The 98,128-nt window shown below is 43.2% G+C and carries 83 protein-coding genes, 7 tRNA genes and 2 rRNA genes (1 of these 92 running past the window's edge); 34 read left to right on the forward strand and 58 right to left on the reverse strand.

What is annotated here, in order from left to right; translation table 11 throughout:
• Window positions 1-117, reverse strand: the 5' portion of a protein-coding gene (locus tag F0249_RS13300) for a hypothetical protein (protein WP_029203301.1). The gene continues 354 nt to the left of window position 1, outside the view; the window shows 117 of its 471 coding nt (coding positions 1-117); the start codon lies at window positions 115-117; its stop codon lies off the left edge, out of view.
• Between the two features lie 175 nt (window positions 118-292).
• Window positions 293-1,063 (reverse strand): pimeloyl-ACP methyl ester esterase BioH, encoded by a 771-nt coding sequence (gene bioH / locus F0249_RS13305; RefSeq protein ID WP_171756973.1) that lies wholly within the window; start codon window positions 1,061-1,063, stop codon window positions 293-295.
• An 87-nt stretch (window positions 1,064-1,150) separates the two neighbouring features.
• Between bioH and F0249_RS13310 the strand changes: the two genes are divergently transcribed.
• From F0249_RS13310 to cysQ, 4 genes are all read left to right on the forward strand, one after another.
• Window positions 1,151-1,858 (forward strand): ComF family protein, encoded by a 708-nt coding sequence (locus tag F0249_RS13310; RefSeq protein ID WP_084654766.1) that lies wholly within the window; start codon window positions 1,151-1,153, stop codon window positions 1,856-1,858.
• A gap of 119 nt (window positions 1,859-1,977) precedes the next feature.
• Window positions 1,978-2,562 carry a Fe-S biogenesis protein NfuA gene (gene nfuA, locus F0249_RS13315; RefSeq protein ID WP_029203303.1) on the forward strand — a complete coding sequence of 195 codons (585 nt, stop codon included), beginning with the start codon at window positions 1,978-1,980 and terminating at the stop codon, window positions 2,560-2,562.
• Between the two features lie 324 nt (window positions 2,563-2,886).
• Entirely contained in the window at window positions 2,887-3,444 is a 558-nt protein-coding gene (gene nudE / locus F0249_RS13320) for an ADP compounds hydrolase NudE (protein WP_113796192.1), read from the forward strand.
• A gap of 12 nt (window positions 3,445-3,456) precedes the next feature.
• Window positions 3,457-4,284: a 3'(2'),5'-bisphosphate nucleotidase CysQ gene (gene cysQ, locus F0249_RS13325; RefSeq protein WP_017052057.1), complete on the forward strand. Its 828-nt coding sequence runs from the start codon at window positions 3,457-3,459 to the stop codon at window positions 4,282-4,284.
• Window positions 4,285-4,452: 168 nt separating this feature from the next.
• Here cysQ and F0249_RS13330 read toward each other — a convergent pair whose 3' ends face one another.
• From F0249_RS13330 to gspC, 12 genes are all read right to left on the reverse strand, one after another.
• Entirely contained in the window at window positions 4,453-5,217 is a 765-nt protein-coding gene (locus tag F0249_RS13330; protein WP_171756974.1) for a type II secretion system protein N, read from the reverse strand.
• A gap of 1 nt (window position 5,218) precedes the next feature.
• The gene (locus tag F0249_RS13335) at window positions 5,219-5,713 is read right to left on the reverse strand and encodes a type II secretion system protein M (protein WP_017052059.1); all 495 of its coding nucleotides are present in this window, start codon (window positions 5,711-5,713) and stop codon (window positions 5,219-5,221) included.
• A gap of 11 nt (window positions 5,714-5,724) precedes the next feature.
• A complete protein-coding gene (gspL, locus tag F0249_RS13340; RefSeq protein WP_171756975.1) occupies window positions 5,725-6,963 on the reverse strand; it encodes a type II secretion system protein GspL in 1,239 nt (412 codons plus the stop codon).
• On the reverse strand, window positions 6,932-7,984 hold the full coding sequence (gene gspK / locus F0249_RS13345) for a type II secretion system minor pseudopilin GspK (RefSeq protein WP_171756976.1): 1,053 nt from the start codon (window positions 7,982-7,984) through the stop codon (window positions 6,932-6,934). Before gspK ends, gspL begins: the two co-directional genes overlap by 32 nt.
• Window positions 7,977-8,696, reverse strand: coding sequence for a type II secretion system minor pseudopilin GspJ (gspJ, locus tag F0249_RS13350; protein ID WP_171756977.1), 720 nt, complete (start codon window positions 8,694-8,696; stop codon window positions 7,977-7,979). Before gspJ ends, gspK begins: the two co-directional genes overlap by 8 nt.
• On the reverse strand, window positions 8,683-9,042 hold the full coding sequence (gene gspI / locus F0249_RS13355) for a type II secretion system minor pseudopilin GspI (protein WP_017052063.1): 360 nt from the start codon (window positions 9,040-9,042) through the stop codon (window positions 8,683-8,685). The genes gspJ and gspI overlap by 14 nt, the downstream gene beginning before the upstream one ends.
• On the reverse strand, window positions 9,032-9,649 hold the full coding sequence (gene gspH, locus F0249_RS13360) for a type II secretion system minor pseudopilin GspH (protein WP_017052064.1): 618 nt from the start codon (window positions 9,647-9,649) through the stop codon (window positions 9,032-9,034). The genes gspI and gspH overlap by 11 nt, the downstream gene beginning before the upstream one ends.
• An 88-nt stretch (window positions 9,650-9,737) precedes the next feature.
• On the reverse strand, window positions 9,738-10,181 hold the full coding sequence (gspG, locus tag F0249_RS13365; protein ID WP_017052065.1) for a type II secretion system major pseudopilin GspG: 444 nt from the start codon (window positions 10,179-10,181) through the stop codon (window positions 9,738-9,740).
• 72 nt (window positions 10,182-10,253) lie between these two features.
• Window positions 10,254-11,480, reverse strand: a complete 1,227-nt coding sequence (gspF, locus tag F0249_RS13370; RefSeq protein WP_113796186.1) for a type II secretion system inner membrane protein GspF — start codon at window positions 11,478-11,480, stop codon at window positions 10,254-10,256.
• Entirely contained in the window at window positions 11,480-12,982 is a 1,503-nt protein-coding gene (gene gspE / locus F0249_RS13375) for a type II secretion system ATPase GspE (protein WP_017052067.1), read from the reverse strand. The genes gspF and gspE overlap by 1 nt, the downstream gene beginning before the upstream one ends.
• Entirely contained in the window at window positions 12,982-15,009 is a 2,028-nt protein-coding gene (gspD, locus tag F0249_RS13380) for a type II secretion system secretin GspD (RefSeq protein WP_171756978.1), read from the reverse strand. Before gspD ends, gspE begins: the two co-directional genes overlap by 1 nt.
• A gap of 89 nt (window positions 15,010-15,098) precedes the next feature.
• On the reverse strand, window positions 15,099-16,028 hold the full coding sequence (gspC, locus tag F0249_RS13385) for a type II secretion system protein GspC (protein WP_040887159.1): 930 nt from the start codon (window positions 16,026-16,028) through the stop codon (window positions 15,099-15,101).
• Between the two features lie 217 nt (window positions 16,029-16,245).
• On the opposite strand from gspC, the gene hslR reads away from it, so the two are divergent.
• The 4 genes from hslR to F0249_RS13405 all read left to right on the forward strand — a co-directional run bounded on the left by hslR (window position 16,246) and on the right by F0249_RS13405 (window position 21,693).
• Complete coding sequence (hslR, locus tag F0249_RS13390; protein WP_113796182.1) at window positions 16,246-16,632, forward strand: ribosome-associated heat shock protein Hsp15; 387 nt, start codon at window positions 16,246-16,248, stop codon at window positions 16,630-16,632.
• 14 nt (window positions 16,633-16,646) lie between these two features.
• Complete coding sequence (hslO, locus tag F0249_RS13395) at window positions 16,647-17,537, forward strand: Hsp33 family molecular chaperone HslO (protein ID WP_113796180.1); 891 nt, start codon at window positions 16,647-16,649, stop codon at window positions 17,535-17,537.
• Between the two features lie 336 nt (window positions 17,538-17,873).
• Window positions 17,874-19,499: a phosphoenolpyruvate carboxykinase (ATP) gene (gene pckA / locus F0249_RS13400; RefSeq protein ID WP_017052072.1), complete on the forward strand. Its 1,626-nt coding sequence runs from the start codon at window positions 17,874-17,876 to the stop codon at window positions 19,497-19,499.
• A gap of 109 nt (window positions 19,500-19,608) precedes the next feature.
• Complete coding sequence (locus F0249_RS13405) at window positions 19,609-21,693, forward strand: AsmA family protein (protein ID WP_171756979.1); 2,085 nt, start codon at window positions 19,609-19,611, stop codon at window positions 21,691-21,693.
• Between the two features lie 65 nt (window positions 21,694-21,758).
• On the opposite strand, the gene F0249_RS13410 is transcribed toward F0249_RS13405, so the two are convergent.
• From F0249_RS13410 to F0249_RS13420, 3 genes are read right to left on the reverse strand one after another with little or no spacing between them, the layout of a single operon-like run.
• Window positions 21,759-22,682 carry a bifunctional GNAT family N-acetyltransferase/hotdog fold thioesterase gene (locus F0249_RS13410; RefSeq protein WP_017053830.1) on the reverse strand — a complete coding sequence of 308 codons (924 nt, stop codon included), beginning with the start codon at window positions 22,680-22,682 and terminating at the stop codon, window positions 21,759-21,761.
• A gap of 33 nt (window positions 22,683-22,715) precedes the next feature.
• Window positions 22,716-23,150, reverse strand: a complete 435-nt coding sequence (gene dtd / locus F0249_RS13415) for a D-aminoacyl-tRNA deacylase (protein ID WP_017053831.1) — start codon at window positions 23,148-23,150, stop codon at window positions 22,716-22,718.
• The gene (locus F0249_RS13420) at window positions 23,122-24,060 is read right to left on the reverse strand and encodes a virulence factor BrkB family protein (protein ID WP_017053832.1); all 939 of its coding nucleotides are present in this window, start codon (window positions 24,058-24,060) and stop codon (window positions 23,122-23,124) included. The genes dtd and F0249_RS13420 overlap by 29 nt, the downstream gene beginning before the upstream one ends.
• Before the next feature lie 43 nt (window positions 24,061-24,103).
• Here F0249_RS13420 and F0249_RS13425 point away from each other — a divergent pair, with 43 nt between their 5' ends.
• Entirely contained in the window at window positions 24,104-24,745 is a 642-nt protein-coding gene (locus F0249_RS13425; protein WP_171756980.1) for a DUF2959 domain-containing protein, read from the forward strand.
• 155 nt (window positions 24,746-24,900) lie between these two features.
• Here F0249_RS13425 and F0249_RS13430 read toward each other — a convergent pair whose 3' ends face one another.
• Both F0249_RS13430 and typA read right to left on the reverse strand, forming a co-directional pair.
• On the reverse strand, window positions 24,901-25,452 hold the full coding sequence (locus tag F0249_RS13430) for an AAA family ATPase (RefSeq protein ID WP_171757009.1): 552 nt from the start codon (window positions 25,450-25,452) through the stop codon (window positions 24,901-24,903).
• 105 nt (window positions 25,453-25,557) lie between these two features.
• Entirely contained in the window at window positions 25,558-27,387 is a 1,830-nt protein-coding gene (typA, locus tag F0249_RS13435; protein ID WP_113796172.1) for a translational GTPase TypA, read from the reverse strand.
• Between the two features lie 517 nt (window positions 27,388-27,904).
• Between typA and glnA the strand changes: the two genes are divergently transcribed.
• From glnA to add, 6 genes are all read left to right on the forward strand, one after another.
• Window positions 27,905-29,314: a glutamate--ammonia ligase gene (glnA, locus tag F0249_RS13440; protein WP_017053836.1), complete on the forward strand. Its 1,410-nt coding sequence runs from the start codon at window positions 27,905-27,907 to the stop codon at window positions 29,312-29,314.
• Window positions 29,315-29,611: 297 nt separating this feature from the next.
• Window positions 29,612-30,208 (forward strand): DUF4124 domain-containing protein, encoded by a 597-nt coding sequence (locus F0249_RS13445; RefSeq protein ID WP_171756981.1) that lies wholly within the window; start codon window positions 29,612-29,614, stop codon window positions 30,206-30,208.
• Between the two features lie 145 nt (window positions 30,209-30,353).
• The gene (gene glnL, locus F0249_RS13450; RefSeq protein ID WP_171756982.1) at window positions 30,354-31,418 is read left to right on the forward strand and encodes a nitrogen regulation protein NR(II); all 1,065 of its coding nucleotides are present in this window, start codon (window positions 30,354-30,356) and stop codon (window positions 31,416-31,418) included.
• A 76-nt stretch (window positions 31,419-31,494) separates the two neighbouring features.
• A complete protein-coding gene (gene glnG, locus F0249_RS13455; RefSeq protein WP_171756983.1) occupies window positions 31,495-32,898 on the forward strand; it encodes a nitrogen regulation protein NR(I) in 1,404 nt (467 codons plus the stop codon).
• A 203-nt stretch (window positions 32,899-33,101) separates the two neighbouring features.
• The gene (locus F0249_RS13460) at window positions 33,102-35,642 is read left to right on the forward strand and encodes a GGDEF and EAL domain-containing protein (RefSeq protein ID WP_171756984.1); all 2,541 of its coding nucleotides are present in this window, start codon (window positions 33,102-33,104) and stop codon (window positions 35,640-35,642) included.
• Between the two features lie 99 nt (window positions 35,643-35,741).
• On the forward strand, window positions 35,742-36,746 hold the full coding sequence (gene add / locus F0249_RS13465) for an adenosine deaminase (RefSeq protein WP_017052127.1): 1,005 nt from the start codon (window positions 35,742-35,744) through the stop codon (window positions 36,744-36,746).
• Between the two features lie 124 nt (window positions 36,747-36,870).
• Here the strand turns inward: add and hemN are convergent, their stop codons facing one another.
• From hemN to F0249_RS13490, 5 genes are all read right to left on the reverse strand, one after another.
• Window positions 36,871-38,262, reverse strand: a complete 1,392-nt coding sequence (hemN, locus tag F0249_RS13470) for an oxygen-independent coproporphyrinogen III oxidase (protein WP_171756985.1) — start codon at window positions 38,260-38,262, stop codon at window positions 36,871-36,873.
• Window positions 38,263-38,415: 153 nt separating this feature from the next.
• Window positions 38,416-38,904: a DUF2489 domain-containing protein gene (locus tag F0249_RS13475; RefSeq protein ID WP_171756986.1), complete on the reverse strand. Its 489-nt coding sequence runs from the start codon at window positions 38,902-38,904 to the stop codon at window positions 38,416-38,418.
• Window positions 38,905-38,912: 8 nt separating this feature from the next.
• Window positions 38,913-39,530 (reverse strand): Der GTPase-activating protein YihI, encoded by a 618-nt coding sequence (gene yihI, locus F0249_RS13480; RefSeq protein WP_171756987.1) that lies wholly within the window; start codon window positions 39,528-39,530, stop codon window positions 38,913-38,915.
• Window positions 39,530-40,168 (reverse strand): class I SAM-dependent methyltransferase, encoded by a 639-nt coding sequence (locus F0249_RS13485; RefSeq protein WP_017052123.1) that lies wholly within the window; start codon window positions 40,166-40,168, stop codon window positions 39,530-39,532. The genes yihI and F0249_RS13485 overlap by 1 nt, the downstream gene beginning before the upstream one ends.
• 345 nt (window positions 40,169-40,513) lie before the next feature.
• Window positions 40,514-41,131, reverse strand: a complete 618-nt coding sequence (locus F0249_RS13490; RefSeq protein ID WP_017052121.1) for a cytochrome c — start codon at window positions 41,129-41,131, stop codon at window positions 40,514-40,516.
• A 132-nt stretch (window positions 41,132-41,263) separates the two neighbouring features.
• Here F0249_RS13490 and yihA point away from each other — a divergent pair, with 132 nt between their 5' ends.
• The gene (yihA, locus tag F0249_RS13495) at window positions 41,264-41,917 is read left to right on the forward strand and encodes a ribosome biogenesis GTP-binding protein YihA/YsxC (RefSeq protein WP_084654905.1); all 654 of its coding nucleotides are present in this window, start codon (window positions 41,264-41,266) and stop codon (window positions 41,915-41,917) included.
• Between the two features lie 782 nt (window positions 41,918-42,699).
• On the opposite strand, the gene polA is transcribed toward yihA, so the two are convergent.
• The 3 genes from polA to hemB form a co-directional block, all read right to left on the reverse strand.
• Window positions 42,700-45,498 carry a DNA polymerase I gene (gene polA / locus F0249_RS13500; RefSeq protein WP_171756988.1) on the reverse strand — a complete coding sequence of 933 codons (2,799 nt, stop codon included), beginning with the start codon at window positions 45,496-45,498 and terminating at the stop codon, window positions 42,700-42,702.
• A gap of 623 nt (window positions 45,499-46,121) precedes the next feature.
• Complete coding sequence (locus F0249_RS13505; protein ID WP_171756989.1) at window positions 46,122-46,562, reverse strand: GNAT family N-acetyltransferase; 441 nt, start codon at window positions 46,560-46,562, stop codon at window positions 46,122-46,124.
• A gap of 68 nt (window positions 46,563-46,630) precedes the next feature.
• Window positions 46,631-47,677, reverse strand: a complete 1,047-nt coding sequence (hemB, locus tag F0249_RS13510) for a porphobilinogen synthase (RefSeq protein WP_171756990.1) — start codon at window positions 47,675-47,677, stop codon at window positions 46,631-46,633.
• A gap of 160 nt (window positions 47,678-47,837) precedes the next feature.
• Between hemB and F0249_RS13515 the strand changes: the two genes are divergently transcribed.
• Window positions 47,838-48,599, forward strand: coding sequence for a TatD family hydrolase (locus F0249_RS13515; RefSeq protein ID WP_171756991.1), 762 nt, complete (start codon window positions 47,838-47,840; stop codon window positions 48,597-48,599).
• A 78-nt stretch (window positions 48,600-48,677) separates the two neighbouring features.
• Here F0249_RS13515 and tatC read toward each other — a convergent pair whose 3' ends face one another.
• The 7 genes from tatC to rmuC all read right to left on the reverse strand — a co-directional run bounded on the left by tatC (window position 48,678) and on the right by rmuC (window position 54,907).
• Entirely contained in the window at window positions 48,678-49,427 is a 750-nt protein-coding gene (gene tatC, locus F0249_RS13520) for a twin-arginine translocase subunit TatC (protein ID WP_017052114.1), read from the reverse strand.
• A gap of 65 nt (window positions 49,428-49,492) precedes the next feature.
• Window positions 49,493-49,909: a Sec-independent protein translocase protein TatB gene (tatB, locus tag F0249_RS13525; RefSeq protein WP_171756992.1), complete on the reverse strand. Its 417-nt coding sequence runs from the start codon at window positions 49,907-49,909 to the stop codon at window positions 49,493-49,495.
• A gap of 3 nt (window positions 49,910-49,912) precedes the next feature.
• The gene (tatA, locus tag F0249_RS13530) at window positions 49,913-50,161 is read right to left on the reverse strand and encodes a Sec-independent protein translocase subunit TatA (RefSeq protein ID WP_017052112.1); all 249 of its coding nucleotides are present in this window, start codon (window positions 50,159-50,161) and stop codon (window positions 49,913-49,915) included.
• A 56-nt stretch (window positions 50,162-50,217) separates the two neighbouring features.
• On the reverse strand, window positions 50,218-51,852 hold the full coding sequence (gene ubiB / locus F0249_RS13535; RefSeq protein ID WP_171756993.1) for a ubiquinone biosynthesis regulatory protein kinase UbiB: 1,635 nt from the start codon (window positions 51,850-51,852) through the stop codon (window positions 50,218-50,220).
• Window positions 51,849-52,454 (reverse strand): SCP2 domain-containing protein, encoded by a 606-nt coding sequence (locus F0249_RS13540; RefSeq protein WP_171756994.1) that lies wholly within the window; start codon window positions 52,452-52,454, stop codon window positions 51,849-51,851. The genes ubiB and F0249_RS13540 overlap by 4 nt, the downstream gene beginning before the upstream one ends.
• Before the next feature lie 36 nt (window positions 52,455-52,490).
• Entirely contained in the window at window positions 52,491-53,273 is a 783-nt protein-coding gene (gene ubiE, locus F0249_RS13545) for a bifunctional demethylmenaquinone methyltransferase/2-methoxy-6-polyprenyl-1,4-benzoquinol methylase UbiE (protein WP_029203315.1), read from the reverse strand.
• Between the two features lie 134 nt (window positions 53,274-53,407).
• The gene (rmuC, locus tag F0249_RS13550; protein WP_171756995.1) at window positions 53,408-54,907 is read right to left on the reverse strand and encodes a DNA recombination protein RmuC; all 1,500 of its coding nucleotides are present in this window, start codon (window positions 54,905-54,907) and stop codon (window positions 53,408-53,410) included.
• Between the two features lie 132 nt (window positions 54,908-55,039).
• Between rmuC and F0249_RS13555 the strand changes: the two genes are divergently transcribed.
• The gene (locus F0249_RS13555; protein ID WP_017052107.1) at window positions 55,040-55,939 is read left to right on the forward strand and encodes a DMT family transporter; all 900 of its coding nucleotides are present in this window, start codon (window positions 55,040-55,042) and stop codon (window positions 55,937-55,939) included.
• Window positions 55,940-56,095: 156 nt separating this feature from the next.
• Here the strand turns inward: F0249_RS13555 and F0249_RS13560 are convergent, their stop codons facing one another.
• The 4 genes from F0249_RS13560 to ftnA form a co-directional block, all read right to left on the reverse strand.
• Complete coding sequence (locus tag F0249_RS13560) at window positions 56,096-56,923, reverse strand: HDOD domain-containing protein (protein WP_113796144.1); 828 nt, start codon at window positions 56,921-56,923, stop codon at window positions 56,096-56,098.
• A gap of 139 nt (window positions 56,924-57,062) precedes the next feature.
• On the reverse strand, window positions 57,063-58,250 hold the full coding sequence (locus F0249_RS13565; RefSeq protein ID WP_029203314.1) for an NAD(P)/FAD-dependent oxidoreductase: 1,188 nt from the start codon (window positions 58,248-58,250) through the stop codon (window positions 57,063-57,065).
• Between the two features lie 218 nt (window positions 58,251-58,468).
• Window positions 58,469-58,792 (reverse strand): universal stress protein UspB, encoded by a 324-nt coding sequence (gene uspB / locus F0249_RS13570; protein WP_017052104.1) that lies wholly within the window; start codon window positions 58,790-58,792, stop codon window positions 58,469-58,471.
• Window positions 58,793-58,863: 71 nt separating this feature from the next.
• Entirely contained in the window at window positions 58,864-59,391 is a 528-nt protein-coding gene (gene ftnA, locus F0249_RS13575) for a non-heme ferritin (protein ID WP_017052103.1), read from the reverse strand.
• A 157-nt stretch (window positions 59,392-59,548) separates the two neighbouring features.
• Here ftnA and uspA point away from each other — a divergent pair, with 157 nt between their 5' ends.
• Together uspA and F0249_RS13585 are read left to right on the forward strand one after the other, a co-directional pair.
• Window positions 59,549-59,983, forward strand: coding sequence for a universal stress protein UspA (gene uspA, locus F0249_RS13580; RefSeq protein WP_017052102.1), 435 nt, complete (start codon window positions 59,549-59,551; stop codon window positions 59,981-59,983).
• 51 nt (window positions 59,984-60,034) lie between these two features.
• Window positions 60,035-60,925, forward strand: a complete 891-nt coding sequence (locus F0249_RS13585) for a carboxylate/amino acid/amine transporter (protein ID WP_136994085.1) — start codon at window positions 60,035-60,037, stop codon at window positions 60,923-60,925.
• A 166-nt stretch (window positions 60,926-61,091) separates the two neighbouring features.
• Here F0249_RS13585 and F0249_RS13590 read toward each other — a convergent pair whose 3' ends face one another.
• The 3 genes from F0249_RS13590 to F0249_RS13600 form a co-directional block, all read right to left on the reverse strand.
• The gene (locus F0249_RS13590; RefSeq protein WP_171756996.1) at window positions 61,092-61,535 is read right to left on the reverse strand and encodes a hypothetical protein; all 444 of its coding nucleotides are present in this window, start codon (window positions 61,533-61,535) and stop codon (window positions 61,092-61,094) included.
• Window positions 61,536-61,664: 129 nt separating this feature from the next.
• A complete protein-coding gene (locus F0249_RS13595; protein ID WP_136994087.1) occupies window positions 61,665-62,444 on the reverse strand; it encodes a class I SAM-dependent methyltransferase in 780 nt (259 codons plus the stop codon).
• Window positions 62,445-62,499: 55 nt separating this feature from the next.
• The gene (locus F0249_RS13600; RefSeq protein ID WP_171756997.1) at window positions 62,500-65,637 is read right to left on the reverse strand and encodes an EAL domain-containing protein; all 3,138 of its coding nucleotides are present in this window, start codon (window positions 65,635-65,637) and stop codon (window positions 62,500-62,502) included.
• Window positions 65,638-65,742: 105 nt separating this feature from the next.
• Between F0249_RS13600 and asnC the strand changes: the two genes are divergently transcribed.
• Entirely contained in the window at window positions 65,743-66,207 is a 465-nt protein-coding gene (asnC, locus tag F0249_RS13605; protein WP_017052097.1) for a transcriptional regulator AsnC, read from the forward strand.
• Window positions 66,208-66,294: 87 nt separating this feature from the next.
• Here asnC and prlC read toward each other — a convergent pair whose 3' ends face one another.
• Window positions 66,295-68,337, reverse strand: a complete 2,043-nt coding sequence (gene prlC / locus F0249_RS13610; RefSeq protein ID WP_171756998.1) for an oligopeptidase A — start codon at window positions 68,335-68,337, stop codon at window positions 66,295-66,297.
• 160 nt (window positions 68,338-68,497) lie between these two features.
• On the opposite strand from prlC, the gene F0249_RS13615 reads away from it, so the two are divergent.
• The 7 genes from F0249_RS13615 (at window position 68,498) to F0249_RS13645 (ending at window position 78,419) form a co-directional block, all read left to right on the forward strand.
• Window positions 68,498-69,352, forward strand: a complete 855-nt coding sequence (locus tag F0249_RS13615; protein WP_171756999.1) for a 23S rRNA (adenine(2030)-N(6))-methyltransferase RlmJ — start codon at window positions 68,498-68,500, stop codon at window positions 69,350-69,352.
• 102 nt (window positions 69,353-69,454) lie between these two features.
• Window positions 69,455-70,825: a glutathione-disulfide reductase gene (gorA, locus tag F0249_RS13620; RefSeq protein ID WP_171757000.1), complete on the forward strand. Its 1,371-nt coding sequence runs from the start codon at window positions 69,455-69,457 to the stop codon at window positions 70,823-70,825.
• A gap of 155 nt (window positions 70,826-70,980) precedes the next feature.
• On the forward strand, window positions 70,981-72,303 hold the full coding sequence (locus tag F0249_RS13625) for a protein kinase (RefSeq protein ID WP_171757001.1): 1,323 nt from the start codon (window positions 70,981-70,983) through the stop codon (window positions 72,301-72,303).
• A gap of 22 nt (window positions 72,304-72,325) precedes the next feature.
• On the forward strand, window positions 72,326-73,765 hold the full coding sequence (locus F0249_RS13630; RefSeq protein ID WP_171757002.1) for a chromosome partitioning protein ParA: 1,440 nt from the start codon (window positions 72,326-72,328) through the stop codon (window positions 73,763-73,765).
• Window positions 73,765-74,328, forward strand: coding sequence for a sigma-70 family RNA polymerase sigma factor (locus tag F0249_RS13635; RefSeq protein ID WP_017052091.1), 564 nt, complete (start codon window positions 73,765-73,767; stop codon window positions 74,326-74,328). The genes F0249_RS13630 and F0249_RS13635 overlap by 1 nt, the downstream gene beginning before the upstream one ends.
• A 29-nt stretch (window positions 74,329-74,357) precedes the next feature.
• Window positions 74,358-75,920: a hypothetical protein gene (locus tag F0249_RS13640; RefSeq protein WP_171757003.1), complete on the forward strand. Its 1,563-nt coding sequence runs from the start codon at window positions 74,358-74,360 to the stop codon at window positions 75,918-75,920.
• 189 nt (window positions 75,921-76,109) lie between these two features.
• Window positions 76,110-78,419 carry an acid phosphatase gene (locus tag F0249_RS13645; protein WP_171757004.1) on the forward strand — a complete coding sequence of 770 codons (2,310 nt, stop codon included), beginning with the start codon at window positions 76,110-76,112 and terminating at the stop codon, window positions 78,417-78,419.
• A 64-nt stretch (window positions 78,420-78,483) separates the two neighbouring features.
• Here the strand turns inward: F0249_RS13645 and F0249_RS13650 are convergent, their stop codons facing one another.
• From F0249_RS13650 to F0249_RS13695, 10 genes are all read right to left on the reverse strand, one after another.
• Window positions 78,484-79,425 (reverse strand): SPOR domain-containing protein, encoded by a 942-nt coding sequence (locus F0249_RS13650; protein ID WP_171757005.1) that lies wholly within the window; start codon window positions 79,423-79,425, stop codon window positions 78,484-78,486.
• Between the two features lie 176 nt (window positions 79,426-79,601).
• Window positions 79,602-80,546: an ABC transporter permease gene (locus F0249_RS13655; protein WP_017052087.1), complete on the reverse strand. Its 945-nt coding sequence runs from the start codon at window positions 80,544-80,546 to the stop codon at window positions 79,602-79,604.
• Window positions 80,547-80,548: 2 nt separating this feature from the next.
• Window positions 80,549-81,526, reverse strand: a complete 978-nt coding sequence (locus F0249_RS13660) for an ABC transporter permease (protein WP_113796120.1) — start codon at window positions 81,524-81,526, stop codon at window positions 80,549-80,551.
• A 151-nt stretch (window positions 81,527-81,677) separates the two neighbouring features.
• Window positions 81,678-83,231 (reverse strand): ABC transporter substrate-binding protein, encoded by a 1,554-nt coding sequence (locus F0249_RS13665; RefSeq protein ID WP_017052085.1) that lies wholly within the window; start codon window positions 83,229-83,231, stop codon window positions 81,678-81,680.
• Between the two features lie 110 nt (window positions 83,232-83,341).
• Window positions 83,342-85,057, reverse strand: a complete 1,716-nt coding sequence (locus F0249_RS13670) for an ABC transporter ATP-binding protein (RefSeq protein WP_113796118.1) — start codon at window positions 85,055-85,057, stop codon at window positions 83,342-83,344.
• A gap of 930 nt (window positions 85,058-85,987) precedes the next feature.
• A tRNA-Pro gene (locus F0249_RS13675) sits at window positions 85,988-86,064 on the reverse strand.
• Between the two features lie 70 nt (window positions 86,065-86,134).
• Window positions 86,135-86,210, reverse strand: a tRNA-His gene (locus F0249_RS13680).
• Window positions 86,211-86,253: 43 nt separating this feature from the next.
• Window positions 86,254-86,330: transfer RNA gene (locus F0249_RS13685), tRNA-Pro, on the reverse strand.
• Window positions 86,331-86,507: 177 nt separating this feature from the next.
• A tRNA-His gene (locus F0249_RS13690) sits at window positions 86,508-86,583 on the reverse strand.
• 45 nt (window positions 86,584-86,628) lie between these two features.
• Window positions 86,629-86,705 (reverse strand) — tRNA-Arg (locus F0249_RS13695).
• Window positions 86,706-87,004: 299 nt separating this feature from the next.
• On the opposite strand from F0249_RS13695, the gene F0249_RS13700 reads away from it, so the two are divergent.
• Complete coding sequence (locus F0249_RS13700) at window positions 87,005-87,415, forward strand: cytochrome c5 family protein (protein ID WP_315973051.1); 411 nt, start codon at window positions 87,005-87,007, stop codon at window positions 87,413-87,415.
• Between the two features lie 87 nt (window positions 87,416-87,502).
• Here F0249_RS13700 and rep read toward each other — a convergent pair whose 3' ends face one another.
• Window positions 87,503-89,518: a DNA helicase Rep gene (rep, locus tag F0249_RS13705; RefSeq protein WP_171757006.1), complete on the reverse strand. Its 2,016-nt coding sequence runs from the start codon at window positions 89,516-89,518 to the stop codon at window positions 87,503-87,505.
• A 181-nt stretch (window positions 89,519-89,699) separates the two neighbouring features.
• Between rep and F0249_RS13710 the strand changes: the two genes are divergently transcribed.
• The 4 genes from F0249_RS13710 to F0249_RS13725 all read left to right on the forward strand — a co-directional run bounded on the left by F0249_RS13710 (window position 89,700) and on the right by F0249_RS13725 (window position 94,906).
• Window positions 89,700-90,281, forward strand: coding sequence for a TetR/AcrR family transcriptional regulator (locus tag F0249_RS13710; RefSeq protein ID WP_198927064.1), 582 nt, complete (start codon window positions 89,700-89,702; stop codon window positions 90,279-90,281).
• Between the two features lie 18 nt (window positions 90,282-90,299).
• Complete coding sequence (locus F0249_RS13715; RefSeq protein ID WP_171757007.1) at window positions 90,300-91,406, forward strand: efflux RND transporter periplasmic adaptor subunit; 1,107 nt, start codon at window positions 90,300-90,302, stop codon at window positions 91,404-91,406.
• A 12-nt stretch (window positions 91,407-91,418) separates the two neighbouring features.
• Window positions 91,419-94,541, forward strand: coding sequence for a multidrug efflux RND transporter permease subunit (locus F0249_RS13720; RefSeq protein ID WP_017052418.1), 3,123 nt, complete (start codon window positions 91,419-91,421; stop codon window positions 94,539-94,541).
• A gap of 113 nt (window positions 94,542-94,654) precedes the next feature.
• Window positions 94,655-94,906 (forward strand): accessory factor UbiK family protein, encoded by a 252-nt coding sequence (locus F0249_RS13725; protein ID WP_017052419.1) that lies wholly within the window; start codon window positions 94,655-94,657, stop codon window positions 94,904-94,906.
• A gap of 139 nt (window positions 94,907-95,045) precedes the next feature.
• On the opposite strand, the gene ilvC is transcribed toward F0249_RS13725, so the two are convergent.
• Complete coding sequence (gene ilvC, locus F0249_RS13730; protein ID WP_017052420.1) at window positions 95,046-96,530, reverse strand: ketol-acid reductoisomerase; 1,485 nt, start codon at window positions 96,528-96,530, stop codon at window positions 95,046-95,048.
• A 143-nt stretch (window positions 96,531-96,673) separates the two neighbouring features.
• Here ilvC and ilvY point away from each other — a divergent pair, with 143 nt between their 5' ends.
• A complete protein-coding gene (gene ilvY, locus F0249_RS13735) occupies window positions 96,674-97,555 on the forward strand; it encodes an HTH-type transcriptional activator IlvY (protein ID WP_017052421.1) in 882 nt (293 codons plus the stop codon).
• Window positions 97,556-97,615: 60 nt separating this feature from the next.
• On the opposite strand, the gene F0249_RS13740 is transcribed toward ilvY, so the two are convergent.
• The 4 genes from F0249_RS13740 to rrf (F0249_RS13755) all read right to left on the reverse strand — a co-directional run.
• Window positions 97,616-97,692 (reverse strand) — tRNA-Asp (locus tag F0249_RS13740).
• A gap of 63 nt (window positions 97,693-97,755) precedes the next feature.
• Window positions 97,756-97,871 (reverse strand): 5S ribosomal RNA (gene rrf, locus F0249_RS13745).
• Between the two features lie 39 nt (window positions 97,872-97,910).
• Window positions 97,911-97,987, reverse strand: a tRNA-Thr gene (locus F0249_RS13750).
• A gap of 45 nt (window positions 97,988-98,032) precedes the next feature.
• Window positions 98,033-98,128 (reverse strand): 5S ribosomal RNA (gene rrf / locus F0249_RS13755); the annotation flags it as partial.

A 98,128-nucleotide genomic window follows, 5' to 3' on the forward strand; every position in this document is an offset into this window, starting at 1 on the left:
CGCTACGGTCGGCATTACGGGTTCTCGCACTTTATTGTCGCGCGCAACCTGCTCCGTTTGTACATTTACCGATGGGGCGATCAGTGGCACACTTACTGTCGTGGGTGACACAATCATCGTCGAAACCTCCTCAGCATCGCCCGAAGTTACTCTCTGCTTGTCTCCAAACAGCCCCATTCAAAGCAATCGCTCGTTTTCATCAACTCACTACAGGTCAGTTCAAACCTAGCGCTCTGTTTGGTTAGGTTATATATCGACCAGTTTGTTCATTTATTTAGCAATTTATTTACACTTATACTTGCTCGTCAAAACGAATCAACTGATGACAAAATGCCTCAGGCTCGGTCATGAAAGGCGCGTGCGACGATTGAGTGAAAATAAACTGCTCACTTTCCGGTAAGCTTTTATCCAAATCCTTTGCGACCTTAATTGGCACCAACCCATCTAAACGCCCATACAAACGCAGTAACGGCATCGAGAGATCAGGCAGTTGATGGCGCAAATCCACATCCGCGAGCATGGTTAACCCTGCGAGTAACGATTTTGGGTTGGGCATCGGCCTCGACAATACCGCTTGTTTTAGCTGCTTAAGATCGTGTCTCGCAGAAGGACTCCCCATCGCTTGCAACGCCATAAAACGCTCAATCGTCGTTTGAAAATCATCCACCAGTTGATCCGTAAAGGCGCTCAACACGTTAGGCTGTATTCCGCGCCATGGTTTTTCGGCGGAGAATTTAGGAGAACTGGCAACCGTCACGAGCTTACTGACATAATCCGCATGATGCAGCGCCATGTGCGTGGCGACTAATCCACCTAAAGACCAACCAACCCAAATAGCTTGCTTTGGCGCTTGTTCAAGAAGCTGCTGGGCAATTTGCTCAAGATTTTCAGCGTGGCATTCCGCACTGTGTCCATAGCCGGGTAAATCGACAACATGGACACGAAAATGAGGAGACAACGCATCAACCGTCTGCTGCCAAACCGCGCCATTCATACCCCAGCCATGAACTAAAACCAGATCATTGCCTCGCCCAGTGACATGCCAATATAAAGGTGTGCTCATGCTCTCAAATTCTCCCACTAATTCCATACTGAGCGACGTTGCTATCACGCTAACGTATCTCTGTTGTCCATCTATTAAGTGAAATTCATGTTATCTCATTGGCGAGAAAAAACCACACTCCTCAACCGATTAAGCCAGTGCCATTTGTGCGGGCTCAATATAGAGAATCGCTTGGTAACGGACATGTGGTGCCAGCACTGCTATCAATACTTTCTATCTCAACCCCGCTGCCTACGTTGTGGGATCCCCACCTTAACGACGGTAGATCAATGCGGTAACTGCTTATCAAACCCACCGTTATGGCACCGCTTATATTGTGTCAATGATTACACTTTCCCGACCTCTGGCTACGTTCATCAATTTAAGTATCAAAAGAAATACTGGTTCGCTAAAAACTTGGCTCGACTACTCGCTAATAACATTGATCAACCCGCTCCCATCATCACTGGCGTCCCCTTACATTGGCAACGATACATAAGAAGAGGTTTCAATCAGAGTGAACTGCTCGCTCACTATCTGGCAAAACAATCCCCAAACTCAATCCACCTTAAACAAGCTTTTATTCGCACTCGGTCTACCCCCGCACAACAGGGGTTATCTAAAGAGCAGAGGCAAGTGAACCTTCATCAAGCGTTCCAATTATCACGGATACCAAAGGCTTCTCACGTCGCGATTGTTGATGATGTCGTTACCACAGGATGTACAGTACGACATTTATGTAAATTACTACTTGAAGTGGGCGTCGAAAGAATTGATATTTACTGTGTATGCCGTACTCCTGAACCAGCCAGCTAAAACTCTTGCGATTCATTTGGTTATAACAAGAGGTGAATTAGAATAAAAAAGGGCTGAATTCATATTCTGACAGGAGTAGAATGGTGCTAATAACCTACAATTTTACTCAGGTATTCGTCGTGTCAAATATTACAATTACAGAAACTGCTCAATCTCATTTTGCTAACCTATTAGGTCAGCAGCCTGAAGGCACGAATATTCGCGTATTCGTGGTTAACCCTGGAACTCAAAACGCAGAGTGTGGCGTATCTTACTGCCCACAAGAAGCGATTGAATCCACGGATACACAGCTACCTTTTGAACACTTTTCAGCGTATGTTGATGAGCTGAGCTTACCTTTCCTAGATGAAGCAGAGATTGACTTTGTCACTGATAAGATGGGTTCTCAGTTAACGCTAAAAGCGCCAAATGCGAAAATGCGCAAAGTGGCTGACGATGCATCACTGATGGAACGTGTAGAATACGCCATCCAAACTCAAGTTAACCCACAACTGGCAGGCCACGGCGGTCACGTAAGCCTTGTTGAGATCACTGAAGATGGCGCAGCAATTGTTGCCTTTGGTGGCGGTTGTAACGGTTGTTCTATGGTTGATGTCACTTTAAAAGAAGGCATCGAGAAAGAGCTGCTTCAACAGTTCGAAGGTGAACTAACTGCGGTTCGTGATGCAACAGAGCACGATCGCGGCGAACACTCTTACTACTAAGAAGAGAGTGCTTACTAAGAAGAAAGCGTTTACTTAGAAAAAAGTAGTTCCAACCCAAATATTGAGAGGCTGACATGAAAGTGTCAGCCTTTTCTTTACCTGAAAATCACCGATGAATGAATGCCCTTCTCAAAATAGGTGACGCCCCAGTTCCGGCAGTAAAACGATTCTGTTGTGACACTTTACGAATAGAGCCCTCATTACTGATATATATCGATAAATAAATCGATTACTTAAAAACTCACCCTTTCCAAATCATTACTTTTTCCCATATATTAGAGACTCTCATCATTGAAAGTGACCAACGCTAAGGAGTGAGCGAACATGAGCAAAAAGAAAGGGCCTGAGATTCTGGCTCAACAGATCGTCGCTCAATCAAAACTATTCTCTATCGAATCAATGGATCTGCGTTTCTCTAATGGGGTTGAACGAACCTATGAACGCATGAAACCGAGTGGTCGCCACGCAGTCATGATGGTTCCTATTACAGAACGCGGTGATATTTTATTAGTGCGTGAATATGCCGCCGGAACGGAACGTTATGAGCTAGGCTTTCCAAAAGGGCTCATTGATGCAGGTGAAACCGCGTTGCAAGCTGCAGATCGTGAATTAAAAGAAGAGATAGGTTTTGGTAGTCACAAACTAACACCGTTAAAAGAGGTCATTCTCGCCCCCTCTTATTTTTCCAGTAAAATGACGCTGTTCATCGCTCAAGGCCTTTACCCACAAACACTGGAAGGGGATGAACCAGAGCCACTGGAAATAGTACGTTGGCCACTGGCACAAGCCGAAGAGTTACTGACTCATTTAGATTTTTGCGAAGCCAGAAGCATTACTGCGCTACTACTCACATTGCGAGCTTTACCGACACTCGGAGAATAAATAGGAACGTTTATGCCCATTACAAAAGATTTGTCTCATCTTATTCCATCAGTCATTGAAGTCGCTCGTTCTGCTGGACAGTTGATTCTAGATATCTACGAATCCAAACAGTATGAAGCGTTTACTAAAAGTGATGAAACTCCAGTAACGAGTGCCGATCTTGCCGCGCATAAATTGATCATGGAGCGACTGACCGAGCTCACGCCAGACATTCCGGTTCTTTCTGAAGAAGATACCGATATCAGCTTCGAACAGCGCTCTCAATGGAATCGATACTGGTTGGTTGACCCTCTTGATGGCACCCAAGAATTTATTGCTCGTAGTGGTGACTTCGCAACCATCATCGCTCTTGTCGAAAATAACAAACCGGTGATGGGTGTAGTATATGCGCCAGTTTCTGGTGTCACCTATTATGCCTATCAAGGGAAAGGGGCATGGAAAATCCCTGACATGGCTGAGAGCGTTAAGATTAAAACTCACAAACATGAAGGCAGTCAGCAATCTATTGCCATTGCGATCAGCCGTCGCCAAGACATCAATTGCATCACCAATCGCATGAGCGCTCAGTGGAATTATGATCTTGTTCCTCTCGGCTCTGCGGCACTCAAAGCGTGCTTAGTCGCAGAAGGAGCAGTGGACTGTTACCTTCGTTTAGGACCGACTGGAGAGTGGGATACCGCCGCGACTCAATGCATCGTTGAAGAGGCCGGTGGCCGAATATTAAGTACCCTACTGGATCCACTCTCATACAACGAAAGAGATACATTGGAGAACCCTAACTTTATTGTTATCGGTGATGAAGCCCTACCTTGGGACAATATTCTGCAAGTGAAAGATTAATCACCCCATACTCACAGGCATTCATGCAAACAAAAATCCCTCGACAAGTGCGAGGGATTTTTATTAAGTGCAGAAGCAATACACAGCTCAGTTTCAGCGAAACGTAATCCGTCTCTGCTAGACCTAGCCAGTTACAGCTAACCTAACCAGATTCTGAGAAACATCGGCTTAAAAACGGCCTTGGTAGTTAAACTGATACTTACCTTGTCCATCAGGATTACCTAACCATTTTAATTGTGACTTCATAGCCGCTGGGAATTCGGAGCCAGGTTTAAACCACGCTTGGCTGCTATAACGACGGTTAGGGGTTAACTCACCGGTAAATTCACTGCTAACATTGGAACTCTGCTGTCCACCCTTCGCACTGATCTTACTATCCGCACAAGTAAAGTCGGCAATCACTGGCCCTAAATCAAGGCTTCCAATTGGCGATTCAACACTGCTACTACTCCACGCCAGTGAACCTTCACCCGCTTGGCACCAAGGGCTCGCGTAAGTCATCTGCTTAATGGTTAGCTCCAATTGACCATTCAGAGTCACAGGAACGGGAATTGGCATAGGAGATAAGGCTAATGCTTGCTCTGCTGGCATTGACGCCACAACACTCTCCGCATAAGGGCCCGACAAACCATACCCAACCATGCCTTTACCATGCAGCCCAATATCACTGCCACGTCCAAAGCGGACGGCAAATTCAGCTTTCGCTTGGAATAGTTGGCTTAACTGAAAATCCCAGTTTGCAGCACCATAATTTCGCTTCTGCCAACTCACTTGATCCGCTCGACCCTGCCAAACCGTACCTTGAGCGCCTTCGATTTTAAGCCCTCGAACGCTCGGCATGTGTTGCAGTACAAAAGAGATGGGTAGATGAGCCAACAAACTGACTGAGAATACCAATACAAATATGACGCTATAAAGAATCCCGCGTTTCACTTCAATTGCCTCGCTTAAATTGGAGTCTATTCACATCAATCACACCCGATTTTTCTGAGCGGTCAATATCCATAAATTCAACCTCAACCCCTTTCTGATCTTTTAGATAAGCGATCCAAGAGAGGAACTGATTGAAAGGCACAGGTTTAATCCAAACCTGTAGCATTTCATTACGAGGTTGAACCCGAATTAATTCAATTTTATAACCTCGAGTCGAGGAAGAAATAATCTGGTTAAGTGGCTGATTAGAGACTTTAATGCCGCCAGCACTGCGTAACGCAACGATTTCATCCGCTTTATTTTCTACCCAACTAAGCAGCTGTTTCTCACTGGTGATACGAAGTTGAGCCTGTTCCGCTCGTACATTCAATGGTTGCAACAGCCCCCAGTAAATCACGCCAATTGTAAGTAACACTGAGCAACCAATCACTAATCGCTGCTCACGCTGGCTAATACTAGTCCACCACGTTTGTAGTAAGGAAAGTAAATTCTTCACTGTTTTCTCCCTCACTTACGCTTTAAGACGAAACTGCCCATCACCGAATCACCGGTGCGATTCAGTTGGCCTTGTTCAACATTAAATTGTTCAGACAACTTAACTCGTGCTTGTTCAAAATTTTGGAAATCGACACCGCTTGCTTGGAGGCGAACTTCGCCACGATTGCCATCATATTTTAAGCTTTGCAACTCAATACTAGAGATGGTCCCCAACGTTTTAGGCAGTAGGTTTATCCATGTAAGCATAGAATCCGCTTGGCCAGAACCAGACAAGCGTTGCTGCTCAGTCGTCATTTGACGCTTTAGGTAACTCACCGTTGGGATCTTTCTTTTATCAGGGAACACGCTACGGAAAATGCGTTCACTTTCGGCGCGATAAGCTTTCACCTGAGCTTCATACTGATTAACGAGTAACACTTGCTGCGTAGCTAAAACGGCGATCAAAAAGGTGCTAGCAATCGCGACTTTTTGCCACGTTTTCCAGTATTTCAGTAATGATGACTTGGGTTTAAAGTGCCCCGTTAATAAGTTGATAGAGCTGGCTATCGCCTCTTGCGCGAGGATCTGCATCACAAGCGTTGCTGGCTGCTGTTCCCACTTACAGGTTGAGCTAACTAACACGGATTCGTCGGGCAGTTCGCTGTAGCACTGTATACTTTGCTCAGCAGCACCTTCAGTATCCGCTTCCGAGCCTAAAAACCAATCTGACTGGCAGAACAGTGGAAGCCAATCTTGATCAACCGCCACCGCTTGATAAGCATTTTTGCGCATCAACCACTGCTGACCAACCTGCACCGCACTCATACCATTGTCTACGACTGGCAGTGCTAATCCATCCGGTAAGACTTTTTTGATCTCTATACCAAGCTGTTTGAATTGACCTAATATTTGGCTGAGCCAATTCTGATCAACCCCACAAACTGACGCTTTCTGACTTGATTTCTCTAAGACACTAAAATGCAGCTCATCGGCATCTTGAGCGATCTCATCTTCCACCAAATAAGGCAACATACTTTCAAACTGACGCGCTGCGCCTGCCGGAATATCAACCGTCGTCATAACCACATCGCTGCTCGACAGTAAGACGATCGTGGTTCTCTGCTGTGCATAAGGCACCAGCTCTTCTAATTGTAAATAACTGTCTAACTGGCCACTCGCAATCACTTCACTTTGGTTTGTAGACCAAACAAGCCATTGGATCGGTACATTATGTTCGCTACTCAGCCGAACGGTCAGAAACTCGCTCACTGATCCCTCCAAAACGACGGCGTACTACCGTCACAGTTTTCCGATTATCGCTGTACAAAAGGCTTCGGATCCGCACCCGCGAATCATCCACTAAAATTTGTGCATCCAATTCAAAATAAGCACTATCTACACTTAAGTAAGATTTTGCCTGCTTCTTTGTTTTCTCATTAACAGCGGCAATATCGGCCTCTGCCATAAATTCATCCACACTTGCCCAACCATCAAAAGGACGGCTTTCGATCAAGTCTTTAGCATTCGACTCACTGAGTTCAGGATCAAACATTGCGACTAAAAGCGTGGCTTGCTCCGGCGCGAGTGTATTCACATTTAAACGCCAATTGTCGGTTGGTAGGGCGCATACGAGATTATCAACTTTCTGAACCACGTCACCTTTAACTTGGTACACCGCTCGCAATTCACTGCTATCTGCCATTAAACTATTCGGCGAGAGATACGAGGGTTTCAACGCTTCATAAGTACTGTCTTCTACACCAGAAGAGGAGGTCACATTGGTATCGCTGTCGACAAATTCCCACACCGAATCCGAGATGACCTCTGCTGAATAATTTTCAACATCAGATTCCTCTAACAACCGTTGCAATACTTTAACCAAATATGGACGATCCGTAGATGAAAGATTCGCTTTTACTTGAGCTAATGCATTCAGATTAAAACAGGCTTGGCGATCAAGAATTCGCCCAGATACTTGTCCATAATCAAGTGGATACACTTGTTCTTCTAACGCCCAACCTTGGTTAAGATTCACGGTATCACTGTCTTTGTAGCTCTGTTCAATCGCCACTTTTGCTAACGATTCAACCCCTAAACTGTACCAATAGGCTTGCTGGTAATTCACCTGATTTCCGGCACGCTGAAATTGCACAAACAGACGCTCAGACATGCTGGCTGCGATGGAAGCCATGATGGCTAGTAACATCAAAACCACGATCAACGCGACACCCGTTTGTCGGTGTCTTGGTTGATTGAGCGCTTTCAGCTTCACACGAGAGGTATTAACCATTGTTGCCACCACTCACTTGAGAACTGCTGCTCGAATCCTGAGAATTAGCATTATCTTGAAGCTTAATGCTTCCGCCCGACGTGAGGTAAATCCGCTCAATTTCGCCAAAATCTTCAAGAGTTAGCACCACAGAAACGGCTTTGGGTAGAGAGAGTTTACTCTGCCACTGTTTCTGCCAGCTTTTTCCATCGTAAAAACGTAAATCTAAACTTTCCACTTGAGTCAGCAGCGGTGTCACCACGCCAGCTTGCCCTGCTGGTGTATCGGGATAACGCCACCAGACACGCTCAAGGGTGGATTCTTTTAATCGATAGCCGACTTTAGTCACTTCCCCACGAGGAAATTGCTGTTGTGGGTTATGCCAACCTAAACGAGCAAACATGACCCCTTTCGCGTCAGAGTCCAACAGATACTCTTGCCACTGAAGAAGGGCAGATGTCGGCTCTTCGCCATCAGTACGGAACTGCCTCAACGCCATTTGACGAAAATCACTGTCCATCATGACCAGTGAACGTTGAAGTTCATTAATTCGAGTGCTGCGCTCTAAAGAGACTTCATTACTGCGCTGTATTTGATTCACCACCTGATAAGCCGCAAGACTTAAGGTAGAGAAAATGGCTATCGACACCAAAACTTCAATCAGGGTAAAGCCTGCAGATTTGATGGATGAACTCGCGGTTGAGCGGTTTGAGGATCGTTTATTTAACCACATAACTTCTCACCGTCGATAATGGGCTTCCGCCTTTCTCTAATGAAGCACTCACATCAAACGCCTTGAGTAAGTCGCCACTGGTGTTAACCGGCGTTACTTTCCAATACCAAGTTCTACCTGCCATTTCAGCTTCGCCTTTCTGAGCTTTTAACTTATCAGTGCTCAGCAGTACTTTCGCCATCTGGTTATCAACCACCATTCCTGCGAACATCTTCTCTTCTAGATAGCTGACAGTATTAATATGCTGAGTCACCGATCGAATCACGCTTATGGCTGCGGTCGCAAAAATCGCGAGTGCCACCAGCACTTCTAACAACGTCATCCCACGAGTTCGGTTATTCTTCATCGCTCTCTCCAGGGGTGAGTAGATGCACCGCTCCCGTCTCTTTCACGGAAATACGCCAACCATCTTGAGCAGCATCTCCAACGTTGGGATAAATCGCTAAAACAAACGGAGTCAGTTCACCACTTGAGAGTAAAAAGAGTTGTGGTGGTTTTTGAGGTTTTTTCTTCTTTTCATCAGCGAAGAGATTGTCAGATTGTGTATCTCCGCCGAACATGTTCTCATCAAATAAGTTGCTCGGCTCAAAAAGTCGGTCATCACTTCCCCACGCGCCACCGCCCAAGGTTAGCTGAAGTGCGATACTTTCATCTAACTCTGTCACCGCTGGAATTCGGTCCATCTCAAGCTCTTGCCAACCATCAGCCGTCAGCGTGAGGTAAACATAAGTCGACTTACTCTCATCAACTCGAATACCAAAATCTTTACCGCTTAGCACCGCTTCTTCATTGAGTAACATGAAGCGCTGATAAAAGCGTTGAGCCTGTTTTTTACTAAGATCATCACTATTATCAGGCAGCGTCGCGATCACCGCTACGGCACTAACGGAAAGTAGTACCAATACCAGCATAATCTCAATGAGGGTAAAGCCTGTGGCTCGTTTGATCGTCATACTATGTTATATAACCGCCGTATCACTTGATATTGATCGGGGCTCATAAGAGTAAAATGGGCAGCGAAATCGCTACCCACGCTATCTCTTATTGAAAGTCCTGAATGTTCCAGTTGCCAATGTCGGCTGAGATATCTTCGCCGCCTTCTTGACCATCAGCACCAAGGGTAAAGATATCAATATTGCCATTATCACCAGGGCTAAGGTATTGGTACTCATTGCCCCATGGGTCATTTGGAAGACGCTTGATGTAACCATTGTCACGGTAATTACGTGGCTCTGGGCTGCTTGGTTTGGTGACCAACGCTTCTAAGCCTTGGTCTGTTGTTGGGTAAACGCTGTTATCTAGCTTATACATATCTAACGCATTTTCTAACGCGATAATATCGGTCACGGCTTTCTGTTGGTCGGCTTTCTCTTTGTTACCTAACAAGTTCGGAACAACAAAACTTGCGAGTACGCCTAAGATAACCACCACAACCATGACTTCTAACAGTGTAAAGCCCGCTTGTTTTTTCATTCTATTTTTCATGTTTCTCTCCGAACTAAAATTCTCTAATTGCTGACAAGACAGCTCTAAAATTGACTGCGTATATTGACGACACTACCCACTAATTAAGTTATTCATTTCCAGCATTGGCATCAAGGTTGCCATCACAATAAACAGCACCAAACTCGCCATTAACGCGATCAGTGCAGGGGTAAAAATACCCAACGCGATATTGACGGTAGATTCAAAGTTTTGATCTTGTGTGTTCGCCGCTCGTGTCAGCATCTGCTCTAACTGACCACTTTGTTCACCACTGGCGATCATATGCAGCATCATTGGTGGAAACAATTTGGTTTGTTCAAGGGCTTTACGCAAACTCGAACCTTCGCGCACATTATCGGCTGCGGCCGTGACTTGATTTTTCACATACTGATTCGACATCACATCCACTGCCACTTTCATCCCTTCCAGAATAGGGATCGCACTCGACGTACAAATCGATAATGTATGAGCAAAGCGGGAGGTGTTTAATCCTTTCGAGATCTTTCCAATCAGCGGCATCGAGAGGATTTTTCTATCCCAACTCAGACGAATGCTAGGTTTACTCAAGGCAAGCTTGCAAAGATATATGCTGACCACGACCACAAAGAGCAACATCAGCCCCCAGTTTTGAATAAATTCGCTGGATGCTAGCAGTATTTGAGTGGATTGAGGCAGCTCTTGACCCATCTGCAAAATAGGTTCGACGATTTTTGGCACCACGCTTGCCAGCAAAAATGACACAATCACCACGGCGAAGACGACAAGCACAACCGGATAGATCATCGCTTGTTGCAACTTAGAACGCATCTTTTGGCGGTTTTCAGCATAGTCGGCAAGTCGCTCCAAAACGCCATCTAAATGACCAGATTTTTCACCCGCAGCAACCATTGAACGAAACAGTTCATCAAAAATATGCGGATAATCCGCAAAACTGTCTGCCAACGTGTAACCTTCCGTCACCTTTGAACGAATAGCGGCCATCATGGTGCGAATTCGTGGTTTTTCAGACTGCTCAGAAACGGCTTTTAAGCACTCTTCAAGTGGCATGCCTGATTGTACTAATGTCGATAACTGACGCGTAATCAAAGCAAGATCAGGCGTACTGATGCCACGCTTAAAACCTGAAGATTTACCACTGGCTTTATCAGCTTTCGCTTTGGTCTGTGTTTCCACCACTTCAATCGGGACTAAGCCTTGCTCTTTTAAACGCTGGCGAACTTGACGAGCATTATCACCTTCGATAACCCCTTTTTTCTGTCTGCCTTTTTCGTTTAAGGCTTTGTATTCAAACGCCGCCATTATGCTTCCTTAGTCACTCGCATAACTTCTTCAAGCGAGGTTATGCCACGTTTCACTTTCGCTAAGCCATCATCACGAATACTTGGCGTTTTAGAGCGGATGCATTTATCAATCGCTTGTTCACCCGCTTCGCCATGAATCAGTTCTTGGACGGATTCATCTATCATTAGAAGTTCATGGATACCCGTTCGGCCACGGTAGCCTTTGTTATTACACTGCTCACAACCATGAGCTTTGTACAGCACCAACTCTTGATCACTGCCGAGATTAAACAGTTTCTTCTGCTCATTATCGGCTTGGTAAGGCACTTTGCAGTCTGAACATAATGTTCTCACTAAGCGTTGAGCCAATACTCCCAATAATGATGACGAGATGAGGAAAGGTTCGATCCCCATATCACGCAGACGAGTAATCGCACCAACAGCGGTATTCGTGTGCAATGTCGACATCACTAAGTGACCCGTTAATGATGCTTGAACCGCAATTTGCGCCGTCTCTAGGTCACGAATTTCCCCGACCATCACCACATCGGGATCTTGACGAAGAATGGCACGTAAACCACGCGCAAACGTCATATCCACTTTTGGGTTAACTTGAGTTTGGCCAATACCGTCGATATCAAATTCAATCGGGTCTTCAACCGTGAGGATATTTCGCTCGTTGCTATTTAGCTCTTGCAAGCCCGCATACAAGGTGGTTGATTTACCTGAACCCGTCGGGCCCGTCACCAAAATAATACCGTGAGGTCGTTTGATTAAACGGCGGAAATTTTCATGATTTTCGGCTGTCATGCCTAAACTGTGTAGATCTAAGCGGGTCGCGTTTTTGTCTAAAAGACGCATTACCACACGCTCACCGTGTGACGATGGCATGGTCGAAACACGCACATCCACCGCTCGGCCACCAATACGCAATGAGATACGGCCATCTTGTGGAACACGCTTTTCTGCAATATCCAACTTCGCCATCACTTTAACCCTCGACACCAATAGTGGTGAGAGTTTACGGCTTGGCGCTAGAACATCACGCAACACACCATCGATACGGAAGCGAATCGATAAGGTTTTTTCGAATGTCTCAATATGAATATCAGAAGCACCCTCTTTGATCGCCTCACCAAGCATGGCGTTGATCAATTTGATGATAGGTGCGTCGTCTTCCGACTCAAGTAGGTCTTCATCTTGTGGTAGTTCTTCCGCAAGAGAGAAGAAATCATCGTTATCGGCTCCGATATCTTCCATTAACTGACGCGCTTCCGACGAATCACGTTGATAGGCATCGGTCAGTTTTTTTTCAAACAGCTCTTCTGAAATCGCTTCAGGCGTAAAAGCCCCTTTTAGCACTCGACGAACTTCCATTAATGCCGCTGCCTTGATGGGCGCAACATAAAACAAGATCGGGGGACGCTCAGGGTGAGCGTACTCCAATACCAGTTTAAATCGGTTGGCGAAACTAAAAGGTAGACGACGATAAGCTGGCGCCGTATCCAACATATCAACCATTATTGCGTCTCTTTCATTTGATCTAGAAACGCTTGAATTTCTGCGGGATGACGAATGTCATCACCAAACTCAGGCAATACCGGAATCAAGCTGTTATCCATCAACTTCAAGCCTTGATCCGCTTTGAATAGCTGCTCAGCTCGAATGTAGTTGTATTTACGTTGAGTAATGCCATCAGCACTCATGCCATCACGAATAATGGTTGGCTTAATGAACACCATCAGGTTCTTTTTCTCAACTTGAGTGCTGGTTGATTTAAATAGGTGCCCCAAATACGGAATGTCACCTAATAGCGGCACTTTAGATTCACTCTCTAATGCACGCTCATCAATCAGACCACCAAGCACCAGCATCTGTCCATCTTGCACAATCACGGTCGTATTAAGCTGACGTTTAGCAAAACGGACATCAACCGCACCATTCGCGCCAAGAACGTTCGATACTTCTTGCTCAATTTGTAGCTGAACCGAGTCGCCTTCGTTGATTTGTGGTACCACTTTCAGCTTGATACCCACTTCTTTACGATCAACGGTTTGGAATGGGTTGTCATTACCCGAACTCGCACTTGAACCCGTCAATACCGGCACTTCTTCACCCACGATGAAGGAAGCTTCGCCATTGTCCATCACTGTAATGCTTGGAGAAGAGAGAATATTCGAATTAGAGTCTGTCGCGACAGCACTAATCAAGGCAGTCCAGTCACCCATGACTACACTCATGGCTGCGCCGTTCACCTTCCCTAATGCGCTTGCTAAAGTAGAGTAATCACCTTCTTCGGTTGTCTCGCGACTTTCCCATTTATTGTCCGTAGAATTCCAATAGCTCTCTGTTTTGGTTGTATCTTTCGCTTCTTCTAAACCAACCATCACTTGGCCGATTGATGCGCCCGTGTTGCCGTACTGGATCATCGCGCCGGTTTCTAGGTTGCCCCACTGAACACCTAGGTTCACCCCGTCGCCTTCTGACATCTCAACAATCAATGCTTCAATCAGTACTTGCGCACGACGAATATCAAGCTGAGCAATCACATCTTGAATCGCATTCATGATATCTGGCGGAGCGGTGATCACGAGAGAATTGGTGCCTTTATGCGCCGCAATCACGACATCACCGCGCTTAGTTTTACTGTTCTTACCGCCCGACTGTTTCTCCGCTTGCAGGTTGTCTGATACGCCTTTTAGCACATCCACCATGTCTTCTGCTTTCGCGTATTTCAGGTAAACCACACGGTTATTACCTTTGGTCGCCATTTCAACATCCAGTTGTTCAATCAGACGACGTAGGCGTTCACGCACTTTCGGGTCACCTGAAATCAGAATCGAGTTGGTGCGCTCATCGGCCACCAATTTAGGCTGTAAGAAAGCAGGGGTATTTTTTGTATTAGTGGTTTTATTTAACGCTTCAACAATACGTACCATTTCAGCAGCAGAGGCATTTGCTAGCTCTACTACTTCAATCTCTTTGTCACCCGCTTGGTCAACACGCTTGATGATTTCCGCTAAACGATTCACCACCGCTGCACGGCCAGTAATCAAAATAATGTTAGCAGGGTCGTAGTGAACAACGTTACCCGCGCCCGCATTATCATTTAGCTGACGTAATAATGGAGATAATTCACGAACAGATACATTTCTCACCGCCACAACACGAGTGATCACGCTGTCGCCTTTAATGCGTTCGTTATTACCCACAACAGGAATTGCTGAGGTTTTTGCATCTTTCGCTTTAATGATTTTCAAGATGCCGGTGTCCATTTCAACCACCGCAAAACCGTAGACTTCTAATACGTTCAAGAAGAAGCTGTAATACTGCTCTTCATTGAGTACATCGTAACTACGGACGTCGATTTTTCCTCGAACGGCAGGATCAACAATGATGGTTTTTTCTAGATTTCGACCAACAATATTGATGAATTCTTGAATGTCTGTTCCTTTAAAACTCGCACTAAAATCATTTGCGATAGCCGCTGGAGTACAGAATAAGCATCCCGCTAACAACCATGCACTCTTCTTCAACCAATGTTTCACGAACCTCTCCCTCTACTCACCCCATGTGGCATGAGTCTGTCTTCTTATCTTAAATGTATAATTCGTTATCAATATCGATGATGGTGTCGCTAAAATTCAATATAGATGTCGTGTTGCTGTCCATCTCTCTCGACAGTGAGACTCAGCTCTGTCAAATCAGAAATCGACCTAAATATTTGCCCCATCGCCTTTGGATCGGTGAGGTCTAACCCATTCAGTTGCGTGGCTATATCGCCGCTTTGTAAACCAACCGACTGAAATAACTCTGGCTCTTTACCCGGGCTAACGCGATAGCCTCGTACTTTACCACCCTGCTTAACTTGGGATAGACGAACGTATTGGAATATCTGTTGTGGATCACGAGTAATCGTTTGTTTTATCTTGGCTAACTTATCACGAGCGCTTGATGGGTTGTTACCACGGACATTAGAAACGGTTTTTTTATTACTCGGTTCTGAAACAGAAAGCTTCTTATACTCTAACCCTTCGAGCATTAACGTCTCATCTCGTCCAGAGTTATCAATAATGACTCGATCGATCAATACCGCTTTCAACTTAGCGCGAGTGCCTTCAATTTCTTCATTGATACCGTATGTCGCTTGCTTACCGCGATTGGCTATAACCGCTAAACTGGTATTAGGGTTTGAACTTGCCACCGCACCCACGAGCACAAGATTAAGACGTGTTTTCGGCGCATCTTGCACAACAGGTTTAGCGATCACTTGAGGTCTTTTTTCATCATAAGCGCCAAACAGGTTGATACTTTGTAAGTCAGATAGATCCATCTGCTGCGATTGATGATTACCACGGTTTTGAGAGACTTGCGCTTTCCATGGGACTAGAGCTCCGCTTTGAGGCTGAACGAACCATATGATTTGCCCTAGTATCCAAGCAGACGCTGCGATTAAGACTAGTGTTAGTACAAAACTGATCTGTTGCTGGAGTGCTGGCCCGTTATTCAATAACCGCATATATAGCGGGCTACTATTGATTCCGCTTCCGAGCTCTAATCGTTTCAAAAATTCGATTCCTTCTTCATTCTTGGCTTTCTACCATACGCATATTAACCGCCAATTTTATCGCGGGTAAAATAGGGACGAACTATAACACAGTCAACAAATTAGGCTGAGAGCGAAGACTGAATTTGCAAGTAACCTTGAAAAATTTGATCGCAATCACCATTGTTAGCAGCAGTATATGACGATTCACCATCTCACTTAGAGGTACATTCGCGTTATGAGTTCCCCAACATCAGCAGTAAGGCTAGACAAATGGTTATGGGCGGCACGTTTTTACAAGACTCGTTCCGTTGCTCGTAACATGGTTGATGGTGGCAAAGTCCACTATAATGGTCAACGAAGTAAACCAAGTAAAATTGTTGAACTTGGGGCAGTTATCACTTTGCGTCAAGGAAATGAAGAAAAAACCGTCACTATCGAGAAAGTCTCTGATCAGCGACGAGGAGCACCAGAAGCTCAAACCCTTTATACAGAAACACAAGAAAGCGTGGCCAAGCGTGAGCAACATGCACAAGATCGCAAGTTACATGCCGTTAGCCCAAGCCCTGAACGCCGCCCTGATAAAAAGCAGCGCCGCAACATCATTAAATTTAAGCAACAATAAGCTGGATCGCCCTTATGACAACGAAACCAACGGCACAAAACGTTTTAAACCGCTACCTATTTGACAACCTATCGGTTCGTGGCGAATTAGTGCAATTAGACGAAACTTACCAACAAATTATATCTAGCAAAGAATACCCAGCACCCGTTCAAAATTTACTGGGTGAATTGCTAGTAGCCACTACTCTATTAACGGCAACGTTAAAATTTGAAGGTTCAATCACACTACAACTTCAAGGCGATGGTCCCGTATCTCTTGCGGTAATCAATGGCGACCACGATCAGAAAGTTCGTGGTGTCGCACGCTTTGAAGGTGATATTGCTGATGACGCTGGTTTACATGACCTTATTGGTAAAGGCCACCTAGTGATCACCATTACGCCGAAGAAGGGCGAACGCTATCAAGGTGTTGTTGGCTTAGAGGGTGACAACCTTGCACAAGTGCTAGAGGGTTACTTTGAGCGTTCAGAGCAACTTAAGACTCGACTATGGATTCGCTTAGGTGAACACCAAGGTAAAGCTCATGCAGCGGGTATGCTGTTGCAGGTAATGCCGGATGGAACAGGTTCTCCTAACGACTTTGAGCACCTAGAGCAGCTAACCAATACTGTTAAAAATGAAGAACTGTTCACTCTTGAAGCAAATGAGCTGCTTTATCGCTTATATAATCAAGAAAAAGTACAAGTATTTACACCTCAAGATGTGGAATTTCATTGCGGCTGTTCACGTGAACGTAGTGCATCTGCCATCATGACGATTGCAAAAGAAGAAGTTTACGACATTCTTGCATCGGAAGGATCTATTTCTTTACATTGTGATTACTGCGGCACGAATTACACGTTCGACAAGAGCAACGTAGATACCATGTACAGCGATGCTGCCAGTGATAGCAACACTGTTCATTAATTTGCATAAATTAAGAAGCACATAAAACTCGTACTAAGGCCAGCATTTCGCTGGCCTTTTTTGTGATCCAAACCCAGTCATAGCAAGGCTTAAACGGCCAAATTCCTCACTTATTTTTTTGAAAGTAATAATCATTTAGCTCTAGCGCAAAGGATTGCGGACAGGATAAAATAATAGGCGCCAATATGTGACGAGACACTTAAATCCACGAATATGATATGGGTATTTTTTGAACTATATCCCTGTTTTCTCCCTATCTCGTTGTTAGCATGGTGAGCAGATTACAAAACAAAAATTATTACAAAATCCCTACAAAATATCCTACAAGGAGCACCTATGACCGTTATGGAACATACAAAGGCTGCACAAATCGATCTGACAAAACATGGATTATCTGGCGTATCTGAGGTTGTACATAACCCTAGTTATGACCAATTGTTTGCTGAAGAAACGCGCGAAGGTTTAGAAGGCTACGAAAAAGGCGTAGTAACGGAACTAGGTGCGGTTGCAGTTGATACTGGTATCTTTACTGGACGCTCACCAAAAGATAAATTTATCGTTAAAGATGAGACAACACGCGACACGATGTGGTGGTCTGATCAAGGTAAAAATGACAACAAAGCCATCACCCCTGAAGTATGGGACGATCTAAAAGCGTTAGTGACTGAGCAGCTTTCAGGCAAACGTCTATTCGTACTCGATGGTTACTGTGGCGCGAACCAAGATACACGCCTAGCCGTTCGCTTCATTACTGAAGTCGCATGGCAAGCTCACTTCGTTAAAAATATGTTCATTCGCCCTTCAGAAGAAGAACTTGCTTCATTCGAACCTGATTTCGTTGTTATGAATGGTGCAAAAACCACTAACCCTAAGTGGAAAGAGCATGGTCTTAACTCTGAAAACTTCGTGGCTTTCAACCTAACAGAGCGCGTTCAAATCATCGGCGGTACTTGGTACGGTGGTGAAATGAAAAAAGGTATGTTCGCAATGATGAACTACCTACTTCCTCTAAAAGGCATCGCTTCTATGCACTGTTCTGCAAACGTTGGTGAAAAAGACGACGTTGCGATCTTCTTTGGTCTTTCTGGTACAGGTAAAACGACTCTATCTACCGATCCTAAACGTCAGCTCATTGGTGATGATGAGCACGGTTGGGATGATGAAGGTATCTTTAACTTTGAAGGTGGTTGCTACGCGAAAACCATTCGTCTTTCAAAAGAAGCGGAACCTGACATTTACAACGCGATCCGCCGTGATGCACTACTAGAAAATGTGACGGTTCGTGGCGATGGCTCTATCGATTTTGATGATGGGTCTAAAACAGAAAACACTCGTGTGTCTTACCCAATTCACCACATCGATAATATCGTTAAGCCAGTTTCAAAAGCAGGCCATGCTCAGAAAGTTATTTTCTTAACCGCGGATGCATTTGGTGTACTACCTCCTGTTTCTAAATTGACGCCAGAACAAACGAAGTACCACTTCCTATCAGGCTTTACCGCTAAACTGGCAGGTACAGAGCGTGGCATCACAGAGCCAACACCAACGTTCTCTGCTGCATTTGGTGCTGCATTCCTAACACTTCACCCAACTCAGTATGCTGAAGTACTGGTGAAACGTATGGAAGCGGCTGGCGCGGAAGCTTACCTTGTCAATACTGGTTGGAATGGCACGGGTAAACGTATCTCTATCCAAGATACTCGCGGTATTATTGACGCTATCTTAGATGGCTCTATCGATGATGCTAAAACGAAGATTATCCCAATGTTCAATTTAGAAGTACCAACATCTCTACATGGTGTTGATGCCGAAATCTTGGACCCACGAGATACGTACGTCGATCCACTACAGTGGAGTAGCAAAGCGGAAGATCTAGCACAACGCTTTATCAAAAACTTCGCTCAATACACTGATAATGACGAAGGCAAAGCACTCGTTGCAGCAGGCCCTCAACTAGACTAAAACCAAGAAATCACGAGCAAGCCCCTCTTTTGAGGGGCTTTTTTTGTTGATGAAAGATCGAATTTGGGCCAATGTATCAATCTGAATATTGAAAAAAGGCAATCAGGGAATGAATAGAGCCATTAAAGCAGTCATTGTTCTGCTTCTGCTGCTAACGGCCACGTTATGTGTATTGATAGGCGTATTACACACTCAGTACGCGACCCCGCTGGTTAATTCACTGCTCTCTTCTTATTCTCAACGGCTTGCCAGTCAACACACTAGCATCCAATATCCATCGTCTTCGATCCTGATACCAACCCATATTAAAAAAGTGACGTACGAGTTCCCAACTCACTTCACTCTACATGACGTAAGTTTTGAAAAAACAGACCTGAGCTATATTGATCAAGTGGATATCTGGCTGAACTCTCGCCTAATAAAAGAGGGCAAGCTTGCCATTGATAGCGTCTTGATTGACGGGTTAAGCCTACAGCAAGGCATCAACGCGACCCATCCACCAGAGAACGTCCTAGTCTCTCAATTAGCCATCAATAATTTGGATTATTCAGACGGTCATTTCAGTGCCCGTGGAATGAATATACAAATAGAAAAACCACTTTGGTCGCACGCCAACCAGATCATGCCATTTGGTAAAGTTCAGCTCAGTGCTGACCAGGTTTACTGGCAAGGTGAGGCGTTCAATCAACTGCTGATCAGCAGCAACTACAAGCAAGAGCGCAGCACTATTTATGGTCTCTCTTTTGAGTGGCGTGATGCTCAAATATCAGGACAAGCAGAACAGATAAATGATCGTTGGTCACTCATCAATGTCACTCTCAATAAGCTCAACCTAAACCAGAAACAGGTAGAACGTATTCTTGCCAAGCCTTGGGAAAACATTGCTCCAGTGAATTGGGATCTTAATAGTGTCGACATCCTAAATAGCGATTTAGCTTTCAATGACATCCACCTTATTAATGTTGACGCCTCGATTGAAGATCTCACTTTTCCAACGAAAATTTGGCAGCAAGACTCTGGATATTTATCACTCAATGCGGAAAGTGTTATTTATCAAGGTGAGCAGTGGATCGAGCCGAGTTTTCAAGCGAATTTCTTTCCTAATTCCATTAAGATATCGAATTTCAATGCCTCCTTACTTCAAGGGTTTGTTGCTTTTAATGGGCAGTTCTCACCCAACTCTGCCAAGCTACAAAATCTCTCGATCAACGGTGTCAAATGGATAGCAGAGCAAGAGAACTCAACTCACTGGTTAGGCAAGCTTTTTCACGATTATCAATCACTCTCTATTGAGCAACTCAACATTGAACGTAGCCAATTTATTCAACTTGCGACTGAACCATTTTGGCAACTCTCAGGCATGAGTGCGGAAGGAAAGTCGTTAGAACTCATCAGGAAAGGTCGCCAAGGTATCTGGAATGGTTCATTTACCATGAGTGCCAACAGTGCCAGCTATCAAAATATTGTGGCCTCACAGGGGCTCTTTGAGATGGAGAGTCAACATGGTGACTGGCGGCTCAATCGCCTATTCTTCCCTTTACAACAAGGTTATATCGAAGCCAGCGCCACCATGGCATTTTCTAAGCCGAGTCAGCCATGGCAACTTGAGATTGGTGTCGATGGGCTAGACATTCAACCTCTAGTTAAGCCTTTGAAGTTACCTTTTGAACTGCATGGTTTAGCTGAATTCGAACTCACAGCGTCAGGGCTCGCAGGAGATGAACTCATGTTCGCTCACTCCTTAACGGGGCAAATGCAAGGCTCGATTCGAAATGCTGCGATTGCGAACCCACCTCAACAGCACATAGCACCGAAACCGCTGCCAAAGCCACAAGACCTGGCTCAACAGCAAGCTCAGCCTCAATCAGAAGAGAAGCAGAAAGAGAACGAAATCATAGATCCATCTACGGATGTGTCGGCTCACAGTAAGGAAGCAGAATTTATTCCTGTAGAGATCTCAGATATTCAGATTCAAATGGATCGAGGGCGAATTAATGTCAATAAAATCACCATCATTGGGAGTGATATTGATGGGAAAATTAAAGGGCAATACGATCTAGCGTTACCAAAGAAAGAGAAGGTTACGCTAGAGTATCAACAAGCTTGTCAGAAACACACTGGAGCGCTGACTTCTGATATTAGCCAAGCCGAAGATCAATGCTTAACGGATAATACCCCGCTCATTCAAGATTGATCCATACGGCCATCGCTAATGAACTGGCCACTATCGTGACAAGGGCGCAATTATTATCATTGCGCTTACATGCTACTATTTAGCACCGCTTTATAGTTGGGTAGCAGCATGTAAGTTCCAATAAACTGCACCGCCGCGACGTCTCCACTATAGATAGTGACATTGATAACAATCCGAGCTTTACGCCCTGAAGCCAGCCGATCCAAATCACCACTGATCCCATCTAAAGAAGTCATCGCAACGGGGCTCTCCTCAACGGGGTGGCGGTAACGAATATTGCTATCAGCCAACACAATATCCCCTTTCAAGTTACGCTCTTTCATCAATAACCAAGCCATCCCCCACCCCGTTAAAGTCGCGAGGGTAAAGGCGGAACCCGCAAACATGGTGTTGTGTGGGTTTAAGTTTGGATTGAGTTGCGCACTGCACTCGAATTGGTATCCCGTGTACTGGTTGATCTTGATTCCCATCTTGTCACTGATCGGAATATGATTCTCCCAGCGTTCTTGCAGTTCACTACACCATTCTGGCCGACGAAGCACGTCTGCCATTGGATCGAGAGGTTTAATCATCTGTTGATGACGTACAGGCCCGCGTTGGTCATTCAAGTTGCCTTGGCTTTCAAAACCATTCTTCTCGTAAAATGAAATCGCATCTTCACGCGCACTACAAACCAGACGTTTAGCCCCTTCTTGACGTGCAAGCGACTCAAGGGTCACAAGGAGCAGAGATCCCATCCCTTTATTTCGAGCCGAGTTTTTCACCGCCATGAAACGAATTTGCCCTTCGTTATCGGGGGTAATGTAAAGTCGCCCAACCGCGATAGGTCGACCACGGCCATCAACAATCATCCGATGGTGACTCATTGGGTCATACTCATCTCGCTCTGAACCAATCGGCATCCGCCATGGCTCACGTAGCATCTGCCAGCGAAAATGGTAGTACTTGTTTAGCTGATTCTCCGTCTTTGGAGTAATAAGTTTAAACATGAAAATCCTTTTTTAGAAAAATCCTATTTACCGCTATACCTGCAACCAAAACGTCACGGGACCATCGTTAACTAATGATACTTTCATATCAGCAGCAAAGCGACCACGTTCAGTTGGCAATACTTGCTCACATTGATCAGCAAAGAAATCATACAAACGCTCAGCGTCGGCAGGGTGAGCGCCACGAGAAAATCCGGCTCGGGTGCCTTTCTTTGTATCCGCAGGCAAAGTAAATTGAGAGACCACAAGTACACTTCCATTGACTTGCTTTACATTCAAATTCATCTTGTCGTCATCATCACCAAACACGCGATAAGTCGTCACACGCTCCATCAAGCGTTTCGCTTTTGCCTCATCGTCATCTCTTTCTACGCCGAGCAACACCAATAAGCCTTGCTCTATCTCACCAACGACTTCACCTTCCACTTTAACAGCGGCTTCACTTACTCTTTGGATCAGTGCTATCACTGGTAATTCCTTCTTCTTCATCACTAATTATGGTCGAGTTTAGCACTTCTTGCTTCGAACTCCACTGAGCACTTTCGCCTAATGCTGCTGTAACTTCCGCCCCAATTAATACAATCAACCAACATAAATACACCCACACAAACAGGATAGGAATTGCGGCTAATGCGCCATAAATCAATTGGTAAGAAGGAAACTGGGTTATATAAAGGGCAAAACCTTTCTTACTCATCTCAAAAAGCAGTGCCGCCACTAATGCACCCATCACCGCATGGCTAATGTGTACCTTCTTATTTGGAACCAACAGATATAAGCCAACAAAAGTACTTAAAGAGAGGATAAAAGGCAGCCAGCGAAGTAATGTGTGATATACCCCAGAGATCGTTTCACTCTCCAGAAAGTTGAGAGAGGTCACATACGATGTTGCCGCAATACTGGCACCAATCAATACGGGACCAAGCGTCAATACCATCCAGTACATTGAAAATGAAAAGACAGCGCGGCGTTTTGCAGTCACTCGCCAAATATAGTTAAGGTTCTTATCAATATTTGAAATCAGCATTAATGCCGCAATAAACAAAAATGCAGCGCCAACTGCCGTCATCTTTCCAGTATTGGCGACAAATTCGGTTAATGCGCCATGAACCGCATCTCCCGCCGCAGGGACAAAATGAGTGATGATGAATTTTTGTAATACCACGCCTACATTCTCAAAAACTGGAAATGAAGACAGTATCGATAACAAAACAGTCAGCAGTGGCACAATCGAAAGCAGCGTAATGTAAGCAAGGTAGCCCGCATTTACATTGACTCGGTCATGGCTCATTCGCGTGAGCAAATAGCGTCCAAATGGCACCAATTGCTGTGTAATCTGTTCGATTCTCAACTTGTATCTCCCAAATAACTCGTTCATAGTCTTATTAATAATTGATTATACCTATGTATGGAGAAATAGGATGCCCTACGTACTTATCATTCTGCTATCAGTTTTTACGTTAAGTGGATGTCAAAGCGCATATTACTCAGCAATGGAACAAGTCGGCTACCATAAACGAGACATCATGGTCGATCGCGTTGAGGATGCCAAAGAGTCTCAACAAGATGCTCAACAAGAGTTTACCAGTGCTCTCGAAGCGTTATCAGCACTGACCAAATTTGACGGAGGCGAGCTTGAGGCCATTTATAATAAAATAAATGATAAATACCAAGACAGCGAGCAAGCGGCACAAGATGTTCGCAATAAAATAGCCGCTATCAAAGATGTTTCTGATGCGCTGTTTGATGAATGGCAAACCGAGTTAGATTTATACACCAGCAGCAAATTACGTCGTTCAAGCGAACAAAAGCTACGTGAGACCAAAACCTCTTACACGGCGATGCTGAAAGCGATGAAACGTGCAGAGCAAAAAATGACACCCGTGCTCAATACACTGCGTGACAATACTCTCTACTTAAAACATAACTTAAACGCGAGTGCGATAGGCTCACTTCAAGGAGAGTTTATGTCATTGGAGCAAGATATTAGTTATGCGATTAAACAGATGAATACCGCTATCGCAGAGTCCGATAAATTTCTGAAAAAGTTGAATGCTAAATAACTGGGCTGTTGAATAGCAGGTCTGTTAGATAACGGGTCTACTAAATAACTAGGCGACTAAATAGCGAAATCGCTGAACAGAGAAACACGAAAAACAGCAAACAACATTATTTATAGTCAAAGTGGACGCGGTATAGAATGTTTGTCGCGTTCACTTTAGCAATCGAATTGTTCCACTGATGGTACGTGCAATTCAGCCAACATGAATTCCACTCTTTCAGCAACAGTTCCCCACGGCACATTCACCACCTCATAATCAAAAGCCTGATAAACCTTAACTAACTTCTGATGGATCTCTAACGCTTCCGTAAACGGGTGAGGACGCACGTCATCTTGGACGTAAATCTCACGCTGAGGTGCACAAAGAAACACTTTCTGGTGGTAGCCCAAGCTCTCGCTACGATACGCTTCACTTACCTCAATCTCTCCCTGCTCCAAATAAGCACAAATATCAGGGATCGCTCGATCCATAATGCTCATCTTTGCATCGGCTAATGCGGCCCGCTTTTGTTCCGCCATCAACTCTAAACACAACTCAGCGAATGCGGGTAAATCCGTCCACGGTAATACTCCATCATCCAATTGGCTCTGTTGCTCAATCAGAGTGCGTGAACCTTCAGAGTAGACTTCAAAGTCACAAGCTCCTAATGCATTGGCTAATGTCGTTTTCCCTGCACCTGGGCCACCTGTAATAACAATAGGCTTCATATCGTATTTCATCTATTCGCCTCAATGTAACGCACATTGATTAGTTAAAAAAAAACCCCGCTATTTCTAGCAGGGCCTTAGATTTTTGCTTACGCGTTTAACGAATTACTTCGCTGGACGGCTTGCACGTTTACGTTCGTTTTCAGTAAGAAGACGCTTACGAATACGAATGCTTTCTGGTGTTACTTCTACTAGTTCATCATCATCGATGAATTCTAGAGCTTGCTCAAGTGTGTACTTGATAGCAGGAGAAAGCGTTTGAGCTTCATCAGTACCAGATGCACGTACGTTAGTTAGTTGCTTACCACGTAGACAGTTGATAGTCAGGTCGTTTGCACGGTTATGAATACCGATGATTTGACCTTCATATACTTCGTCACCGTGCTCTGCAAATAAACGACCACGATCTTGAAGGTTGAATAGTGAGTAAGTTACTGCTTTACCCATACCGTTCGAGATTAGTACGCCGTTCGCACGTTGACCGATTACGCCACCTTTGTGATCGCCGTAGTGATCAAATGAGTGGTAGATAAGGCCAGAACCAGACGTCATTGTTAGGAATTCAGTTTGGAAACCGATAAGACCACGAGAAGGCATCATGAAGTCCATGCGAACACGGCCTTTGCCATCTGGTGCCATATCAGTTAGTTCGCCTTTACGAACACCAATACTTTCCATGATTGCACCTTGGTGCTCTTCAACAACATCGATAGTTACCGTTTCAAACGGTTCCATTAGCTTACCATCTTCTTCTTTGATGATTACTTCTGGACGAGATACTGCTAGCTCGAAACCTTCACGACGCATGTTTTCGATAAGGATAGATAGGTGAAGTTCACCACGACCAGAAACGCGGAAACGGTCTGGGCTATCTGTTTCTTCAACACGTAGTGCTACGTTGTGTACTAATTCTTTTTCAAGACGCTCAAGGATGTTACGTGAAGTAACGAACTTACCTTCTTTACCCGCGAACGGAGAAGTGTTTACTTGGAACGTCATTGTTACTGTTGGTTCATCAACAGAAAGCGGAGTCATCGCTTCAACTTCGTTTACGTCACAGATAGTGTCTGAAATTTTCAGCTCACCAAGACCTGTGATTGCAATGATGTCACCAGCATTCGCTTGTTCAACTTCGTGACGCTCAAGACCTAGGTAACCAAGAACCGTACCGACTTTACCGTTACGTTTCTTGCCATCAGAGCCAACGATTGTAACTTGTTGGTTAGGTTTAACTGAACCACGAGTTACACGACAAACACCGATAACACCTACGTAAGAGCTGTAATCTAGTTGAGAAACTTGCATTTGTAGTGCGCCATCAAGGTCAACTTGTGGAGCTTCTACTGTATCAACAACCGCTTGGAACAGTGGTTCCATGTCTTCGCCAACAACGCCTTCTTCCATTGTTGCCCAGCCGTTTAGTGCTGATGCGTAAACAGTAGTGAAGTCTAGTTGCTCATCAGTAGCACCTAGGTTGTCGAATAGGTCAAAGATTTGATCCATAACCCAATCAGGACGAGCGCCAGGGCGGTCAATCTTGTTGATTACAACGATCGGTTTAAGACCGTGTGAGAATGCTTTCTGTGTAACGAAACGCGTTTGAGGCATTGGGCCATCAACTGCATCAACGATCAGTAGAACAGAATCTACCATAGACATAATACGCTCAACTTCGCCACCGAAGTCCGCGTGTCCAGGAGTATCTACGATGTTGATACGGTAATCGTTCCAGTTAATTGCTGTGTTCTTAGCAAGAATCGTGATGCCACGTTCTTTTTCGATATCATTCGAATCCATGACGCGCTCTTCAGCTTCACCACGAGATTCAAGTGTACCTGATTGCTGTAGCAATTTATCAACCAGAGTTGTTTTACCGTGGTCAACGTGCGCGATAATCGCGATATTTCTTAACTTATCAATCTGTGGAGTAGACATGGATTTTCGATTCACTCATAAAAAGTAGCCGCAGGAGTGCCGCCAACTGATTTAAAAAACGGTCAATAATATACCAGATATTCTGCAGAAACCCAAAAATATGTGATCTGAATTGAAATTTTTATTTCTTATCCACTCCAAAAGTGACGAATAACACACATATAAGCGCCCTTTCTTATAAAAAGTGGATTGACAATATCTGCAAGAAGATGCTGAATAGTATGCGTTTGTGATTCATTTTAGTGCACCATCAATAATCCGCACCAAAATAGTGCGCCTCAGGATCATCTTGGTGCAATAGAAGATAAAAACAAAAACACAAATGCTTCAAATCAATGAAATTAAAGGAATAATTTTTTTGGCACGGTTTTGGCTTACTCTTTATGTAAGCTCATTAAGAATAGTCAGCATCGATTAGTTCTATGCAAATGGTCATTAATCAATGCCGATTACTATTTACTCTTAATGAATAGAATCGCACCCAATATCGATTTAATAACACTGGAGGTTATCCACGATGTCAGTAGAAAATGTTCTGTCGCTAATCCAAGAAAACGAAGTTAAGTTTATTGACCTACGCTTTACCGACACAAAAGGTAAAGAGCAACATATCTCAATTCCTTCTCACCAAATTGATGCTGACTTCTTTGAAGACGGTAAAATGTTTGATGGATCTTCAGTTGCTGGCTGGAAAGGAATCAACGAATCTGACATGGTAATGATGCCAGATGCAGCAAGTGCGGTTTTAGACCCATTCACTGCAGATCCAACACTCAACATTCGTTGTGACATTCTTGAGCCTGCAACAATGCAAGGCTACGATCGTGACCCTCGATCAATCGCAAAACGTTCTGAAGAATACCTACGCGCAACGGGTATCGCTGATACTGTTCTTGTTGGTCCAGAACCAGAATTCTTCCTATTTGATGATGTAAAATTCTCAACAGATATGTCAGGTTCTTTCTTCAAAATTGATGACGTAGAAGCGGCATGGAATACTGGTGCTGATTTCGAAGGTGGTAACAAAGGTCACCGTCCTGGCGTTAAAGGTGGTTACTTCCCAGTAGCTCCTGTTGATTCATCTCAAGATATTCGTTCTGCAATGTGTCTAGTAATGGAAGAGATGGGCTTAGTTGTTGAAGCACACCACCATGAAGTAGCGACGGCGGGTCAAAACGAAATTGCGACTCGATTCAACACGCTGACGAATAAAGCAGATGAAACTCAAATCTATAAGTATGTGGTACATAACGTAGCGCACGCTTTCGGTAAAACAGCGACATTCATGCCAAAACCACTCGCTGGTGATAACGGTTCTGGTATGCACGTGCATATGTCTTTAAACAAAGACGGCCAAAACTTATTTGCAGGTGACAAGTACGGCGGCTTATCTGAAATGGCACTTTACTACATCGGCGGTATCATCAAGCACGCTCGTGCAATCAACGCATTTGCAAACCCAGCGACAAACTCGTACAAGCGTCTTGTTCCTGGATTCGAAGCGCCTGTAATGCTTGCTTACTCAGCACGTAACCGTTCTGCATCTATCCGTATTCCAGTCGTGCCAAGCCCGAAAGCACGTCGTATTGAGCTACGTTTTGGTGACCCAGCAGCGAACCCGTACCTTGCATATTCTGCAATGCTAATGGCTGGTCTTGACGGAATTAAGAACAAGATCCACCCAGGTGAAGCGATGGATAAAGATCTATACGATTTACCAGCAGAAGAAGCAGCAGAGATCCCAACAGTAGCGGAATCTCTAGATATCGCGCTGAAAGCACTAGATGCTGACCGTGAATTCCTGACGGCTGGCGGCGTATTCTCTGATGACTTCATCAGCTCTTACATCGACCTTAAAGCGCAAGATGTTGAAAAACTGAACATGGCGGTACACCCACTTGAGTTTGACCTGTACTACTCAGTATAACTCTAGCGAGTATCGCGCTTGGCTTAGTTGCTTAGTTGCTTAGTTGCTTAGTTGCTTAGTACCTAGCTTAAAATACAAATGAGCGTCGGTATACCGTCGCTCATGTAACATGTAACTAAGCCGATTAAAATTTCAGGCTCGCCTCGCAGGCGGGCCTTTTTTGTATTTTCCTGATCTCATATCCCCATTAGCATGGGTTCTGTTTTATTTCTTAAACAGCCAAAGCCAAGCATTTATTGCCTTCAACTCAATAATGGCACGCTTGAAATGAATTCACTTTCGTCAGGAAAAGAGAATATGAAGTCTATAGTCGCCATCATCAGCCTAATACTTGCTTGGTCAATACTGTTCATCAGGCCAATAACGAGCCATGCTCAAGAGGTTTATACTTGGGAGGATGAGAATAACGTTATCCACTTTAATGACAACGCGTTGAATGCTAAAAGCCTGACAATTACCCTTCCAGATTACCAAGCCGAGCCACCAGCGCCCGAAATAGAGAACATCGCCACCAACGCGATTCCGAGTGAAACACCAAATGAACACAAGGTTAAGGCCAACAACAACATAGTAAAATATGTGAAACCGCAGCCGGCTAAACCAGAGCGGTTAACTATCACTCTCAGCGCACCTCAGCATGAAGAGACCGTTCGCAGTACCCGAGGTATTATTCCAATAAGCGCACAGCTAAACCGAAAACTGGGCATCGGAGAACAACTGCAACTCATGCTTAACGGCAAACGTTATGGAGCGCCGCAAATCCAGTCAACTTGGGTCTTAAAAAATATCGACCGTGGAGCTCATACTATTTCAATTCAAGCAGTTAGAAGCGGCAAGCTTATTGCATTGACTACTCCTATCACGGTGTATTTACATCGTGCCACGGCTAAGTAGTGTAATTGCAAGATAACTAAGCTAAATATCGGTTTAATCGCCTCTGTATTTACTTTTTCTTCTTGTCTTTATAAGCCATACTGAGATCGTGTTGCACAACTTTGGTGCATCGCCCTCAAGTGGATCAATAGACAAGGATGCTGTTTTGAATTCTGAATTAACCAGTTCGATTATTAATAACATGGTCACGGCTACCTTAATGCTCGACGACGGCCTGATCATTCGCTACGCCAACCCAGCCGCGGAGCAACTTTTTTCTCAAAGTTCAAAACGCATTGTCGATCACCCGCTGTCTCAATTAATCCAACACGCCTCTCTGGATCTTGCCCTGCTCACTCAACCATTACAGAGCGGCCAAAGTGTCACTGATAGCGATGTCACCTTCGTGGTCGATGGTAAACCACTCATGCTCGAAGTGACGGTGAGTCCACTCTCCTGCCAAGCTCCTCATTCCAACAAAAAGGCATTAATGCTATTGGTTGAAATGAGAAAGATTGATCAACAGCGACGTTTAAGCCAAGAGTTAAACCAACACGCTCAACAACAAGCCGCCAAATTACTGGTTCGCGGGCTGGCTCATGAAATCAAAAATCCTCTTGGAGGGTTACGAGGCGCTGCCCAATTATTGGAGAAAATGCTACCTGATCCAGAGTTGACCGAATACACCCAGATCATTATTGAACAAGCAGACAGGCTTCGAGTGCTTGTTGACCGCTTACTTGGCCCTCAAAAACCGGGGCAGAAGAAGAGCGAAAATCTGCATTTAATTTTAGAGAAAGTCCGCCAGCTTGTAGAGTTAGACATTAATGCGGATGTACGTATTGAGCGAGATTACGACCCTAGCCTGCCCGATATTTTGATGGACACCGACCAAGTTGAGCAAGCGATGCTCAACATTGTGAGTAACGCGGCTCAAATACTGTCGAACCAGCCGCAAGGCATTATCACCATCCGCACCAGAACAGTGCATCAGGCCAACATTCACGGGCAACGGCACAAGCTTGCGGCACGGATTGAAATTATCGACAACGGCCCAGGTATTCCTAGTGAGCTACAGGACACACTTTTCTATCCAATGGTCAGTGGCAGAGAAGGCGGAACCGGGTTGGGTTTATCTATCTCACAGAATTTGATCGATCAGCATCATGGGAAAATTGACGTCGAAAGCTGGCCCGGTCATACGATATTTACGATCTATTTACCGATTTAATTTCACTCAGGATACAAAAATCCAATATCACTTAATAAATCACTGAGTTCACCAAATTTGCTGCAAGGAACAAAAGATGAGTAAAGGCTACGTATGGGTTGTTGATGATGACAGGTCGATTCGCTGGGTAATTGAGAAAACCCTCTCTTCCGCCAATATAAAATGCGAAACATTTGCCGACGCTGAAAGTGTATTAATGGCATTAGAACGCGAAATACCCGATGTCTTAGTGTCCGATATTCGCATGCCTGGAATGGATGGTATTGACCTACTCAACCAAGTGTCACAGCGCTGCCCTGATCTGCCTGTGATTATTATGACCGCGCACTCCGATCTTGATGCGGCGGTGAACGCTTATCAAAAAGGGGCTTTTGAGTATCTACCAAAACCATTCGATATCGATGAGACACTCACTTTAGTCGAACGCGCCATCGCACATAGCCAAGAACAAAAACGTTCTCACTCTAACGCAGAAGCCTTGAATACCAATGCACCTGAAATCATAGGTGAAGCCCCTGCCATGCAAGAAGTATTCAGAGCGATAGGTCGACTGTCCCGCTCTTCTATCTCCGTATTGATCAATGGCGAATCAGGAACCGGCAAAGAACTCGTGGCTCATGCACTGCATCGTCACAGCCCTAGAGCAGACAAACCCTTTATTGCATTAAATATGGCCGCTATTCCAAAAGATCTTATTGAATCAGAATTATTTGGTCACGAAAAAGGGGCATTTACTGGAGCCAATAGCGTTCGCCAAGGCCGCTTTGAACAGGCAAATGGCGGCACACTATTTCTGGATGAGATTGGTGACATGCCTCTTGATATCCAAACTCGCTTGTTGCGCGTGTTATCCGATGGCCAATTCTATCGAGTCGGTGGGCGATCACCTGTACAAGTAGACGTCAGAATCGTTGCCGCCACCCACCAACACCTAGAGCAACTCGTTAAAGCCGGAGATTTTCGCGAAGATTTATTCCACCGTTTGAATGTTATTCGGATCCATATTCCAGCGTTAAGAGAGCGTAAGCAAGATATCGAAAAGCTAACACAGCACTTTCTTAGCATGGCCGCAGAAGAGTTAGGTGTCGAAATAAAATCGCTGCACAAAGAGACAATCGAGGTACTCAATACGCTCGCTTGGCCGGGAAACGTCAGGCAATTAGAGAATATTTGTCGTTGGTTAACCGTAATGGCAAGTGGCAGTGAAATTCTACCCAGCGATCTACCGACTGAATTAGTCGATGACAAGAAAATGACCGCTCCTGACTCAGATGCGAGTTGGCAGCATCAACTCACTACCTGGGCCAAAAATTCATTAGCTTCTGGAGAAACAGAACTACTTTCTTATGCACTTCCTGAGTTTGAACGTATACTGTTAGAAGCCGCATTGGAGCACACCAATGGTCATAAACAAGATGCCGCTAAAGTTTTAGGCTGGGGGCGCAATACACTTACTCGAAAACTTAAGGAACTGTATTAGCTTTATAGACCGTTAGCTTTAATAGACCGTTAGCTTTTAGGCTATGAGCATATTAGGTCATTAGCATTTTAGATCATTAGCTTTATAGGCTATTCGTTTTATAGGCTGAGCTCTCGCTTCTGCTGATTGCTCAGTCAAAACAGTCGATTGTTTTTTTTGGAATGATAAACTTACAGAATGATATTCCTACAGATGAATAGTGCATGTCCATGATAAAAAAAATTACGCTTAGAACTGCTCTCGTTCTCCCCACTGTAATGATTTTAATAATTACATTTGGCGTAATTGTGTTTGTCCAACAAAATAGCTATGAAAAAATGGTCAATGATATAAGTACCAAGCAACTTACGTCACTCACCGCCAACGTCAACAAAAGCCTATTCACCTTCCTTCATGAACCATTTAATGCCAGCTTAGCTCTCAGTCATAACATCGGATTCAATCAGCTTTACCAGCCAAATAACATCGAACCACTACAGAGCTACATGCATGCGGCTTTTTCCAATCTCTACCGAAATATCCCTCAATTAGATGCTCTCGGTTTTGGCTCAACACGTTTAGAACATATCACCTACCGGAAAGAAGCCAACAATGGCTACACGCTTATTCTTCAAGATGAGCGCACAGACAGAAACCTCGTCGTTTATCGTGGAAGTAAAATCAGCCAAGATATTCGTTCCATTATTTCTAACTATGATTCTCGAACCCGCCCTTGGTATACACCGGTAGCCAAATCTAAAAAACCAATATGGTCTTCGATTTATGCTAATGCCGATGAAAGGCAAGAAATAACGCTCTCTGCGCTCACCCCCGTTTTTACTGATGATGCATTTCAAGGCGTATTTGTAGCCGATATCAAAATCAATACGTTCAATAAGTTTTTGCAGAATCTCAAAGAAAAACACAATGCCTCTTTTTATATTTTTGATCAGGACCAACGTTTAGTCGCGCATTCCAGCAATGGCAGCGTTGTCTCATGGGGGACGCCTACGACAGAGAAAGGTCACCGACTGCTGGCGACAGAAAGTAGTAACCCGATAATCAAAATCAGCTCTAGCTACATTAATGAGAACAAACTCGACCTCAATAGTGGCACCCAGCGGTTCCAGTTTAATGTCGATGGCGAGCGTTACTTTAGCCAAACCACCCCTTTTAAGGACAAATATGGTCTTACTTGGTTTATTAGCACCTCCATCTCTGAGTCCGCTCTGTTAGGTGACCTGCCACAGGATCAGAAAAACAGTTGGTTAATGGGGGTGATTGTGGGCTTATTTGGTATTGGGATTGCGATTCTAGCTCTCAATAGAATCACAAAACCCATCACATCAACTGCAGATTCAGCGAAACAACTGGCGAAAGGAGATTGGGACAGCACCATGCCTCAGCCTGGGTATATATACGAAACCAGTATGTTGGTGTCTGCATTTAATGAGATGTCGAATAATCTTAGAGCCTCGTTTAAAGCGTTAAGGGATCAGATTCTCATCGACCCGCTCACGAAGTTATATAGCCGAGATGGGTTAATTGAAACCAGTTCAGCATTTGAGGCAACCTCAGGGTTTCTGCTACTCATCGGTATTGATCGCTTTAGAGATATCAACGAGAGCCTTGGGCACCACAAAGGCGATCAGCTATTGGTGATGATTGCTGAGCGCTTAAACGCCGTCTCTGAATATGATTATATTATTGCTCGTCCAGGTGGTGATGAGTTTGCGATCTATCTTCCAAACGCAACCCAGCAAGAAGAGGTCACACGGTTTGCCCATACCATACTGCAAATCTTCAACTCAGCTTTTGTATTACAAAGCGAGAATGTCGTCATTAATGCTTCCATTGGAATTGTTGAAACTTCATCAAACCAAAACATGATGCTTTGGTTACGCAATGGCAGCATTGCATTAAGCCTTGCCAAGAAAGACATCACACACATTACGATATATAGCCCTGAAATGGCCGATGTCTCTCGTAACCGAACCAAAATGATGGCAAAAATTCAGTCCGGCTTAGCAAATGATGAGTTTGTTCCCTTCTACCAACCGATTATCGATCTCGCCACAGGAAACGTCATTGGAGCTGAAGCACTGGCTCGGTGGATAACCTCTGACAATGAAATCATTTCTCCAATCGACTTTATTCCATTAGCCGAAGATACCGGGTTGATTGAAGGGATTGGGCAGCAAATACTTGAAAAAACGTGCCATGACACTGCACACGCCATCCGCACCGGAAAATGGCCAATTAACTTCCAGATTCACGTCAATGTTTCAGTGAATCAACTCTCTAAACCGACGTATATTGATGATGTAAAGCGAATCCTTCATGAAACAGGGCTTTCAGAATCAAACCTAACCTTAGAGATAACGGAATCTCGCATTGCTGATAGTGACCCGATGGTGATGCAAAATATGCGTACTCTCAAAGAGATGGGGATAGGCATCGCCATTGACGACTTCGGAACTGGGTACTCTTCTCTCGCTTATCTGCATAAGTTACCTTTCAGCTGTCTTAAAATAGATCGCGCTTTCATCAATAAATTGGATAGTAAGAATTTAGACAGTTCAATTGTCGCTGCCATCGTGAATATCACAAAAGGGTTTAAGGTCAATTTAGTCGCGGAAGGCGTTGAAACCGTACAACAAGCAGAATTACTCGCGCAACTTCACTGCCCTCAAGTACAAGGTTTTCTGTACAGTAAGCCAGTGCCACTTGATGAATGGCCAACAGATTTAGTTAACATGAATTAGAAAACAGCACTTTGGGCTGATTTTCTAGACATTGAGTACTGACACTTAGGTCAATCATTTTTATACTTACGCTAACTACAGCGATCTGGAATCACAATAATGATAACTAAAAATCTGCCCCTAACTGACTTGCACCGCCACCTTGACGGTAATATCCGTACTCAAACTATTTTAGATTTGGGCCAAAAATTTGGTGTTGCACTGCCTGCTTACGATGTTGCAGCCTTAACACCTCACGTTCAGATTGTTGAAGCTGAGCCATCTCTTGTTGCCTTCCTTTCTAAGTTAGATTGGGGTGTGGCTGTTTTAGGTGATCTTGATGCTTGCCGCCGCGTCGCTTACGAAAACGTTGAAGACGCTCTTAATGCTCAAATCGATTATGCTGAACTTCGCTTTTCGCCTTACTACATGGCGATGAAGCATAAACTTCCAGTTGCTGGTGTGGTTGAAGCAGTGGTTGATGGTGTTGAGGCAGGCATGCGCGATTTCGGCATCAAAGCGAACCTGATTGGTATTATGAGCCGTACTTTTGGTACCGATGCTTGCCAACAAGAACTCGATGCTATTTTGACTCAGAAAGACAAGATTGTTGCTGTCGATCTTGCTGGTGATGAGCTAGGTCAACCGGGTGATCGTTTCGTGTCTCACTTTAAACAAGTGAAAGATGCAGGCCTAAACGTAACGGTTCACGCTGGTGAAGCGGCGGGTGCAGAAAGCATGTGGCAAGCGATTCAAGAACTTGGTGCAACGCGTATTGGTCACGGTGTAAAAGCGATTCACGATCCAAAACTGATGGATTTCTTAGTTGAAAACCGTATTGGTATCGAATCTTGCCTAACGTCTAACTTCCAAACAAGCACCGTTGAATCTTTGGCTAACCACCCTGTGAAACAGTTCCTTGACCACGGTGTTATGGCTTGTCTAAATACGGACGATCCTGCGGTTGAAGGTATTGAACTTCCATACGAATACGAAGTGGCAGCACCTCAAGCTGGGTTGACTCCTGCTCAAATTCGCCAAGCGCAAATCAATGGTTTGGATCTAGCCTTCATCTCTGATGCAGAAAAAGCAGAGCTACGAGCTAAAGTGGCTGACCGCGCTTAATTTTTACGGTCATCATTTTAACGGTCATCGTCGATAAGGGTTAAATGCTTTATCGACGGAAACAAAAATGCCAGCATCGTTGCTGGCATTTTTATTGGTATAAACTGAACTCAGTAATAATCGATTAAATCACTCGTGAGAACTGCTGCTGTCTTGCTCGACTACGTAAGTATTTATCAAAGCACATGCAAATATTACGGATCAACAAACGCCCACGAAGCGTCACTCTAATTTCAGTGTTATCCACTTCGACTAATTCATCATTGATGAATGTTTGTAGCAGTTGCAAATCTTCAGCAAAGTACTGATTAAACGTTACTTTATACTCAGACTCGATCATACTCTTATCAAGTTTAAAGTTACAAATCAGCTGTTTAATCACTTCACGACGCAGTAGATCATCGCTATCAAGAGCGACACCTTTCCATAGCGCATGACGCAATTCATTAACTTGAGCATAGTACTTTTTCAGCTCTTTCTGGTTTTGTGCGTATGCATCACCAATCATCGAAATCGCTGAAACACCAAACCCAACCAGATCCGCTTCACCTTGAGTAGTGTAACCTTGGAAATTACGGTGCAAAATACCTTGGCGTTGAGCAACAGCCAGTTCATCGTCCGGCAGAGCAAAGTGGTCCATACCAATAAATTGATACCCAGCGCCTGTTAGTGTGCCGATGGTGTCTTGCAAGATCGCCATTTTCTCTTCCGCTGCGGGTAAATCTTCATCTTTGATTTTACGCTGCGCTGCAAATAACTGCGGCATATGAGCGTAATTAAACACCGACAAACGACCCGGCTTCATATCCAGAACTTGAGACAAGGTTTCCGCAAATGACTCTTTCGTCTGTTTTGGCAAACCATAAATCAGATCTAGGTTAGTTGAACGGAAACCTAACTGCTTCGCGCGTTCAACCATCGCAATGATGAACTCTTCATCTTGTTCACGGTTTACGAGTTGCTGAACTTCTTTATTAAAATCTTGAACGCCGATACTTAGGCGGTTAAAGCCTTCACTGCGTAAGTGATCCAATACATCCAGCTCAATTTCACGAGGATCAACTTCAATACTAATTTCAGCATCTGCATCAAAGTTGAACTCTGCACGTAGAATCGTCATTAAACGAGTAATTTGAGCTTTAGTTAGGAATGTCGGTGTACCGCCACCAAAATGCAACTGAGTAATACGACGTTCATTTAACAGTGACGCACGCAAGCGGATCTCATGTTCAATAACGTCCAGATACTCATCCGCTTTGTGAGAATGACGAGTAATCACTTTATTACAACCGCAGTAGTAACAAAGCTTATGGCAGAAAGGGATATGCACATATAGCGAGAGCGGGCGCTCAGGATACTGCGTGCATGCCATATCGTAATCAGCAATGGTGAACGCTTCATGAAACTCAAGAGCGGTCGGGTATGAGGTATAACGAGGGCCGGAGTAGTTGTACTTATCTAAAATAGCTTGATCCCAAACTATTTGTTGACCGGATTCAATTTGCTGACTGGACATGGGATTTTCCACTTAAAACTAGGACGGGTTATTTTGCCACACGACCATGGCAGACGTTGCCTGGCAAAAAAGTTTTTAGATATAAATATTCAGAAATGCTAGCGTGATCACTTCATAAGATACCCCTAAATGAGTATCTAAAGTAACCAATAGTTAGACCATCTGAATATTGATCTGATTATTGAGCGGTTTGACTTGTTCTTGCAGCTGCTTTAACTCATCAACAACAGCGTCATTCAAGCGCGTTTCTGCTTTATGTCGTTCAAGGTTTTGCTTCATGCGCTCAGATTTTTGTATCTCTTGGCGACTTTCACCGCGAGCCATATCTTTTACAACGTGGTACAGCTCTGAAATAGCAGGATAGCGCTGTTCAAAATCAACACGCTGCTCACCTTGAACGTAATCCATAATGCAATAAACGCGAATGCTAATTTCCGATAAGTCACACTCACCCTGAATACCCGCTAAACATAAGGTATTCACATTTTCATAAATATTAGCATTACGTTTATTGATCGCTAAAGCTTGATGCTGCTGTTGCAGCACCTTTTGCTTTTTGATTTGAAGCAGAAGGTAACCCGCATAAGCAGCCAAAGCCACAATAATGACTCCACCAACAATCGCTAATAAGGTTACATTCATTAGGCTTCTTATCCTTTAAAGTCGTTTAAATCGATATCTTCAAACTGAGACAGTAGATCGTCGTCTGAACTTGATTTCTTAGGTTGTGACTTCGGCTCAATAGCATCAATCTCAGCAAGTTCTTCTTCCGAAAGATCTTCGTCAGAGAAATCTTCAGCGAAGTACATATCGTCTGAATCATCCGCTTCTGGTTCCATTAAACCAAGTTGATTCATTAATACTTCAATGCGATCCAGCTTCTCATCAACATACTTCTGCAAACCAGCACCTAGGTTTTCACCCATTTCAATGCGATCGATCAGTACATTCAGTTGAGCATCATTCTCAAGCATTTCAAGTTCTTGAGCAGCAGAGATCTTACGCTCTTGCTTAGTCAGCTTCTTCTTAGGCTCGATGATTAATGGGATCTTTTTCTTGCTGCCTAAACGAGGGTCACGTGCTTTTGCTGCACTTTGTGCTTTTGCATCGCTCACTTCAGAGTTACGGTTACCCGTTTTTAGACCTTTACGCTTTTTAATGCGTTTTTGCTCACGACCTTGTACATTTGACTCTGTACGGTTACGAGTTACAACGACTTCACCACCGCTTGATGGTCCTACTTTTCTAGATTTTTTATTACGGCTCATTACTGGGCTTTCCTCAGTAAAATTACATCATTACCAATAAATTCGAGTTCGAGCTTATCCCGCTCGGCCAAAAACTGGAAAGTTTGACGGCTAAAAAAGACTACGTGCGTAAGGTCATTTTTATAGTGCCAGCTAGCAAACGCATCTACGTCTATTACTAGCTTAGTCATTAAACCAATCCAGCCACCAGGCTTAACTAAATTCAACCATTTCTGCCACACTTGATTGGGCTCATATAAGTGCTCAATCACTTCTGTGGCTGTCATAAAGTCATACACTTTATCTAACACCTGAGTCTCGGGATGATAGTAAATATCGTATAACTCCATATTGTGCCCCGCTTCTTGCAACATTAAAGACAATGTCGGTCCTGGGCCACAACCAAAATCTAATCCACAAGATGGTTTTTCCAACCTTTCTAATAAAGGAGTGGAGACGCGTGATAAGAAGCGTCGATATCCCATATCTTGGGGATCATTGTTATGTAGATCGTAGTGAGCTTTTTCAACTTTAGCATCCAATCTTTGTTCAGGTGGAACAAAAACCAAATGACAACGTGAGCACTGCAAGTACTCTCGATGTTTATCTTCAAAATAGTGAGAAATATGACTACTGGAGCATAAAGGACAAAAATTCATTAACACATCCTCAAACAAGGATGCGAAACATACCAGAAACTGGCTTTATAGTGGAGAGGTATTGAACATTTTTTCATCAGATAAAGAAAAAAAATCCACATCTCGACCATCGCTGCCACTTTCCATCAGGAGAGGTAGAAAAAATAGGCAGACTCGACAATCAAGAGGAGAATTTGCACAATAAAAAATGACAGATGCCAAACACGAAAAGCGCCGGGGTATGGCTGTGGTTCTAGATCCGGTTTGCTTCTGGCTTTAAAAAAGAAAACGCCTCTACCAGTTAGCAGCGGTTCGCTACCACCAATAAAGGCGTATCTGTAATACTATGCTCGAGCGATATTGTTATTAGTGTAGGCCACCAACGTATTTAGATAAGGTATCAATATCTTCATCGTTCAATTTCTTCGCGATATCACGCATCATGGCGTTCATATCGTTATTACGTGACCCATCACGGAATTTTTCCAGTTGAGCTTTTACGTAATCAGCATGCTGACCCGAAATTTTAGGGAATCCAGACAATTCTGTACCGTTACCACGGGGACCGTGACACGCCGTACATGCTGTAATTCCACGTTCTGCATCACCAGCAAAGTAAAGAACCTTACCTGCTGCGACAACATTTTCTGGCGTTGTATTTCCAGAAATCGGTAGAGAAGAGTAATAAGCAGACAAATCCGCCATATCTTGCTCTGAAAGTGGCATAGCCATGCCACCCATGACAGGATCGTAACGACCTTGCTTACCACCGCTGGTCATTCCAAGCTTAAGTTCTTTTAACTGCTTCTCAAGATACTTAGCATGTTGACCCGCTATTTTAGGGTAATTAGTGATTAGACTGTTGCCGTCAGCACCATGGCAGGCAACACATGTTTGTGATTTTGCTTTACCAGCTTCAATACTACCTTGAGCCCATACTGAGCAGCTGGCTAAAAGACTCAAAATTAGCGCTAATTTCTTCATGACATTCCATTATAATTATCAAGCTTCCAGTACCACTCTATGTTCTCATGGTACAATAGGCGACCTTATGCCGAGCACGGTTATTTTACACAATTTCACAAAAAAGTAATCAATCGACTACACAAAGTCGAGATGGAGTTAACAGTGAGCGTAAAAATTCATTATCAAAACACGCATTTCATTACCAGTGCACCTGATATTCGTCATTTACCAGAAGACGAAGGGATCGAAATTGCGTTTGCAGGACGCTCCAATGCTGGTAAATCTAGTGCATTAAATCGCCTAACCAACCAACGTGGTTTAGCAAAAACAAGTAAAACACCAGGTCGCACGCAATTAATTAACTTATTTAAAGTGCGTGAAGATTGTCATATTGTCGATCTACCTGGGTACGGTTTTGCTCAAGTTCCTGTTGAACTGAAGAAAAAATGGCAGAAATCACTGGGTGAATACCTACAAAAACGTGAGTCTTTAAAAGGACTTGTCGTATTAATGGATATTCGTCACCCAATGAAAGACCTTGATCAGCAGATGATTTACTGGGCTGTAGATAGCCATATTCCAGTTCAGGTATTGCTAACGAAAGCGGATAAACTAAAAAGTGGCGCACGTAATGCGCAGCTGTTGAAGATTCGTAAAGATTCAGCAGGCTTTGGTGGGGATGTTTCTGTCGATGTATTCTCATCACTCAAAGGACTTGGTGTTGATCAACTGCGTAACAAGCTGGACACATGGTTTGCGCCGGCACTTGTTGATTTAGTCGAAAACGACGACATCGATGAGTAAATTGTAGTATTTGATTGAACGATTAAGAGCCCTGCCAAATTTGGTGGGGCTTTTTCTATTCGGGGATTTTTTCCAAGCCTATATTTTCTTTCAGGCATAAAAATCCCCACCATCCTGGTGGGGCAATGGGAGAGAAATAGTAGTAGTTATTATGCTGACTAGGATTCCTTAGCTTGGCTAAAATATCAATACCTTATCACTTCACTTTTCACCGCCTCCCACATGAAGATGAGATCAAAAAAACGCTAACCAGTTGTTTTAAGTAATCAAAAACAATAAGAACCCTTCAACACTGGCTTCTTAATTTTAGCTGGAAAATATTATTCATGTGATCGGTATAAAATTACATTCCACTCATTGAGTAACACGGTAATGAGTTTTAATAATAAAGGTGTATGCGGCAATACTGAGTTCAGAAAGTAGCTGGAAAGTTAAGAGGAATAGTTTCATATAGAGCTGTAACTGTAGGTTATATAACGGAAAAAAGTTTTCTTTGCCCCATAAAAAACGCCCCAGTCAAATACTGACTGGGGCGGCTGAATCAGCCTAATCCAATAACGTGAAACAAAAGGTCTGAAAGATAGAACATCTTACCTCTGTACCCTACAAGAGATAATGTACAACAATTGGTCAGAAATGAAAACTTTTTTTGTAATTTATTTTCACCAAAATATTACTAAAAAACAGACAATCCCAATTTTTCAATTCTTTTTTTTAATCAAAAAAAAGCCAGCGTTTGTGCGCTGGCTCATGATTTATGACTCAATATGGTTAAAAAGTAACTAGTGCGCTTGGTCCCAGTTGTCACCGTGACCAGATTCAGCCACTAACGGAACATCCAGATTAGCCGCCGCCTCCATCAATTGTTGTACTTTACTTTCAATTTCGCCTAAAGCAGACTCTTGAACTTCAAATACCAGTTCATCGTGTACTTGCATCAACAACTTCACTCGACCATCGCCTTCCGCTTGGATCCATTCGTCTACCAATAACATCGCTTTCTTAATGATGTCTGCCGCTGTTCCTTGCATTGGGGCATTAATCGCTGCGCGCTCTGCTGCTTTACGACGCATTCCATTACGTGATTTGATTTCTGGTAAATGCAACTGGCGACCAAATAAGGTTTCAACAAAACCCTGTTCAGATGCTTTTGAGCGCGTATCTTCCATGTATTGCATCACGCTTGGGTAACGTTCGAAATACATGTCCATGTAGTGTTGAGCTTCGCCTCTTGGAATACCAAGCTGTTTTGCTAAACCAAATGCACTCATTCCATAGATAAGACCGAAGTTCACCGCCTTTGCTCGACGACGTTGCTCTGTCGTCACTTCATCGATGCTAACGCCGATAATTTCAGCCGCGGTTGCAGCATGAATATCTTTGCCCTGTTGGAACGCTTCTAATAAGGCCTTATCCCCTGATAAGTGCGCCATAATACGCAGCTCAATTTGAGAATAATCGACCGCTAAGATTTTCCAACCGTGAGGTGCAACGAATGCCTGACGAATTCGACGACCTTCTTCGTTACGAATAGGAATATTCTGTAAGTTTGGATCGGTTGAAGATAAACGACCTGTCGCCGTTACTGCTTGGTGATACGAGGTATGCACGCGCCCAGTTTCACCGTTGATCATCTTCGGAAGTTTATCGGTATACGTTGATTTCAGCTTAGCTAAACCACGATATTCTAGGATAAGCTTTGGCAGTGGGTAATCTAACGCAAGCTCTTGTAATACTTCTTCGTTAGTCGATGGTGCGCCAGATGGCGTTTTCTTCACGACTGGCAGTCCCATTTTTTCAAATAGGATCGCTTGAAGCTGTTTTGGAGAGCTTAGGTTGAACTCTTGTTCCGCAACTTCATACGCTTTTTGTTCGAGTTCATCTAAACGAGCCGCGATCTCTTGCGATTGAGCCCCTAACAGCATGTCATCAATGAAAACGCCCGTACGTTCAATGCGTGACATCACTGGCACTAATGGCATTTCAATCTCTTCATAAACGGATTTCAGCTTTTCATCCGCTTCGATGTGTTTCATCAAGCGATTGTGTAAACGTAAAGTTACATCCGCATCTTCTGCTGCATATGGTGACGCTTGCTCAAGATCGATCTGATTAAATGTCAGCTGCTTTTTGCCTTTACCTGCGATCTGTTCAAATGAAATACAGCTATGTTGCAAGAATCGAAGCGCTAAGCTATCCATATCATGCTTGCCACCGACACTGTTATACACGTAAGACGCTAACATGGTGTCGTGTTTGATGCCTTTCATATCGATACCGTAACGCGCAAGAACACTGGCATCGTATTTCAGGTTCTGCCCAACCTTCGCTTGTGCATCATCTTCTAAAATAGGTTTTAACTGTGCTAATACCCAATCACGGTCTAGTTGCTGTGGCGCATCAAGATAATCATGAGCCACCGGAACATAAGCGGCTACACCTTCTTCTGTCGCAAATGATAGGCCGACTAGATTCGCTACCATGTAATCTAAGCTGTCGGTTTCAGTATCAAACGCAAACAGCTCAGACGCTTGCAATTTTTCTAACCACAATTTGAAGGTTTCTTCATCAAGAATGGTTTCGTACTGACTGCGGTCAATAGTCACCGCTGAATTGTCGATTACTGATGCCGAACTTGAAGCGCTTGTGCTACTGCGCATCGCACCGGACTTTTCATCCGCCTCAACAACGCCTGTGCCACCTTCAAGTAATTCATTCAGCCAAGACTTAAAGACCATTTGGCCGTAAAGCTTAATGAGCTCATCGGTATTTGGTTCAGCCTTAACTAAAGATTCTGGTGTCTCTTCTAGTTCAACATCTAATTTGATCGTCGCAAGCTCGTAAGACATCAAAGCATTATCTTTATTGTCGACTAACTTCTTCGCCATAGTTTTAGAACCACGGAAACCTAAAGCTGCGATGTCATCAAGATTTTCATACAGCTTTTCAATACTACCAATACCTTGCAGTAGAGCGGTTGCCGTTTTATCACCAACGCCAGGAACGCCTGGAATGTTATCGACTTTATCGCCCATTAAGGCTAAGTAATCGATGATTAATTCAGGGGGAATTCCGAATTTTTCGATCACCCCTTCGCGATCCATGACCACGTTGGTCATCGTATTGATAAGCGTAACGTTTTCATCCACAAGCTGCGCCATATCTTTATCGCCAGTACTGATCAGAACAGGCATACCCGCTTTAGAGGCTTGTGACGCTAATGTACCAATAACGTCATCAGCTTCAACTCCAGAAATCGAAATTAATGGCAAGCCCATTGCTCGAATCACATTATGCAGCGGTTCGATCTGACAACGTAGGTCATCTGGCATTGGTGGACGATTGGCTTTGTACTCTGAGTACATGTCGTCACGAAAGGTTTTTCCTTTGGCATCAAAGATGACGGCAATCCTATCCGAAGCAAACTGCCTCATCATACTGCGAAGCATATTCACAACACCGTAAATGGCATTGGTCGGAATATCACCATTACTCATGGTGCCAGGATAAGCATGAAAAGCACGGTAAAGGTACGAAGATCCATCAATGAGAATTAATGGGTTATCAGGAATGCGAGCCATAGTATTTTGTATCCAAAGAAATACGAAAAATGATCTGCTTAGGATGCCACGACTCACGATCTGAATCTATGCCAACCATTCGCTTTTACTCGCATAGATCAAGCGGAAATCGTTGTTCACAAGACACTCAAACTGTGGATAACTCTGTTTATATATTTTATCCACTGGTTATACAAGGTAATTAATTTGCACCAAACCTCAACTTAAGCCCATGAAATAAATAAACTTATATATAGATCGAACAGATTTAAATCGATCCTTTCACGATCCCTCATTGTGGAAAAGAATGTTCCCCATCCATTATTCCACTCCACCTGACACCTCTAAGCGACAGGCATAAAAAAAGCGACACCCGAAGATGTCGCCTAGCATAAAAGTGGAAAGCCAAATCATTTGTTGTTATTCAGCCTTACCAAAAGCTATAAATTACACTGGAAGCAATGTGAGCAATGTCGTGTCAAAAAAGAACTTAGTGCAAGTTCGTTAAGAATTCTTGGTTAAAGCTAAATTGGAAGCTTTTCAACATCCTTGTGAACCGTTTCTTTATTCCTTAAGACGCAGTTAATAATAATGATTCTCATTTAATAGTCAACCATTAAATGAGAAAAAATATCATTTAGATCTTAGCGTGTTAATTGCTTAACAAAATGGATGCTCGAAGCGGATAATGGCTCCTTTTTTTCAAAATGCTCAATGGCGTAGCCGTTTCTCAACAATAACCGCAGCATCACAGGAAACTGATTACGAGATTTTACTTTCAGATACTGATACTGCTGGCTTTCGACCCAGCGCTCTTGCTCATTCAATAACGCTTGGGCTACTCCTTTATTTCTCGCAATCGGAGAAACGCCACCAAACCAACTATAGAAAGTGTCATCATCAAGCTGGTAGCCAATTTTAAATCCAAGCAACGTGCCCTCTTCTTCGGCAACAAGGATTAGCTGCTTTTTACCTTGTAAACGAAGTTGTAAAGATTCGATGGTCTCTCCTCGAACAAATTCATCAATAGATTCAACCACCGCGATGACTTCTTGCAGGTCACCCACTCTCACATCAACCGACATAAACTATCCCTCCAATAAAAAAGGGCTGGTACAAGACCAACCCTATTTACTACTGCGTTTCGTTTACCCTACTTTTCAGTATTTAGGTGCTCAGCGGCTTGTGCATTTTCTTGCGCCAACCATTCCGCTACGTCTTTCGCGAAGTACGTTAAGATGCCATCAGCACCCGCACGTTTAAAGCAAAGTAGTGACTCAAAAACCGTCTCTTGCTCTTTTAACCAGCCATTTTGAATCGCCGCTTTATGCATCGCGTATTCACCAGAAACTTGGTAAGCAAACGTTGGAACTTGAAGCTCTGACTTCACTCGACGGACAATATCTAAATACGGCATGCCCGGTTTCACCATGACCATATCCGCACCTTCATTGATATCCATCGCCACTTCATGAATCGCTTCATCACTATTCGCTGGATCCATCTGGTAGTTTTTCTTATTACCACCCTTCAAATTAGATGATGAACCGACGGCATCACGGAACGGGCCGTAGTAACAAGAGGCGTATTTTGCCGAGTAAGCCATAATCTGAGTATGAATATGCCCAGCTTCTTCTAATGCTTCACGAATTTTACCAATACGACCATCCATCATGTCCGATGGAGCAACAACATCTGCGCCCGCTTCTGCATGAGACAACGCCTGCTTGATCAGTACTTCTGTCGTTTCATCGTTTTGTACGTAGCCATCTTCATCAATAATGCCGTCTTGGCCATGAGTGGTGAATGGATCTAATGCTACATCAGTAATCACGCCCATTTGCGGCACGTGTTCTTTCAATGCACGAACCGCTCGTTGCACTAAGCCTTCTGGGCTGTATGCTTCAATAGCACATAAGCTTTTTGCATCTTGATTCACTACCGGGAATAAAGCGATCGCAGGCACACCCAGTTTGGCTAGGTATTCTGCCTCTTCGAGCATCAGGTCGATAGAAAGACGCTCAACACCAGGCATCGACTCAACCGATTCACGACGATCTTTACCCATAAGAATAAACATCGGGTAAATAAGATCGCTAACTGTAAGTTGATTTTCGGCCATAAGACGGCGACTAAAATCATGTTTACGCATGCGGCGCATACGTCGCCCTGGGAATTGACCTTGAATTGAAACAGACACTCGATTCTCCTTGTCTGGATTAGTAGCTTAATCAGAGAATATCACTCTCGATCTCAGACGCTAGTGCTATTATTTAAAACCTGTAAAAAATGACGAAAAATGACCTTCTTCTCACACTGCTTTATACTCTCCCTACTAACGAAACCGACTGAGACCAAACATGATTGACTCACACGCCCACATTTACGCCACTGAATTTGATAATGATCGTGATGAGGTTGTGCAGCGCGCACTTGCTCAGGGTATCGACACCATCTTACTGCCCAATATCGATTTGGGCTCTATCGAACCCATGCTAAAAACTGAAGCGGCTTACCCTGATGTATGTCGCTCTATGATGGGGCTGCATCCTTGTTATGTAGATGGTGATGTAAAACAGACTCTTGCAACGATCCACTCTTGGTTTGAAAAGCATAATTTCATTGCAGTTGGCGAGATAGGCATTGATCTCTATTGGGATAAGACCTTTAAAGCTGAACAGGAGATGGCTTTCATTACTCAATTAAATTGGGCAAAAGAGATGGATCTTCCTGTGGTGATCCATACTCGTGATTCGATTGAAGAGACGTTAACCCTACTGCGTAAAGAACAAAATGGCTCTTTAAGAGGAGTATTTCACTGCTTTGGTGGGACCGTTGAAGAAGCGAAAGCCATTAATGATCTCGGTTTTCATTTAGGTTTAGGCGGCGTATCAACATTTAAGAATGGTGGCATGGATAAAGTGATTCCCCATTTAGATCTCAGTAAGGTGATCCTTGAAACCGACTGCCCATACCTTGCGCCCGTTCCGCATCGTGGTAAACGAAATGAGCCTGCTTACACGCAACTCATCGCCAAACGTATTTCAGATCTACGAGACATCGAGATTGAACAGGTTGATATACTGACGACTCAGAATACAAAAACACTGTTTAACCTATAATTCCAGCTGTAGAGATAAGCTTTCATCGAGATAAGCTTTCAGATACAAAAAAACGACTCATTCGAGTCGTTTTTTTATTTAATCTTCTACCTGCTCTTCATCAGGATCTTTACGCACGTAGAATCTCGCAAAGAACAAACCCACTTCGAACAGAATACACATAGGTATCGCTAACAGGGTTTGAGAAACCATATCTGGAGGCGTTAACATCATCCCAATAACAAAAGCGGCAACGACTATATAAGGACGTTTTTCACTTAATGCTTTTGGATTCGTCGCCCCAGTCCAACATAATAAAATGATGGCAACAGGTACTTCAAACGCAATACCAAACGCAAGGAACAGAGCTAGAACAAAATCGAGATAGCTTGAAATATCGGTCGCGAACTCCACCCCACCGAGTGAAATGGCCGTAAAGAAGCCAAATACCAACGGGAACACCACAAAATAAGCAAAAGCCACACCGCAGTAAAACAGCAGTGAACTAGAGAACATTAATGGCATGATCAAACGACGTTCGTGCTTATATAAGCCAGGAGCGACAAAGGCCCATACCTGATACAAAATAAAAGGCACGGCAATGAACACCGACGTCATTAAGGTTAACTTCAATGGCGTGAAAAATGGCGATGCAACATCCGTGGCAATCATCGTTGCCCCTTCAGGCAGGCGATCCACTAATGGTGCAGAGACAAATTCATAGATCTCATTGGAAAAATAAATCAGCCCAAGAAAAACAACAATCACCGCAATGATTGCGCGTAATAAACGATTACGCAGTTCTAACAAGTGGCTAATTAAAGGTTGTGTCTGCTCAGCAGAAGACATATCAAACCTCTTATATAGGGCGATCGAAAAGGAGCCGCAACGGTAGCAGCTCCAATTGGGTGAGACTATTCGGCTTTTTTATCTGACGAGCTTGGCTGCGCTTCACTATTTGTTTGCGCTTCACTATTGGTTGGAACAGACTCATCCCCCTGAGCAGTATTGTCTACCGCATCACCATCAGTGTTTTGCTTTGCATAAGGTCGAGTCACTTCTTGCGCTGCTTTCTTAAGTTCATCAACTGAAGCTTTCAGCTCTGGCGCAAGGTCTTCCATTCCCATTTGCTCAGCTTTACGCAAGTTATCTTGCAGTTCTTGAACCTTGAGCTCATGAGATAACTCATCTTTTACACTGTTCGCCATACTTTTCGCAGAACCAATAAATTTGGATACACTACGAATCGCGACAGGTAAACGCTCAGGACCAAGCACAACTAACCCCACGACAGATATCAATACCAGTTCCCAAAAACCGATATCAAACACGTATTATGCCTGCTCTTTGTCTTTTTCTTTCTTGATTTCAGCAGTGGTGTCCGTCTTCTGCCCTTCAAGATTCTTTGGTTCAAAGTCCGCATCTTTCTTTAACGCTGCAGGATCTTCATCACTCATGGCTTTTTTAAAGCCCTTTACAGCTGAACCTAAATCACCACCCATGCCGCGTAGCTTTTTAGTTCCGAATAGTAATACAACGATTACTGCGATGATTAGGAGTTGCCAAATACTGATACCGCCCATTATTTTTACCTCGGGTCTTTTCTACACAAAAAATTATATTTTTACGAGTCTACCGCTTAACGACGGTAAGCTCGCCAACTAAGCAGCCAAAATGTGACACCTGCTATGCCACAGCCCAATGTTAGCTGCTGATACGGGCTAGAGATTAAGATCGCAGAGCATACGACTAAAGTGGCTCCAACACCAAACAAAAACTTACCTGTCCCTTGTTGTCGCTTGCTATCTCGATAACCTTGATAAAGCTGATCCATTCTTTGATTCATGGATTTTCCTTGTCGTAAGCTATCATAAAGCAACTCTGGTAATTCTGGCAGCTTCTCTATCCAAAACGGTGCTCTATCTTTTACTGCATTCAGTAAAGCTTGTGGCCCGACTTGGTTCGCCATCCATTTTTCAAGAAACGGTTTTGCTGTCTCCCATAAGTCTAGCTGAGGATAAAGCTGACGCCCTAAACCTTCAACGTACAATAGTGTCTTTTGCAGCAACACCAATTGAGGTTGAACTTCCATATTAAAGCGACGAGCGGTATTGAATAGGTTCAATAGCACGTGACCAAATGAAATTTCACATAAAGGTTTAGCAAAAATCGGTTCACATACAATACGGATTGCAAATTCAAACTCATCAATATTGGTATCAGCAGGCACCCAACCAGAGTCCACATGCAGCTCAGCAACTCGGCGATAATCACGATTAAAAAAGGCTAAGAAGTTCTCTGCCAAATAACGCTTATCTTCGCTATTGAGTGTGCCAACAATGCCGCAATCTAAACCAATCCATTGTGGATTTTCTGGATGCTCTGGGTTAACAAATACATTTCCCGGATGCATATCTGCATGGAAAAAACTGTCACGAAACACTTGAGTAAAGAAGACACTCACGCCACGTTCAGCCAACAATTTCATGTTGGTACCATTGGCTTCTAATGAGGTTATATCAGAGACTTGAATGCCATAAATTCGCTCAGAGACCATCAAGTGTTCACTGCTTAAATCAGAGATCACTTCAGGTACGTAAAGCTCTTCACTGCCTTCAAAGTTACGTCTTAATTGAATGGCATTCGCCGCTTCTCGACGCAGATCCAATTCATCAATTAAGGTTTTTTCATACTCACGAACCACTTCTACGGGCTTTAATCGTCTCGCTTCTGGCAAGGCTTTTGCGACGATTCTAGCCATGCGATACATCAGCTTAATATCGGCATCAATCACAGGACGAATATCAGGACGAATCACTTTAAGTACAATATCTCGACCTGATTCTTTTAGCTTCGCGGTATGTACTTGAGCAATCGACGCTGAAGCGAGTGGCTCGATATCGAAATCCGTAAACCAGTTATCTAAGCTACCGCCTAAAGACGCTTCCATCTGATCTTTGGCTAATTGGCCATCAAAAGGAGAGACTTGGTCTTGAAGGAGGGCTAATTGATCTGCCAAATGAGGAGGGAACAGATCTCGCCTCGTCGACATCATCTGTCCGAACTTAATCCAGACCGGACCGAGTTCTTGTAAGGCGAGACGTAACCTTTCGCCCATGGTCTTATCTTGATGCTTACGCTTAATCCAGAACAGTGACTTACGCATCATCAATGGTGCTTTCGTCAACTGGTGCTCTGGGAGTAACTCATCTAAACCATATTCAAGTTGTACTTTGACAATATGGTACAGACGGCGCAATTCTGTTGGGGTCATACTTTCTCCAACAAGGCGTTAAGTTTCGATTCTAATCGAGAAACCGAACTCTTAAGTTCATCCACTTGATCGCAAAAATAGGCAATTTCTAACGGTGCCGGAGCAATTTTCCACTCTTCCGTTAAGATTTGTGCGAAATTCGATTGTTGTTTTTCTGCTTGTTGATACAAAAAACTTCCCACATTTTTCGCGCCTTGAACGACAGTATGTGCGACCACATCTCCCGTCACACGAGACAACCACTCTTCGAGATCAGGTTTGCAATCGGTCATGAGTTGAGCAAACTTCTGAGCCAATTGAATATCACCTTCTAAGATCAGCTTATCTTGTTTAATCAGCTTGGTGATGTTGGCCTGCTCACGCAACTCCGGAAGTACGGACAAATTCAAACTAAGGTAACAGTCTGGTTTGGCTTCATAATCGGCCAACACGTCTATTTGTTGGCTAAAAACGAACGTTAAACTCTTATTGAGTTCTTTCAGATGAACCTGAATCACTTGCCCTTTTAAGCGCGATAAACGACGCACCAAGTTAGGGTCGTCATTTACAAGGGTATTAAGCGAAGTTTCAATCACTGCAGTGACAAGCGGATCAAATGGCATGACTATCCTTAAAATATAAGTCTTAACTACACAGGATTAAAATTTATAACCACGGTGTAGCGCAACAATGCCACCCGTTAGGTTGTAGTAGCTCGCATTTTCAAAACCTGCGTTTTCCATCATCCCTTTCAGCGTCTCTTGATTTGGATGCATGCGAATAGACTCCGCTAAATAACGGTAGCTATCAGCATCGTTCGCAATCAACTCGCCCATTTTAGGTAATAGGTGGAATGAGTAAGCGTCATAAATCTTAGAAAGGGGCTCAAGAACTGGTTTTGAAAACTCAAGTACCAGCAAGCGACCACCGGGCTTTAACACTCGGAACATCGATTGCAGTGCTTTGTCTTTGTCTGTCACATTACGTAAGCAGAAACTGATGGTAATGCAATCAAAGTAGTTATCAGGGAAAGGTAGCTCTTCCGCATTCGCTTGTACGTAATGAACGTTACCCACAATGCCGTTATCGCGCAGTTTGTCACGACCAACGTTCAGCATTGAGTTGTTGATATCAGCAAGAATTACGTGGCCTTTTTCACCGACAATCCGTGAAAACTTAGCAGTTAAATCGCCTGTGCCGCCGCCTAAATCTAGAATGCGCTGACCAGGGCGAACACCACTACAATCAATGGTGAAACGCTTCCATAAACGGTGAACACCACCCGACATAAGATCGTTCATGATGTCGTATTTTGCGGCTACAGAGTGAAAGACCTCTGCTACTTTCGCGACTTTTTCTTCTTTCGCGACCGTTTCAAAACCAAAGTGAGTGGTTTCTTGTGTTTCTAAAGCTGAATTTGATTGCACACTCGTATCCGTCATGTTGTTGTCTGCCATGATAAGTTCTCTTCAGCAGTGCGTCATTTCAACAAGGGCACTGCGGGCGATTAGTGTACTTTATCCTCTGCTTAATACCAATTCCAATAATGCATCAAGCACAAGAAGGGTGACGCCAGTTATGATTCATTTGTCTCAAGAAGTGCATCGGTTTGTGCTAATTCAGCTAAGCTCGGGGAGATTGGCCTTTTGACTTCGACTCCCAGTTGCTTAAAGCTTTCCGCCTGACGAATGGCATTACCTCGCCCTGTCGCTAATTTATTCATCGCCCCTTGATAGCTTTGATTCGCTTTATCCAACGCGCCCCCTAACCCTTCCATATCATCGACAAAAAGACGTAATTTGTCGTACAACTTGCTTGCTCTGTCTGCGATAACCTGTGCATTTTGGTTCTGTCTGTCATTACGCCACAAATTGTCAATCGTTCGGAGTGCCACCAGCAGAGTGGTTGGGCTAACTAAGATAATGTTCTGCTCCATGGCGTCTTTCACCAAGCTAGGATCCGCTTGAATGGCGACTTGGAATGCCGGTTCAACCGGAATGAACATCAACACATAATCCAAGCTTTGAATGCCTTTTAATTGATGATAATCCTTCTGACTTAAGCCTTTGATATGAGCACGCAAGGCGACCAAGTGATCACTCAATGCTTGATCACGCTGAGTATCATTTTCCGCATTGAAGTAACGCTCAAAAGCGACTAATGCCATTTTTGAATCCACCACCACCTGCTTTTCTTGTGGAAGATGAACGATCACATCAGGCTGATAACGTTTTCCTGCTTCGTTTTGCAAGTTCACTTGTGTGTGGTATTCATGACCTTCTCGCAAACCAGACTCCGCAAGCACACGCGCAAGCACCACTTCTCCCCAGTTACCTTGCTGCTTGTTATCCCCTTTTAGCGCTTGGGTGAGGTTCACGGCTTCACGCGTCATGCTCTCATTCAAACGTTGTAGATTTTTTAGCTCATGCACTAAGGTATGGCGCTCTTTGGCTTCTTGACCAAAGCTGTCGTTAACTTGTTTTTTGAAGCCTTCTAACTGATCTTTCAACGGCGACAGTAATCCTTCTAAACTTTGCTTATTTTGCTGATCCACTTTGGCGGTTTTCGCATCGAACATCTGGCTGGCTAAGTGTTCAAACTCGGTCTTTAAACGAGCTTCTGCATTTTCTAGCAGCTGAAGTTTTTCACGATTCGATACATTTTCTTGTGCATGTCGGGCGTCTTGTTCTCGCAGTTGAGCTTCAAGCTGAGATTTAAGCTCCTTCACTTGATTCAATTCATCCACATACTGCTGGCGCTCTTGCTTGACGGCCTCAAAATAACGCAGCTTTTCAATGGCTGCCATCAACTTGCCGTGGGCTTGTTTTAATTCAAAGGCGGATTTGTCTCGTTCATTGTCCAACTCATCTAACTCGGCTTGCGCTTGGTTCAGTGCCTCTTGCAACGGCTGAACTTGAGACTGATATAGCTGCTTATCGGATTCAAGCTGCTGCATCAGTAATTGTATTTGAAATTGCGCTTTCTGCTTGGCCCACCAGCCGAATGTGCCACCACTGATGATCGCGCTTACAATGCCGCTAATAAGAAGAGATTGGTACTCAAGAATCCATTGCATGATAAAGATTTAGCCTATAAATGAGATGCTCATTAAATGGTATTTTGATACTGGATAAATGTCCAGTTTGTTGTGGTTTATTTAGTCTATAAACTAGCCACACTCTTCCTTTAACACCAACCACGAGAAATCATGAACGAACGTCGAGCCATTGGTTTCGGGCTTGCTGCGGTACTGCTTTGGTCAACCGTTGCAACTGCATTTAAGCTGACTTTGGCTGAATTTACGCCTATTCAAATGTTAACGGTGGCGAGCTTTGTCTCTGCGATTGCGCTCTCTATCATCTGCATCGCGCAGGGTAAATCGTCTCAAATTGCGAACACCTTCTTGGCTAACCCTTGGTACTACTTACTGCTTGGGCTTATTAACCCTTTGGCTTACTACCTAATCTTATTTAAAGCTTATGACTTATTGCCCGCCTCTCAAGCCCAGCCTTTAAATTACAGTTGGGCGATCACCCTCACCCTCATGGCCGCGGTTTTTTTAGGTCAGAAAATTCGTAAGCAAGATTGGGCCGCCTGTGTTTTTGGGTATGCTGGAGTCGTAGTGATTGCGACGAAAGGTGATATTTTAGGCTTAGAGTTTGATAGCCCACTTGGGGTCGGGTTGGCTTTACTATCAACCTTGTTATGGGCTGGATATTGGATCTTAAATGCGAAAAACAGAGCCGATCCCGTCATCGGGGTGCTGCTCGGCTTTTTGGTCGCGCTGCCCTTTGCTGTCGGCTTGAGTATTTATGAAGGTGCAACATGGAGTTTGATCAGCACTAAGGGTTGGTTATCTGTCACTTATGTCGGGCTATTTGAAATGGGCATCACCTTCGTTTTATGGCTGACAGCATTAAAGCTGACCGAAAACACCGCGCGTATCAGTAATCTCATATTCGCCTCACCGTTTATTTCTCTCATGCTATTGGCTTATATCATTGGTGAAGAGATCCACCCTTCGACGATGATTGGTTTATTGTTGATTGTGACGGGCTTGGTCATACAACAACTGAAGTTCAAATCAATAGCTGAAAAAGATAAGTAACGCACCACCACATACCTTGCCCACCGATCATAAAAACCGACATCAATAGATATATTGATGTCGGTTTTTCCATTCAATCAAAGACAATAGAGCTGAGCCTATTACACAGCTGAAATGCTCCTAACTCACGCGCTTAATGAAGGCAAGGAGCTACAACTAGCTAAAGAGCTCAAATGCTAACTCGCTGCCCTTCCCTCTCACTTCATCAATGACGGCTACGGTCGCAGGAGCGATAGATAACGCTTTCGCTGCTGGATGGGTTGTCAAAAAATGGACTTTATTTTTTTCACTTGGCAAGGAATCCCAACGCTTATGAATATCTCGTGCTAAGTACAATAAACAGGCTAATTTTTTAGAGACTTCCGCTTTTCCGGGCTGGTTAACATTGGCAATGGCATCCGCCATTTCTGGAGGGAATTTCCATGCATTCGCCAATTTGGCACCTAATTCGGGGGCATCGGTAGAGAGGACATCACGCTGAACTTGTAAGGGGTTTTCACCTTCATCAACGCGCTTCGTGATTTCAACCGCTTGCTCTGGCACCAGTGAGTGGATCATTAATTCACCGATATTGTGTAGCACTCCCGTTGTGAAGGCCTCATTGGGATCCAACCCAACCTTGGGGGCAAGTTTGCTGGCAATCATCGATATTTCAAACGTATTCGACCAATAATCTTTTACATTTAAGGTCTCTATTTTTGGAAAAGCACTGGATAAAATGGATGATGATACTAACGTCCGAACGGCCCCACTGCCCACTCTAATAATGGCATCATTGATGGTTGCAACGGATTTACTACCACCAAAATGAGCGGAATTTGCCATGCGTAGCAAGCGAGCGCTGAGCACTTGCTCCATCGACATTTTCTTAGACAGCTCACCAAAATCTACGTTCTCTTGATTCACCATCTCCAAAAGTTCTTGCAGCACGCTTTCAATACGAGGCAGTTCGTTAATGCGGCTAATTAAAGCGTCTTGTCTCATAAAGCTCACTCCTTTGGCTCATTATCACCCTTTAATATAGGATAGATTTGGCGATTAGGAGGGAGCTTATTGTGTTTAAAGTTAATTATATATGTTTGATCAAATTCAAACGAATCAGCTCAACTAGCTACTTATACACTTACGCCCACTGACCTGCGACAAAACCGCTCGACCAGCACCATTGGAAGTTGTACCCACCAAGCCAACCTGTTACGTCCATCACTTCGCCGATGAAGAACAAGCCTTTATGATTTTTACATTCCATTGTCTTCGATGATAAATAGTCAGTATCCACGCCACCGAGTGTTACTTCTGCCGTTCTATACCCTTCCGTTCCATTCGGAGCGATCTGCCAGTTTTCTAGATGATCGGTAATCGCTTGCAACTCTTTGGCATTAAACTGCTTAAGAGGCTTATCCGTTAGCTCTTTACGCTCAATCAATACTTCCACAAGACGCTTTGGTAACACTCGCGCTAAGGTATTTTTTAGGCTTTGATTAGGGTGCTTCTCACGAGCATTGGCTAGCAGTTCACTGACATCAGATTCTGGTACAAGGTTAATCGTCACCTTTTGGCCTGCGCGCCAGAACGATGAAATTTGTAACACGGCCGGGCCAGATAAACCACGGTGAGTAAACAGAAGCGCTTCTTTAAATAACGTACCATCTTCTGCGGTGATCTCTGCTGGAATTGCAATTCCAGACAGCTCAGCAAAATCTTCTTTATCTTGCTTGTGCAAAGTAAAAGGAACTAAACCTGCAGTGGTTGGAATGATAGGTAAACCAAACTGTTCAGCAATTTTATAACCGAACGGCGTTGCGCCTAGCTTCGGCATCGATAGGCCACCAGTCGCTACCACAAGAGACTCACACTCAATGGTTTCATCATTAACTTGCAGCAGGTAACCGCTCTCTTTTTTCTCAATCATATGCACATCACAACGGTAACGCTGTTCAACGTTCGGAAGTTTGCACTCTTCGAGCAGCATGGTAACGATCTCTTTTGCTGAGTCTAAGCAGAATAACTGCCCATGATCTCGTTCTTCAAACTCAATGCCGTGCTTGCAGATCATCGAAATAAAATCCCAGTGAGAATACTGAGACAGTGCCGATTTAACAAAGTGTCGGTTCTGGCATAAGTAATGATGAGCAGTAACGTCATAGTTGGTGAAATTACAACGACCGCCGCCCGAGATCAGTATTTTACGTCCCGGTTTTTTGGCATTATCGACCACAAGAACACGTCGACCACGTTTCCCTGCTTCTGCGGCACACATTAAACCCGCCGCTCCAGCACCAATAATCACGACATCAAATTTTTCGCTCATTTCACTTACACCATTTTCATATTTCACAATATGAATTTTCACCAATAAAAAAGGATGTGCTGAGTGCACATCCTTGCTGAATTCGTCGCTAGTTTAACCAGTTCAGGCTCTCACCTCAAGGCGCAGAGTCTATCTCACGATTTAACGTGATATTGATAATAGTCATCGCCCGCTTACGCTCAAGGCAAACAGAGGAAAGCCACTGTTTCTCGTCTACTTTACACCATAAATGCGGCGAGCAGTGTCACACCCAATAACGACATGGATAAAATAAACAGTGAACGAACACGGTCGCACTTACCTGTAAAAACAGGATCGTGATGATGGTGATACTCTTTACTTTTCAGGTAATGAAATAGACGAACTTGCTTGGTGACATTGCCGTGAGTGGTAAAGAAACCACCGCCGTCAACTTGCTGATAAAGTAATGGGTGAGCTTCACGCATAATATAAATCAATGCTCGTAAAGCGGTTAAATAGCGCGCACCATTCACCATGGTTACAACCATAAGTGCGAATAGGATGGTATCTCCATTGATCATCTTTTCCTCCCTACATCTTCTACGATGCCCTGAGAAAAAGATAATCAAATCATATCTTTTTTGCTGTGATGTTACGCAGCAGGGGTATCCATAATAGAAGATGAACCTTCTTTTGCCATCATCGCTAGGTCTTTGTCGATAAAGAATAATGCTTTACCATCTTCACCAACCAACTCTAGCTTATCCAAAATCCCTTTAAATAACTTCTCTTCTTCGTGCTGTTCAGACACATACCACTGTAAGAAGTTAAACGTTGAGTAGTCTTGGTTAGTAAACGCTTCATGAGCAAGCTTATTGATTTGTGTCGTAATCATCTGCTCATGTTGATACGTTTCACGGAACACATCACCTAGGCTCTCAAATTCATGCTGTGGAGCTTCAATTGCACCTAAAATTGGCATTGAACCTGTTTCACTTACATAAGTAAAAAGGCGTTGCATGTGTTCCATTTCTTCGACTGCGTGAGCTCGTAAAAATTCGGCTGCACCTTCGAAACCTTTGTCTTCACACCAAGCACTCATTTGTAAGTATAGATTGGATGAGAAAAATTCTAGATTAATTTGCTCATTCAATTTCTCAACCATATTTGCAGATAGCATGTCTCTCTCCTAATTACGCTTCTTTTTATTAATTTAAATATAACATGATTTAACGACTAACACCTGACGCAGTCTGTAGAGATATGAGATCACAGCAACAAAAAAAAACCACACGCGGTGCTAATCTTTAAGGAGTCAACAATAAGGAGATTGTAATATGAGTTATCAACATATTTTAGTAGCGGTTGATCTGTCTGAAGACAGTAAACTTTTGATTGATAAGGCAGTAGCACTTGCGAAACCTTTAGAAGCCACCGTTTCATTCATTCATATTGATGTGAATTATGCCGAACTTTATACCGGGTTAATTGATATCAACTTAGCTGAAACTCAACACCAAGCAATGGAGGCATCACAGAAACAACTTCAAAGCTTTGCGGACTATGCTCAATACCCAATTAAACATACATTAGTGGGCAGCGGCGATCTGAGTAATGAGCTGTGTGATTCGATCAATGAGTATCATGTTGATCTCGTAGTATGCGGTCATCATCAGGACTTTTGGAGTAAATTACTCTCTTCAACTCGCCAGTTAATCAACGATTCTCCTGTTGATATGTTGGTTGTACCTCTTAAAGAGGAGCAAGACTGAACTCGTAAACTTAGGTAGACTGCTGCCATCTATTGATGGAACGAATTGATTATGAATTATCTAGCAGCAGTGACCCTTTTATGGGCATTCTCATTTAGCCTGATTGGCGTTTATCTTGCCGGTCAGGTCGACTCTTGGTTTTCGGTGTTAATGCGTGTTGCATTGGCCAGCCTTGTGTTTCTACCTTTCTTAAAATTTCGCAATATTCCGAAAGCGCTGATCGCCAAGCTAATGACTATTGGCGGCATTCAATTAGGTTTGATGTACTGTTTTTACTATCAATCTTTCTTGTTGTTATCAGTGCCTGAAGTGCTTCTATTTACGGTTTTCACCCCTATTTACGTCACCCTTTTTTATGATTTTCTTAAAGGGCGGTTTTCACCTTGGTATCTCATCACCGCGCTTGTTGCTGTCGCTGGTGCCGTAACCATTAAATTTGCAGGAGTGAACGACCACTTCTTAATGGGCTTTTTAGTGGTTCAAGGCGCCAACCTCTGCTTTGCGATTGGCCAAGTGGGCTATAAATATGTCATGGAACAAGAAGAGATAGATCTTCCTCAGCACACCGTGTTTGGGTACTTCTATCTTGGAGCGCTGTGCGTGGCGACGATAGCCTTTGCGTTAATGGGCAACCTAGACAAACTGCCAACCACATCATTACAGTGGGGAATATTAATCTACTTAGGGTTAATCGCTTCAGGGTTAGGTTACTTTGTGTGGAACAAAGGGGCATGCATGGTGAATGCGGGTGCTCTTGCCGTCATGAACAATGCACTTGTTCCTGCTGGGTTGGTGGTCAATATCCTGATTTGGAATAGAGATGTCGATTTAGTTCGATTATCGATTGGTGGCGGCATTATTTTGCTGTCTCTATGGATTAATGAGAAATGGGTAAAACCTAAAGTTGAGCGCCAATATAAAAAATTGCATTCGCAAGAGTAGAGCTCTTGCTGTTGGTGGGATGAACGAGTCCTACATTCCCGTCACTTTGGTTTGAGTAAGTCTGTTTGGAAATCCAAATTAAAGTAAACCCAACTTGAGCCACTTAAAACGCAAAATGCCCGAGATGTCAGTCTCGGGCATTTTTATTTATTGGCTGAACTCAGCATCAATGCAATTGCGATGGCGCAGGAGCATGAATGTTCGGCACCTGAAACAATTGATTCGTCTTGGCGAACTCTAGCTCTAATTCTTGCTGTTTCTTTAAAAGCTTTTGCTGCTTTTTGAGTACTTTTTTCATCTCTTTGTAGTACTCCTTCTGTTTCTTAAGCTCTTTCTTCAATGCTTTTAATTGTGCTTCTCTTTCTGGTAATGCCTTCTCTTTTAAACTTTCAGAGGATTCACGAGGAAGCTCAGTCGCGAGTTCAAACTGCTCCGTACTCATTGACTCAACACTGAGTTGAATCGATTCAGGATTACACAGCATCGCTTGAGAAGCGCAAGTTCGAGCGCAAGAACGGCAAACATATTGAGGCGAAGAGGCTGATGTTAAAATACCCTCAAGTTCGCCACGAATTTCCTGACGGGTGAGTTGGCACATCCGCTTAGTCATACTTTACCTTAGCAAGAATAATAATGATTCTTACTTAGATATACCTTCAATCATACCAATTAACAAGTCTTAAATTAGGCTCTTGTTAATTTGCACATCATCACGAACAGATAGAGAGCGTAAGTTTCATTAAACCATCGATGCTTTCACATAAACATCAAAACGATTTTTCTTCGTTTCAATAGCCATCGTCGGCTTTTTTTCATCCAACCAATCAGCATAATCAGGTCTTTTCACCACAACACGTTTACTGGCCAATGCAAGGGCTGGCGTTAACAAGCTATCCGCATCAAGATCAGCACCCACTAATGATTGGAAAACACGCATCTCTTTTTTGACTAGGGCTGACTTTTTCTTATTTTCAGGATGTGGGTACATAGGGTCTAAATAGACCACATCCGGTTGTTCAAAATCATCATCGGCCGCTAATTTATCTAACGCGTCATGGCTGGAGGCGTGGATCAGAGTCATTCTGTCGCCAACCCATGTTCCTATTTCGGGATCTTGCTTAGCGCGCTCTAAACCATCATCGAGCAAAGCCGCAACCACAGGATGGCGCTCAACCATCTGAACCTTACAACCAAGCGAAGCGAGAACAAAAGCATCTCTTCCAAGCCCTGCGGTTCCATCTAGAACCGTTGGGGTTGCGCCTTTATTTAAGCCTGCCGCTTTGGCTATTGACTGTCCTTTGCCACCACCAAATTTACGTCTGTGCCCCACCGCACCGCCAATCAGGTCGACAAAAATCGCACCTAATTTGGGCTCATCCAATTTTCGTAATTCAAGGCGCTCTTGTGTCAGCACTAAAGCAAAAATGCTCTGCTCATCATGAGTTAATTGCCAGCGTTGTGCCAAGGTTTGAAGTCGTGAGGATTGGGTTGGATCTTCGCAAATCAGTTGTAGCTGCAAAGTTAGGCTCCGCATGAAGTTATAGTATTAAAAAGAGTTCGCAAGTGTACCGCCATCACACGGCCTTTTCTAGGCTCAACTCACTGACTAATTCAGCGAGCGGTTTAGGTCGACCAATGACATACCCTTGGGCAAAATCGACATCTATTTCCAGAAGTTTATCGATAATTTTCGTATTTTCGACAAACTCTGCCACCGTATGTTTGCCCATCTGCTTGGCTAAATCATTGATCGCTCTTACCATGACATAATCGGTTTCATTAACGTCCATATCCCGAACGAACAGACCATCAATTTTCACGATATCCACTGGTAATTTTTTTAAATAACCAAACGATGATAAACCTGATCCAAAGTCATCTAAAGCAATGAGGCAACCCAAGGATTTCAAGCGAGTAAAGAACTCTATCGCTTGATTCATGTTACTCATGGCTGCGGTTTCAGTGATCTCTAAACAAATCTTGTCACACGGTACTGAACTTGCCGATAAGGTATGCAAAAGAAAATCAATGAACTCTTGGTTACCCATCGAGTGACCCGATAGATTAATCGAACAGATCCCTAAGTCCGCCACTGCTTCTGGGTGCGCTTCTAACCAACTCAAGGTTTTAGTCACAACCTGTTTATCAATCAAGTGCGCAATGTTGTAACGCTCCGAAGCCGGTATAAAAATTCCAGGAGAAATATAGTCTCCTTGATGATTTTTCATTCTTACCAAGATCTCGAAGTGCATCTTCTGATTATCGTAAAGATTTAAACCTAAAATTCGCTGACCAAAGAGTTCTAGGCGATCATGAGCCAGTGCATTATGAACTAAATTCACGCACTCCATCTCTAACTGCCTACGGCGAATATCTTCATCGTCTTGGTGGTACAAACTAAAGCGGTTACGCCCTTCTTCTTTTGCAGCATGGCAAGCTGTATCTGCTTGAGCATGAACCATTTGCGAAGAGGTAACAGTATGATCAATGAGTCGAACGCCAATTGAGCAGGTTAAATTCAGTTTAATCTCTTCCCAAGTAAACACTTGATCACCCAAGGTTGAAATAATGTTTCGCGCCACTTTAATCGCATCAAATTCCGTACAGTCTTTGAGAAGAACGGCAAATTCATCCCCGCCCATACGCGACAAGATCGAGTTATATGGCAGAACTTCTTCCAACACTTTGGCACAGAATTTAATCGCAGCATCACCTGCATCATGCCCTGCCGTGTCATTAATCACTTTGAGTTGATCAAGGTCGAGGAACAGCATCGCATGCGTTCTCATATGATTTTCAACTTCAAGAAGCGCTTTCTTCAACTCGATATCAAAATGGTTTCGGTTGTAAGTATTGGTAAGTAAATCGTATTGAGCTTGATACTCCAATTTTTCTGACAGCGCATAAGTTTCACTAATATCCTCACCGACAATCAGTAATTCACCAGAATCATGCAGTGGTCTAATATTTTCACGCACCCATATAGTATGCCCATCAGCATGACGATATTGAATTTCACGTCGCCACACGCCTTCCATCGCTTGCTTAGGCTGAAGTAATACATGCCTTGGAATAATGGCATTCTCATCATTATAAAAAACACGTAAGCGTTGACCGAGTAACTTCCCTTGCGGGTAGCCAAGCAACTTCTCCGTAAATTGATTTACTTGTTGGATTCGGTTGTTGCTATCAAGCGTCACCATCATCACGGGCTGTAACTCGTAATAAGTCCGCAAGTTCATTTCACGCTGATGGAGTTTATCTTCTGTCAGCTTGCGAGACGTAATATCCCTCGCTTCTAGCAAAACATTCGCATCCGTCTGGTCATCTGAAAGCATAGGTTTCAGCGACAACTCTAAAATAATCAGACCTTTGTTTTGCGACCACACATCCGCTTCAAAAGAGACGATACTTTTCTGACCTTGGACAAACAGCGCTTCGAGTTTTTCAGCCGTCATATTTTGCCAATGTTTATATAGCCAGAATGGTTTATCCAGTTTAATGCCTTGATGGAAAAACAGCCCTTGAAGTTTGCTATTGCTTGAAATGAGTCGCCCATGACGATCAAGCATGCCGATATACTGGAAGCTTTGATCAAATACGGACTCTAATAAGAGTTGACTCTTACGCGCGGCGACTTCACTATTTTTGATTCGTCGGAGGTAATAGACGAGGAATATGATCACTATAGACATCACGATAAACACAACACCGAACGTCTGTAGCGCTTCTTGATTTCGACTAAAAAAAGTTTCAGGCTTATTCAACAGTGCAGAATGTTCCACGTCATCAGCCATTAATTCCCAACGAACGAGTGCTTCATAATCCAACTTAATTTCAGGGGAAGCAGAGGTCACAGCTGGCAAAGGTTGGTTTAGGTTACCAAGAACCTTAAGTAGTAAATCACCCGTAGCTTTCCCTTGGATTAAGCCACTTTGCATGATCCCCCCAACCGCTCCATAACCTAACCCAAGATCATGAATAACAAACAAAGGTGCAGAAGCGACTTGGTTTAATTTTTTCCATTGCTGATTGTCACTTACCCAACCATTAATATCGCGATAGTAAACCCAAAAGAGAATGCTATTTTTTCGATCAAACGACGCTGTTCTAGCGAGAAGCTCTTCATAGGTATCTGGAACATAATGTTCAATTTTTTTCTTATATATTGGGTTTTGTTCTATGAATTCATCAACTTGCGATCGAATTTCATGTCCGGTGACTGAATGATCAGATATAACCGTGATCTTCTCTGCATCAGGCATCAAGTCTTGAATCATCAAGATATTGCCCATCAAATTAATATCTTCCGTCACACCCGTCGCGTTCAGGCTAGCGTGCATCTCTGGACGATAATTATTGATTCCACCAAAAATAACGGGGGTGTTTTTTAATTCAGAACTTAAACGCTGCATTAAATTAAGCGCGTTATTATCACTCACGACAATCGCTTGAAATTCTTCATTTTGAAATTTGGTTTTATAGAGTTGATAAAGTTGTTCTAAATATTCAGCACTTTGGAAACGCTTCGTGTCTAAATAAACCACTCGGTAAGGGATGTTTCTTGTGTCGAGTCGAGATTGAAGCCCAGACTGAAAGGCATCAGTCCAAAAAAAGCCTTGATGGTAGGAGTGGATGATTAGTACATCTTTACTTTGTGCAGAAGCAAAAAAACTACAGAATGCGACGAAAATAAAAAAGATGGCACGCACTAATGTTATCCCAATAAAGTTATATTTGTTAATACTATCACCCCTGATGATAAAATATACTTTTACCTGTTAACATAGTCTAATTACGTAAAATAAGGAGTTAATATGCATGCATCTAATAGTCGCCTTGATGATTTAGATCGAGCGATACTCAAAACACTGATGGAAGATGCACGGACCCCTTATGCTGAAATGGCGAAACAATTTAATGTTAGCCCCGCGACCATTCATGTTCGTATCGAGAAGATGAAAACCGCTGAGATCATTCAAGGCACAGAAGTTATCGTTAATACCAAAAAACTCGGTTACGACGTATGCTGCTTTATCGGCATCAACCTTAATGCCGCTCGTGATTATCATTCTGCGATAGCGAAACTCAATGCCCTTGATGAAGTTGTTGAGGCTTATTACACCACTGGGGCTTACAATATTTTTGTGAAACTGATGTGTAAATCCATTGAAGAGCTGCAATTTGTTTTGATTGATAAATTACAAGCCATTGATGAAGTGCAATCCACTGAAACACTGATCTCTTTGCAAAACCCTATTAATAGAAATGTAAATCCATAACTCAACCAAACCAGAATATAAACATAGACTTAAATGCAAAAAAGAGCCACCAAAGTGACTCTTTTTTTACTAACGACCTCGCCTGAATTACGCGTTAATCCCAGCATGACGCAACATGGCATCAATTTGAGGCTCGCGGCCACGGAAACGTTTAAAGAGTTCCATCGGCTCTTCGCTTCCGCCCATTTCTAGGATGTTATTAAGGAAGCTTTGACCCGTCTCTTGATTAAAAATCCCTTCCTCTTCAAATCGAGAGAATGCATCCGCTGAAAGTACTTCTGCCCATAAATAGCTGTAGTAACCTGCGCTATAACCACCAGCAAAAATATGGCTGAAGCTATGAGAGAAGCGGTTCCATTCCAAACTTGGCAATACAGCCACTTTCGCTTTTACCTCTTGGAGCGTTTCCAACACGCGAGCACCCAACTCAGGATCAAACTCGGTATGAAGTGTGAAATCGAATAACCCAAGCTCTAGTTGACGCAAAATAAACATCGCTGACTGGAAGTTTTTCGCCGCTAACATCTTTTCTAGCATCGCTTTCGGCAGTGGTTCGCCCGTCTCAAAATGTCCTGAAATAAACGCCAATGCCTCTTCTTCCCAGCACCAATTCTCTAAGAACTGGCTTGGTAACTCTACCGCGTCCCAAGGTACACCATTAATCCCAGAAACAGAGCCGGTATCCACTTTTGTTAGCATGTGGTGAATACCATGACCGGTTTCGTGGAATAGGGTCACCACTTCATCGTGCGTGAATAAGGCTGGTTTATCACCGACAGGTTTATTGAAGTTACACGTCAGGTAGGCGACGGGAGTTTGCAGATCACCAGATTCAGTCAAACGACGTACGCGACACTCATCCATCCATGCGCCACCACGTTTGTGTTCGCGAGCATATAGGTCTAAGTAGAAACTGCCGCGTAGTGTGTCGTTCGAATCAAAGATATCAAAGAAGCGAACAGAGTGATGCCAAGTATCCACGTCCTTTCGCTCTTTTACTTGCATGCCAAATACACGATTCAACACTTCGAACAATCCGCTAACGACTTTTTCTTCAGGGAAATAAGGACGCAACTCTTCATCTGAAATCTGGAATAAGTGCTGCTTCTGTTTTTCGCTGTAGTAAGGGATATCCCACAAGTTCAGCTCTGTTACGCCAAACTCTTTTTCTGCAAATTGACGCAACTCTTCAACTTCTCTTTCACCTTGTGGTTTCGCTTTTACCGCAAGATCATTTAAGAAGCCAATCACTTGAGACGTGTTTTCTGCCATTTTGGTCGCCAACGACTTTTCACTATAAGTGTTAAAACCTAGCATCCGGGAAATTTCATGGCGCAATTTCAATTGTTCCGCAATCAGCTCAGTATTATCCCACTCGCCTGCTTTTGGACCGCGATCAGAGGCGCGTGTGACATACGCTTCATACATTTCTGCGCGCAGTGCTTGGTTATCACAATACACCATCACAGGTAGGTATGACGGCATTTCAAGCGTCAGCAGGTAGCCATCAAGCTCTTTAGATTCTGCGGTTTCTTTCGCCGCTGTAATTGCTGATTCCGGCATACCCGCCAATTCAACCACATCAGTAATGTGTTTGTTCCAGCCCATTGTGGCATCAAGTACATTGTTGGAAAACTGCGATCCTAGCTCCGACATGCGTTTGCTGATCTCACCATAGCGATGCTGCTCATCAGCAGGTAAGCCAATGCCCGAAAGCTCAAAATCACGCAGTGAGTCGGTGATGGTCTTTTTCTTCGCTTGCTCTAGTGAATCAAAAGCATCACTCGCCTTGATGGCTTTATAGGCTTCAAATAGCCCTTTATGTTGCCCAACCCAAGTGCCATATTCAGACAGCAATGGTAAGCAACTCTCATAAGCATCACGCAACTCATCACTATTGACGACAGAGTTCATATGACTCACCGGCGACCAAACTTGGCTTAATTTATCATCCACATCTTCGATAGGTGCGATTACATTATCCCATGTTGGCGTGGTGTTATTTTCTAATACATCGTCAATTTTTGCTCGGCATTCAGCTATTACCGCTTCAACAGCAGGCTTGATATGCTCAGGTTGGATCTGAGAAAACGGGGGTAAATCGGTAAACGTCAGTAGTGGATTAGACATGAGGCATCCTTTTAAATTCGTCTTTTTATCATTATATACGTCTAATAAATGTAGGCAGCTTATGCAATTTTCAATAGTGGCGTATAATCATTCACATTAGTTTGTTTGGAGTATCAAATTTTGAGACTTCACGGTTCATTCAGTTAAGCGAGAAATTATTTTGCTCAGTTATCGTCACAGCTTTCATGCTGGCAACCACGCAGATGTAGTAAAACACATTGTACAAAGCCTTATCCTTAATTCTCTTAAACAAAAAGATAAGCCTTTTGTCTACCACGATACTCACTCAGGCGTTGGTCGCTACGATCTGACTCACGAATGGTCAGAAAAAACAGGTGAATACAAACAAGGTATCGCACGCTTGCACCCAATGGAGCAAGATCCAAAGGTGGATATTCCTGAAGAGATTCAAAGCTACCTAGATGCCATCCGAGCATTGAATGATGGCGATGAGCTGCGTTATTACCCAGGTTCACCGCGAGTTGCCCGCGCACATTTGCGTCAGGGAGATCGTATGGTGCTGACTGAACTTCACCCGAGTGACCACCCACTGCTTAAACAAGAATTTCATCGCGATCGCCAAGTCAGTATCTACAAAGAGGATGGTTTTCAACGTTTAAAGGGTAGCTTGCCACCGAAAGAGCGCCGTGGTTTGGTTCTGATTGACCCTCCTTACGAATTAGCAAAAGAGTATCGAGATGTCGTCACGGCTATCGCACAAAGCCATAAACGCTGGGCAACGGGCATTTACGCCATTTGGTACCCAGTGGTTAATCGCTGCGACATTGAAGATATGATCGAAGGTTTGCAAGGTTTAGGGATTCGCAAAATCTTACAAATCGAGTTAGGCGTGTCGCCAGATACCAATGAACGCGGAATGACCGCATCAGGTATGATTGTGATTAATCCGCCTTGGAAGTTAGAAGCTCAAATGAATGAAATTCTACCTTACTTGAAAGAAGCCATTGCTCCAGCAACTGGGCATTTCAAGGTTGAGTGGATTGTTCCTGAGTAATAGCGCCTGAATAATGAATAACTCTGGGTTGTTCCTAAGAAATACGTCCCAATCTATTCATTAATACTGAATTGAAATAAAAACTATAAAACGGAGAAAGTAATGGCAACGCATTTTGATTATATCTGTATCGGTGGCGGTTCTGGTGGTATTGCATCGGCAAATCGCGCCTCTATGTACGGTGCAAAAGTCGCAATCATCGAAGCTCAAGAGCTTGGTGGTACTTGTGTAAACGTAGGTTGTGTTCCGAAAAAAGTGATGTGGCACGGCGCTCAAGTCGCTGAAGCAATCAACTTATACGCAGAGGACTACGGTTTCGACGTTGAGCTTAAAGAGTTCAAATGGAACAAGATGATTGAAAACCGCCAAGCGTACATTGGCCGTATCCACCAATCTTACGACCGCGTTCTGGGCAACAACAACGTCACCGTAATCAAAGGGTTTGCTCGCTTTGTTGACACCGAAGGCGAAAATGTAAAAACGATTGAAGTCAACGGTGAGCTTTATACTGCTGATCACATCACGATTGCTGTTGGTGGTCGCCCAACGATTCCAAATATCCCAGGAGCGGAACACGGCATCGATTCAAACGGCTTCTTCGATCTGATGGAACAGCCTAAACGTGTTGCGGTTATTGGCGCGGGTTACATTGCCGTTGAAATCGCAGGTGTATTACACGCATTAGGTACAGAGACTCACCTGTTCTGCCGTAAAGAGTCACCACTACGTAGCTTCGACCCTATGATCGTCGAAACGCTGGTTGAAGTGATGAATACTGAAGGCCCAACGCTTCATACTCACTCTGTGCCAAAAGAAGTGGTTAAAGAACAAGATGGTAGCCTAACGCTTCACTTAGAAAATGGTGAAAACCAAAATGTTGATACGCTCATTTGGGCGATTGGTCGCCATCCTACAACGGACGCCATTAACCTAGGTGTAACCGGTGTTGAAACTAACGATCGTGGTTACATCAAAGTAGACGAATACCAAGAAACGAACGTGAAAGGCATCTACTGTGTCGGTGACATCATGGAAGGTGGTATTGAGCTAACACCAGTTGCCGTTAAAGCAGGTCGCCAACTTTCTGAGCGCCTATTTAACGGTAAAACAAACGCTAAGATGGACTACGAGTTGGTACCAACGGTGGTATTCAGCCACCCACCAATCGGTACGATCGGCCTAACGACTCAAGAAGCGGAAGAGAAGTACGGCAAAGACAACATCAAGGTATACACCTCTGGCTTCACGGCTATGTACACAGCGGTAACTAAACACCGTCAGCCTTGTAAGATGAAGCTAATTTGTGCAGGTGACGACGAGAAAGTTGTCGGCCTACATGGCATCGGTTTTACTGTTGATGAGATGATTCAAGGCTTTGCTGTCGCAATGAAAATGGGCGCAACTAAAGCTGATTTCGATTCAGTTGTCGCAATTCACCCTACGGGTAGTGAGGAATTCGTTACCATGCGTTAGGCGCTAATATTGAGCAAAAGGTCAGTAATTACTGACCTTTTTTTTTATTTTGTTACCTAACGCTTATTGAGAGCCGCTTTGCCATTCGAAATTAATATATTTTTCTGAAATATATTATAAACTTAGCCAAACAAAATAAAAAAATAATAGTCGTCGTGCAGCTAGGTTCCAGTTCAACTCAAGTTTTCTACAATCTGTTAGATCTTGATGAAGTCGAAAGAGAAAAGCAGTTATTTACTCTTAAGATTCATCAACCCAATCTATATAGGCAGTTACAACCTTTACTTAAAACGGTCACTTCAGAGCCACTCACTCAGTTGCTCGGCTTCCACGCACAACAAGCAATCAAACAAGAGTTCAATTTCTCCGATCAAATCATCGGTAAATACCAACTTCGTCAAGAGATAGGTCGAGGGGGGATGGGGATTGTCTATGCAGCAGAGAGAGCAGATCATACTTTTGAGCAACAGTTAGCCATTAAGTTTATTCAAGCAGGGTTGACAGACATCTTAGGCAGAAGAGCACTGTTTGATGAAGCACAACTACTCGCAAGGCTCAATCATCCTTACGTGGCAAAAGTATTTGATGGCGGTGAACACCAAGACTATCTCTATATCATCATGGAACGGGTTATTGGTGACACACTGAATGCGCACTTGGAAAGAAATAAACTGTCTAAAAAAAGAAAGTTGCTACTTTTTACTCAAATTTGCCAAGCTATTGAGCACGCCCACCAGCAACATATACTCCATGCTGATTTAAAGCCAGAGAACATCCTTGTTGATAGCGATGGAAACCCAAAGCTTTTAGATTTCAACATTACCCAAAAAGTGGCCACCAATGACAGTCACAGTGATCTTCTACTTGCGTACAGTGAGCACTATGCCAGTCCAGAGCAGATGGCTGGCGATTATTTGACGAACCAAAGCGATGTCTATTCGCTGGGGAAAATACTGTCGCTAATGTTTCCAGATGAACATCCGCGATCTGATGTTTTCTGTATCATTCAAAAAGCGACTCAAGAGCAGCCAGAGCAGAGGTACAAATCTGTCGAAAAGCTGCGTTATGATATAAAAAACATTCTCACGCATCAGCCTATTTCCATAAAACAAAATATGCCGTTTTATAGCACTCTAAGGCTATTTCAGCGTAAGCCAATTCAAATGATGCTTGGGGGGTTATTAATAATATCTGCCGCGGCTTTTTCGATCACTCTCATCCAAAAAAACCACCAGTTAGAGCAAGAAAAACAGGTCGCTGAAGAGATGATGTTTGAAGTGGCCAGTTTAATGTTTCATAGCAAAGGGGATGTGAATGCACAGATGTCCGTACAGACGATGCTTGAACTCACGAGACGAAGGATCCTTGCAAACCCCAACTTACCTCAACACATAAAACAAAAGATGCTATTAGCCATGATGACGCCGGTCCCTAAAAAGAGCAGCCTCAATTGCGCGCCAAATTGCACAAAAAAATAAAACAACGTAGAAGAGAATAAACATGAAGAGTATGGCTTTGCTCGGCGCGTGTATCACACTTTTTAGTGGCATTACCCACGCTCAATCAACCCCTAGTACGGGGTATTTTATCGATGCTCCGGTTAGTGGTTTGTACTACCAAACCAGCTCAGGGCTATCTGGAGTCACCAACAAAGGGAAATACCAATATAACCCAAATGATGTGGTGAGCTTCTTTTTAGGGAGTGATGAATCAAGTTATTTACTGACTACGTTATCGAGCCAGAAAATCATCACCCCTAGTCTTGCGACGACTCAACCAAGCCGTAGTATCAATATCACGCGCTTGCTTCTCTCACTGGATAGCACGCCATTGAATCAAGAAGAGATTGTGCTTGCTAGTCGCTTATTATCCGATCCAAACTTTCAGCAGAAGCTTAAAAATATTGATTTAAGCTTCTTAAACAGTTCAAGCCAAGATCTCGGTATTCCACTGGTTAGCGTAAAAACCGCCGTTGAGCACCTTAATCAAAGCCAAGAGTACATTCAGAAGAACTTCACTTCTGATGATGTTATCTATCAGCCACTCAATACTCGCCTAAGTAATATCATCATCAAGAAAAAAGATTGGTCAGGTAAGTTATGTGCTTATGATTTACGTTATCGAAAACATCCAAAATACACCCCGCCTTTCGGCAGCATGTCTTATCAAATTACGAATGACAGTATGATCCAATACCCTAGCGTGGGTGACTACTTTAATGGCTGTTATTTAGATCTCAATAAACAATACAAAGAGATCGTAATCGAGCCTATCGGCAACTTCGCTCAACAACAGGGCTTAGTCGGATGCGCTCAAGATGGTTGTACTCGTAATGATCTCAACGGCTTTTCGATCGAAAACTATAGCGATGAAGGAAAGTGGAAATATCGGACAGTTGCCTTAAGTTTTGACCCAAGCACCCAACTATTAATGGAGAAAGTCCAAGGGCTAGGTCCGACTGAAAAGATACAGCATAATAATCAAACTGAAATGCTTTGGTTTACCTACCCAGAAATCAAAGGTAACAACATCTCTTACCAAGGTATTTGGCAAAAAACGCAATACCTTAGCGATAACACGACTCAGCAATGTTTACTTATAAAACAGCGTAAAATATTCCTAACCGAAAAAGAAAATACAGATTGCCCAACAGATATTAGCCAGTACAGCATCGACGTCACTGACCAATATCCAGATATGTGGTGGCTAGAAAGCTCACAGGGTTCAGCGACTCTCGCTCAAATGAATATATTAGTTCGTTGGTACAACAAAGACTCCCAACCTCAATACACCACTTGGGAATATTTACCTGCTGGGGAAAGTTGGGATCAAGGTGTGCTTTATCGCTATAGACAAGAAAAAAGAATACAACAAGACGGCTCAGAGCAATTAGAGACGTTCAAAATCTCCGAGTTCAAAAAAATTGCAGGAGCAGCATAATGGCAAACTCACTGACCCAAATTATCCAACAGTGGCAATCTGGCAACAAACAAGCTGAAAGTGAACTCTATCAATTTGCCTATTTGCAACTCAGAAAAATCGCCCAACAAGAGCGTGACAGAAGCGCAGTAAAACATGGCATTGACAACGAAGTGCTTGCCGATAGCGTAAATAGCACAACCGCCCTCATACATGATGCGTATTTGAAAATGAGTCACTCAGATCTCAGCGATGTATCAAACAAGCGTGAGTTTTTTCTGATGGCGGCAAAAGTGATGCGCCAAATACTGATAGACAACGCACGTTCGCTCCAAGCGAAAAAACGCCAACAACTGACATCTATTCCGAATTTGCATGACGATAAATTCGAACAACTGATTATTGTCGATAAAGCGCTGGATCGGTTTAGTGTTCAGTACCCTAGGCAGTCCAATGCGTTAAAGCTGAAATATTTGATGGGGATGAGAAATCAAGAGATCAGCCAACTACTCGAATGCAGCGATAGCTTAATCGAAAAAGACCTAAAATTTTCGCGCTGTTGGCTACAGTCACGCATGGCTTAATCATTATTCAATTTAGAGCGTTAATAACAATGAACAAACGTCGGCTTCTATTATGTGTCACTTTATTCGGGAGTGCCGCTTGGTTATGGATCTCATCGACCTATAGTGAAGAGTTAACAGCAACTCTGAGTGAACGATCAAAACAGCCTCAGAGTGCGAATTCAAACCTTGAACCACCTCACCCCGAGGTTTCAAACGCTACCTTGAATATGGTGAAAAAGAATCCAAAAAACATTCCACTTACCGAAAAGTTCGATGCTGCGAATGTTCATGCTTCACCGTTAAACCAAGAACAAAAAAACTCTGAACAAGCGTTGTTAGACGCCTTTGAACCAAACAGTACGACGGTAATAGTCAGTACCGATGATAACAATGACGGAACAGGACAAAACCGAAAGCCGGAACTCAACCAACAAATTCATCAACAGCTACAAACGGTCATTTATTCATGGCAACTCACTCAAGGTAGTCCTATCAGCTATGAGTTGAATCTAAATCAGCTGTTTTCAGATCCTGATGATGATTTTTTAACGACTCGAATCGACCTCAGTGCGTCAGGGCTCTCTATATCCAATAACGGCGCTTTACTCATTCAGGGGACACCCGAATTACAAACTGAACTTTCTCGCCTAACGGTATCAGTAAGAGACAGTTACCATGGTGATGATCAGCAAGCGTGGGTTTCGGCACACTTCTCACTACCAGAAGTAGAAGCATCAACTGAAGAACAAGAACATCCGCTCATCGGTGACATTGTTTATCGCTTAGAATCAGCCAAGCAGCACGCAGGAGTCAGTTACAACTATGAGGTGGTTTTCTGTGAGGCATTCAAATTCATTAATGATGTTGTTTATTACGCCAAATCAACGGCCAAAACTTCCTGCCCCAATGAAAATCAACTGCGTGACATTGGGCATTATCAAATAAACGGAAACCAACTCATTATAAGCAGTAACGAGTCTAGCTTTCATGCTCAGCAAGTATGGGATTTAAAGAAAGAGTACTCATCGGTACAACAAAAAGGTGTGACGAACTATTTCACCACAATTTATGATGGTGAAAAATACGAAAGCTACACCTTACAGAAAAGTAAAGCGGCAATGGAAGCAAAAATAAACATTCATACAGGCCAATATGAATACCAATCAGCCACTTTTGATTATCTTATTCTGACACCAAAACAAGAGTATCTCCTTGTTTATGCAGGTAACTACATTTACCAGCGAGAGAATATTGGTAGCAATGGTGAGTTTATGGATTCCGACCTTAATATTCACGGTTACGATATCAGCCTCAATTGCCAATATGTCGGCCCATTTTTCCAATCTTCAGTGATGGCAGGAAAAGGTAATTACGACATTGATATCGTATCCTCAAGCACTCATCCCGAGAATACGTACTCTTTTCATTGTGGTGAGTTCCCTTCAAATCAGCGTTTTTCACTTTTCACTGATCTCACATACAGTCCCTATGATGAGTTCATTGATGGCAACGTATACAGCTATATTTTTAGACCAAAACCTGAGTACGCACATTTGTATGAGGAACTAAAAATGAATTTTGTCTACCACTCTCCAACCAGAAATAAATAGATCGATTGTCTTAAATAAAAGAAAAACGTAAAAAAGTTTACGGTTTTTTTCATGCTTTCCGTGTCTTGTTATTGCTTATGAAAACTCGTAAAAAACATGGCTTAAAGATTCTAATATCGGCTTAAAAAATAATCAGTGGTAAACAAGGAACTGTGGGTCATCCACACCTTAAATAACAAAGGATAAATAATGAAGAAGATTACTTTGCTAGCAGCGTCAGTAGCAGTGGCACTAACAGGTTGTGGTGGCGGTTCGAGCAGTTCAGATGGCGCAGCGCCGCAAGTGAGTATTGCATCTTTTGACGGCTACTTTAAAAATGCAGTCATGTTTGTTGATAGCAATGACAATGGTGTATGGGATGAAGCTACTGATGAATTCATCGGCTTAACAAAGAGCAAAGGTGAAGTGACAATGACGGAAAAACCTTCCGGAATTATCGCAGTCCAAACTCTAACTCCTGGCGGTACAGCACAAGCAAAACTGATTAGCCTTAATGCAGATAAATATGCAGGTGTTTACACTGTTGATATGGATCACCCAGCCCAACCAATGGCTCATGAGCTTGTTTTCCGCGCCCGAAATGGATCTGATGTTATATCACCAATCACTGACTTATCTTTAAGCTATGTAGAGAAAGGCCTCACAGAAGAGGACCTTGTTGCCGATCTAGGCTTGGAGTCAACAGATGAGCTTTATACTGATTTTGTTGATGGCGAAGATAAAAACACTGATTTGCACAAAACAGCACAACTATTAACTGAAACAAAAGGTTCTGGCTCGGATATCAACAGTAAACCTCAAGAGTTTGTGCAAGATGCAAAACAGAGTGTTGATAGCATGACTCCAGAACAAAAAGCAGACCCAAGCTACAAAGCTCCTGTTGATGGTGACAAATCGACATCTGAAACACCTACATATAAAACAACAGTAAACGCTGAAGTTTATAAAGAAGTTCAAAATAAATTCGATAGCTTGAATTTAACTTTAGGTGACAAAGGCTCTAGTGATTACTTCTTTAGTATCGATATTAACAATCTATTTGAAGATAAAGACATCAGTCCTGATGAATCATTTATTGAGGTTGCTGGAATAAAAGTTTATGACAACGACAAACTGAACGCGAGTAACGTAAAAGCAGTCATTAATTACCAGACAGGAATACTGAATGTTGGTGTTAGTCCATCAGACACAGTTGATCTTGCAGGCGATATCACTTTAGATCTAGTCTCTGGGAACTCGGACTTAACCAATTCATTAAAGGCCACATTCTCATTTACTGTTGACAAAGGCGAAGCTAAAGCACCTACGTATTCCGATAACGGTGTTGCGGGTTTACAAACACAAGTTAACCTATGGGAGCTCACTAAAGGTAAAAGCTTAGGTGAAGGCTATACACTCGACTTCTCAACACTATTTAGCAGCGACGATCAGCTGACTTTATCTTTCTCTTCCAATGCACTAGCTAATGGTCTCATTTTTGACAATATGGGCACTGGTATCATTGGCGTTCAAGGTACACCACTCCGCTCAAAACAAGATGATGACACAAACTATACAATCAAACTAAAAGCAACTGACGCTAGTGGGTTATCGACAATTGTAGAACTCGACCTTCCAGATGTACAAGAAGCGCTCAAACCAGATACACACCCTCTAGAAGGTAAAACCTGGTACATCTTAGAGCATGGCAGTTCAAACGGAGAAGCAGAACAAGAATATTCAAGTATTTGGTGTGATTCGATCAAGTTCGAAGATGGGATTGTTCTCGGAAATGTTAGAAGCATTGCAAATAAAACAACATGTACCGAAGCAGACACACAAACAGAAGAAGCAACTTACGAAATCGTTGATGGATCGATCGTCGCGACGTTCCATTTTGAAGAAGATGGTGAAAAACTAACAGAAAAATTCCAAGTTGAAGTGGCTAATGACGCTGACAGCATTTCAACTGGTGCAAAAACCATTGTTCACCGTTTACTTGATTCAGATGAAGAGTCTGCTGAACGTTACACATATTTCATCAACAAAGCTGACATCGAAAAGCGTCTCAATGTAACGTCAGAAATGGGGCCAGAAGCCCGTACTTTTAATGCTTACTTACCCGCTGAAGAGGATAACGCTTATAATTTAGGTCAGATAGGGCTGTCACTCCGAGAGAATACTCACTCAAATGATCAAGGCGAGATGGATGCCAACTTATCTTTCGACGTAAACAATACCGACTTCACTTGTGAGACGGTTAACGAGTTCTTCTCGAACTTCTACTTCACTGGTGAAGATATCGGATCCATTAAGTCTAAAGACTATACAGGATCATCAATCGAGTGTTACACAAGTGAAGAAGATGGCATTAAGCACGCTTCTGTTGATTTTGACCTACCAAGTCTAACGGTCAATAACGTATACAGTGTTATTGGTAAAGTGAAAGACAATAATGGTGAGTTCATGGAAGCGATGAAGTTCAACATCAAATGGACAGGTACAAGTAACAACGATTAATTAAGCTAATAAAACGAAGCCCCGCATTGCGGGGCTTTGTTTATCACTTTGTCTTGTCTCTACACTACTTCACACACAATACATTCAGCAATGATGACCCCTTTAGTTGGGTGATTCTTCCGTTGGTGAATAATCCTTTCTTCTGATGGCCCCAATATGGCAGATGCATTGGCCAACTGTCTTTTTCCATCACATTTGTCGCCAGTAATTTTTTCCACTCATCTTCTGTTACTAAACGCATTTTAAGTTCGCTACAAACTTCCCCTGCGTTGTCATAACTTAAACGGTTCCATGCTTTGCTGTGCTCCATATAGAACTGGTTATTATCATCCAAAACATATGGCACAACATAAGTTCGCCCGTCTACTTGCGTTTGAACTCGGACGGAAATATCGGTATTTGTGGTTAGCTCAGATGTCGCTAATACCTGCGTTGATTTAGGTTTCATTGTGTTCCGCACAGACGGTGACGCTTTTGCTTTAGGCTCTTTTGTTTTAGCACCTTTAGCTTTAAGCGCTTTATTTTTCGCGGCTGGATCGGGTTTTACTGACGGTTTAGCTTGAGGTGCTGACTTATCAACCACTCGAATAAAGGCTTCTTTATAGGCTTTAAGGCTTCTGACTTGCGAAAGCTCTTTCTTCGCATCCGGGAAGTTATCGTAAGGCCCAATCAGGCATCGATATCCATTCCCTTCGGGCTTCATCCACACGTCCGTCGATATTTTCTGATAAAGCGGTTTCGCAGTAGCAAGAGGTAATGTCTTGGCTAACATCCCACATTGAATCCAAAACGTTGGATCCTCAATGTTTTCATTCGGCAACGCCTTGCCCCATAAGCCTTTACCAATAGGGCAACTTTGGCTCAACTGTGGCAACTGATTTGCGGCAGCTTGTGTACCATCACATAAGAATGACTCTGCGTGAGAAATAGTGGTGAAACTCAAAGAAGCGGCCACTATTAAGCCTAGGCTGTAGGTTTTATTTTTAATACGTGGCTTTTTTGCCATTCTAAACTCCATACATACTCTAGCTGATTGATAGAGAAACCGTTGTTTTTTCCATACCAATCACATTCAAGGATTTGACGATAATGCGATACCCTAGATTACATGCAAAAAAAGAGCCGTAATATCTTACGGCTCTTACTTTTCATTATTAATTAGCTAACAATCCAATTATTCAGTTACCCTTTATAGATCTTAGGGTTGAATACATCTCGCAACCAGTCACCGAGTAAGTTTATTACCAACACAAGGGTAACTAAAAGTACACCTGGGAATGCGGTGATCCACCACGCGCCTGAGAAGATGTAGTTAAACCCTGTGCTAATCAAGGCACCAAGCGAAGGCTGATCAACCGGTAGGCCTAAACCAAGGAACGACAATGCCGCCTCAGACATGATGGCATTCGCTATTTGTACGGTAGAAATAACCAAAATTGGCGATAAACAGTTCGGCAAGATATGACGGAACATGATGCGTGGCGCTTTAAAGCCCATCACTCGTGCCGCTTCTACATACTCTTTCTCTTTTTCAGCCAATACCGACGCACGAATCGTACGAGCATACTGAGGCCACTCGGCAATACCGATGATCACCACCAGCATTAGCACTGCGTATTGACTATAAAAGTCACTACCAAAACTTGCCTTGAAAATCGCAGAGACAATTATCGCGACCATCATTGTCGAAAATGACAGCTGAACATCGGCAAACCGCATTAGGAAACTATCAATTCGACCACCAAAGTAACCTGATGATAGTCCAATAATAATGCCCAAGAACAGCTGTAAACCAACCGCTAAGAAGCCAATCGTTAACGACAAGCGAGAGCCGTAGAGCATAGTTGAAAGAATATCACGGCCTTGTTCATCGGTTCCGAGCAAGAAACGCTCATCCCCCTCTTCCATCCACGAAGGAGGAAGTTCGGAGTCCATGATATCAATAGAAGTCACATCATATGGGTCCATCGGTGCCACGAGTGGTGCCGCGAGAGCCATAATCAAAAAGATAGAGAAAATGGCAAAACTGAACATCGCCACTTTATCGCGTAAAAAATAATATAAAAAATCTGACTGTTTAAAACGTTCCCAAGTAGACGGGGCAACGGCAGTTTGAGTATTGCTCATGACTATGCTCCTTTACCTGTAAGATTAACGGTCGGGTTAATAATTCCGTACAACAAATCGACAATCGTATTTGTCACCACAAAAATAAGCCCAACAAAAATAACGTAAGCAGTGATCAGAGGGGTGTCCACTCGATTGATCGCTTCTAAAAATAGGAAGCCAGTACCCGGCCACTGAAACACGGTTTCGGTCAGAATGGTATAAGCCACCATGGTACCAATTTGCACACCACCAACCGTTAACACTGGAAGCAGAGTATTTTTCAGAGCATGTTGATAGTAAATTTTATTCAGAGCCAAGCCTTTCGCTTTAGCAAATTTTATATACTCAGAGCTCAACACTTCTAACATTTCAGAACGAACTAAACGAATAAACAGCGGCAGCATAATCGATGCCAACGCAATGCACGGCAACACTAAGTGTGCAAGACCGTCGAGACTAAAGAAGCCAGACTCCCAACCCAATAAATTGTACGTTTCTCCGCGTCCAAAAGAGGGAAGCCAGCCTAACTCAATAGAGAAGACATACATCAGCATAATCGCGGTCAAAAATACCGGCACGGAGATCCCGATACTACTGCCCGCCATAACGACTTTGGTAAAAAAACTCTTTGGGTGGATGGCGGTATATACACCAAGAGGTATCGATAAAAAAACAATAATCAACGCTGCGCCGAATACCAACTCTAGCGTCGCGACTAATTTATCTAAAATCACGTCAACGGCTGGACGCTTGAAGAAATAAGATGTGCCAAGATCGCCCTGAACAGCGGCGCCAATGAAACGAGTATATTTAGTAATGAAGGGATCGTTGAGGCCTAACTCATCGCGCAAAGCTTGACGCTCTGACTCAGAAACAGATTGCCCAACTAACTCACGTAACGGATCACCCAGATTATCCTGAATGGAAAACGCCACCAAACTGATCACAAACATCACTATCAGTGCCTGAAACAGGCGCTTGACCAGAAACGTAAACATTCCTTGCCCCTTAACTATCCATGTATTTCTATCGCTAGAAAATATAATTCAGCCTTTAAAATGATACACCGCCCGACTGAAATAAGAGGGTATACAAAGAGTAAACAAAGAGCCGCCAAGTCGACGGCTCTTATTTAGCAAGTAATAAAGATTACTTAACTACAAGGTCGCCAAAGTAAGGCATAACCATTGGGTTAACTACCGCAGCTGCACCTACGTTAGATTTCGCACCCCAAGCTTCACTCTGCCAGTGTAGTGGTACAAATGCTGCGTCTTTATAAAGTGTTGCTTCGACACCTTTCAGCATCATTGCACGTTTCGCTGCATCAGTTTCTGAGTTCGACGCTTCAACAATCGCATCCATCTCAGGGTTTGAGTAGTGACCACAGTTATATTGACCACGGCCAGTCTCTTCGTTACGAGTCATCGTTAGGAACTCATTAAAGTTCGCCGAATCTTCTGTATCTGAGTGCCAACCAATCATCATCATATCTGCAGCACAGACATCGAATTCAGGCCAGTACTGCGCTTTAGGCATGGTTTTAAGATCAACTTTAATACCAATCTTAGATAGCATTGCCGCTGATGCTTGTGCCACCTTCGCATCATTCACATAACGGTTATTTGGAGCCATCATTGTTAGAGTAAAGCCTTTCTCGTAGCCCGCCTCTTTCATTAGCTGCTTAGCTTTTTTCAGGTCGTAGCGAGGAACAAGAGACTCATCGTGTCCTGCGTAACCTGTCGGGCTTTGCTGGCCAGCTGATGTTGCAAATCCTTTCATGATCTTCTTAACGATACCTTCGTTATTGATCGCATGAACGATAGCTTGACGAACGCGCACATCTTTTAGCGCTTCGTTGCTGTTTTGGTTCATTTGGAAAGTGATGATACGTGTACCAGGAAGGGTAACCAAATCGACCCCTTTCGCATTCTTAACACGCTTGTGATCATTTGGCGCAACAGGGTGAATCATGTCCACGTCACCAGAAAGAAGTGCAGCAACACGCGTCGCATCTTCTTTAATTGGCACTAACGTTAGCTTATCTACGTTACCGTCAGACTTTGAATCCCAGTAATCATTAAAGCGTTCAAATACCACTTTAACGCCCTGCTCACGAGACGTTACGATGAACGGGCCCGTACCTGAAACGTTAGTCGATGCAAAAGAGTTACCATGCTTAACCACTTCAGATTTTTCTTTGCCATCTGACGTCTTACCTGAATAGAACTTGCTATCCATAGGGAAGATGTACGTTGCTGTTTGAAGAACCAATGGGTATGGCGCTTTTGAAATGAGTTCTACTGTGTAATCGTCAACTTTTACCAATTTTTCATACGGCGTAAAAATTGATTTAAAATCAGGTGAATTTTGAAGACGCTCGAATGTCCATACTACGTCGTCTGCGGTTAGCTCATTACCAGAATGGAATTTTACACCTTTACGTAAGTTGAAACGGAAAGTTGTATCGTTCACACGCTCCCAGCTTTCAGCTAGGCGTGCTTCAAAGTCCATTGACTGAGAGAAGCGAACTAGAGGGTCAAATACCATGTGAGACATTTGCAGTGTGCCGCCAGATAGCTGCTCATGCGGGTCAAGTGATACAGGGTCAGCTGCATAGCCAACGGTAATATCTGCTGCCGCTGCGCCAAAACTTAGGCCAGCTGCCATCAAAGCGACTGCTAACTTGCTTTTCATGGTTTTCATTGCATAACTCCTTCATGCGGGGACTTAAATCCCTATTTTATGTATTTGCTTTGTTTTATATCCAAGAGAACTTGGAACCACTGCCTTTTCTTACTTTTTTATTTCGACTTTTATGCCGATTTTACATCTTCTCTCAATCCCAAAAACTCAGGCATCAAGGAAATTAGGTGTTGGCTGTACTCATGTTGAGGGTCAGTAAATAGCTGCTCTGTTGGTGCTACTTCTAATAATTTACCCATTTGCATCACACCTACACGATCACACATTTGACGAATAACAGGTAAATCATGACTGATGAAGAGCATCGTGAGGTTTAGTTCAGCTTGAAGGTCTTTTAACAGGTTGAGGATTTGAGCCTGTACCGACACATCCAGTGCCGAAGTCGGTTCATCACAAATTAATAGGCGTGGACGTGTTGCCAGAGCTCGGGCGATAGAAATGCGCTGACGTTGACCACCAGAAAATTCATGAGGATATTTAAGCCCCGCCATTTTTCCTAACCCAACATGATCCAATAAATCATGCACAATTTGACGTGTTTCATTTTCATTGCGAGTCAATTTATGAAAACGAATCGGCTCGGCAATAATGTCAAAGATCTTCATTCGAGGGTTCATTGATGTATATGGGTTTTGGAATACCATCTGCATTTGACGACGCATTGGGCGACGTTCTTTTTCTGATTTGAGGCCAGTGAGGTCGATACCTTCAAAGGTAACGTGCCCTTCGTTAGGCTTGTACAATCCAGCAATAACCCGTGCAATGGTTGATTTACCCGACCCTGATTCACCAACTAAACCAAACGTTTCACCTTCAAACACCTCAAAGCTAACGTTATTCGAAGCTTGAACGTACTGACGACGACTCTCAAACATCGAATCTTTAGTGATGAAGCGTAAGCTAACATTCTCAACATTTAGCAGTGGGCCAGTGTACTCACGGTGATCTTGACTTTGACCTAACCAATGATTTTTGACGTCCAGTTGCTCCATTTCATGCGCTTCTTCGATATAGCTAACAAGCGGGAATCGGTCGAGTTTTACATCTGAACGAGGGACTGCGGAAATAAGGCTGTGCGTGTAAGGATGTTCTGGTGTTCCTAAAACTTTCGCGGTTGGGCCAAACTCAACCAAATCACCACGGTACATGACCGCCACACGATCCGTCACGTTCGAAACAACACCCATATCATGGGTCACTAACATACAGCCAACGTTATTAGTCACGCATAACTCACGGATAAGGCTTAAAATCTGATCTTGAATTGAAACATCTAATGCGGTCGTTGGCTCATCAGCAATAATAAGATCGGGTTCACCTGCAAGAGCAATGGCAATAACAACACGCTGTCGCATACCGCCTGAAAATTGGTGCGGATACTGCTTTAATCGGTTTTCTGGTTGAGGAATACCCACTTGGTTCATTAGTGACAATGCACGCTCAGATGCTTCTTCATCTGTCATATCCAAGTTCGCGTGAATCGTCTCTTTTAACTGATGTTCAACGGTGAATAATGGGTTTAACGAGGTCATCGGGTCTTGAAAAATAAAACCAATCTTAGAGCCACGAACTTTACGCATCTGCTCCGGAGTTAACCCCGAAACTTTTTCACCATCTAAGAAAACCTCGCCATCAGCAATAACACCTGGAGGACTTAATAGATCAATAACCGCGTTACCGACTGTGGACTTACCAGCGCCAGATTCCCCCACAACACCGACGATTTCACCACGTTCAATATTAAACGACAGCGATTTAACTGCCGCATGAACACCGTGACGAGAAGGGTATTCAATACGAAGATTTTTAACTTCTAAAAGTGACATTACCAGACCTCTACTGCTATGGCAGCTCTCTGCCCTGTCTGCAAAATTGGAATCCATTCACTGCCAGAACAATGTTCTGCCAATTTACAAGTCCATCAATTTGGCAAATATTTCACAGAAAAGCAACAAACATAGGATAAAAAATCGAGATTGCGCAGTTTTAAAGCACTTAATAAATATAGTTATGCCGAATTTGTGAATAAATTATCACTCTTTATTATTAAATGCTGAGCTTTCATACTTTACATTTATCTATTTTCGTACTTAATAGCCCTATTTCCTAAGAACAAGCGCCTATTCTCAGAGAAAAAACCAAACAGTTTTATTCACCATTAAGTTTTAACATTTCAAATACATAAACCATATAAAAAACTAAATACAACCAATAGGACTACCCATAAGTATAAATATAGTCATAAAAACCATATTCACATGGCGATTTAATACAAATAGTTTCAATCGAGAAAATACATAACGGGATTGTTCTCAATGAAACCAGCTTCTACACGAATGTAGAGCCGAGAAAATATTCATGAACATCAGGCGAACCCCTTCTGTTTCTCTTCTATAGCCGATAACTAAAAATCATTAATTCCACTGATCGCTAAACGAAAAAAAACCTCATCATTTCTGATGAGGTTTCTTCAAAGGTGATCTGTGAAGAGACATTCTTTGAACATCAGGCGAACCTCTTCTGTTTCTCTTCTATAGCCGACAACTAAAATCATTAATTCCACTGATCGCTAAACGAAAAAAAACCTCATCATTTCTGATGAGGTTTCTTCAAAAGAGATCAGTGAAGAGACATTCCTTGAACATCAGGCGAACCCCTTCTGTTTCTCTTCTATAGCCGACAACTAAAAATCATTAATTCCACTGATCGCTAGACGAAAAAAAACCTCATCATTTCTGATGAGGTTTCTTCAAAAGTGGTCGGTGAAGAGGGATTCGAACCCCCGACCCTCTGGTCCCAAACCAGATGCGCTACCAAGCTGCGCTATTCACCGACTTCTATTTTATTTTGACTTATCAAAAAGGGAAATCTCATTCACTACGTAAACTTGACTACCGAGTTAATGGGGTGGCTAACGAGATTCGAACTCGCGACCACCGGAATCACAATCCAGGGCTCTACCAACTGAGCTATAGCCACCACTAACTTTTTATATAACCGTTTAAAACGATTATTGAAATAGTGGTCGGTGAAGAGGGATTCGAACCCCCGACCCTCTGGTCCCAAACCAGATGCGCTACCAAGCTGCGCTATTCACCGACATTGTATTTTTTTACTTGGTTTGCGTTAGAGGGATACCCTCTGGTCCGCTTATTCCAAGGTCAGGATGCGTAACAAATCACGCTATTCACCAACATGTTTCGTTCCGATTCTAAGATAAATCTTGAATCAGCACTGGAAACCTTCATTTACGAATAAACTTGGTTACCAAAATAATGGGGTGGCTAACGAGATTCGAACTCGCGACCACCGGAATCACAATCCAGGGCTCTACCAACTGAGCTATAGCCACCACTACTTTTTGCCAATATAGTGCTTATTTTACTAAGCATCCGGATGGTACGCCCGAAAGGATTCGAACCTTCGACCTTTGGCTCCGGAGGCCAACGCTCTATCCAGCTGAGCTACGGGCGCATGCCCTATCGGCGGAGTGGAATAATACGTATATCACCCTATGCCGTCTAGTGTTTTTTTTACTTTTTTTTCTGTTTGTTCTCTTTTTCAGCAGTTCATATGCAATAAAAGCTTATATAGGATGTGATAGAGCCCTTGTCGCTGATAACTTGTTGTTTATTGCAACAAGTTATCAGGATATAATCACCCATTATTTACATTGATTTAACAGGTTACTGATGACCGATTAAGTCAAAACACAGTTTAACACTATAATTTTGGTAAGCATGTACTTACCTTGGGAATGTGAAGTGAGTTTAATGGATATGTCTCGACGAATCATAAGCGTTTTATTCGCTGCGTTAACTTTTTCTAGCGCTGCGTTTGCCACTACCGATCAAGCTGAATACGATGCAATAGCTGAACGCATCCAACCCGTAGGTCAAGTTTACCTTGCTGGCAGCGAACCCGTTAAAGCTGAACCAACAGGTCCTCGTGATGGTGCAACAGTATATGGAACTTTCTGTATTGCTTGTCACTCATCAGGTATTAGCGGAGCGCCTAAAACAGGCAACGCTGCTGAGTGGGGGCCTCGTATTGCTCAAGGTAAAGATGTCTTAAAAGATCACGCAATTAATGGCTTTAATGCAATGCCAGCAAAAGGGTCATGTATGGATTGCTCTGATGATGAAATCGTCGCAGCCATCGACCACATGATCAAAGGTCTATAAGGCAACTATCCACACCTACCAATGTGCCTAGTTAAAAAAATGCCCGTGAACTATCACGGGCATTTTTATTATTCCTATTGAACATCGCTATTTTTTGAACATCGCACGTAAGTTTGCGATATGCGCCTGTCCTTTTTCCATTCTTTCTTCTGCTGACTGCGGCTTTTTAACCGTTTCCCAATCCACATCATCATGTGGAAGTTCATCTAAAAATCGGCTCTGTGTCGGTTTAATAAGCTCACCATACTGCCTACGCTCCCGACATTTAGTAAAAGTCAGCTCTTTTTGAGCACGAGTAATACCGACGTACATTAAACGGCGTTCTTCTTCGACATTATCTTCATCAATACTTGTTTGATGAGGAAGGATCCCCTCTTCTGCTCCCATGAGGTAGACGTACGGGAATTCGAGTCCTTTTGAAGCATGTAGTGTCATCAACTGCACTTGATCAGCATCGTCATCGTCTTCACCTCGCTCCATCATGTCACGCAAAGTTAAACGCTGAACAACCTCTTTTAGACTCTTCTCTTCTTTATCGTAATTGTCACCTTCGAGGTCGGCCACAATCCAACTATAAAGCTCAGACACATTTTTCATTCGCATTTCAGCCGCTTTAGGGCTTGGCGAGCTCTCGTATAACCAATCTTCATAATTGATATCTCTCACCAAAGAACGAACCGCTTCTACGGTATTTCCACGCTCAGCATTATCTGAAATTTTTACAATCCATTCGGTAAAGCGACGTAAATTATCGAGCCCTCGACCAGTTAGATGCTGCTCCAAACCCATCTCAAAGCTTGCTTCAAATAAGCTCTTACCACGCATGTTGGCATAACTACCCAGCTTTTCGAGAGTAACCGGACCAATCTCTCTACGAGGTGTATTCACAATTCTCAAAAATCCGTTATCGTCGACAGGGTTAACTAACACTCGCAGGTACGCCATGATGTCTTTGATCTCTGCGCGAGCAAAGAAAGAGGTACCACCCGAAATTTTATAAGGGATCCTATTTTGCATTAATGCTTTCTCAATCAAACGCGACTGGTGATTACCTCGGTATAACACTGCGTAATCTTTATATTCGGTTCGATTCAAAAAGCGGTGGGCGATCAGCTCTCCCGTAATTCTCTCCGCTTCATGCTCTTCATTTTTAGCATTCAGTACTTTTATTTTTTCCCCATCCGGAATTTCAGAGAAAAGCGTCTTGGTGATCTCATGCGGGTTATTTGCAATCAGTATATTCGCCGCTCGCAAGATACGACTAGTAGAGCGGTAATTCTGCTCTAGCTTAATGACTCTGAGTTGTGGATAGTCTTTACTCAATAAAACCAAGTTTTGTGGTTTTGCGCCTCGCCAAGAATAAATCGATTGGTCGTCATCACCAACAACCGTGAGGCGACAACGCTCACCGACTAAAAGCTTCACTAATTCATACTGGCTCGTATTGGTGTCTTGGTACTCATCGACAAGTAAGTATCGAATGCGTGATTGCCATCTTTCTCGAACTTCTTGATTGGTTTTTAGTAGCAGAACTGGCATCGCAATCAAATCATCAAAATCCAATGCGTTATATGCCTTCATCTGCTTTTGGTACATATCAAAACAGAATGCAAAAACCTGCTGCTGTTCACCTTGTGCATAAGCTATTGCTTGCTCAGGTGTCAGCATGTCATTTTTCCAATTAGAGATACTACTCAGCAACTGACGCAGTAGATCTTTATCACCATCTAACTGTTTTTCGGTTAACTCTTTCAACAATGCTAATTGGTCTTGATCATCAAAAAGCGAAAATCCGGCTTTTAAACCTAATGCTTTATACTCACGGCGGATAATATTCAGCCCCATGGTATGAAACGTTGAAACCATTACCCCTTTAGATTCTTTCTTACCTAAACTTTGTCCTACGCGCTCTTTCATTTCACGAGCGGCTTTATTTGTGAACGTCACAGCCGCGATATTGCGAGCTTTATAACCACACTGCTGCACTAAGTAAGCAATTTTATTTGTAATCACACGAGTTTTGCCCGATCCCGCCCCTGCGAGAACAAGGCAAGGTCCAGATACAAATTTTACAGCTTCGTCTTGTCTAGGGTTCAGTTTCATTGAGTTCTCAACATGGTTTCATCAGGTTTTATGTGTATTCCTCTCTATGATAATGCTGCAACACAGGGAATGCTATGCTCTCGTATACAAGATTTTCACACATTAAATGCGAAACTCTATTATGTAAAAGTGTGATCTATACGCTATAATGAATGAACGTTCATTCATTGGTGGTAAGAAAATGACCATTCATAACCCTCAGGATAAACGCCTTCAGATACTCTCAGCAGCTGAAGCTCTCATTGCAGAGGTTGGCTTTCAGGGGTTATCTATGCATAAGTTAGCAAAAAAAGCAGGGGTCGCTGCAGGCACTATCTATCGCTATTTCGATGATAAAGAACATCTCATTGAGGAAGTTCGGATACATGTAACCCAAAAAATTGCAGACGCGATACAGGAAGGTGTTGACGATTCAAAGCCGATAAAACAACGTTACCGCACCATGTGGCTAAACATTTGGAACTTGGCGGGAACAAACCTTGATGCAATCAAAAACCGGATTCAATATGATTGTTTACCTGCAACAAATAGCACTACATTTAGGGAACTAGAGCGTAAAATGTTTGCCCAAGTGGAGTTACTATTTAATGATGGTAAAAAACAAGGACTATTTAAACCACTTGATAACGAAGTATTAAGTGGATTGAGCTTAGCGGCTAGTGTCTCACTCGCACGTAAGCATTCTTTAGGATTCTACCAACTGGACGAAACTGCATTAGATGCGGCTATTGAGGCTAGTTGGGACGCAATAATTACACACTAGATCGGAGTTCTGACAATAATGAAAAAGTGGACCTTCTTTATGTTACTTATCGCTTTGACCCTTTTTGGGAGCGTGATAGGTTTTAACATATTCAAACAACAAAAAATCGCAGAGTACATGGCTAATAGACCAGAAGCGGAGTTCCCTGTAACGGTAACAAAAGCACAACCAGTAGACTGGGTACCTGTGATTGAAGCTATTGGCTTTATAGAGCCTAATCAAGGGGTAACTCTTTCAAGTGAAACAAGTGGTGTAATTAGAAAAATTGCTTTTACTTCAGGTACGCAAATCGAAGATGACCAACTATTAGTAAGCTTAGATTCATCTGTTGAAAAAGCGAACCTAAAAAGTGCACAAGCAAAGCTTCCTGCGGCGAAAGCAAAATACAAACGTTACAAAGGCTTGTTTGCTAAAGGTTCAATTTCAAAAGAATCTTACGACGATGCAGAAGCGAGCTTTTTCTCACTTTCAGCTGATATTGAAAGCTTAAAAGCAGCAATTGAGCGTCGTGAAATCAGAGCGCCTTTCTCGGGTATTATCGGTATTCGTAAAGTTTACTTAGGTCAATACTTGCAAGCCGGAGATGAAATTGTACGTTTAGAAGACACCAGTGTTATGCGTCTTAACTTCACTGTACCTCAAACTGATATTTCTCGTATTTCAATAGATCAAGCGATCGATATCTTTGTCGATGCTTACCCAGATCAACCTTTCCAAGGAACAATCAGTGCGATTGAGCCTGCGGTTAGCATTCAAAGTGGTTTGATTAGAGTCCAGGCAGACATTCCAAATAGCGATGGTCTACTTCGCAGCGGCATGTTTGCTCGTGCGAATATCATCCTTCCTGCGCTGACAGATCAAATTACGCTTCAACAAACTGCGATTACGTTCACTTTATACGGAGACAATGTTTACATTATCTCTGAAGAAGATGGTGTGAAACGAGTGAAGCAGCAAGTTGTAAAAATTGGCGAACGAACAAAAGATAAAGCTCATATCTTAGAGGGTGTTAAGGCTGGAGATATGGTTGTGACATCAGGCCAAGTACGCCTAAGCAACGGGGCAAAAGTTAAGATTGTAGAAAACGATACAATCACCCCACCATCTGAAACACCTAAGCTGTAATTTGGAGGCATAATGCGCTTTACTGATGTTTTTATTAAACGTCCAGTTTTAGCGGTATCCATCAGCTTTTTGATCGCATTGCTTGGATTACAAGCAATCTTCAAAATGCAGGTGCGTGAATACCCTGAAATGACGAATACTGTCGTTACCGTTTCGACCGGTTACTACGGTGCAAGTGCGGATCTTATCCAAGGCTTTATCACCCAACCTCTCGAACAGGCGGTGGCTCAAGCGGATAATATCGACTATATGACTTCCTCATCGGTTCTCGGTAAGTCAACGATTACGGTCAATATGAAGTTGAATACGGACCCTAATGCTGCGCTGTCTGATATTCTAGCCAAAACAAACTCTGTTCGGTCTCAACTTCCTAAAGAAGCAGAAGATCCAACAGTAACGATGTCTACAGGCTCAACAACGGCGGTGCTGTACATCGGTTTTACCAGTGATGAATTAGTCTCTAGCCAAATTACTGACTATCTTGAGCGAGTGATCAACCCTCAACTGTTTACGGTTAATGGTGTTTCAAAAGTCGACCTTTATGGTGGCATGAAGTACGCGCTACGTATTTGGTTGGATCCAGCAAAAATGGCGGCGGTAGATTTAACGGCAACAGATGTCATGTCGGTTCTAAACTCGAATAACTACCAATCAGCAACTGGTCAAGCAACAGGCGAATTTGTGCTCTATAATGGCAGTGCAGATACTCAGGTATCGAACACTGAAGAGCTTGAAAACTTAGTGGTAAAAAGCAGCAAAGCTGAAGTTATCCGTTTAGCAGATATCGCTAAAGTATCACTAGAAAAAAGCCATGATGTTTACCGTGCGAGTGCGAATGGTAAAGAAGCCGTGGTTGCAGCGATTAATGCAGCTCCAAGTGCTAACCCAATAAACATCGCAGCGGATGTGCTGGATCTTCTTCCTCAGCTAGAGAAAAACCTCCCAAGTAACATTTCTATGAATGTTATGTATGACTCGACAATTGCAATTAACGAGTCAATTCAAGAGGTAATTAAAACGATTGTTGAAGCGGCGCTTATCGTATTGATCGTCATTACGCTGTTCTTAGGCTCATTCCGTGCGGTTCTTATCCCAATCATCACTATTCCACTATCTCTCATTGGTGTGGCAATGGTTATGCAAGCGATGGGATTCTCGTGGAACCTTATGACGCTACTGGCCATGGTACTTGCCATCGGTCTTGTGGTTGATGATGCGATCGTTGTACTAGAGAATGTCGATAGGCATATTAAACTTGGCGAATCACCTTTCCGTGCGGCTATTATTGGTACGCGTGAAATTGCGGTTCCTGTTATTGCGATGACCTTAACGCTAGGTGCGGTATATGCGCCTATCGCGATGATGGGTGGTATTACTGGTTCTCTATTTAAAGAGTTCGCATTAACGCTAGCAGGTTCAGTATTTGTTTCTGGTATTGTCGCATTAACGCTATCACCAATGATGTGTTCAAAAATGCTGAAAGCGCATGCTGAACCAAGTAAGTTTGAACAAAAAGTTCATTACGTATTGGATGGCATGACAAATCGCTATGAACGCATGCTCGGCGCTGTAATGCAGCATCGCCCTGTGTTTATAGGTTTTGCTGTCATTGTATTCGCCACTCTTCCGATGCTGTTCAAGTTTATTCCTAGTGAGCTTGCACCGTCAGAAGATAAAGGCGTAATCATGCTAATGGGTACAGCACCATCAAATGCTAACCTTGATTTCATGCAAAATACCATGGATGACGTGAACGAGATCCTTTCGGCTCAACCGGAAGTGGCGTATGCACAGGTATTTACAGGCGTTCCAAGTGCTAACCAAGCGTTTGGTATTGCTTCAATGCTACCGTGGAGTGAAAGAGAAGCAAGTCAAGCTGAGGTTGCTGGGCGTGTTGGCCAACTGGTGAAAGAAATTCCAGGTATGTCAGTAACGGCCTTCCAAATGCCAGAACTTCCAGGTGCAGGTTCAGGTCTACCTATTCAGTTTGTTATCACTACTCCAAATAGCTTTGAAAGCCTATTCCAAATCACAACGGATATTTTAACCGAGGTATCTTCAAGCCCATTGTTTGTCTATTCGAATCTAGATTTGAATTATGACTCAGCAACAATGAAGATCAATATTGATAAAGACAAAGCTGGCGTCTACGGCGTTACCATGCAAGATATCGGTATTACGCTTGGCACTATGATGTCTGACGGCTACGTTAACCGTATCGATTTGAATGGCCGCTCGTATGAGGTAATCCCTCAAGTTGAACGTAAGTATCGCTTAAACCCAGAATCAATGAAGAACTACTATGTTCGAGCTGCGGATGGTAAAGCAATACCTCTAGGCAGCTTGATCTCTATTGATGTTGTTGCAGAGCCTCGATCTTTGCCGCACTTCAACCAGTTGAATTCTGCGACAATTGGGGCGGTACCAGGACCAACAACTGCAATGGGTGATGCTATCGCATGGTTCGAAAACACAGCTGAAACGAAGTTACCAAGTGGCTACAGTCATGACTATATGGGTGAAGCTCGCCAATACGTAACGGAAGGAAGTGCTCTATACGCAACGTTTGGTTTAGCATTAGCGATCATCTTCTTGGTTCTAGCCATTCAATTTGAATCACTGAAAGATCCATTAGTTATCATGGTTTCCGTACCACTTGCTATTTGTGGTGCTCTTATTGCCTTGGCATGGGGCGCAGCAACCATGAACATCTATTCGCAAGTTGGTTTGATCACCTTAGTTGGTTTGATTACCAAGCACGGTATTTTGATTTGTGAAGTGGCAAAAGAAGAACAGCTGCATCACCATAAAAATCGAATTGAAGCTGTAATGGAAGCGGCGAAGGTTCGTCTTCGTCCAATCCTGATGACGACAGCGGCGATGATCGCTGGCTTAATCCCACTGATGTATGCAACAGGAGCGGGTGCAGCACAACGCTTTAGTATCGGTATCGTAATCGTTGCTGGTCTGGCAATTGGTACTATCTTTACTCTGTTTGTACTTCCAGTAATTTATAGCTACCTAGCAGAGCAACATAAGCCATTACCAATCTTTGTTGAAGATAAAGATTTAGAAAAGCTGGCGCGCGTTGATGAAGCGAAAGCGGTTCATCGTGAGATGGCAAAAAATAGCTAAATTCACAATCTAAACAAAAGGCTACTTCGGTAGCCTTTTTTATTATCTAAAGTAACGACTTTGCGTTGTGAATTACTTAGAATGTAACCAAAATAATAGGAGTTTAGCCCACTATGTTTGATCCAAAGAAATTAGAACAAATTGCAAAACAGATTCATGAATCAATGCCTCAGCCAGTGAAAGAGCTCGGTAACGATGTTGATCAAAAAGTACGACAAGTTATCCAAGGCCAGCTAAACAAACTTGATGTTGTAAGCCGTGAAGAATTTGATGTACAAACTCAAGTGTTGCTCCGTACTCGTCAAAAGTTGACAGACATGGAACAAAAATTGGCAGCACTAGAAGAAAAACTAGCAGATAAATAATCCAACCTAGTGGATCTGTAATGATTTATCCGTAACCTCAGTAACGGATTGATAAGCAGACAAAAAGCCTTTCTTTATTTACTAAAAAGCTCAACATTTCTGTTGAGCTTTTTTCATCACTTTAGCTAAATTACATAAACTAGCCGCCTACCGCGATAGTCTTCATATCTGTCATATAGCCACGTAATTCTTCACCAATGTACTCTACTGGGTGATTACGAATGGTATCATTCACTTCGATTAACTTCGCATTATCCACAAAGTTAGAAGTTTCACCTAAACCACGACCAATCACATCAGTATTCACATTAGGCATGAATTTTTCACGCAGAAGAGGTGTTGCAACGTTAGCAAATAGGTAGTTTCCGTATTCTGCAGTATCAGAAATAACAACGTTCATTTCATACAAACGCTTACGAGCGACAGTATTCGCAATAAGTGGTAGCTCATGCAAAGACTCATAGTATGCTGATTCGTCGATGATACCTGATGCGGTCATTGCTTCGAACGCAAGTTCAACACCTGCACGCACCATCGCAACCATCAAGATACCGTTATCAAAATATTCCTGCTCTGATATTTCAACATCTGACTCAGGATAATTTTCAAAAGCCGTTTGGCCCGTTTCTTCACGCCAACCTAATAAATTTACATCATCATTTGCCCAGTCAGCCATCATCGTACTAGAGAAATGACCTGAAATAATGTCATCCATATGCTTGTTATATAGAGGGCGCATTAAATCTTTTAGCTCTTCAGACAGATCAAATGCTTTTACTTTCGCAGGGTTAGAAAGACGATCCATCATGTGAGTTACCCCACCAAATTTCAGCGCTTCTGTTACGGTTTCCCAACCAAATTGTAGTAATTTACCAGCATAGCCAGGTTCAATACCATCAGCAATCATCTTTTCGTAACAAACGATCGAACCGGCTTGTAGCATGCCACATAAAATGGTTTGTTCACCCATAAGGTCAGATTTAACTTCCGCAACAAAAGAAGATTCAAGTACGCCAGCACGGTGACCACCAGTTGCAGCAGCCCAAGCTTTTGCAATCTCCAGACCATCACCTTGAGGATCGTTCTCAGGGTGAACAGCAATAAGTGTTGGAACACCAAAGCCACGCTTGTACTCCTCACGAACCTCAGTACCAGGACATTTAGGCGCAACCATTACAACCGTAAGGTCTTTACGAACTTGCATCCCTTCTTCCACGATATTAAAACCGTGTGAATAACCTAATGTGGCACCCTCTTTCATTAAAGGCATTACGGTCTCAACAACATTTGTGTGTTGTTTGTCAGGTGTTAGGTTAACAACAAGGTCAGCTTGAGGAATAAGCTCTTCATAGCTTGCTACTTCAAAACCATTTTCTTTCGCATTCTTGAATGACTGGCGCTGTTCGTCAATAGCAGCCTGACGAAGAGCATAAGCAACATTCAAACCAGAATCTCGCATATTAAGACCTTGGTTTAAGCCTTGAGCACCACAGCCTACAATGACGACTTTCTTATCTTTTAGATAATCAGCTTCGCTCGCAAATTCTTCACGATCCATGAAGCGGCAGCGGCCTAGTTGATCCAATTGTTCACGTAAGTTCAATGTGTCGAAATAGTTAGCCATCAGGGCTCTCCTTTATAAATACTGTCCGTTTGGTCGATATCTTACTATCGAATGACTTCATACTAAATCAGACGTAAAGTTGCTTAAAGTGATATATTCACAATTAGTCATTGCAATAAATGCAACATGGAAGATTTAAGTAAATGAATATAAAAAGCCTTCAACTCTTTATTCACTTATGCGATAGCAAGAATTTTAGTAAAACGGCAGCAGCAATGCATGTAAGTCCGTCCGCCCTCAGTCGCCAGATCCAAAAACTAGAAGACGATACTGGTCAGGCTCTATTTGTAAGAGATAACCGAAGTGTAGAAATCACGCCTGCGGGTAAAAAGCTACTTCCTATCGCACTTAATATCGTTGGTGAGTGGCAGCAATATAGTGCGCAGTTAGCAGGTAATGAACATGAGCTTAAAGGCGAAATACGATTGTTTTGTTCGGTCACGGCCAGCTATAGCCACCTACCTGAATTACTGTCTGAATTTAGAGTACGACACCCTCATATTGAATTTAAATTAACCACAGGCGACCCTGCTCAGGCTATAGATCGTATTATTAACGATATGGCTGATATCGCTATTTCGGCAAAACCCGATCAGCTGCCATCAAAAGTAGAGTTTGAGAAAATAAGCGAAATTCCACTCTCAGTCATCGCCCCTTCCGGTATAAATAGTTTTACTCACTTACTCCAAGAAGAATCGATTAATTGGTCTCAGATACCTTTTATTGTTCCAGAAGCAGGTACTGCTAGAGAAAGAGCAAACTCTTGGTTTAAAAAAATGAAAATCAAGCCGAATATCTACGCCCAAGTATCTGGACATGAAGCAATAGTAAGTATGGTTGCTCTTGGATGTGGTGTTGGTATAGCCCCAGACGTTGTGATTGACAGTAGCCCGGTAAAAGAACGAGTAGAAAGGTTAAAAGTAGCGTCAATCAGACCTTTTGAATTGGGCATCTGTTGCAAACGCTCTCAACTAGAGAACCCATTAATCAAAGCTTTATGGGAAGTAGCAGAAGAAAAACATTAATTCAAAATAGTACAGACGTAAAAAAGCCCTAATCTTTCGATTAGGGCTTTTTTAAATCAGTGGCGGAGTGGACGGGACTCGAACCCGCGACCCCCGGCGTGACAGGCCGGTATTCTAACCAACTGAACTACCACTCCGCAGTGTCTATTCAGCTTACGCTATTTCTTTTTACTGTTTTATAAACAATAAAATAAATTAAAGCCTAGCAATGTCCTACTCTCACATGGGGAAGCCCCACACTACCATCGGCGCTATTACGTTTCACTTCTGAGTTCGGCATGGAATCAGGTGGGTCCGTAATGCTATGGTCGCTAAACAAATTCTTAATACATCGATAAATGACGCATTTTAATACTGGTGCTGATACCCAGACTCGAACTGGGGACCTCACCCTTACCAAGGGTGCGCTCTACCGGGCTGAGCTATATCAGCAAACAACAAAAACTCGTTTATAACGAGTTTTTGTTTAAATTTAAAGCCTGGCGATGTCCTACTCTCACATGGGGAAGCCCCACACTACCATCGGCGCTACTGCGTTTCACTTCTGAGTTCGGCATGGAATCAGGTGGGTCC

The sequence above is a fragment of the Vibrio sp. 03-59-1 genome (assembly GCF_013114135.1).
In the GTDB taxonomy this organism is placed as follows: domain Bacteria; phylum Pseudomonadota; class Gammaproteobacteria; order Enterobacterales; family Vibrionaceae; genus Vibrio; species Vibrio cortegadensis.

Bases quoted from the DNA above. Each gene is read 5' to 3' on its own strand.
- F0249_RS13505 (WP_171756989.1), bottom strand. From the start codon at position 46,562: ATGTCGGTTGATGTGAGAGTGGGTGACCTGCAAGAAGTCATCGCGGTG.
- F0249_RS13410 (WP_017053830.1), bottom strand. From the start codon at position 22,682: ATGTTTAAACTTATTACTCCAAAGACGGAGAATCAGCTAAACAAGTAC.
- ubiE (WP_029203315.1), bottom strand. From the start codon at position 53,273: ATGACGGATACGAGTGTGCAATCAAATTCAGCTTTAGAAACACAAGAA.
- gspH (WP_017052064.1), bottom strand. From the start codon at position 9,649: ATGACGATCAAACGAGCCACAGGCTTTACCCTCATTGAGATTATGCTG.
- typA (WP_113796172.1), bottom strand. From the start codon at position 27,387: ATGTCTACTCCACAGATTGATAAGTTAAGAAATATCGCGATTATCGCG.
- ubiB (WP_171756993.1), bottom strand. From the start codon at position 51,852: ATGACCCCAACAGAATTGCGCCGTCTGTACCATATTGTCAAAGTACAA.
- F0249_RS13555 (WP_017052107.1), top strand. From the start codon at position 55,040: ATGAACGAACGTCGAGCCATTGGTTTCGGGCTTGCTGCGGTACTGCTT.
- uspA (WP_017052102.1), top strand. From the start codon at position 59,549: ATGAGTTATCAACATATTTTAGTAGCGGTTGATCTGTCTGAAGACAGT.
- prlC (WP_171756998.1), bottom strand. From the start codon at position 68,337: ATGTCTAATCCACTACTGACGTTTACCGATTTACCCCCGTTTTCTCAG.
- F0249_RS13710 (WP_198927064.1), top strand. From the start codon at position 89,700: ATGACCATTCATAACCCTCAGGATAAACGCCTTCAGATACTCTCAGCA.
- ilvY (WP_017052421.1), top strand. From the start codon at position 96,674: ATGAATATAAAAAGCCTTCAACTCTTTATTCACTTATGCGATAGCAAG.
- F0249_RS13715 (WP_171757007.1), top strand. From the start codon at position 90,300: ATGAAAAAGTGGACCTTCTTTATGTTACTTATCGCTTTGACCCTTTTT.
- F0249_RS13585 (WP_136994085.1), top strand. From the start codon at position 60,035: ATGAATTATCTAGCAGCAGTGACCCTTTTATGGGCATTCTCATTTAGC.
- uspB (WP_017052104.1), bottom strand. From the start codon at position 58,792: ATGATCAATGGAGATACCATCCTATTCGCACTTATGGTTGTAACCATG.
- glnG (WP_171756983.1), top strand. From the start codon at position 31,495: ATGAGTAAAGGCTACGTATGGGTTGTTGATGATGACAGGTCGATTCGC.
- gspE (WP_017052067.1), bottom strand. From the start codon at position 12,982: ATGGTTGATATGTTGGATACGGCGCCAGCTTATCGTCGTCTACCTTTT.
- cysQ (WP_017052057.1), top strand. From the start codon at position 3,457: ATGCCCATTACAAAAGATTTGTCTCATCTTATTCCATCAGTCATTGAA.
- add (WP_017052127.1), top strand. From the start codon at position 35,742: ATGATAACTAAAAATCTGCCCCTAACTGACTTGCACCGCCACCTTGAC.
- yihA (WP_084654905.1), top strand. From the start codon at position 41,264: ATGGAGTTAACAGTGAGCGTAAAAATTCATTATCAAAACACGCATTTC.
- F0249_RS13720 (WP_017052418.1), top strand. From the start codon at position 91,419: ATGCGCTTTACTGATGTTTTTATTAAACGTCCAGTTTTAGCGGTATCC.
- hslR (WP_113796182.1), top strand. From the start codon at position 16,246: ATGAGTTCCCCAACATCAGCAGTAAGGCTAGACAAATGGTTATGGGCG.
- F0249_RS13485 (WP_017052123.1), bottom strand. From the start codon at position 40,168: ATGAATTTTTGTCCTTTATGCTCCAGTAGTCATATTTCTCACTATTTT.
- F0249_RS13475 (WP_171756986.1), bottom strand. From the start codon at position 38,904: ATGAATGTAACCTTATTAGCGATTGTTGGTGGAGTCATTATTGTGGCT.
- F0249_RS13420 (WP_017053832.1), bottom strand. From the start codon at position 24,060: ATGAACGAGTTATTTGGGAGATACAAGTTGAGAATCGAACAGATTACA.
- F0249_RS13630 (WP_171757002.1), top strand. From the start codon at position 72,326: ATGAAGAGTATGGCTTTGCTCGGCGCGTGTATCACACTTTTTAGTGGC.
- F0249_RS13650 (WP_171757005.1), bottom strand. From the start codon at position 79,425: ATGGCAAAAAAGCCACGTATTAAAAATAAAACCTACAGCCTAGGCTTA.
- hslO (WP_113796180.1), top strand. From the start codon at position 16,647: ATGACAACGAAACCAACGGCACAAAACGTTTTAAACCGCTACCTATTT.
- F0249_RS13560 (WP_113796144.1), bottom strand. From the start codon at position 56,923: ATGAGACAAGACGCTTTAATTAGCCGCATTAACGAACTGCCTCGTATT.
- F0249_RS13700 (WP_315973051.1), top strand. From the start codon at position 87,005: ATGGATATGTCTCGACGAATCATAAGCGTTTTATTCGCTGCGTTAACT.
- gorA (WP_171757000.1), top strand. From the start codon at position 69,455: ATGGCAACGCATTTTGATTATATCTGTATCGGTGGCGGTTCTGGTGGT.
- F0249_RS13660 (WP_113796120.1), bottom strand. From the start codon at position 81,526: ATGTTTACGTTTCTGGTCAAGCGCCTGTTTCAGGCACTGATAGTGATG.
- F0249_RS13430 (WP_171757009.1), bottom strand. From the start codon at position 25,452: ATGAAGCCTATTGTTATTACAGGTGGCCCAGGTGCAGGGAAAACGACA.
- F0249_RS13665 (WP_017052085.1), bottom strand. From the start codon at position 83,231: ATGAAAACCATGAAAAGCAAGTTAGCAGTCGCTTTGATGGCAGCTGGC.
- gspF (WP_113796186.1), bottom strand. From the start codon at position 11,480: ATGGCGGCGTTTGAATACAAAGCCTTAAACGAAAAAGGCAGACAGAAA.
- F0249_RS13725 (WP_017052419.1), top strand. From the start codon at position 94,655: ATGTTTGATCCAAAGAAATTAGAACAAATTGCAAAACAGATTCATGAA.
- hemN (WP_171756985.1), bottom strand. From the start codon at position 38,262: ATGTCCAGTCAGCAAATTGAATCCGGTCAACAAATAGTTTGGGATCAA.
- F0249_RS13425 (WP_171756980.1), top strand. From the start codon at position 24,104: ATGCCCTACGTACTTATCATTCTGCTATCAGTTTTTACGTTAAGTGGA.
- F0249_RS13405 (WP_171756979.1), top strand. From the start codon at position 19,609: ATGAATAGAGCCATTAAAGCAGTCATTGTTCTGCTTCTGCTGCTAACG.
- ftnA (WP_017052103.1), bottom strand. From the start codon at position 59,391: ATGCTATCTGCAAATATGGTTGAGAAATTGAATGAGCAAATTAATCTA.
- ilvC (WP_017052420.1), bottom strand. From the start codon at position 96,530: ATGGCTAACTATTTCGACACATTGAACTTACGTGAACAATTGGATCAA.
- F0249_RS13515 (WP_171756991.1), top strand. From the start codon at position 47,838: ATGATTGACTCACACGCCCACATTTACGCCACTGAATTTGATAATGAT.
- F0249_RS13655 (WP_017052087.1), bottom strand. From the start codon at position 80,546: ATGAGCAATACTCAAACTGCCGTTGCCCCGTCTACTTGGGAACGTTTT.
- gspG (WP_017052065.1), bottom strand. From the start codon at position 10,181: ATGAAAAATAGAATGAAAAAACAAGCGGGCTTTACACTGTTAGAAGTC.
- tatA (WP_017052112.1), bottom strand. From the start codon at position 50,161: ATGGGCGGTATCAGTATTTGGCAACTCCTAATCATCGCAGTAATCGTT.
- F0249_RS13670 (WP_113796118.1), bottom strand. From the start codon at position 85,057: ATGTCACTTTTAGAAGTTAAAAATCTTCGTATTGAATACCCTTCTCGT.
- F0249_RS13590 (WP_171756996.1), bottom strand. From the start codon at position 61,535: ATGACTAAGCGGATGTGCCAACTCACCCGTCAGGAAATTCGTGGCGAA.
- F0249_RS13635 (WP_017052091.1), top strand. From the start codon at position 73,765: ATGGCAAACTCACTGACCCAAATTATCCAACAGTGGCAATCTGGCAAC.
- nudE (WP_113796192.1), top strand. From the start codon at position 2,887: ATGAGCAAAAAGAAAGGGCCTGAGATTCTGGCTCAACAGATCGTCGCT.
- glnA (WP_017053836.1), top strand. From the start codon at position 27,905: ATGTCAGTAGAAAATGTTCTGTCGCTAATCCAAGAAAACGAAGTTAAG.
- F0249_RS13310 (WP_084654766.1), top strand. From the start codon at position 1,151: ATGTTATCTCATTGGCGAGAAAAAACCACACTCCTCAACCGATTAAGC.
- rep (WP_171757006.1), bottom strand. From the start codon at position 89,518: ATGAAACTGAACCCTAGACAAGACGAAGCTGTAAAATTTGTATCTGGA.
- asnC (WP_017052097.1), top strand. From the start codon at position 65,743: ATGCATGCATCTAATAGTCGCCTTGATGATTTAGATCGAGCGATACTC.
- tatC (WP_017052114.1), bottom strand. From the start codon at position 49,427: ATGTCTTCTGCTGAGCAGACACAACCTTTAATTAGCCACTTGTTAGAA.
- F0249_RS13645 (WP_171757004.1), top strand. From the start codon at position 76,110: ATGAAGAAGATTACTTTGCTAGCAGCGTCAGTAGCAGTGGCACTAACA.
- gspK (WP_171756976.1), bottom strand. From the start codon at position 7,984: ATGGTTAATACCTCTCGTGTGAAGCTGAAAGCGCTCAATCAACCAAGA.
- rmuC (WP_171756995.1), bottom strand. From the start codon at position 54,907: ATGCAATGGATTCTTGAGTACCAATCTCTTCTTATTAGCGGCATTGTA.
- pckA (WP_017052072.1), top strand. From the start codon at position 17,874: ATGACCGTTATGGAACATACAAAGGCTGCACAAATCGATCTGACAAAA.
- yihI (WP_171756987.1), bottom strand. From the start codon at position 39,530: ATGAGCCGTAATAAAAAATCTAGAAAAGTAGGACCATCAAGCGGTGGT.
- F0249_RS13565 (WP_029203314.1), bottom strand. From the start codon at position 58,250: ATGAGCGAAAAATTTGATGTCGTGATTATTGGTGCTGGAGCGGCGGGT.
- F0249_RS13640 (WP_171757003.1), top strand. From the start codon at position 74,358: ATGAACAAACGTCGGCTTCTATTATGTGTCACTTTATTCGGGAGTGCC.
- bioH (WP_171756973.1), bottom strand. From the start codon at position 1,063: ATGAGCACACCTTTATATTGGCATGTCACTGGGCGAGGCAATGATCTG.
- gspI (WP_017052063.1), bottom strand. From the start codon at position 9,042: ATGAAGAATAACCGAACTCGTGGGATGACGTTGTTAGAAGTGCTGGTG.
- F0249_RS13445 (WP_171756981.1), top strand. From the start codon at position 29,612: ATGAAGTCTATAGTCGCCATCATCAGCCTAATACTTGCTTGGTCAATA.
- F0249_RS13540 (WP_171756994.1), bottom strand. From the start codon at position 52,454: ATGCCATTTGATCCGCTTGTCACTGCAGTGATTGAAACTTCGCTTAAT.
- gspJ (WP_171756977.1), bottom strand. From the start codon at position 8,696: ATGTGGTTAAATAAACGATCCTCAAACCGCTCAACCGCGAGTTCATCC.
- polA (WP_171756988.1), bottom strand. From the start codon at position 45,498: ATGGCTCGCATTCCTGATAACCCATTAATTCTCATTGATGGATCTTCG.
- F0249_RS13490 (WP_017052121.1), bottom strand. From the start codon at position 41,131: ATGAAGAAATTAGCGCTAATTTTGAGTCTTTTAGCCAGCTGCTCAGTA.
- F0249_RS13460 (WP_171756984.1), top strand. From the start codon at position 33,102: ATGTCCATGATAAAAAAAATTACGCTTAGAACTGCTCTCGTTCTCCCC.